Origin of the sequence: Yunchengibacter salinarum (assembly GCF_037658235.1) — a bacterium.
Classification (GTDB): domain Bacteria; phylum Pseudomonadota; class Alphaproteobacteria; order Sphingomonadales; family Kordiimonadaceae; genus Yunchengibacter; species Yunchengibacter salinarum.
The window spans coordinates 114,068-229,410 of record NZ_JBBJLN010000004.1 but is presented as its reverse complement, the minus strand read 5'-3'; the positions used below and the strand labels follow the sequence as shown (position 1 = coordinate 229,410).

General features: G+C 62.2%; 102 protein-coding genes and 6 tRNA genes (1 of these 108 cut by a window edge). 76 read left to right on the top strand and 32 right to left on the bottom strand.

The features are described from left to right. Positions 1–4: 4 nt before the first annotated feature. The 9 genes from WGH93_RS06065 to parE form a co-directional block, all read right to left on the bottom strand. Positions 5–751 (bottom strand): SDR family NAD(P)-dependent oxidoreductase, encoded by a 747-nt coding sequence (locus WGH93_RS06065; RefSeq protein WP_374763968.1) that lies wholly within the window; start codon positions 749–751, stop codon positions 5–7. A gap of 44 nt (positions 752–795) precedes the next feature. Continuing rightward, positions 796–2,283 (bottom strand): amidophosphoribosyltransferase, encoded by a 1,488-nt coding sequence (purF, locus tag WGH93_RS06060; RefSeq protein ID WP_374763967.1) that lies wholly within the window; start codon positions 2,281–2,283, stop codon positions 796–798. A 79-nt stretch (positions 2,284–2,362) separates the two neighbouring features. Then, entirely contained in the window at positions 2,363–3,076 is a 714-nt protein-coding gene (locus WGH93_RS06055; RefSeq protein ID WP_374763966.1) for a CvpA family protein, read from the bottom strand. A gap of 33 nt (positions 3,077–3,109) precedes the next feature. Beyond that, positions 3,110–4,486, bottom strand: a complete 1,377-nt coding sequence (gene radA / locus WGH93_RS06050) for a DNA repair protein RadA (RefSeq protein WP_374763965.1) — start codon at positions 4,484–4,486, stop codon at positions 3,110–3,112. 1 nt (position 4,487) lies between these two features. Then, positions 4,488–5,270: an ABC transporter ATP-binding protein gene (locus tag WGH93_RS06045; RefSeq protein ID WP_374763964.1), complete on the bottom strand. Its 783-nt coding sequence runs from the start codon at positions 5,268–5,270 to the stop codon at positions 4,488–4,490. Further along, the gene (locus WGH93_RS06040; RefSeq protein WP_374763963.1) at positions 5,267–6,061 is read right to left on the bottom strand and encodes an MlaE family ABC transporter permease; all 795 of its coding nucleotides are present in this window, start codon (positions 6,059–6,061) and stop codon (positions 5,267–5,269) included. The genes WGH93_RS06045 and WGH93_RS06040 overlap by 4 nt, the downstream gene beginning before the upstream one ends. A gap of 111 nt (positions 6,062–6,172) precedes the next feature. After that, the gene (locus WGH93_RS06035; protein ID WP_374763962.1) at positions 6,173–6,964 is read right to left on the bottom strand and encodes an enoyl-CoA hydratase-related protein; all 792 of its coding nucleotides are present in this window, start codon (positions 6,962–6,964) and stop codon (positions 6,173–6,175) included. Positions 6,965–7,173: 209 nt separating this feature from the next. Then, positions 7,174–8,808, bottom strand: coding sequence for a DEAD/DEAH box helicase (locus WGH93_RS06030; protein ID WP_374763961.1), 1,635 nt, complete (start codon positions 8,806–8,808; stop codon positions 7,174–7,176). A gap of 205 nt (positions 8,809–9,013) precedes the next feature. Beyond that, on the bottom strand, positions 9,014–10,990 hold the full coding sequence (gene parE, locus WGH93_RS06025) for a DNA topoisomerase IV subunit B (RefSeq protein WP_374763960.1): 1,977 nt from the start codon (positions 10,988–10,990) through the stop codon (positions 9,014–9,016). Positions 10,991–11,290: 300 nt separating this feature from the next. On the opposite strand from parE, the gene WGH93_RS06020 reads away from it, so the two are divergent. Next, positions 11,291–11,554 (top strand): hypothetical protein, encoded by a 264-nt coding sequence (locus WGH93_RS06020; RefSeq protein ID WP_374763959.1) that lies wholly within the window; start codon positions 11,291–11,293, stop codon positions 11,552–11,554. Positions 11,555–11,658: 104 nt separating this feature from the next. On the opposite strand, the gene WGH93_RS06015 is transcribed toward WGH93_RS06020, so the two are convergent. From WGH93_RS06015 to WGH93_RS06005, 3 genes are all read right to left on the bottom strand, one after another. Then, the gene (locus WGH93_RS06015; protein WP_374763958.1) at positions 11,659–12,216 is read right to left on the bottom strand and encodes a hypothetical protein; all 558 of its coding nucleotides are present in this window, start codon (positions 12,214–12,216) and stop codon (positions 11,659–11,661) included. A gap of 207 nt (positions 12,217–12,423) precedes the next feature. Continuing rightward, complete coding sequence (gene glnA / locus WGH93_RS06010; RefSeq protein ID WP_374763957.1) at positions 12,424–13,851, bottom strand: type I glutamate--ammonia ligase; 1,428 nt, start codon at positions 13,849–13,851, stop codon at positions 12,424–12,426. Positions 13,852–14,151: 300 nt separating this feature from the next. Beyond that, complete coding sequence (locus tag WGH93_RS06005) at positions 14,152–14,490, bottom strand: P-II family nitrogen regulator (protein ID WP_374763956.1); 339 nt, start codon at positions 14,488–14,490, stop codon at positions 14,152–14,154. A gap of 287 nt (positions 14,491–14,777) precedes the next feature. Here WGH93_RS06005 and WGH93_RS06000 point away from each other — a divergent pair. From WGH93_RS06000 to fabZ, 47 genes are all read left to right on the top strand, one after another. Further along, positions 14,778–14,854: transfer RNA gene (locus WGH93_RS06000), tRNA-His, on the top strand. Positions 14,855–14,973: 119 nt separating this feature from the next. Beyond that, positions 14,974–16,455 carry an NAD(P)H-hydrate dehydratase gene (locus WGH93_RS05995; RefSeq protein ID WP_374763955.1) on the top strand — a complete coding sequence of 494 codons (1,482 nt, stop codon included), beginning with the start codon at positions 14,974–14,976 and terminating at the stop codon, positions 16,453–16,455. Positions 16,456–16,624: 169 nt separating this feature from the next. After that, positions 16,625–16,710, top strand: a tRNA-Leu gene (locus tag WGH93_RS05990). 83 nt (positions 16,711–16,793) lie between these two features. After that, the gene (gene tig, locus WGH93_RS05985; RefSeq protein WP_374763954.1) at positions 16,794–18,500 is read left to right on the top strand and encodes a trigger factor; all 1,707 of its coding nucleotides are present in this window, start codon (positions 16,794–16,796) and stop codon (positions 18,498–18,500) included. A gap of 324 nt (positions 18,501–18,824) precedes the next feature. After that, the gene (gene clpP / locus WGH93_RS05980) at positions 18,825–19,460 is read left to right on the top strand and encodes an ATP-dependent Clp endopeptidase proteolytic subunit ClpP (RefSeq protein ID WP_374763953.1); all 636 of its coding nucleotides are present in this window, start codon (positions 18,825–18,827) and stop codon (positions 19,458–19,460) included. Positions 19,461–19,561: 101 nt separating this feature from the next. Further along, positions 19,562–20,830, top strand: a complete 1,269-nt coding sequence (gene clpX / locus WGH93_RS05975) for an ATP-dependent Clp protease ATP-binding subunit ClpX (RefSeq protein WP_374763952.1) — start codon at positions 19,562–19,564, stop codon at positions 20,828–20,830. A 176-nt stretch (positions 20,831–21,006) separates the two neighbouring features. Continuing rightward, positions 21,007–23,442, top strand: a complete 2,436-nt coding sequence (gene lon / locus WGH93_RS05970; protein ID WP_374763951.1) for an endopeptidase La — start codon at positions 21,007–21,009, stop codon at positions 23,440–23,442. Positions 23,443–23,602: 160 nt separating this feature from the next. Continuing rightward, positions 23,603–23,878: a non-specific DNA-binding protein Hbs gene (hbs, locus tag WGH93_RS05965; protein WP_374763950.1), complete on the top strand. Its 276-nt coding sequence runs from the start codon at positions 23,603–23,605 to the stop codon at positions 23,876–23,878. Between the two features lie 127 nt (positions 23,879–24,005). Continuing rightward, positions 24,006–24,081, top strand: a tRNA-Val gene (locus WGH93_RS05960). 48 nt (positions 24,082–24,129) lie between these two features. Next, positions 24,130–24,205 (top strand) — tRNA-Val (locus tag WGH93_RS05955). Between the two features lie 102 nt (positions 24,206–24,307). Continuing rightward, positions 24,308–24,384 (top strand) — tRNA-Asp (locus tag WGH93_RS05950). A 122-nt stretch (positions 24,385–24,506) separates the two neighbouring features. Further along, positions 24,507–24,583: transfer RNA gene (locus WGH93_RS05945), tRNA-Asp, on the top strand. 266 nt (positions 24,584–24,849) lie between these two features. Beyond that, the gene (locus WGH93_RS05940) at positions 24,850–25,215 is read left to right on the top strand and encodes an NADH-quinone oxidoreductase subunit A (RefSeq protein ID WP_374763949.1); all 366 of its coding nucleotides are present in this window, start codon (positions 24,850–24,852) and stop codon (positions 25,213–25,215) included. Continuing rightward, entirely contained in the window at positions 25,206–25,772 is a 567-nt protein-coding gene (locus WGH93_RS05935; RefSeq protein WP_374763948.1) for a NuoB/complex I 20 kDa subunit family protein, read from the top strand. Before WGH93_RS05940 ends, WGH93_RS05935 begins: the two co-directional genes overlap by 10 nt. Before the next feature lie 85 nt (positions 25,773–25,857). Continuing rightward, entirely contained in the window at positions 25,858–26,472 is a 615-nt protein-coding gene (locus WGH93_RS05930; RefSeq protein WP_374763947.1) for an NADH-quinone oxidoreductase subunit C, read from the top strand. Positions 26,473–26,475: 3 nt separating this feature from the next. Next, positions 26,476–27,654, top strand: coding sequence for an NADH-quinone oxidoreductase subunit D (locus WGH93_RS05925; protein ID WP_374763946.1), 1,179 nt, complete (start codon positions 26,476–26,478; stop codon positions 27,652–27,654). Next, positions 27,651–28,244, top strand: a complete 594-nt coding sequence (gene nuoE / locus WGH93_RS05920) for an NADH-quinone oxidoreductase subunit NuoE (RefSeq protein ID WP_374763945.1) — start codon at positions 27,651–27,653, stop codon at positions 28,242–28,244. Before WGH93_RS05925 ends, nuoE begins: the two co-directional genes overlap by 4 nt. Positions 28,245–28,256: 12 nt before the next feature. Then, on the top strand, positions 28,257–29,537 hold the full coding sequence (gene nuoF / locus WGH93_RS05915) for an NADH-quinone oxidoreductase subunit NuoF (protein WP_374763944.1): 1,281 nt from the start codon (positions 28,257–28,259) through the stop codon (positions 29,535–29,537). A 67-nt stretch (positions 29,538–29,604) separates the two neighbouring features. Next, positions 29,605–31,683 carry an NADH-quinone oxidoreductase subunit NuoG gene (gene nuoG / locus WGH93_RS05910; protein ID WP_374763943.1) on the top strand — a complete coding sequence of 693 codons (2,079 nt, stop codon included), beginning with the start codon at positions 29,605–29,607 and terminating at the stop codon, positions 31,681–31,683. After that, the gene (gene nuoH / locus WGH93_RS05905; RefSeq protein WP_374763942.1) at positions 31,676–32,707 is read left to right on the top strand and encodes an NADH-quinone oxidoreductase subunit NuoH; all 1,032 of its coding nucleotides are present in this window, start codon (positions 31,676–31,678) and stop codon (positions 32,705–32,707) included. The genes nuoG and nuoH overlap by 8 nt, the downstream gene beginning before the upstream one ends. 23 nt (positions 32,708–32,730) lie before the next feature. Next, positions 32,731–33,219 (top strand): NADH-quinone oxidoreductase subunit NuoI, encoded by a 489-nt coding sequence (gene nuoI / locus WGH93_RS05900; RefSeq protein ID WP_374763941.1) that lies wholly within the window; start codon positions 32,731–32,733, stop codon positions 33,217–33,219. 50 nt (positions 33,220–33,269) lie between these two features. After that, on the top strand, positions 33,270–33,932 hold the full coding sequence (locus WGH93_RS05895) for an NADH-quinone oxidoreductase subunit J (RefSeq protein ID WP_374763940.1): 663 nt from the start codon (positions 33,270–33,272) through the stop codon (positions 33,930–33,932). 3 nt (positions 33,933–33,935) lie between these two features. After that, on the top strand, positions 33,936–34,244 hold the full coding sequence (gene nuoK / locus WGH93_RS05890; RefSeq protein ID WP_374763939.1) for an NADH-quinone oxidoreductase subunit NuoK: 309 nt from the start codon (positions 33,936–33,938) through the stop codon (positions 34,242–34,244). A gap of 10 nt (positions 34,245–34,254) precedes the next feature. Further along, complete coding sequence (nuoL, locus tag WGH93_RS05885; protein WP_374763938.1) at positions 34,255–36,189, top strand: NADH-quinone oxidoreductase subunit L; 1,935 nt, start codon at positions 34,255–34,257, stop codon at positions 36,187–36,189. Between the two features lie 21 nt (positions 36,190–36,210). Beyond that, the gene (locus WGH93_RS05880; RefSeq protein ID WP_374763937.1) at positions 36,211–37,791 is read left to right on the top strand and encodes an NADH-quinone oxidoreductase subunit M; all 1,581 of its coding nucleotides are present in this window, start codon (positions 36,211–36,213) and stop codon (positions 37,789–37,791) included. After that, positions 37,788–39,236, top strand: a complete 1,449-nt coding sequence (nuoN, locus tag WGH93_RS05875; RefSeq protein ID WP_374763936.1) for an NADH-quinone oxidoreductase subunit NuoN — start codon at positions 37,788–37,790, stop codon at positions 39,234–39,236. Before WGH93_RS05880 ends, nuoN begins: the two co-directional genes overlap by 4 nt. A gap of 13 nt (positions 39,237–39,249) precedes the next feature. After that, positions 39,250–40,068: a biotin--[acetyl-CoA-carboxylase] ligase gene (locus tag WGH93_RS05870; RefSeq protein ID WP_374763935.1), complete on the top strand. Its 819-nt coding sequence runs from the start codon at positions 39,250–39,252 to the stop codon at positions 40,066–40,068. Then, complete coding sequence (locus tag WGH93_RS05865; RefSeq protein WP_374763934.1) at positions 40,052–40,843, top strand: type III pantothenate kinase; 792 nt, start codon at positions 40,052–40,054, stop codon at positions 40,841–40,843. Before WGH93_RS05870 ends, WGH93_RS05865 begins: the two co-directional genes overlap by 17 nt. Next, the gene (locus WGH93_RS05860) at positions 40,840–42,516 is read left to right on the top strand and encodes a ribonuclease J (RefSeq protein ID WP_374763933.1); all 1,677 of its coding nucleotides are present in this window, start codon (positions 40,840–40,842) and stop codon (positions 42,514–42,516) included. The genes WGH93_RS05865 and WGH93_RS05860 overlap by 4 nt, the downstream gene beginning before the upstream one ends. A gap of 26 nt (positions 42,517–42,542) precedes the next feature. Next, positions 42,543–42,947 (top strand): methylmalonyl-CoA epimerase, encoded by a 405-nt coding sequence (mce, locus tag WGH93_RS05855; RefSeq protein ID WP_374763932.1) that lies wholly within the window; start codon positions 42,543–42,545, stop codon positions 42,945–42,947. Positions 42,948–42,952: 5 nt separating this feature from the next. Then, on the top strand, positions 42,953–43,201 hold the full coding sequence (locus WGH93_RS05850; RefSeq protein WP_374763931.1) for a DUF1467 family protein: 249 nt from the start codon (positions 42,953–42,955) through the stop codon (positions 43,199–43,201). A 450-nt stretch (positions 43,202–43,651) separates the two neighbouring features. Next, positions 43,652–45,037, top strand: coding sequence for a proline--tRNA ligase (gene proS, locus WGH93_RS05845; protein WP_374763930.1), 1,386 nt, complete (start codon positions 43,652–43,654; stop codon positions 45,035–45,037). Beyond that, positions 45,034–46,284, top strand: coding sequence for a lipoprotein-releasing ABC transporter permease subunit (locus tag WGH93_RS05840; RefSeq protein ID WP_374763929.1), 1,251 nt, complete (start codon positions 45,034–45,036; stop codon positions 46,282–46,284). The genes proS and WGH93_RS05840 overlap by 4 nt, the downstream gene beginning before the upstream one ends. Further along, positions 46,281–46,958: an ABC transporter ATP-binding protein gene (locus tag WGH93_RS05835; RefSeq protein WP_374763928.1), complete on the top strand. Its 678-nt coding sequence runs from the start codon at positions 46,281–46,283 to the stop codon at positions 46,956–46,958. The genes WGH93_RS05840 and WGH93_RS05835 overlap by 4 nt, the downstream gene beginning before the upstream one ends. Positions 46,959–47,063: 105 nt before the next feature. After that, positions 47,064–50,567 carry a DNA polymerase III subunit alpha gene (gene dnaE, locus WGH93_RS05830; RefSeq protein ID WP_374763927.1) on the top strand — a complete coding sequence of 1,168 codons (3,504 nt, stop codon included), beginning with the start codon at positions 47,064–47,066 and terminating at the stop codon, positions 50,565–50,567. Next, on the top strand, positions 50,564–51,394 hold the full coding sequence (locus tag WGH93_RS05825) for an NUDIX hydrolase (RefSeq protein WP_374763926.1): 831 nt from the start codon (positions 50,564–50,566) through the stop codon (positions 51,392–51,394). The genes dnaE and WGH93_RS05825 overlap by 4 nt, the downstream gene beginning before the upstream one ends. Positions 51,395–51,534: 140 nt before the next feature. Continuing rightward, complete coding sequence (gene rpsB, locus WGH93_RS05820) at positions 51,535–52,368, top strand: 30S ribosomal protein S2 (RefSeq protein ID WP_374763925.1); 834 nt, start codon at positions 51,535–51,537, stop codon at positions 52,366–52,368. 89 nt (positions 52,369–52,457) lie between these two features. Next, the gene (tsf, locus tag WGH93_RS05815; protein WP_374763924.1) at positions 52,458–53,384 is read left to right on the top strand and encodes a translation elongation factor Ts; all 927 of its coding nucleotides are present in this window, start codon (positions 52,458–52,460) and stop codon (positions 53,382–53,384) included. Positions 53,385–53,549: 165 nt separating this feature from the next. Next, a complete protein-coding gene (gene pyrH / locus WGH93_RS05810; protein ID WP_374763923.1) occupies positions 53,550–54,278 on the top strand; it encodes a UMP kinase in 729 nt (242 codons plus the stop codon). Continuing rightward, on the top strand, positions 54,278–54,841 hold the full coding sequence (frr, locus tag WGH93_RS05805; RefSeq protein WP_374763922.1) for a ribosome recycling factor: 564 nt from the start codon (positions 54,278–54,280) through the stop codon (positions 54,839–54,841). Before pyrH ends, frr begins: the two co-directional genes overlap by 1 nt. Positions 54,842–54,848: 7 nt before the next feature. Then, positions 54,849–55,646, top strand: coding sequence for an isoprenyl transferase (locus tag WGH93_RS05800; protein WP_374763921.1), 798 nt, complete (start codon positions 54,849–54,851; stop codon positions 55,644–55,646). Positions 55,647–55,707: 61 nt separating this feature from the next. Further along, the gene (locus WGH93_RS05795) at positions 55,708–56,514 is read left to right on the top strand and encodes a phosphatidate cytidylyltransferase (protein WP_374763920.1); all 807 of its coding nucleotides are present in this window, start codon (positions 55,708–55,710) and stop codon (positions 56,512–56,514) included. Next, entirely contained in the window at positions 56,511–57,671 is a 1,161-nt protein-coding gene (locus WGH93_RS05790) for a 1-deoxy-D-xylulose-5-phosphate reductoisomerase (protein WP_374763919.1), read from the top strand. Before WGH93_RS05795 ends, WGH93_RS05790 begins: the two co-directional genes overlap by 4 nt. 78 nt (positions 57,672–57,749) lie before the next feature. Then, positions 57,750–58,859 (top strand): RIP metalloprotease RseP, encoded by a 1,110-nt coding sequence (gene rseP, locus WGH93_RS05785; RefSeq protein WP_374763918.1) that lies wholly within the window; start codon positions 57,750–57,752, stop codon positions 58,857–58,859. A gap of 56 nt (positions 58,860–58,915) precedes the next feature. Continuing rightward, a complete protein-coding gene (gene bamA, locus WGH93_RS05780; protein ID WP_374763917.1) occupies positions 58,916–61,576 on the top strand; it encodes an outer membrane protein assembly factor BamA in 2,661 nt (886 codons plus the stop codon). A gap of 26 nt (positions 61,577–61,602) precedes the next feature. Next, on the top strand, positions 61,603–62,301 hold the full coding sequence (locus tag WGH93_RS05775) for an OmpH/Skp family outer membrane protein (RefSeq protein WP_374763916.1): 699 nt from the start codon (positions 61,603–61,605) through the stop codon (positions 62,299–62,301). A gap of 49 nt (positions 62,302–62,350) precedes the next feature. Next, entirely contained in the window at positions 62,351–62,791 is a 441-nt protein-coding gene (fabZ, locus tag WGH93_RS05770; protein ID WP_374763915.1) for a 3-hydroxyacyl-ACP dehydratase FabZ, read from the top strand. Between the two features lie 255 nt (positions 62,792–63,046). Here the strand turns inward: fabZ and WGH93_RS05765 are convergent, their stop codons facing one another. Together WGH93_RS05765 and gltX are read right to left on the bottom strand one after the other, a co-directional pair. Further along, positions 63,047–64,333: a citrate synthase gene (locus WGH93_RS05765; protein WP_374763914.1), complete on the bottom strand. Its 1,287-nt coding sequence runs from the start codon at positions 64,331–64,333 to the stop codon at positions 63,047–63,049. A 59-nt stretch (positions 64,334–64,392) separates the two neighbouring features. Continuing rightward, positions 64,393–65,823: a glutamate--tRNA ligase gene (gene gltX / locus WGH93_RS05760; RefSeq protein WP_374763913.1), complete on the bottom strand. Its 1,431-nt coding sequence runs from the start codon at positions 65,821–65,823 to the stop codon at positions 64,393–64,395. 466 nt (positions 65,824–66,289) lie between these two features. Between gltX and WGH93_RS05755 the strand changes: the two genes are divergently transcribed. Further along, on the top strand, positions 66,290–68,281 hold the full coding sequence (locus tag WGH93_RS05755; protein WP_374763912.1) for a ComEC/Rec2 family competence protein: 1,992 nt from the start codon (positions 66,290–66,292) through the stop codon (positions 68,279–68,281). Positions 68,282–68,337: 56 nt separating this feature from the next. On the opposite strand, the gene lexA is transcribed toward WGH93_RS05755, so the two are convergent. The 6 genes from lexA to WGH93_RS05725 form a co-directional block, all read right to left on the bottom strand. Further along, positions 68,338–69,030, bottom strand: coding sequence for a transcriptional repressor LexA (lexA, locus tag WGH93_RS05750; RefSeq protein WP_374763911.1), 693 nt, complete (start codon positions 69,028–69,030; stop codon positions 68,338–68,340). Positions 69,031–69,184: 154 nt separating this feature from the next. Further along, positions 69,185–70,372 (bottom strand): molybdopterin molybdotransferase MoeA, encoded by a 1,188-nt coding sequence (locus tag WGH93_RS05745; protein ID WP_374763910.1) that lies wholly within the window; start codon positions 70,370–70,372, stop codon positions 69,185–69,187. Continuing rightward, on the bottom strand, positions 70,369–70,869 hold the full coding sequence (gene moaC / locus WGH93_RS05740; protein WP_374763909.1) for a cyclic pyranopterin monophosphate synthase MoaC: 501 nt from the start codon (positions 70,867–70,869) through the stop codon (positions 70,369–70,371). Before moaC ends, WGH93_RS05745 begins: the two co-directional genes overlap by 4 nt. Then, positions 70,866–71,684 carry an indole-3-glycerol phosphate synthase TrpC gene (gene trpC, locus WGH93_RS05735; protein ID WP_374763908.1) on the bottom strand — a complete coding sequence of 273 codons (819 nt, stop codon included), beginning with the start codon at positions 71,682–71,684 and terminating at the stop codon, positions 70,866–70,868. Before trpC ends, moaC begins: the two co-directional genes overlap by 4 nt. After that, a complete protein-coding gene (gene trpD, locus WGH93_RS05730) occupies positions 71,681–72,733 on the bottom strand; it encodes an anthranilate phosphoribosyltransferase (RefSeq protein ID WP_374763907.1) in 1,053 nt (350 codons plus the stop codon). The genes trpC and trpD overlap by 4 nt, the downstream gene beginning before the upstream one ends. After that, the gene (locus WGH93_RS05725) at positions 72,733–73,323 is read right to left on the bottom strand and encodes an anthranilate synthase component II (RefSeq protein WP_374763906.1); all 591 of its coding nucleotides are present in this window, start codon (positions 73,321–73,323) and stop codon (positions 72,733–72,735) included. The genes trpD and WGH93_RS05725 overlap by 1 nt, the downstream gene beginning before the upstream one ends. A 266-nt stretch (positions 73,324–73,589) precedes the next feature. Between WGH93_RS05725 and WGH93_RS05720 the strand changes: the two genes are divergently transcribed. Next, the gene (locus tag WGH93_RS05720; protein WP_374763905.1) at positions 73,590–74,681 is read left to right on the top strand and encodes a divergent polysaccharide deacetylase family protein; all 1,092 of its coding nucleotides are present in this window, start codon (positions 73,590–73,592) and stop codon (positions 74,679–74,681) included. A 19-nt stretch (positions 74,682–74,700) separates the two neighbouring features. Here the strand turns inward: WGH93_RS05720 and trpE are convergent, their stop codons facing one another. Next, positions 74,701–76,227 (bottom strand): anthranilate synthase component I, encoded by a 1,527-nt coding sequence (gene trpE / locus WGH93_RS05715; protein WP_374764037.1) that lies wholly within the window; start codon positions 76,225–76,227, stop codon positions 74,701–74,703. Positions 76,228–76,272: 45 nt separating this feature from the next. Beyond that, positions 76,273–78,219 (bottom strand): SurA N-terminal domain-containing protein, encoded by a 1,947-nt coding sequence (locus tag WGH93_RS05710; RefSeq protein WP_374763904.1) that lies wholly within the window; start codon positions 78,217–78,219, stop codon positions 76,273–76,275. 256 nt (positions 78,220–78,475) lie between these two features. Between WGH93_RS05710 and tpiA the strand changes: the two genes are divergently transcribed. From tpiA to WGH93_RS05640, 14 genes are all read left to right on the top strand, one after another. Continuing rightward, a complete protein-coding gene (gene tpiA / locus WGH93_RS05705; RefSeq protein ID WP_374763903.1) occupies positions 78,476–79,240 on the top strand; it encodes a triose-phosphate isomerase in 765 nt (254 codons plus the stop codon). A 138-nt stretch (positions 79,241–79,378) separates the two neighbouring features. Then, a complete protein-coding gene (gene secG / locus WGH93_RS05700) occupies positions 79,379–79,729 on the top strand; it encodes a preprotein translocase subunit SecG (RefSeq protein WP_374763902.1) in 351 nt (116 codons plus the stop codon). A 120-nt stretch (positions 79,730–79,849) separates the two neighbouring features. Beyond that, positions 79,850–81,481, top strand: a complete 1,632-nt coding sequence (gene pyrG / locus WGH93_RS05695; protein ID WP_374763901.1) for a CTP synthase — start codon at positions 79,850–79,852, stop codon at positions 81,479–81,481. Positions 81,482–81,584: 103 nt separating this feature from the next. Next, a complete protein-coding gene (locus WGH93_RS05690; RefSeq protein WP_374763900.1) occupies positions 81,585–82,592 on the top strand; it encodes a hypothetical protein in 1,008 nt (335 codons plus the stop codon). 192 nt (positions 82,593–82,784) lie between these two features. Continuing rightward, a complete protein-coding gene (gene eno / locus WGH93_RS05685) occupies positions 82,785–84,059 on the top strand; it encodes a phosphopyruvate hydratase (protein ID WP_374763899.1) in 1,275 nt (424 codons plus the stop codon). Between the two features lie 123 nt (positions 84,060–84,182). Then, positions 84,183–84,518, top strand: a complete 336-nt coding sequence (locus WGH93_RS05680; protein WP_374763898.1) for an FtsB family cell division protein — start codon at positions 84,183–84,185, stop codon at positions 84,516–84,518. 184 nt (positions 84,519–84,702) lie between these two features. After that, on the top strand, positions 84,703–85,770 hold the full coding sequence (pdhA, locus tag WGH93_RS05675) for a pyruvate dehydrogenase (acetyl-transferring) E1 component subunit alpha (protein WP_374763897.1): 1,068 nt from the start codon (positions 84,703–84,705) through the stop codon (positions 85,768–85,770). A 5-nt stretch (positions 85,771–85,775) separates the two neighbouring features. Then, positions 85,776–87,182: a pyruvate dehydrogenase complex E1 component subunit beta gene (locus tag WGH93_RS05670; protein ID WP_374763896.1), complete on the top strand. Its 1,407-nt coding sequence runs from the start codon at positions 85,776–85,778 to the stop codon at positions 87,180–87,182. 14 nt (positions 87,183–87,196) lie between these two features. Next, positions 87,197–88,537, top strand: a complete 1,341-nt coding sequence (locus WGH93_RS05665; RefSeq protein WP_374763895.1) for a pyruvate dehydrogenase complex dihydrolipoamide acetyltransferase — start codon at positions 87,197–87,199, stop codon at positions 88,535–88,537. 9 nt (positions 88,538–88,546) lie between these two features. Then, the gene (locus WGH93_RS05660; protein WP_374763894.1) at positions 88,547–88,903 is read left to right on the top strand and encodes a cupin domain-containing protein; all 357 of its coding nucleotides are present in this window, start codon (positions 88,547–88,549) and stop codon (positions 88,901–88,903) included. After that, positions 88,903–90,303 carry a dihydrolipoyl dehydrogenase gene (gene lpdA, locus WGH93_RS05655; protein ID WP_374764036.1) on the top strand — a complete coding sequence of 467 codons (1,401 nt, stop codon included), beginning with the start codon at positions 88,903–88,905 and terminating at the stop codon, positions 90,301–90,303. Before WGH93_RS05660 ends, lpdA begins: the two co-directional genes overlap by 1 nt. A 79-nt stretch (positions 90,304–90,382) precedes the next feature. After that, positions 90,383–91,318, top strand: coding sequence for a lipoyl synthase (gene lipA, locus WGH93_RS05650; protein ID WP_374763893.1), 936 nt, complete (start codon positions 90,383–90,385; stop codon positions 91,316–91,318). A 39-nt stretch (positions 91,319–91,357) separates the two neighbouring features. Continuing rightward, entirely contained in the window at positions 91,358–91,810 is a 453-nt protein-coding gene (locus tag WGH93_RS05645) for a type II toxin-antitoxin system RatA family toxin (RefSeq protein WP_374763892.1), read from the top strand. 157 nt (positions 91,811–91,967) lie between these two features. Further along, on the top strand, positions 91,968–92,246 hold the full coding sequence (locus tag WGH93_RS05640) for a hypothetical protein (RefSeq protein WP_374763891.1): 279 nt from the start codon (positions 91,968–91,970) through the stop codon (positions 92,244–92,246). Positions 92,247–92,307: 61 nt separating this feature from the next. Here the strand turns inward: WGH93_RS05640 and WGH93_RS05635 are convergent, their stop codons facing one another. The 3 genes from WGH93_RS05635 to WGH93_RS05625 are packed head-to-tail and all read right to left on the bottom strand — an operon-like array spanning position 92,308 to position 94,583. After that, positions 92,308–92,814 (bottom strand): CinA family protein, encoded by a 507-nt coding sequence (locus WGH93_RS05635; RefSeq protein WP_374763890.1) that lies wholly within the window; start codon positions 92,812–92,814, stop codon positions 92,308–92,310. Beyond that, complete coding sequence (locus WGH93_RS05630) at positions 92,807–93,337, bottom strand: phosphatidylglycerophosphatase A family protein (protein WP_374763889.1); 531 nt, start codon at positions 93,335–93,337, stop codon at positions 92,807–92,809. The genes WGH93_RS05635 and WGH93_RS05630 overlap by 8 nt, the downstream gene beginning before the upstream one ends. After that, positions 93,327–94,583, bottom strand: a complete 1,257-nt coding sequence (locus WGH93_RS05625; RefSeq protein WP_374763888.1) for a bifunctional 2-C-methyl-D-erythritol 4-phosphate cytidylyltransferase/2-C-methyl-D-erythritol 2,4-cyclodiphosphate synthase — start codon at positions 94,581–94,583, stop codon at positions 93,327–93,329. Before WGH93_RS05625 ends, WGH93_RS05630 begins: the two co-directional genes overlap by 11 nt. Positions 94,584–94,630: 47 nt before the next feature. Here WGH93_RS05625 and dusB point away from each other — a divergent pair, with 47 nt between their 5' ends. The 9 genes from dusB (at position 94,631) to hflX (ending at position 106,985) form a co-directional block, all read left to right on the top strand. Then, entirely contained in the window at positions 94,631–95,617 is a 987-nt protein-coding gene (gene dusB / locus WGH93_RS05620; protein ID WP_374763887.1) for a tRNA dihydrouridine synthase DusB, read from the top strand. A 32-nt stretch (positions 95,618–95,649) separates the two neighbouring features. Further along, entirely contained in the window at positions 95,650–96,726 is a 1,077-nt protein-coding gene (locus WGH93_RS05615; RefSeq protein WP_374763886.1) for a two-component system sensor histidine kinase NtrB, read from the top strand. Between the two features lie 36 nt (positions 96,727–96,762). Next, positions 96,763–98,283 carry a nitrogen regulation protein NR(I) gene (gene ntrC, locus WGH93_RS05610; protein WP_374763885.1) on the top strand — a complete coding sequence of 507 codons (1,521 nt, stop codon included), beginning with the start codon at positions 96,763–96,765 and terminating at the stop codon, positions 98,281–98,283. 316 nt (positions 98,284–98,599) lie between these two features. Next, positions 98,600–100,876, top strand: coding sequence for a sensor histidine kinase NtrY-like (locus WGH93_RS05605; protein WP_374763884.1), 2,277 nt, complete (start codon positions 98,600–98,602; stop codon positions 100,874–100,876). A 43-nt stretch (positions 100,877–100,919) separates the two neighbouring features. After that, entirely contained in the window at positions 100,920–102,311 is a 1,392-nt protein-coding gene (gene ntrX, locus WGH93_RS05600; protein WP_374763883.1) for a nitrogen assimilation response regulator NtrX, read from the top strand. 33 nt (positions 102,312–102,344) lie between these two features. Continuing rightward, positions 102,345–103,727 carry a Trk system potassium transporter TrkA gene (gene trkA / locus WGH93_RS05595; RefSeq protein ID WP_374763882.1) on the top strand — a complete coding sequence of 461 codons (1,383 nt, stop codon included), beginning with the start codon at positions 102,345–102,347 and terminating at the stop codon, positions 103,725–103,727. Positions 103,728–103,746: 19 nt separating this feature from the next. Beyond that, positions 103,747–105,177 carry a potassium transporter TrkG gene (locus tag WGH93_RS05590; RefSeq protein ID WP_374763881.1) on the top strand — a complete coding sequence of 477 codons (1,431 nt, stop codon included), beginning with the start codon at positions 103,747–103,749 and terminating at the stop codon, positions 105,175–105,177. A gap of 157 nt (positions 105,178–105,334) precedes the next feature. Next, on the top strand, positions 105,335–105,583 hold the full coding sequence (gene hfq / locus WGH93_RS05585) for an RNA chaperone Hfq (RefSeq protein ID WP_374763880.1): 249 nt from the start codon (positions 105,335–105,337) through the stop codon (positions 105,581–105,583). A gap of 1 nt (position 105,584) precedes the next feature. Next, a complete protein-coding gene (hflX, locus tag WGH93_RS05580; protein ID WP_374763879.1) occupies positions 105,585–106,985 on the top strand; it encodes a GTPase HflX in 1,401 nt (466 codons plus the stop codon). A gap of 40 nt (positions 106,986–107,025) precedes the next feature. On the opposite strand, the gene mazG is transcribed toward hflX, so the two are convergent. The 3 genes from mazG to WGH93_RS05565 form a co-directional block, all read right to left on the bottom strand. Beyond that, positions 107,026–107,832 (bottom strand): nucleoside triphosphate pyrophosphohydrolase, encoded by an 807-nt coding sequence (gene mazG / locus WGH93_RS05575; protein ID WP_374763878.1) that lies wholly within the window; start codon positions 107,830–107,832, stop codon positions 107,026–107,028. 91 nt (positions 107,833–107,923) lie between these two features. Next, positions 107,924–108,307 (bottom strand): hypothetical protein, encoded by a 384-nt coding sequence (locus WGH93_RS05570; RefSeq protein WP_374763877.1) that lies wholly within the window; start codon positions 108,305–108,307, stop codon positions 107,924–107,926. Between the two features lie 35 nt (positions 108,308–108,342). Then, on the bottom strand, positions 108,343–109,536 hold the full coding sequence (locus WGH93_RS05565; protein WP_374763876.1) for a BaiN/RdsA family NAD(P)/FAD-dependent oxidoreductase: 1,194 nt from the start codon (positions 109,534–109,536) through the stop codon (positions 108,343–108,345). 122 nt (positions 109,537–109,658) lie between these two features. Here WGH93_RS05565 and WGH93_RS05560 point away from each other — a divergent pair, with 122 nt between their 5' ends. Genes WGH93_RS05560 through WGH93_RS05550 form a run of 3 tightly spaced genes read left to right on the top strand, consistent with a single transcriptional unit; the run spans position 109,659 to position 111,913 of the window. Then, entirely contained in the window at positions 109,659–111,068 is a 1,410-nt protein-coding gene (locus tag WGH93_RS05560; RefSeq protein ID WP_374763875.1) for a nicotinate phosphoribosyltransferase, read from the top strand. Beyond that, entirely contained in the window at positions 111,065–111,664 is a 600-nt protein-coding gene (pncA, locus tag WGH93_RS05555) for a bifunctional nicotinamidase/pyrazinamidase (protein ID WP_374763874.1), read from the top strand. The genes WGH93_RS05560 and pncA overlap by 4 nt, the downstream gene beginning before the upstream one ends. Positions 111,665–111,715: 51 nt before the next feature. Further along, complete coding sequence (locus WGH93_RS05550; RefSeq protein ID WP_374763873.1) at positions 111,716–111,913, top strand: hypothetical protein; 198 nt, start codon at positions 111,716–111,718, stop codon at positions 111,911–111,913. A 275-nt stretch (positions 111,914–112,188) separates the two neighbouring features. On the opposite strand, the gene WGH93_RS05545 is transcribed toward WGH93_RS05550, so the two are convergent. From WGH93_RS05545 to WGH93_RS05530, 4 genes are all read right to left on the bottom strand, one after another. After that, a complete protein-coding gene (locus WGH93_RS05545) occupies positions 112,189–112,950 on the bottom strand; it encodes a retropepsin-like aspartic protease family protein (protein ID WP_374763872.1) in 762 nt (253 codons plus the stop codon). A 106-nt stretch (positions 112,951–113,056) separates the two neighbouring features. Further along, positions 113,057–113,821, bottom strand: a complete 765-nt coding sequence (locus WGH93_RS05540; RefSeq protein ID WP_374763871.1) for an MBL fold metallo-hydrolase — start codon at positions 113,819–113,821, stop codon at positions 113,057–113,059. After that, positions 113,818–114,633 (bottom strand): TatD family hydrolase, encoded by an 816-nt coding sequence (locus tag WGH93_RS05535; RefSeq protein WP_374763870.1) that lies wholly within the window; start codon positions 114,631–114,633, stop codon positions 113,818–113,820. The genes WGH93_RS05540 and WGH93_RS05535 overlap by 4 nt, the downstream gene beginning before the upstream one ends. Positions 114,634–114,719: 86 nt before the next feature. Beyond that, positions 114,720–115,343: the 3' portion of a DNA polymerase III subunit delta' gene (locus tag WGH93_RS05530; protein WP_374763869.1), read on the bottom strand. It continues 516 nt past the right edge of the window; only the last 624 of its 1,140 coding nucleotides appear in the window; its start codon lies beyond the right edge, outside the window; its stop codon occupies positions 114,720–114,722.

Genomic DNA, 115,343 nt, shown 5'->3' with positions numbered 1-115,343 from the left:
GGATTCAGGCCGGGCGGGTGAGATTGGCCCAGTCATAGAAGCTGATCACGTCACCATGGCGCTGATTGCTGCTGTCCGCCAGTTCGGCGAACAGGGCGGCGATCTGCTCCGGCGTGGGCAGGGTTTCCGGGTCTTCTCCGGGTACGGCTTCCCGGCGCATCCGGGTGCGGATGGGGCCGGGATCCACCACGTTCACCTTGATGTCCGTGATGTTGCATTCGGTGGCGAAGGTCAGGGCCAGCGCTTCCAGCGCCGCCTTGGTTACGCCGTAAGCGCCCCAATAAGCCTTGTGCTTGTGGGCGGCCCCGGACGTGACAAAAACAGCGCGCGGGGATTCGGCCTGCTTCAGCAGCGGTTCCATGGCGCGGATCAGCCGCCAGTTGGCTGTGACATTCACATCCATGGTCTTGTGCCAGTCTTTCACTTCGATATGGGACAGGGGCGTCAGCGGCCCCAATACGCCCGCATTGGCGATCAGCACGTCCAGCCGCCCCCAGCGGTTATAGATCGCCTCGCCAAGCCGGTCGATGGCATCGAAGTCGGTCAGGTCGAACGGCACCAGCGTGCAGCTTCGGCCCAGATTTCTGATCTCGTCGTCCAGTTCCTCCAGCGCGCCCTGACTTTTGGTGGTGGCGCAGGCGATGATGTCCATGCCGTCCTCGGCAAGCTGGCGGGCGACGGCGCGGCCAATGCCGTGGGCGGCGCCGGTGACAAGGGCAAGGCGGGGGGTGTGGTCGGGTTGCGCGCTCATTTGGGGGACTCTCCGAAACTGGAACTGCTGTCAGGTGCTGGCGGTCAGGTGTTGGCGGTCAGGGCAAGCTGCGGCTGGTTGGCCGCGGTCTCGTCGCTGCCGGTGCTGCGATCGGTCAAGAAGGTGGGATAGTCGCCGGTAAAGCAGGCATCGCAGAAGGCGGGGCAGGATGTCTCCCGCCCTTCCTTGTGGCCCGCGGCGCGGTATAGCCCTTCAATGCTGATGAAGGCCAGCGAATCCGCTGCGATATGGGCGCACATGCCCTCCACGTCCAGATTCGCGGCCAGCAGCTTTTCCCGCTCCGGCGTGTCCACGCCGTAAAAGCAGCTATGGGCCGTGGGCGGCGAGGCGATCCGCATATGCACCTCGGTCGCGCCGGCTTCGCGCATCATGGTGACGATCTTCTTGCTGGTGGTGCCGCGCACAATGCTGTCGTCCACAAGGATGATGCGCTTGCCCTTGATGTTCCAGCTATTGGCGTTGTGTTTCAGCTTCACGCCGAAATGGCGGATCTGATCGGACGGTTCGATAAAAGTGCGGCCCACATAATGATTGCGGATGATGCCCAGTTCGAAGGGAATGTCGCTTTGCTGGGCGTATCCGATGGCGGCGGGCACGCCGCTGTCGGGCACGGGGATGATCATGTCCGCGTCCACGCCGCTTTCGCGTGCCAGTTCCGCCCCGATGGCCTTGCGCACATTATAGACATTCAGGCCGTCCAGAAAGCTGTCGGGCCGGGCGAAATACACATGCTCGAACAGGCAGGGGCGCGGGTTCAGCGCGGGGAAGGGCGTGTGGCTGTGCATACCGTTTTCCGTGATGACCACGATTTCGCCGGGTGCCACGTCGCGCACATAGGTGGCGCCGATGATGTCCAGCGCACAGGTCTCGGACGCCAGCAGCGTCGCCCCGTCCAGTTCCCCGATCACCAGCGGGCGCACGCCCAGCGGATCGCGCACGCCGATCAGCCCCTCGCGGGTGAGCGCCACCAGCGAATAGGCGCCTTCAAGCTGGCGCAGGGCGTCCACCATGCGGTCCAGCAGGGTGCGGAAATGGCTTTGCGCGATCAGATGGATCAGCACTTCGGTATCCGATGTGCTCTGGAAGATCGCGCCCCGGCCCACCAGTGAGCGGCGCAGATGCCGGGCATTGGTGATATTGCCGTTATGCGCCACCGCGAACCCGCCGCTGGAAAATTCCGCGAACAGGGGCTGGCAGTTGCGCAGGATGGTTTCGCCGGTGGTGGAATAGCGCACATGGCCGATGGCGGCAGTGCCGGGCAGGGCATCGATCACCGGCTGGCTGGTGAAATTATCCGCCACCTGGCCCAGAACCCGCTTGGTATGGAATTCGCTGCCGTCCCAGGTGCTGATGCCGGCGGCTTCCTGCCCCCGGTGTTGCAGGGCGTGCAGGCCGAGCGCGCAATGGGTGGCCGCTTCCTCGGCGGCAAAGATGCCGAAAACGCCGCATTCCTCGCGTGGCTTGTCGTCGTCCACGGTGCGCCAGGGGGTTTCATGGGGTGTGCCGGTCATCTGGTCTGCTCCCGCCATCAGGCGTTTCGGTCAAGGGGTCGTCTTCGCTCGGAACACCGGATATGCACCCGATGGTCCATCAGGTGTCGCCGTCGTCCGTCTTGTCAGCCTTTTTCCCGGCCCCGTCTGCGTCTTTCGCGGCATCCGAAGGGGCCAGATCATCGAACAGATTTTCCATTTTCCGCCGCTCCTCGTCCGCATAGGATTTGGCCTGCTCTTCCAGCTTGTCAGTGATGTACTGGCTGGGAATGCTGCTCTCCGCCCGGTTCATGTAATCGGCGCCAAGCCGGGTGGGGTCTTTGCCCAGGGCATCGGCGGCAAAGCCTTCCAGCATACCCGCGCCCCAGGCCACCAAGGGCCGGGTCTTGGCGCCCTTGATCCAGTCCGGCTCATCGTCGCCGGGAAATATCTTGGTGAAGGCCAGAAAAATCGCCGAGACGACGACCATGCCACGCAAAAGGCCGAACAGAGCGCCAAAGGATCGATCCAGCATCCCCAGTGGCCCATCCTTCACCTTGCCGCCAATAAAGGTGGCAAGCGATTTCAGCAGGAACAGCGACAGGATGAACAGGGCCACCAGCACCAGAATGTCCGCCAGTTCCGCCGGGCTGATCAGATCGCGGCCATAGGGCTTGGCCAGGGTGAAGCCGAAGATGGTGGCCACCAGCGCCCCTGCCCAGGCGGCAAAACTGAGCGAGACGGTGACAAAGCCGCGGCTGAAGGCAAACAGCATGGACAGGCCGACAATCAGCAGGACGGCGGCGTCGAATGCGGTGAGCGTATCAGCGGTCATGCGGTTTAAAATCGTCCCTTTGCGGGGTGTGGGTCAATCGGCGGGCCCGGTGGCGCCGGTAAAGCGGGCGACCAGATCCTGAACCCGATCCACACCGTCTATCATCAGGGGAGTAGTTACCGGCTTTTTAGGGGTGGGGACAAGGGCTTTTTCAAAGCCGAGCTTGGTTGCCTCCTTCAGGCGGGATTCCGTTTGCGCCGCGCCGCGCACATCGCCGGACAGGCTTATCTCGCCGAAACAGACGGCCCCCGCATCCAGCGGGATCAGGGTCATGGAGGACACCAGCGCCGCCGCCACGGCCAGATCGGCCGCCGGGTCGGAAATCTTCAGGCCGCCCGCCACATTCAGATACACGTCGCAACCCGCCAGACCCAGCCCGGCGCGGCTGTCCAGCACCGCCAGCACCATGGCCAGCCGTCCGCCATCCCAGCCAACCACGGCGCGGCGGGGATTGGCCGCGCTGGTGCGGGCCACCAGCGCCTGTATTTCCACCAGAACCGGGCGGCTGCCTTCCACCCCGGCAAAGACGGCGGCACCCGGCTCACGGCTGTTGCGATCCGACAGGAACAGTTCCGACGGGTTGGCCACTTCGCTCAATCCCTGGCCTGTCATCTCGAACACGCCGATTTCGTCCGTGCCGCCAAAGCGGTTTTTCACCGCGCGCAGAATGCGGAACTGGTGGCCCCGGTCGCCTTCAAAATAAAGCACCGTATCCACCATGTGCTCCAGCACGCGCGGGCCGGCGATCTGGCCGCCTTTCGTGACATGGCCGACGATCAGCACCACGGTGCCTTTGCGCTTGGCGAAACTGATCAGTTCATGGGCGCAGACCCGCACCTGGCTCACCGTGCCGGGGGCGCTTTCCACATGGTCGGCATACAGGGTCTGGATCGAATCGATCACCGCCACGGCGGGCGGCGGGCCGTCATCCAGCGTGGTCAGGATGTCCCGCAGATTGGTTTCGCAGCCAAGCCGCACCGGCGCGCCCTCGAATCCCAGGCGCTGGGCGCGCATTTGCACCTGGGCGGCGGCCTCCTCGCCGGAAAAGTAAACGCAGTCCAGGCCCGCCTTGGCCATATGCGATACCGCCTGCAAAAGCAGGGTGGACTTGCCGATGCCCGGATCGCCGCCGGTGAGAATGGCGCTGCCCCGCACCAGCCCGCCGCCAAGCGCCCGGTCCAGTTCGGCAATGCCGGTGGACAGCCGGGGCGCGTCTTCGGGTGGGCTGTCCAGGCTGGTCAGCGGTATGGTGCGACCGCCGCCGCCCTTGAGCCCCTTTGGCGCGCCGGATGTGGTGGATTCCTGTTCGCTGACCGTGTTCCACTGGCCGCATTCCTCGCAGCGGCCATGCCATCGGCTGAACACGGCGCCGCAGGCATTGCACGCGAATGTACGCCGCGCCTTCGCCATGTCAGGGCGCCCGGAGCGCCATGGTGATCGGCCCGTCCGCCCGGCCATGGATGAACTGATCCACATAGGGGCTGCCGGACCTGTCCACCTGATCCCGCGGGCCTTCCCAGATGATTTTGCCCTGATGGATCATGGCGATGCGATCCGCGATCTTGCGGGCGCTGGCCATGTCATGGGTGATGGAAATGGTGGTGGCGCCCAGATCGCGCACGCATTCCACGATCAGATCGTTGATCACGTCCGCCATGATCGGGTCCAGCCCGGTGGTGGGTTCGTCGAAAAAGATGATTTCGGGCTCGGCGGCGATGGCGCGGGCGAGCCCCACCCGCTTCTGCATCCCGCCGGAAAGCTCCGCCGGTTTGAGCGCGCCCACATCCGGCGTCAGCCCCACCCGGCGCAGCTTTTCAATGGCCACTTCGTGGGCGTCAGAGCGCTTCATGCCCTTGCCCTGAATCAGGCCGAACGCGACATTTTCCCAGACCGGCAGGCTGTCGAACAGGGCCGCGCCCTGAAACAACATGCCGAAGCGCGTCAGAACCGCCTTGCGCGCCGTGTCGCTGAGGCCGGTCACTTCCTGGCCGTCCACGCGGATATTGCCGCTGTCCGGCGTGATCAGGCCCAGCACGCATTTCAGCATGACACTTTTACCGGTGCCCGATCCGCCGATCACCACCAGGCTCTGGCCCGCCGCCACGCTGAGCGACAATCCGCGCAGCACATGCTTGGGGCCAAAGGATTTATGCACATCCTCAAGGGCGATTTTCGCAGTGGCTGTCCGGGTCATGCGTCGCTCCCGAAGACAAAGACGGTGATGATCAGGTTGGCGAGTAGAATGGTGATGAAGGCGGAAACCACCGCATTGGTGGTTGCCTTGCCCACGCCCTGGGCGCCGCCCTTGCTGTAATAGCCGTAAAAGCTGCCCATCAATGCCACGATGAAGCCGAAGACGGCGGCCTTGACCAGAGAAGAGACCACATCCGCCTTTTCCAGAAAGTCGGCGGTGACGTGAAGATAGGTGGCGCTGTTCAGCCCCAGATGGCCGGTGCCGATCACATAGCCGCCCATTACGCCGATAATGTTGGCCACGATCACCAGAAGCGGCAGGGTCAGCACCGCCGCCAGCAGGCGCGGCGCCACCAGATATTTGTAGGGATCGGTGGACAGGGTGACCAGTGCGTCTATCTGCTCGGTCACGCGCATGGTGCCCAGTTCGGCGGCCATGGCCGAGGACACGCGGCCCGCCACCATCAGCCCGCCCAGCACCGGACCCAGTTCCCGCACAATGGCGATAACCACCACGCCGGGCACGGCGCTTTCCGCATTGAAACGACTGCCGCCCACATAAATCTGCTGGGCCAGCGCGGCGCCGGTGAAAAGGGCTGTCAGGCCCACCACGGGAAGGCTGTTATAGCCGATCAGCCACATCTGTTTCAGCAGCACCTTCCAATAGAAAGGGGGCCGAACCAGATGGGCCAGCGCCATGCCGGCAAAGCGGGCAATACGACCGATTTCGGCCAGTGCGGCGAGAAAGGCATGGCCGATGGGGGCAAGCGGATTGAGGGACAAGGCGGACATGAGCGACCTTTTCTTTCTGGGCGTCGATGTTATAGCCAGTGCGCTGGAGCCTGATTTGGGCCAGAGCTGAACATTCTGGATCATGGTTGTGCGGCAGGGGGCACCTTCTGGTCAACTGCCGGTGAAATTGGGCGCTTTTCTTGCGGCGAAGGCCATCACGCCCTCCTTGCAGTCCTTGCTGCGCCCCGCGATACGCTGGGCTTCCGCCTCTGCTTGTAACTGGGTCGCATAGCTGTTGTCCGTCGATCGATTGAGAAGCTGGCGGATCTGACCGAGCGCAATGGTGGGGCCTTCGGCCAACTGGCGGGCCAGAAGCCGCGCCCGGTCCATCAGGGAGTCGTCGTCCACCACATCATAGATCAGGCCCCAGTCCTTAGCGGTCTGGGCCGGGATTTCCTCCCCCAGCATCATCATGGCACGGGCGCGCGGCAGGCCGATCAGGCGCGGCAACCAGTGGGAACTGCCCGCGTCCGGCACCAGACCGATCTTGACGAAGGACTGGATGAAACGCGCGCTGCGCGCCGCCACGGCGATGTCCCCCGCCACGGCCAGCGACATGCCCGCCCCGGCGGCCACGCCGTTGATGGCGGTCACCACGGGCAGGGGCAGGGCAGCCAATTCATTCATCAGCGGATTATAGCTGTCGATCAGGTCCGCGCCCGGATCGATGGCACCGCCCTGGGCGGCGGCTTCCATCAGGTCGGCGCCGCTGGAAAAGCCGCGCCCGGCACCGGTGATCAGCAGGGCGCGGGCGCCGCTGTCAGGTTTGCCCACGGTGCGAATCATGTGGGTCAGCTCGGATTTCAGGGCCTTGTTGAGCGCGTTCAGGCTATCCGGCCTGTTCAGCGTAAGAACGGCGAGGCCGTCTTCCATGTCCAGTGTGCAAACGCGACTGTCCGACATGCCCTTATCCCCCGGCTTTGACCACACGCGGCCAGGCGCGATGCCGTGACCGTGTCGGCACTCTAGGGCGTTTTGCGATCAGATTGAATCCCAAAATGTCAGAAGGCCGCGCCTGCGACCCGCCGTGTGTGTGATGCCCCCCGTGAGACTGCGCGGAGCCGCGCGCAGGGCGCGCTGGCGTGAGCGGAAAGAAAGCCCCGCAAGCGGCCTCAGCGTTTGATGTCCACCGGATGGCGCAGAAATTCCGGGATGTGCGGCCCCATGCCGACAACCGGCTCCTTGGGCCAGTCGCTCGATTCGAAGTCCGACTGCCGATAGTTCTGCCGACCGCCGCGCCCGCCCTTGGCATTGGCGTTCTTACGGTTGTCCCTGCGGTTCTCTTGCGCTCTCCCACGGGCCGGTTTTTCCGACTCCCTGGCCGATTTGGCATCGCTTTTCCGGCCTGTATCTTCCTCTGCCCGTGGCTGGTTGTCGGGTTTCTGGTCGCCGGGCGTTTGGGCCGCGCTGGCGGAACCGGAATTGTCCGTACTCTGTGCGGCGGCGCCCCCGGCCTGATCCGCACCTGCATCCGGCGCGCCGTTGTCGACCTTTTTGTCGGCATCCGCCTTGCGGCCCCGACCGCCGCGACGGCGGGCCCTGGGCTTGTCCTGAGACGGGCTGTCGCCCTTCTGATCATCTTTGGCGGCGGTGGCGACGGGCGCCTTGTCCGCGCCCTTTTCGTCCAGCGTCAGGGTTTCGAATTCTTTTTGGGTCAGCTTGGCAATGGCTTCGATCGCTTTCTGATCCACCTTGTTACTGGATACCAGCGTAAAAGCCTTGCCTTCGCGCCCGGCGCGGCCCGTGCGCCCCACGCGGTGCACATAGTCATCCGCATTATTGGGCACATCATAATTGAACACATGGCTGACCGCCGCGATATCCAGGCCGCGCGCCGCCACGTCAGACGCCACCAGAAGCTGGATATTGTCGTCTTTCAGGCCCTGTAGCACTTCCAGCCTGTCCACCTGCGCCATGTCGCCGTGCAACTGGCCCACGGACAGGCCGTGCCTTTGCAGGGATTCATAGACGATGCTCACATCCTTCTTGCGGTTGCAGAAGATGATGCCGTTCTGAATGTCTTCCCGTGCCACCAGCTTGCGCAGCGTGTCCCGCTTGGACTTGGCGTCCGACCCGGTATGGACGAGCATTTCCTTGATGGTGGCCGCCGTGGACGCGGGGCGGGAGACCTCGATCTTTTTCGGATCGTTCAGGAACTGCTTGGTCAGGCGGTCAATGGGCGGCGGCATGGTGGCGGAGAAGAACAGCGTCTGATGCTGCTTGGTGATCAGGCTGCAAATACGCTCCACATCCGGGATGAAGCCCATGTCCAGCATTCGATCCGCTTCATCCACCACCAGAATATCCAGCCCGTTCAGCAGCAGCTTGCCGCGCCCGAAATGATCCAGCAGGCGGCCCGGCGTGGCGATCAGCACATCGGCGCCGCGCTCCAGCGCCTGTTCCTGATCGTTGAAGTTCACGCCGCCGATCAGCAGCGCCATGTTCAGCTTGTGGTTCTGGCCATAGGTCTTGAAGGCATCTGCCACTTGTGCGGCCAGTTCGCGCGTCGGCTCCAGAATGAGCGAGCGCGGCATACGGGCCTTGGGGCGCCCCTCGGCCAGAATGTCGATCATCGGAAGCGTGAACCCGGCGGTTTTGCCGGTACCGGTTTGGGCGATGCCGAGAACATCGCGCCCCATGAGCACTTGCGGAATGGCCTGTGCCTGAATCGGGGTCGGGTCCGTGTAGCCGGACGCTTTCACAGCGGCCAGCGTGGCATCGCTCAGCCCAAGACGTTCAAATCCCATCAATATCCTGTTTCCCAACTTGTTGCGGGGTAGGGCGCGCCAGTATTTATCACCAAATGTGTCACCGTGAAGTCATGCGCGCGCACATGTGTGGCTCGCCCACGGCGAACCTTCGATTTGGCCGCAGCATAGAAAGATCGCACCAATTGTCAATTCAAGCCTGACGGGCACCGGAACAAATCGTTCACATGGATGCGCGCGGGGCTTAGATATCCAGTTCCGAAACGCGGCCCGCATTGTCCCGAATGAAGGTGAAGCGGCTTTCAGCCTTCTTGCCCATCAGTTGTTCCACCAATGAGCTTGCCAGTCGGGCTTCTTCAAGGTCTTCGGGCAGCGTGACCCGCAGCAGGGTGCGCCCTTCGGGGTTCATGGTGGTTTCCTTGAGCTGCGCGGGCGGCATTTCACCAAGCCCCTTGAAGCGGCTTACTTCCACCTTGCTGGCATTATTGAATTCTTCCGCCATCAGGCGATCCTTGTCCGCGTCGTCCCGGGCGTAGTGCACCTTGCCGCCCCTGGCCAGCCGGTATAGCGGCGGCTGCGCCAGATACAGGCGTCCTTCGCGCACCAGGCCCGGCATTTCGCGGAAGAAGAAGGTCATCAGCAGGGTGGCGATATGGGCGCCGTCCACATCGGCATCGCACATGATGATGATTTTTTCATAGCGCAGGGCGTCATTGTCATAGCTGTCCCCCGTGCCACAGCCGAGCGCCAGCATCAGATCACGGATTTCCTGATTGGCGGCGATCTTGTCCCGCGTGGCGGAGGCCACATTCAGGATCTTGCCGCGGATCGGCAGGACCGCCTGTGTCTTGCGGTCCCGCGCCTGTTTGGCCGAGCCACCGGCGCTGTCGCCTTCCACGATGTAGAGCTCGGTGCCTTGTGAGCCATTGCTGGCGCAGTCGGTGAGCTTGCCGGGCAAGCGCAGTCTGCGTTTGCCCACAGCGGTCTTGCGGCGGATTTCCCGTTCCTGGCGGCGGCGCAGCCGTTCTTCCATCCGCTCCACCGACCAGCCGAGCAGCCCGCCCGCCCGTTCCGGTTCCGCAGCGAGCCAGTGGTCGAAGGCATCGCGGATGGCATTGTCGGTCAGCCGGTGCGCTTCCGGTGTGGCCAGCTTGTCTTTGGTCTGGCCCTGAAACTGCGGCTCCCGGATGAAGATGGACAGCATTGCCGCGCTGGAGCCGAGCACATCTTCAGATGTGAGTTGCTGGCCCTTCTTGTTGCCCACCAGTTCCGCATAATTGCGCAGGCCCCGAAGCAGGGCATTGCGCAAGCCGTTTTCATGGGTGCCGCCCTGTGGCGTGGGAATGGTGTTGCAATAGCTCTGGGTGAAGCCTTCGCCGAATTCGGGCCAGTGCACGGCCCATTCGGCGCTGCCCTGGCCGTCCGGGAAACTGACCGCGCCGGCAAAGGGCTCGGCGGACACACAGGACCGCCCCTTCATGGTGTCGGCCAGATAATCGGCCAGCCCGCCGGGAAAGTGGAGCATGGCCTCTTCAGGAGTTTCATCCCCGTCGCCAAGGCGCGACGGTGCCGCTTTCCAGCGGATCTGCACCCCTTTGAAAAGATACGCCTTGGAGCGGACCATCTTGTAAAGCGTGGCCGGGGAGAAGGCCGCCGCCTCGCCGAAGATATCCGGGTCCGGCAGGAAGCGCGTGCGCGTGCCCCGTCGGTTCGCCACTGTGCCGCCGTCGCTGAGCGGCCCCGTGGGCTTGCCCCGCTCGAAGCTCTGCCGCCACAATTTCCGGTCCCGCGCCACTTCGATATCCATGCGGGCGCTGAGCGCGTTGACCACGGAGACCCCGACCCCGTGCAGGCCGCCGGACGTGGCATAGGCCTGGGAGGAAAACTTGCCGCCGGAATGAAGCGTGGTCAGGATCACTTCCAGCGCGGATTTTTCCGGGAATTTGGGGTGCGGGTCCACCGGGATGCCGCGGCCATTGTCCTGTACGGTGAGGGCGCCGTCTTCTTCCAGCGTCACCTCGATGCGGCTGGCATGGCCGGCTACCGCTTCATCCATGGAATTGTCGATGACCTCTGCGGCCAGATGGTGAAGGGCGCGGGAATCGGTGCCGCCGATATACATGCCGGGGCGTTGGCGCACTGGCTCCAGCCCCTCCAGTACCTCGATATCCTTGGCCGAATAGTCCGCGCTGGTGTGGCTAGCCTGGAAAAGGTCGCTCATGATGCGGCTCGAACCTCCTGATAACCGGGCCTTGCATGGCCCTCATAGCGGCCTGTCTTGGGGTAAACGAGCGGGGGGATACCGTCAAGCAGGGGGCGCGGGTCGTGCTTTTTATATGCGATTTCTGTTCCCTTGCCTGCGCCCCCGGTTTATCATGATTTCCCGGAAGACGCTGGCCATTGCTGCCGTCCCGTCAGCCGGTTTTGAAGTGACAGAAACCAGCCCGCAGCCTTCCGCTTTTAGCCGATGGTGAGCGTGGCGGCGCCCTGCGGGGCGAAGATTTGGGAATCGGAACAGATCATGACTGGGATCAGGCTTTTTTCCGCCATGCGCGCCCGCGCTGCCGGGCGCGAGACCGGCGCCCCGAAACCGGTGGTGGCCGTGGGGGATCGCTTCTGCCAGGAAGCCAGAAATTCCCCTGTCTGGGTCGTGGAGCGGGTGCATAATGTGGACAGCCACCGCTTCCCGCTGGTTTCCCTGCGGCGGGAACAATATCCCGACCTGACAAAAACCGTATCCATGGAAGCGCTGCTGCGCGGGCGGGATTTCCGGCCCGCCGGATAATCGAGCCGGGTTTGCGGCGTCAGCCCCTTTGAACGCGGCTGGCGCCCCAGGCCCGGGCCGGGGGTGGTGCTGGCCATTGAAACGATGTGGGCGGGCCAGCCCGATCAATCGAACAGTTTATCGATATCTTCCTGGGTCTGGGCGTCGCTGGCCTCCGGCGCGGGGGCCGATCTGCTCTGTGCCAGGTCATGATCCGCCAGGGCTTCCATGGGCTTGCCGTGGATCACCTTGTTCAGGCGGAGCAGGGTTTCCTGAATTTCGCTGACCCGGCGCCGGGTGAATTCCTGCGCCTCCGGGCTCAGGCCGCGTTCCGTGGCGTTCACCTGCTGAAGCGCCTTCAGCGTTCCCATGATCAGAGTGTCCAGATCGCCGGAAACCTGATCGAACGCACCGCGCACATCGTCCGGCGCCAGATTGAAGGCATCTTCCGCCAGTTCCTTGGCGGCAAAACCGCTGTCCCGGAAATGCTGAACATAGCTCTTGGGTTGCCAGCCAAAGGCATCTTCCGCCAGTTCCGGCATGTCGGGCACCATTTCAAGCAGCATGGCTATCTCATTGTAATGATTGAGATAATCGGTTGCCAGAAAGCTCTTTGGATTGATGTTTGCTGCTTCGAGGCTGCCCTGAATGGCTTTTTGTTCCGGGGTCAAACACTCACTCATGCCACTGTCTGCTCTTTGCCTTGACCTTCTCACATGCGTGAATCCGCAAGCCCTGACTATAGGCCACGGCTGAGCTGCCTGTACAGGCTTCATCTGTCCGTGTGCCGGGTTCATGCGGGGAATGTGTCTGCACGCTCATGGCAGGCCGTTAAAAAAGGGGAGCGCCGAAGCGCCCCCCAATGGTTCATGCTGGCTGACCGCGTGGGATCAACTGCTGTAATACATGTCGAACTCGACCGGGTGCGGGGTCAGGTCCAGGCGTTCCACTTCTTCCATCTTGAGGTCGATATAGCCATCGATCAGGTCGTCGCTGAATACATCGCCCTTGGTCAGGAAGTCCCGGTCGCTGTCCAGCGCCTCAAGCGCTTCACGCAGGTTGCGGGCCACGGTGGGAATGCCTTGCAGCTCTTCCGGCGGCAGGGCGTACAGGTCCTTGTCCATGGCGTCGCCCGGATGGATCTTGTTCTCGATCCCGTCAAGGCCGGCCATCAGCATGGCGGAGAAGGCCAAATAGGGGTTGGCCGTGGCATCGGGGAAGCGGATTTCCACACGCTTGGCCTTGGGGCTGGACGTGAAGGGAATGCGGCAGCTTGCCGACCGGTTCCGGCTGGAATAAGCCAGCAGAACCGGGGCTTCGAAGCCCGGCACCAGGCGCTTGTAGCTGTTGGTGGACGGGTTGGAGAAGGCATTGATCGCCTTGGCGTGCTTGATGATGCCGCCGATATAGTAAAGCGCGGTATCGGACAGGTCCGCATATCCGCTGCCTGCGAAAAGCGGCTTGCCGTCTTTCCAGATGGACTGGTGCACATGCATACCGGACCCGTTGTCCGCCGCGACCGGCTTGGGCATGAAGGTGGCTGTCTTGCCATAGGTGTGCGCCACCTGATGAACCACATATTTATAGACCTGCACATTGTCTGCGGTGCCGGTCAGCGTGGAGAAGGTAATGCCCAGTTCGTGCTGGGAAGCGGCCACCTCGTGGTGGTGCTTGTCCATGTTCAGGCCCATTTCCTTCATCACCTTGACCATTTCACCGCGCAGGTCCTGGCCGCTGTCCACCGGCGGTACCGGGAAATAGCCGCCCTTGGCACGCGGACGGTGGCCGGAGTTGGGTTCTTCCGGGAAGTGGCGGGCGGTGTTGTAGGGGCCTTCCACGTCGTCAATGGCGTACATGGCGTGGGCATAGTCGGATTTGAATTTTACATCGTCAAAGACGAAAAATTCCGGTTCCGGGCCGAAGAAGCAGGTGTCCCCGACGCCGGTGAACTTGAGATATTCCTCGGCCTTCTTGGCGACAGAGCGGGGGTCGCGGCCATAGGGCTGGCCGGTGGTGGGCTCCAGCACGTCGCAGAAGACCACGAGGGTCGTATCGGCGAAGAACGGGTCCGCGGTCACGCTGTTCAGGTCCGGCATGAGCAGCATGTCCGACTCGTTGATCTCTTTCCAGCCATTGATGGACGAGCCGTCGAACAGGATGCCTTCTTCCAGCATCTCTTCGTCCACCACTTCGGCATCCATGGTCAGGTGTTGCCATTTGCCCTTGGGGTCGGAGAAGCGCAGGTCGATCCACTCGGCCTCCAGTTCCTTGACGAGGCTGAGAAAGTCTTCAGCGGAGAGATTGCTGTATTTCGACATGGGTATCCTTTCGTGCTGTGCTGCGATTGATGGCCGACTGACGTGCCGGCGCTGTTGCTAAGCGGCCCTGGGGTCCCGGCCCCGCGGGTGCGGCGCTCAGGGCGTCCGGGCCGACTGAGTGGTCTTGACCTCCAGCGCGTCCTGACTTCCAACGCATCAGGGCACGCCCGGTTTCCGGGAGCGCCCTGAGGGGGTCCTTGTGGCGGATCGGGCCCCGCTTATCTCCCGCACCTGGAAAGAAGGGGCCGGGACAAGATCGGACAAGGGCAGGGCGCGCCGGCCTCGATAAAGAGGCGGGCGCTAGATGGCATCCGCCCCGGTTTCGCCGGTGCGAATGCGAATCGCTTCCTCAACCGGACTGACGAAAATCTTGCCGTCCCCGATGCGGCCAGTGTGAGCGGCGCTGCGGATGGCTTCCACGGCGCGTTCCGCCTGGCTGTCATCCAGCACCACTTCCACTTTCACCTTGGGAACGAAATCCACCACATATTCGGCACCGCGATAGAGTTCGGTATGCCCTTTCTGGCGACCAAAGCCCTTTGTTTCGGCCACGGTAATGCCGGAAATCCCGATATCGTGCAGGGCTTCTTTGACTTCATCAAGCTTGAACGGCTTGATAATCGCTTCGATTTTTTTCATTTCGCACTCGCCAAATTGAATTGAACGCTACACCACGTTAGCAGGGAGTGTGCCAAGCCGGAAGGTCCGAAAAAAGCCCGCTTGCCGGGGGGTAAGGGCTGCATGGCGCCCGGAAGTGACCGTCTGCTGTGCGCTCATTTGCACAATATTTAATCAGATGCACAGGAACTGACCTTCCGGTGGTGCGTTGTTCGAAGTGGAGGGAGTGGGTTGCTGTCATGCTATGCCCGCTTAGCCCTTGACGGGACGGATCGGCTCGAATAAATGGGGCGCGTTCCCAGATCGTGGCGGGTGTAGCTCAGTTGGTTAGAGCGCCAGATTGTGACTCTGGAGGTCGCCGGTTCAAATCCGGTCACTCGCCCCACTCACCACTTTTCCGTAAAGGCCCCTTTCGGGGTCTTTTTCATTTGATACACTGCGCGCCTTTCATGGCGGGGTCGGGTCGGGCCTGGTCGAAGTCCAGCGAAAACCGGGGGTGCGCGGGTGTTTTCTGTCTTTCCCACACTTTTAACACCGAGCGAATCGGCCAAAGCTGATTCGCTTGCCACGCAGTCGGGCGTTTCCGGGCAGTCCCTGATGGAAGCGGCGGGGCGCGGCGTAGCGGAATGCGCGCTCGTGTATCTGGGCCTTCCCTCGGATTTGTCGGGCCCCGTGGTGGTGGTGTGCGGACCGGGCAATAATGGCGGGGATGGCTATGTGGCCGCCCGTTATCTGCGTGATTGGGGCTTTGATGTGCGGCTGCTGGCCTGGGGCGACCCGGCGCGTCTGGCCGGCGATGCCAGGGCCATGTATGCGGCGTGGGGCGGGCCCGTGCTACCTGCGGCGCCGGATGCGCTGAGCGGGGCTTCGGTCATTATAGATGCCCTTCTGGGGGCGGGGCTGTCCCGCCCGGTGGACGGGGAGATGGCCGATCTTGTGAATGCGATCAATGCGGCGGATGCCTTCCGGCTGGCCGTGGACTTGCCCAGCGGGCTGGACGGCGAGACGGGCAGGGCGCCCGGCGCCTGCGTGCGGGCCGATGCCACGGTCACATTTTTTACGCGAAAACCAGGCCATGTGCTGGTGCCGGGGCGATTCTATTGTGGCGGCAATGAAGACGTGCATGTGGTGGATATCGGCATTCCGCCTGAAGTGCTGGACGAAATCGCACCCCGGTGTTTCGAGAACGCGCCCGCCCTGTGGGGGGGCGGGTGGCCGTTGCCGGGGCCGCATACCTATAAATATGGTCGCGGTCATGCGCTGGTTCTGGGTGGGCGTGAACCGGCGCTGGGTGCTTGTCGCCTGTCGTCCATGGCCGCGCTCAGGGCCGGATGCGGGCTGGTGACGCTGGGCGCGCCGTCCGAGACCTATCCCATGCAGGCCACCGCGCTGACCGATGTGATGGTGCGGAAATTCGAGGTGCCGGTGGGGTTTCTGGCCATGCTGTCCGACCCCCGGATCAGCGCCGTCCTGCTGGGGCCGGGCGCTGGCGTGGGGGAAAAGACCGGGCAGATGGTGCGGGACGTGATCGCCAAGGGCCGCGCCGTGGTGCTGGATGCGGATGCGCTGACCAGCATGGCGGGGCGTGTGGCCGATCTGTCCACGGGGGAGGTGGACGTGGTTTTGACCCCCCATGAGGGCGAGTTCGCCCGCCTGTTCCCGGACCTTGACCCCGCGGATCGGGTGCCTTCCGCGCGGGCCGCGGCCCAAATGAGCGGGGCCGTCGTGGTGCTGAAGGGGGTGGATACGGTTGTGGCGCACCCCGATGGTCGGGTCAGTATCAATCAGAGCGCGCCGGCCTGGCTTTCCGTGGCGGGTACAGGGGATGTGCTGGCCGGGGTGATCACCGGTCTGCTGGCTCAGGGCATGTCGGGCTTCGATGCGGCCAGTGCCGGGGTGTGGCTTCATGGCCGGGCCGGTCTTCATGCGGGGCGCGGCCTGATCGCCAGCGACCTGCTGGGCAGCATCAAGGCGGTGCTGCCATAGGTGCGGGGCCTGATGCGGGCAGCTCGACGCCGCTCATGCCGGAAAAAACTTGTACTCATCCGCGCGGCTGTTATAAGCCCGATCAGCGCGCGGGCCTCTGCCATCATGGCGGTGGCCCCATTCGGTTTTTGACGGCCATCAGGGTCGGCTTTGTTGCCGGTTGGTCAAGGCGGGCGTGGCGGAATTGGTAGACGCGCCAGATTTAGGTTCTGGTGTCCTCTGGACGTGGGGGTTCAAGTCCCTCCGCCCGCACCATGTCGGCAGGCCGGGGCTGCTTTTCGAGGCGGCCCTGTCGGGTCCCTGACGGCGAGACAGGCTTTTAGGAAAGTGGTTTAGCCATGCATATCGAAGAACTGCTGAATGACGGATTGAAACGGGAATACAAGGTGGTGGTTCCGGCGGACGATCTGGAAAGCCGCATGGAGACCATCCTGGATGATTTCCGGGCCAATGTGGCGATGAAGGGCTTTCGCAAGGGCAAGGCGCCCATGTCGCTGCTGAAAAAGATGCATGGCGACAAGGCGATGAATCAGGTGATTTCCGAAACCATGCAGGAAACCACCCAGAAGGTGCTGGAAGAAAAGGACGTGCGTCCCGCCACCCAGCCCGACGTGGAGATGGATGAATTCGAGCAGGGCTCGGACCTGTCCTTCACCATGAAGATGGAAATTCTGCCCGCCATCGAAACGGAAGGTTTCACGGCGCCCAAACTGGAGCGCTGGACTGCCGAGGTATCCGACAAGGATGTGGACGAAGCGCTGGAACGCATTGCGGCGGACCAGAAGTCCTTCCGCGCCGCGGCCAAGACGGCCAAGGCGAAGGACGGTGACGCGGTCCTGATCGATTTCGTTGGCCGTGTGGACGGTGAGGAATTCGAGGGCGGCAAGGCGGAAGGTCACCAGCTTGAGCTGGGCTCCGGCAGCTTCATTCCGGGCTTTGAAGAGCAACTGGTGGGCGTCAAGGCCGGTGACGAGAAGGTCGTTACCGTCACCTTCCCGGAACAATACCAGGCCGAGCAACTGGCCGGTAAGGAAGCGGAATTCACCGTGACCGTTCAGGAAGTGCAGAAGCCTGCCGAGGCCGCCGTGGACGACGACATGGCGAAGAATCTCGGCTTTGACGATCTGGACGCGCTGAAAGAACAGGTGCGTAGCCAGATCGAGAGCGAGACCGGCAATCTGACCCGCGCGCATCTCAAGCGCCAGCTTCTGGACCAACTGGCCGAAAGCTATGATTTCGAGGTGCCCCAGAACATGGTGGACATGGAATTCCGCCAGATATGGGAGCAGATCAAGCGGGATGCCATTCAGTCCGGCGAGGCCACAGAGGAAGAGTTCGAAGGGCTGGACGAGCCCAAGGACCCGAAAGAGGCCGAGGAATTCAAGCAGATCGCCGAGCGCCGCGTGCGGCTTGGGCTGCTGCTGTCCGAGCTGGGTGTGAAGAATGACATCGACGTGACCCAGGACGAGGTTAATCAGCGCATGGTTCAGGAAGCCCGTCGCTTCCCTGGCCAGGAAATGCAGGTCTTCCAGTTCTTCCAGCAGAACGAGCAGGCCCGTGCCCAGTTGCGCGCCCCCATCTTTGAAGAGAAGGTGGTGGACTTCATCCTGGAAATGGCCGAGATGGACGAGAAGTCGGTTTCCCGTGATGAACTGGTCAAGGCTGTTCAGGAGATCGACGAGGAAGAGGCCGACCCCAAGAAGGCGGCCAAGCGTCAGACCGGCAAGTCCGGCGGTGGCAAGAAGGCTGCGTCCAGCAAAAGCACGAGCAAGAAGAGCGCGGCCAAGGACGACGCGGGCGAGGGCACGGAGAAAAAGACGGCTGGCAAGTCCACCGCCAAGAAATCCACTGCCAAATCAACCGCCAAATCCGGCACATCCAAGTCCACCGGCGCCAAGGCTGGCGCGGCGAAGAAGAGCGCATCCGGTGAATCCAAGGCATCCGGCGCGTCCAAAAGCGCGGCGAAAAAGCCCGCTGCCAAGAGCGCGGCCAAGTCCACTGCCAAGTCCGGCACGGCGAAAAAGGCTACCGACAAGGGCGACTGATCGGGCCTTTGACCACGATCGATGTGAGCAACCTTATCAGAAAGGGGCCTGCCTTAACGGGCGGGCCTCTTTTCTCATGAAGCTTCTGTTTTGTCGTGAATCTTATGTGCGGGAGGGCGGGACCCCGTGACGCGGACGGGCGGGGCTGCGCGGCCCGCGGGCGGTTTTGCACCGAGCAGGCCGGGGCGTTTGATGGTCCGCCGTGTGCGGTCCATGCTTGCCGGGCTTCAATCTTGTCTGCTAAGCCTTGCCTGATTTGAATTTCCGGCTATATCCGCCGTCCGGCGGCAGCGTGTTCGGCGTTTCCCCCTTGAGGAGTTTCCAATGACCGATTTTCTTGAGACCTATGCCAGTACCCTTGTTCCCATGGTGGTGGAGCAGACCAACCGCGGGGAACGGTCTTATGATATTTTCTCCCGGCTGCTGAAGGAACGCATCATTTTCCTGACCGGGCCGGTCAATGATCATGTGAGCCAGCTTGTGGTGGCCCAGCTCCTGTTTCTGGAGGCGGAAAACCCCAAAAAGGACATTTCGTTCTACATCAATTCGCCCGGCGGCGTGGTGACCAGCGGTCTGGCCATGTATGACACCATGCAATATATCCGGCCCAAGGTGGCCACCATGTGCGTGGGGCAGGCCAGTTCCATGGGGTCGCTGCTGCTCGCTGCCGGGGAGCCGGGGATGCGCTATGCGCTGCCCAATGCGCGTATCATGATTCACCAGCCTTCCGGCGGTGCCCAGGGGCAGGCCGCGGATATCGAAATCCAGGCCCGTGAGATCCTCAAGCTGCGGGAGCGACTGAACAGAATCTATCAGCACCACACGGGTCAGACCATGGACGCCATTGAAAAGGCGATGGACAGGGACAATTTCATGGACCCGGAGATGGCCAGGGAATTCGGCCTGATCGATGAAGTGTATGACCGCCGCAAGGGCGAGGGCCAGGATGAGGAGGACTAGACTCCGGCCAGCGCAGGGAATGCGGTGCCGCCCAAGTTTTTTGTTGTGGACCACAGCGGCGGCAAGCTACCATCACCCCAAGCGAAACCACTGGGAAAGCGGTGACAACTTTGAGTAATAGCGACTCCAAAAACACGCTCTATTGTTCCTTCTGCGGCAAAAGCCAGCATGAAGTGCGCAAGCTGATCGCCGGGCCAACGGTATTCATCTGCGACGAGTGCGTGGAGCTGTGCAACGACATCATCAAGGAAGAGAGCAAGAACGCCCTCTCCAAGGATTCGGACGGTGTGCCGTCCCCGCGCGAGATTCTCGGCGTGCTGGATGATTATGTGATCGGGCAGTCCGCCGCCAAGCGGGTTCTGGCGGTCGCCGTGCACAACCACTACAAGCGGCTGAACCATGTGTCCTCCGGCGCCAGCGAGGTGGAGCTGTCCAAGTCCAATATCCTGCTGATCGGGCCGACCGGCTGCGGCAAGACATTGCTGGCCCAGACTTTGGCGCGGATTCTGGATGTGCCCTTCACCATGGCGGATGCCACCACGCTGACCGAGGCGGGTTATGTGGGCGAGGATGTGGAAAACATCATCCTGAAGCTGCTGCAAAGCGCCGACTACAATGTGGAGCGGGCGCAGCGTGGCATCGTCTATATCGACGAGGTGGACAAGATCAGCCGCAAGTCGGACAATCCGTCCATCACGCGGGATGTCTCCGGCGAGGGTGTGCAGCAGGCACTGCTGAAGATCATGGAAGGCACGGTGGCCAGCGTTCCCCCTCAGGGCGGGCGCAAGCATCCGCAGCAGGAATTCCTGCAGGTGGACACCACCAATATCCTGTTCATCTGCGGCGGTGCGTTTTCCGGTCTGGAAAAGGTGATTTCCAATCGCCTGCAAGGTCGGTCCATCGGTTTCGGCGCCAAGGTTGCCGCGCCCGATGAGCGAGGAACCGGCGAATTGTTCATGGAGACCGAGCCGGAAGACCTGCTGAAATTCGGGCTGATCCCGGAATTTGTGGGTCGCCTGCCAGTGATCGCCACGCTTGAGGATCTGGACGCGGACGCGCTGGTGCAGATTCTGACCGAGCCGAAGAATGCGCTGGTCAAGCAGTATGAGACCCTGTTCGACATGGAAGACGTGACCCTGACCTTCACCGAGGAAGCGCTATACGCCATCGCCCACAAGGCGATCGAGCGCAAGACCGGTGCGCGGGGTCTGCGTTCGATCATGGAGGATGCGCTGTTGGAAACCATGTTTGACCTGCCGAGCCTGGACGGCGTTGAAGAAATCGTCATCAACCCGGATGTGGTCAGCGGTGAGGCCAAGCCCCTGCATATCTATGCTGATCGACGGGACGAGGCGGGGCAGCCCGCCTGACCGGCACGCATTGGGCGAGAAAGGTGGCTCTTTCAGTCGGGCGCGCATGGGTCACTTGAACCTGTGGGCGCCCGTTCCCATTTCAGACAGTAAGGGACGCAGGGGCGCCGTCGGGTGAGTCCGGCACAGCTCCCTTGACCGTTCAGGTGATAACAACAATCAGGTGGTGTTTATCCATGTCCGATTCTCCCCAGACCCATGACAGCGAGACCCGGGGCGGCGAAAGCATGACCCTTCCGGTTCTGCCCCTTCGGGATATTGTGGTTTTTCCCCATATGATCGTTCCGCTCTTTGTCGGGCGCGACAAATCCGTGCGCGCGCTTGAGGAAGTGATGGAAAAAGACAAGCAGATCATGCTTGCGACCCAGAAGGATGCCAATGTGGACGATCCCGGTACGGAAGACGTGTACCGGGAAGGCGCCCTTGCCACCGTGCTGCAATTGCTGAAGCTGCCGGATGGCACGGTAAAGGTGCTGGTGGAAGGTGTCAGTCGCGCCCGCATCGACAGCTTCACCCGCTCGGATGACTATTTCGAGGCGGAGAACACGCTGGTGGCGGAAGCCGACAGCGATCATGAGGATGTGGAGGCGCTCAGCCGCTCCAACATTTCCCAGTTCGAGCAATATGTGAAGCTGAACAAGAAAATTCCGTCCGAAGTGCTGGTTACGGTGAACCAGATCGATGATCCGGCCAAGCTCGCGGATACCATTGCATCCCATCTGGCGCTCAAGGTGGAGGACAAGCAGAATCTTTTGGCCACCGCTTCCGTCCGGGACCGGCTGGAGCGGATCTATTCCTTCATGGAAGGCGAGATCGGCGTGTTGCAGGTGGAGAAGAAAATCCGTGGCCGGGTCAAGCGCCAGATGGAGAAGACCCAGCGCGAATATTATCTCAATGAGCAGCTTAAGGCGATCCAGAAGGAACTGGGCGAAGGCGACGAAGGCCGGGAAGAGCTTCAGGAGCTGGAGGAAAAGCTTGAAAAGACCAAGCTGAGCAAGGAAGCCCGCGAAAAGTGCGAGCAGGAGCTGAAAAAGCTCAAGTCCATGAGCCCGATGTCCGCGGAAGCCACGGTGGTGCGCAACTATCTGGACTGGATGCTGTCTATCCCGTGGGGCAAGAAAAGCCGGATCAAGAAGGATATCAAGGCCGCCCAGAAGGTTCTGGATGAGGACCATTACGGCCTGGAGAAGGTGAAAGAGCGGATCATCGAATATCTCGCGGTGCAGCAGCGTGCCCGCAAGGTGAAGGGGGCGATTCTGTGTCTGGTCGGCCCGCCCGGCGTGGGCAAGACCTCCCTTGGCAAATCCATTGCCCGCTCCACCGGGCGGGAGTTCGTCCGATTCTCGCTCGGCGGCGTGCGGGACGAGTCCGAGATTCGCGGCCACCGGCGCACCTATATCGGCTCCATGCCCGGCAAGATCATGCAGTCCCTGAAAAAGGCGGGCACCAGCAACCCGCTGTTCCTGCTGGATGAGATCGACAAGATGGGGCAGGACTTCCGTGGCGATCCGGCATCCGCCCTGCTGGAAGTGCTGGACCCGGAGCAGAACGCCAAGTTCAACGACCATTATCTGGAAGTGGATTACGATCTTTCCAATGTGATGTTCGTCACCACCGCCAACTCCCTCAACATGCCGCGGCCCTTGCTGGACCGCATGGAGATCATCCGGCTTTCCGGGTACACCGAGGAGGAAAAACTGGAGATCGCCAAGCGGCACCTGATTCCCAAGCAGTTGAAGGATCACGGCCTGAAAGCGGGGGAGTGGAAAATTTCCGATGGCGCCCTCCGGGACCTGATCCGCTATTACACCCGTGAAGCCGGGGTGCGGAACCTGGAACGGGAGATCGCCAAGCTGGCCCGTAAGGCGGTCAAGGAAATCGTCTCCCGCGAGAAGGACTCGATCAGCGTCACGGTCAAGAATCTGGGCCAGTATGCCGGGGTTCGGCGCTTCCGGTATGGCGAGATCGAGGAAGAGGACCTGGTGGGTGTGACCACTGGGCTCGCCTATACGGAAATGGGCGGCGAGCTTTTGTCGATTGAGGCGATCACGGTGCCGGGCAAGGGCAATGTGAAGCAGACCGGCAAGCTGGGCGACGTGATGAAGGAATCGATTGATGCGGCCCGCTCCTATGTGCGCAGCCGTGCCCCGGATTTCGGCATCCAGCCCAAGGTCTTTGAGAAGCGGGACGTGCATGTGCATGTGCCGGAAGGCGCCACCCCGAAGGATGGGCCGAGCGCGGGGGTCGCCATGTGCACCTCGCTCGTGTCTGTGTTGACCGGCGTGCCGGTGCGGCGCGATGTGGCCATGACCGGGGAGGTGACGCTTCGGGGCCGGGTGCTGCCCATTGGCGGCCTGAAGGAAAAGCTGCTGGCCGCGCTTCGGGCCGGGATCAAGACGGTCCTGATTCCCAAGGAAAACGAAAAGGACCTGGCCGAAATCCCGGACAATGTGAAATCAGGGCTGAAAATCGTTCCCGTCTCTCGGGTGGAGGAAGTGCTGACCCATGCTCTTGCCGGCCCCCTGAAGCCCATTGAATGGGAGGACGACCCCCTTGGCGGGCTGTCCCACGAGGAGGACGAAGACCCCGCCGAGGAGCGCATGACGCACTGATCCGGTTCGGATATACAGGCCCGTTTCGGGTGAAAAATAAAAAAGCCGCAGGATTCTGCGGCTTTTTGCTTTGACAGATCAATTTCCCTCCCCCTAAACTGCGGGCGCATTTCGAAATCGGAAAAACGAAAGCACGCTCTTCAACTCAGAGGGGGATACCTTGAATAAGAACGATCTGATCGCAAAGGTTGCCGACACCGCGGACCTGTCCAAAGCCGACGCTTCCAAAGCGGTGGATGCCGTATTCGATTCCATCAGCCAGGCACTGTCTGGTGGTGACGAAGTTCGCCTTATCGGCTTCGGCACCTTCAATGTAACCGAACGGGCCGCCACCAAGGGGCGCAATCCGCGCACGGGGGAAGAAATCAACATTCCCGCGTCCAAGCAGCCTAAGTTCAAGGCCGGCAAGGGGCTGAAGGATTCGGTCAACAAGTAATAACGCTTGTTGCCAGATCAGGGCGGCTATGGCGCAGGCCGTAGCCGCCTTTTTTGTGCTAAAAAAATCCTGAAAACATCTGGACATCCCGCCACTCAGGTCTTATCAAAAGCGCCGTCCGGTCGATGGGCGGTTAGCTCAGTTGGTAGAGCATCTCGTTTACACCGAGAGGGTCGGCAGTTCGAGCCTGTCACCGCCCACCATCTTCCGCCGGACAGGGCAGGGTTTCCTGCCCGCTTTCCCGATCAGGGGGGCGGTTAGCTCAGTTGGTAGAGCATCTCGTTTACACCGAGAGGGTCGGCAGTTCGAGCCTGTCACCGCCCACCATTCTGCCCCTGAAGGGCGGCGATCGGAAATGTGCTGAAAGCTGCCGGAAAAGCGGTTGACAGTACCTGTGACGCGGTCTAGAAACCGCCTCACAACACATCTGGGGGTGTAGCTCAGTTGGTTAGAGTGCCGGCCTGTCACGCCGGAGGTCGCGGGTTCGAGCCCCGTCACTCCCGCCAGATTAGAGGGGATGCAAAGCCAATGGCCTTGCATCCCTTTTTTCTTGATTCCACTGGCTTTTTGCGCTTTTTGCGGATTGACAGCGGGGTGGCCGGGCGCTAGAGAACGGGGCATCCGATGCGGGGGTGTAGCTCAGTTGGTTAGAGTGCCGGCCTGTCACGCCGGAGGTCGCGGGTTCGAGCCCCGTCACTCCCGCCACCGCCTTTTCCCAAAACGATAAGCTGATGATGTGGCGCGGGACTTTGGCGCCCTGGCCGGGTGCGCGCACACGCCACACCGATATGGTTTGCCAGCGTGGGGCAGTGCTCTACGTTTCGCCCAAGGCCGGTCAGGGCTGATGGCCGTGGCGGCCATGTTACGTTGCAGCGCACAAATGATGGCAAAATTGGGGCTTTACGGGCGCAGGCTGCCCCGATAAAAGAGCGTCAGGCACCTGAACCCCCAGTTTGTGGAGACGTAAGGGCATGGATTCCATTATCGCGGACTATCTGCCTGTCCTCATTTTTATCGGCGTGGCCGTGGTATTGTCCGCGGTATTCATTGGCGCCGCCGTTCTCATCGCCAATCAGAACCCGGACCCGGAAAAGCTCTCGGCCTATGAGTGCGGCTTCGAGGCGTTCGAGGATACCCGTCACCAGTTCGACGTGCGTTTTTACCTGGTAGCGATCCTGTTCATCATCTTTGATCTGGAAGTGGCTTTCCTGTTCCCCTGGGTGGTGACGCTCGGGGATCTGGGCATGTTCGGCTTCTGGTCCATGATGGTGTTTCTGGGCATCCTCACGGTAGGCTTCATCTATGAATGGAAGAAGGGAGCACTGGAATGGGAGTGATCGACAAGGAAAACACCGGCACCGCCGCAAAGGCGGGGGCTCCCGTCAGTGCCGATCCGGGGGACGCGCAGTTTTTTCAGGGCCTCAACGAGGAACTGAGCGACCAGGGATATGTGGTCACGTCGCTGGAAGACCTGGTCACCTGGGCGCGCACCGGCTCGCTGTGGTGGATGACATTCGGGCTGGCCTGCTGCGCGGTGGAAATGATGCACACCTCCATGCCGCGCTATGACATGGAGCGCTACGGTGCCGCCCCGCGGGCATCGCCGCGCCAGTCGGATGTGATGATCGTGGCCGGTACGCTGACCAACAAGATGGCGCCCGCCCTGCGCAAGGTGTATGACCAGATGTCGGAGCCGCGCTATGTGATCTCCATGGGCAGTTGCGCCAATGGCGGCGGCTATTATCACTACAGCTATTCGGTTGTACGGGGCTGTGACCGCATCGTGCCGGTGGATATCTATGTGCCGGGCTGTCCGCCCACCGCGGAGGCGCTGCTTTACGGCGTATTGCAGCTTCAACGCAAGATTCGCCGGACGGGTACGTTCAAACGCTGATCTTTGACGGTCGGGGCGCGGGCCACAGGCTGTTGCCCCGGTCGGTCCAACCGTGCAACTGCCTGTCGGCAGAAAGAGAGAGTCCATGAGTGACACTGCCTTGAAGGATCTCGGCGAACGCATCGCTGCCAGCCTCGAAAACGAGGTGGTCTCCACATCGGTAAAAAAAGGTGAACTGATCGTGCTGGCGCGGGCAGAGCACATCGAGCGGGTTCTGACCTTCCTCAGAGACGATACGGAATGCCTTTTCCGCATGTTGATGGATGTGTGCGGCGTGGACTGGCCGCGCCGCTCCCAGCGCTTCGATGTGGTGTATCATCTGCTGTCGCTGGAACTGAACCAGCGCGTTCGGGTCAAGGTGAAAACCGACGAGGACACACCCGTTCCCAGTGTGGCAGGTCTGTTTCCGGCGGCCGGCTGGTTCGAGCGGGAAGTGTGGGACATGTATGGCGTCTTCTTCTCCGGGCACCCGGACCTGCGCCGCATTCTCACCGATTACGGGTTCCAGGGGCACCCTCAGCGCAAGGATTTCCCGCTGACGGGCTATGCCGAGCTGCGCTATTCCGAGGAAGAGAAGCGTGTGGTCTATGAGCCGGTCAAGCTGACCCAGGAATTTCGAAACTTCGATTTCATGAGCCCCTGGGAGAGCGCGGAATACATTCTGCCGGGTGATGAAAAGGCAGAAGAGGCGGGGAGCTAGGCCATGGCGGAAGTGGATATCAAGAACTATAACCTGAACTTCGGCCCGCAGCACCCTGCCGCGCACGGCGTTCTGCGCATGGTGATGGAGCTGGACGGCGAGGTGATCGAGCGGGTGGACCCGCATATCGGTCTGCTGCACCGGGGGACGGAAAAGCTCATCGAGCACAAGCAGTATCTTCAGGCGCTGCCTTATTTCGATCGGCTGGATTATGTGGCCCCGATGAATCAGGAGCACGCCTACTGCCTGGCGATGGAGCGGCTGCTGGATCTGGAAGTGCCCGCGCGGGGCCAGAGCATCCGCACGCTCTTCAACGAGATCGGGCGTATCCTGAATCACCTGCTGAACCTGACCACCCACGCCATGGACGTGGGCGCCCTGACGCCGATCCTCTGGGCGTTTGAAGAACGCGAAACCTTGATGGAATTCTATGAGGCGGTATCCGGTGCGCGGCTTCATGCCGCTTATTTCCGTCCGGGCGGTGTGCATCAGGACCTGCCCGCCGGGCTTACCGACAGAATCATGGCGTGGATGGACCATTTCCCCAGCGTTCTGGAGGACATGGAGGCGCTGCTGATCGACAACCGTATCTTCAAGCAGCGCAATGTGGATATCGGTGTGGTGACAGCGGAAGAGGCGCAGGGTTGGGGGTTCTCCGGCCCGATGCTGCGCGGCTCCGGCGTGGCATGGGATCTGCGTAAATCCCAGCCTTATGACAATTATGCCGATATGGATTTCAAGGTGGCGGTGGGCCGCCATGGCGACTGCTATGACCGCTTCATGCTGCGCATCGCGGAAATCCGCGAGAGCCTGAAAATCATGCGCCAGGCTATTGAGACCCTGCCCACCGGGCCGGTGAGCAGCGTGGATCGCAAGGTAACGCCGCCAAGGCGCGCCGAGATGAAGACATCCATGGAAGCGCTGATCCATCACTTCAAGCTGTATACCGAAGGCTTCAAGGTGCCTGAGGGTGAGACCTATGCGGCGGTGGAAGCGCCCAAGGGCGAGTTTGCGGTCTATCTCATTTCCGATGGCAGCAACCGGCCCTATCGCTGCAAGATTCGCGCGCCCGGTTTCGCGCATTTGCAGGCCATGGATTTTCTCTGCAAGGGCCACATGCTGGCCGACGCGCCCGCCGTACTGGGGGCAATGGATATCGTATTTGGTGAGGTGGACCGATGACGGCGGTGGAAAAATTCGCTTTCACGGCGGAAAACGAGGAAAAGGCGAACAAGCACATCGCCAAATATCCTGAAGGCCGCCAACAGAGCGCGGTGATGCCGCTGCTGGATCTGGCGCAGCGCCAGAATGGCGGACACATCACCCAAGACATCATCGAATATGTGGCCGACTATCTGAACATGGCGCCCATTCGGGTGCATGAAGTGGCCACCTTTTACAGCATGTACAATCACAAGCCCGTTGGCACCTATGAGGTGCGGGTTTGTGGCACCACGCCCTGCTGGCTGCGTGGCTCTGACGATATCATGGGCGCCTGTCAGAAGCGCCTGGGTATCAAAACGGGGGAAACCACCGAAGACGGCCTCTTCACCCTGTCCGAGATCGAATGTGCGGGGGCCTGTGTGAACGCGCCCGTGGTCTCGATCAATGATGACTATTACGAGGACCTGACGCCGGAGCGGATGGAGGAGATTCTCCAAACGCTCAAGGACGGCAAGGAGGTTCGTCCGGGGCCGCAGGTGGACCGGCAGCGCAGCGCGCCTGTCGGCGGTTTGACCACTTTGACCACCCTTTCCAAAAGCGAAGGGTGAGGAGCCAAGGCCATGTTGCAGGATAAAGACCGCATTTTCACCAATCTCTATGGCTTCGAGGACTGGCGCCTGGATGCCGCCCGCAAGCGGGGTGACTGGGACAATACCAAGGCGCTGATCGAACTGGGCCGGGAAAAGATCGTCGAGCAGGTCAAGGAATCCGGTCTGCGCGGTCGTGGCGGGGCAGGGTTCCCCACCGGGCTGAAATGGTCCTTCATGCCCAAGGAGGACACGGGCCGCCCGCATTATCTGGTGGTCAATGCGGACGAGGGCGAGCCCGGCACCTGCAAGGACCGGGACATGATGCGCCACGATCCGCACAAACTGATCGAGGGGTGCCTGATCGCCGGTGTGGGCATGGGCGCGTGCGCCGCCTATATCTATATTCGCGGCGAATTTCATCATGAAGGCAATGTGCTGGAAGCCGCCATTGACGAAGCCTATGAAGCGGGCCTGATCGGCAAGAACGCCTGCGGTTCCGGTTTTGACTATGACATCTATGTGCACCGCGGCGCCGGGGCCTATATCTGCGGCGAGGAAACCGCGCTTATTGAAAGCCTGGAAGGCAAGAAGGGTCAGCCCCGGCTGAAGCCGCCATTCCCGGCTAATGTTGGTGTATGGGGCGCCCCCACCACGGTGAATAATGTGGAAAGCATTGCCGTGGTGCCCACCATCCTGCGGCGCGGCGCCGACTGGTTCAAGAATCTGGGCCGGGAGAACAATACCGGCACCAAGGTATTCTGCATTTCGGGCCATGTGGAGCGGCCCTGCAATGTGGAAGAGGAAATGGGTATTCCGCTGAAAGAGCTGATCGAGCGCCATGCCGGCGGCGTGCGCGGCGGTTGGGACAATCTGCTGGCCGTTATTCCCGGCGGTTCCAGCACGCCGCTCATTCCCCGATCGGTGTGTGACGATGTGCTGATGGATTTCGACAGTCTGAAGAATGCCGGCACCGGGCTGGGCACCGCGGCGGTGATCGTGATGGACAAGTCCACCGATATCGTCAAGGCGATCGCCCGGTTGGCCGAGTTCTACAAGCATGAAAGCTGCGGCCAGTGCACGCCCTGCCGGGAAGGCACCGGCTGGATGTGGCGCGTGATGGAGCGTATGGTCACCGGCGATGCGGACAAGGACGAGATCGACATGCTGCTGGATGTGACCAAGCAGGTGGAAGGCCATACCATTTGTGCGCTGGGTGACGCCGCCGCATGGCCCATTCAGGGGCTGATCAAGCATTTTCGCGGCGAGATCGAGGCGCGTATCGATCATCGCCTGAACGTGGCGGCGGAATGATCCGCTATCCGGGCACGGGGGATTCCGCGCCCGTTCATGGATTTGCCAGTGAGGCAGGGAGAGTTGAATGCCGACGCTGACGGTTGACGGTAAAGAAGTTGAGGTGGAGCAGGGTGCGACCGTGTTGCAGGCCTGTGAGGCTGCGGGCGTGGAAATTCCCCGGTTCTGCTACCATGAACGCCTGTCCATCGCGGGCAATTGCCGCATGTGCCTTGTGGAGATGGAAAGGGCGCCGAAGCCCATCGCAAGCTGTGCGTTTCCCGCAGGTGATGGCATGGTCATCCATACCAATACGGAGGCCGTGAAAAAGGCGCGCGAAGGGGTGATGGAGTTCCTGCTCATCAACCACCCGCTGGATTGCCCGATCTGCGATCAGGGTGGGGAATGTGATCTTCAGGACCAGGCCATGGCCTTTGGCCGCGGCATGAACCGGTTCGAGGAAAACAAGCGCGCCGTAAAAGACAAATATATGGGGCCGCTGATCGGCACCATCATGACGCGCTGCATCCACTGCACCCGCTGTATCCGCTTTTCCGAGGAAGTGGGCGGTGTCGAGGACATGGGCGCGCTTGGCCGCGGCGAGCAGATGGAGATCACCACCTATCTGGACAAGATGCTGGATAGTGAAATGTCCGGCAATGTGATCGACCTGTGCCCGGTGGGTGCGCTGACCTCCAAGCCCTATGCCTATACGGCGCGAAGCTGGGAACTGACCAAAACCCAGTCCATCGATGTGATGGATGCGGTGGGCTCCAATATCCGGGTGGACAATCGCGGCCCCGCCGTCATGCGTATTTTGCCGCGCATCCATGAGGAAGTGAACGAGGAATGGATTTCCGACAAGACGCGCTTCCACTATGACGGCCTCAGGCGCAAGCGGCTGGATCGGCCTTTCGTGCGCAAGCGTGGCAAGCTTCAGGAGGCTGGCTGGGCGGACGCGTTCGAGGCGATCCGCAAGGGCCTGAAAGGCGTCAAGGGCGATCAGATCGCCGGGCTTGTGGGCGATCTGGCGGACATGGAAAGCATGAAGGCGCTCAGGGATCTGCTGGAAAAGCTTGGCAGCAAGCGGATTGAAAGCCGTCAGGACGGGGCCGCGCTGGACCCGTCCGTGCGGGCCGGTTATCTGATGAATACCGGCCTCTTCGATCTGGAGACCGCCGATTACGTGCTTCTGGTGGGCTGCAATCCGCGTATGGAGGCGCCGCTGGTGAACACGCGCATCCGCAAGGGCACCCGTCTGTTCGGCACCAGGGTGGCCAATATCGGCCCGGCGGAGGATCTGACCTATAGCGTGGACGAACTGGGCGACGATGCGGCCATTCTGCAAAAGATTCTGGACGGCGACCATCCGGTGGCCGAATCCCTGAAAAAGGCGGAACGGCCAGTGATCCTGCTGGGGCAGGGTGCGCTGGTGCGCGAGGATGGCGCTGCCATTCTCAAGGCCGCCCGCGATCTGGCGGATCGCGTTGCCATGCGGGATGGCTGGAACGGTTTCAATGTGCTTCACACCGCCGCTTCCCGCGTCGGGGCCCTGGATATGGGCCTTGTCAGTGAAGGCGGTGCGGATGCCATTCTGGACGATGCTGAAAGCGGCGCCGTGAAAACGGTGTTCAATCTGGGCGCGGACGAGCTGGATACGGCGGCGCTCAAGGATTGCTTCACGGTTTATATCGGCACCCATGGGGATGAAGGCGTGCGCCATGCGGATGTGATACTGCCCGGCGCGGCCTATACGGAAAAGGACGGCACCTTCATCAATACGGAAGGGCGCGTTCAGATGGCGGAAAAGGCCGGTTTCCCGCCCGGTGAAGCGAAGGAGGACTGGGCCATTCTCAGGGCGCTGAGCGATGTGCTGAAGGTCACCCTGCCATATGACAGTTGGGACGACCTGCACCGCGCCCTCAAGGGCGAACTGCCCCATCTGGAGACGGTGGACGTGAAGCCCACCGCCGAGTGGGGCGATTTCGGCACCGGCGGCTCCATTGCCGAGGGGGGGATCGCGCCGGTCATCACCGATTTTTACCTGACCAACCCGATCGCGCGGGCATCCGACATCCTCAACCAGGTGGTGGAGGAACGTGACGCTCGCGCCAATGAGACGGCGGATGGCCGCGCAGTTGAGGAGGCAACGGGCACCCATGGTTGAAATGTATCTCGGATTGCTGGGGGCCGACGGGTGGCTCTTTCGCTTCATCGCCATCATGCTGGCCATTCTGACGGTCACGCTGCCTCTGTTGCTGGCTGTGGCGCTGGCGGTGTATGCGGATCGCAAGGTCTGGGCGGCGGTGCAGATGCGGCGCGGCCCCAATGTGGTCGGGCCTTTTGGCATCCTGCAAAGCTTCGCTGACGGGCTGAAGCTGTTTCTCAAGGAAACCATCATCCCCGCCGGGGCCAACAAGGTGATCTTTCTGCTGGCGCCCATGATCACGTTTACGCTGGCGCTGATTGCCTGGGCCGTGATTCCGTTTGACAAGGGGATGGCCATTGCCGACCTGAATATCGGGCTTCTATATGTGCTCGCCATCAGTTCGCTGGGTGTTTACGGCGTGATCATGTCAGGCTGGGCGTCCAACAGTCGCTATGCCTTTCTGGGCAGCCTGCGGTCAGCCGCGCAGATGGTGTCTTACGAGGTGTCCATCGGCTTCGTGCTGGTCACGGTGCTGCTGGGCGTGGGGTCGCTCAATCTTCAGGATATCGTCGAAGCTCAGGCCGGGCCGATCTGGAACTGGCACGTGTGGCCCTTCCTGCCCGCTTTCTTCATCTTTCTGATCTCCGCCCTGGCGGAGACCAACCGTCCGCCCTTTGACCTTCCTGAAGCGGAGGCGGAGCTGGTGGCCGGCTATCAGGTGGAATATTCCAGCATGGCCTTCGCGCTCTTCTTCCTGGGCGAGTATGCCAACATCCTGTTGATGTCGGCCTTGATGGCGGTGCTGTTCTTCGGCGGCTGGTATGCGCCCCTGCCGGGGCTGGATATTCTGCCGGGCGCGTTCTGGATGCTTGCCAAGACCGCGGTTGGTTTCTTCGTTTTCGCCCTGATCAAGGCGTTCGTGCCGCGCTATCGCTACGATCAGTTGATGCGGCTGGGCTGGAAGGTGTTCCTGCCGCTGTCGCTGGCGATGGTGGTGATCTATGCCGGTGTGATGCTGGCCTTCGACTGGTTGCCGAAATAACTGGAAAAGGACGGGATCGAGCCATGACTGCGCTGACACAAGCCGCCAAAAGCCTGCTCCTGAAAGAGTTCTTCGAGGCCGCATGGCTATCCATGAAGTACTTTTTCCGGCCCAAGGCGACCATCAATTACCCGTATGAAAAGGGGCCGTTGAGCCCGCGTTTCCGCGGCGAACATGCGTTGCGGCGCTATCCCAACGGGGAAGAGCGCTGCATTGCCTGCAAGCTGTGTGAGGCAATCTGCCCGGCCCTGGCCATCACGATCGAGGCGGAGCCACGTGACGACGGCTCCCGCCGCACCACGCGCTACGATATCGACATGAGCAAATGCATCTATTGCGGCTTCTGCGAGGAAGCCTGCCCGGTGGATGCCATTGTGGAAGGGCCGAATTTCGAGTTTTCCACGGAAAGCCGTGAAGAGCTGATGTACAACAAGGAAAAATTGCTGGAGAACGGGGAACGCTGGGAGCGTGAGATCGCCGCAAATCTTGCGGCGGACGCCCCTTACCGTTAAGCCATGCGCGTTTCGTCGCATCCCGGTCGTTCTCTTTGGGGGACAGGAATATGTCTTTGCCTGCACTAGTATTTTATGTCTTCGCCGCGATCACGGTGGCGTCGGGTCTTCTGGTCATCGCGTCCAGAAACCCGGTCCATTCCGTGTTGTGGCTTATCCTGGCCTTTTTCTCATCGGCGGGGCTGTTCGTGCTGATGGGCGCCGAATTCCTCGCCATGCTGCTGGTGATCGTCTATGTGGGCGCCGTGGCGGTTCTGTTCCTGTTCGTGGTGATGATGCTGGACATCAATTTCTCTGAAATGCGGTCGGGCTTTCTGCAATATCTGCCCATTGGCGGCTTGATCGGCCTGATCCTGCTGGCGGAACTGGTAACACTGGGCGCGGCCTGGACCTTCGGCCCCGATGTAGCCGCCAATCTGGCCGTGCCGACCGCCGAGATGGAAGGGGCGCGCAATACCAGCATGTTGGGGCAGCTTCTTTATACGGATTATATCTACATTTTTCAGGGCGCCGGCATGGTGCTGTTCGTGGCCATGGTGGGCGCCATCGTGCTCACCCTGCGCAGCCGTCCGGGCGTCAAGCGCCAGAATGTGGCTGCCCAGGTTGGCCGCCGCCCGCAGGATGCATTCGACCTGGTGGACGTAAAGCCGGGTGAGGGGATTACGCCGCCCAGGGCAAAGCCGGGCGCGCGCAAGAGCCAAAGGGGCAAGTAAGACATGGAAATCGGTCTTGGACACTATCTGACGGTGGCCGCGATCCTGTTCACCTTCGGGATTTTCGGCATTTTCCTCAATCGGAAGAATGTGATCATCATTCTGATGTCCGTGGAATTGATCCTTCTGGCGGTGAACATTAATTTCGTCGCCTTTTCCACGCATCTTCAGGACATGGTCGGCCAGGTCTTCACCATGTTCGTGTTGACCGTGGCGGCGGCGGAAGCGGCCATCGGGCTTGCCATTCTGGTCATTTATTTCCGTGCGCGCGGCTCCATCTCGGTACGCGACATCAACCAGATGAAGGGGTAGGGGCAGGTTCATGCTATACAAAAGTCTCGTTTTTCTGCCGCTGATCGCTTTCCTGGTGGTGGGCCTGTTCGGTCGCTCCCTGGGGGATCGGGCCAGTCAACTGATCACCTCCATGCTGGTGACCGTTTCCGCCGTGCTGAGCTGGATCGCCTTTGCCGATGTGGCGCTGGCGGGGAACAGTTACAGCATTCACGTTCTGGACTGGGTGTCCTCCGGTGACCTGTCCTTTGACTGGCAGTTCCGCATCGACACACTGACCGCCGTGATGCTGGTTGTGGTGAATACGGTTTCCGCGCTGGTTCACTGGTATTCCATGGGCTACATGGCGGAAGATCCCGACAAACCGCGCTTCTTTGCCTATCTGTCGCTGTTCACCTTTGCCATGCTGATGCTGGTGACGGCGGACAATCTGGTGCAGATGTTCTTCGGATGGGAAGGCGTGGGCCTTGCCTCCTATCTGCTGATCGGCTTCTGGTATACCAAGCCCAGCGCCAACAAGGCGGCGATCAAGGCATTCGTGGTCAACCGCGTGGGGGACTTCGGCTACTCCCTTGGTATTTTCGCCACCTTTGTTCTGTTCGGCACGGTGGAGTTCACCGAAATCTTCGCCCGCGCCGGGGATATGCAGGATGCCACACTGGTCTTCCTGGGGCAGGAATTCCACGCGCTCACCGTGATCGGTCTGCTGCTGTTTGTGGGCGCCATGGGCAAGTCGGCCCAGCTTGGCCTGCACACATGGCTGCCTGACGCCATGGAAGGCCCCACGCCGGTTTCCGCCCTGATTCACGCGGCCACCATGGTCACGGCTGGCGTTTTCCTGGTGGCACGCTTCAGCCCGGTCTATCAGTTCGCGCCGGATGCCCTGGCGGTGATCACGGTGATCGGGGCGGCAACCGCCTTTTTCGCCGCCAGTGTCGGCCTGGTGCAGAACGACATCAAACGGGTGATCGCCTATTCCACCTGCTCCCAGCTTGGCTACATGTTCTTCGCGCTTGGGGTTTCCGCCTATGGCGCCGCTATTTTCCACCTGTTCACACATGCCTTTTTCAAGGCACTGCTTTTCCTGGGGGCGGGCGCGGTGATTCATACCATGCACCATGAGCAGGACATGCGGAAAATGGGGGGCGTTCGGAAATTCGCGCCCCTCACCTTTGGCATGATGACCATTGGCACGCTAGCGCTCACCGGCTTTCCGGGCACGGCGGGCTTTTTCTCCAAGGACATGATCATCGAGGCGGCCTATGTCTCCACCAGCACGGGGGCCGGCTTTGCCTTCGTCATGGGTATCACGGCGGCCTTCATGACCAGTTTCTATAGCTGGCGGCTGGTGTTCATGACCTTCTTCGGCGAATGCCGTGCGGACAAGCATACTCAGGATCATGCCCATGAAAGCCCCTGGGTGATGATGGTGCCGCTGTTTGTTCTGGCGGCGGGCGCCTTGCTGGCAGGCTATGTGTTCTATGGCCACTTCGTTGGTGACGGGCGCATGGCGTTCTGGAACGGGTCGCTTGTGGCCGAGGCGGGTGATGTGATTACCCAGGCGCACCATGTGCCGCTCGGTGTGAAGCTGGCGCCGCTGGTGGTGATGATCCTTGGCTTCCTGCTGGCGTTCCAGATGTATGTCCGCAAGCCGGACATGCCGCGCCGGATGGCGGAAACCTGGGACGGTCTCTATGCCTTCCTTTTGAACAAATGGTATTTCGACGAGCTGTATAATCTGGTTTTCGTGCGCGGGGCCTTTGTGCTCGGGCGGTTCTTCTGGAAACAGGGGGATCAGAAGACCATTGACGGCCTGGGGCCGGACGGCGTGGCCGCCACCATCGCGGCCATTGCCGGGCGTGCGCGCAAGCTGCAAACCGGCTTTGTCTATCACTATGCCTTTGCCATGATCATCGGGCTCGCCCTTGGCGTGACCTGGCTCATGGTGTCGGGCGCAAGCCACTAATCAGGGCGGGGGATAACCATAATGTCGTATCTTGAAGATTACCTGCTCTCGCTGATTCTGGCGGTACCGCTGATCGGTGCCCTCTTTATCCTGCTGATCCAGCACAAATCCGCGGAGGTGGCGAAGCGCAACATCCGTTCGGTGGCGCTGCTGGCCACGCTGGTCACCTTTGCACTGACTTTGGTGCTCTGGGCCGGGTTTGACAGCAGCACGGCGGATTTCCAGTTCGTTGAACGTCATGCCTGGATCGGGGACAGCATCAGCTATTATCTGGGCGTTGATGGCATTTCGGTGCTGTTCATCGTTCTGACCGGCTTTCTGATGCCGCTGGTGATCCTGGCGAGCTGGGAATCCATCCAGACCCGCGTGATGGAATACATGATCGCCTTTCTGGTGCTGGAAAGCCTGATGGTCGGCGTCTTTTCAGCGCTGGATATATTCCTTTTCTACATTTTCTTCGAAGGTGGCCTGATCCCGATGTATCTGATCATCGGCGTCTGGGGCGGCGCCGAGCGGATCTATGCCAGCTTCAAGTTTTTCCTGTATACCCTGCTGGGGTCGCTGCTGATGCTGGTGGCCGTCCTCTACATGTATATGGAGGCGGGCACCACGTCGATCCCGGCCCTGATGAGCCACGACTTTGCGGCTGATGTGCAGACCTGGCTGTGGCTGGCCTTTTTCGCCTCCTTCGCCGTGAAGATGCCCATGTGGCCGGTGCATACCTGGCTGCCGGATGCGCACGTTCAGGCGCCCACCGGCGGGTCGGTCATTCTGGCGGGGGTATTGCTGAAGATGGGGGGCTATGGCTTCCTGCGCTTTTCCCTGCCCATGTTCCCCGAAGCCACGGTGGAGCTGTCCTGGCTGGTGTTCACCCTGTCGGTGATTGCGGTGATCTATACCTCGCTGGTGGCGCTGGTGCAGAAGGACATGAAGAAGCTGATCGCCTATTCCAGTGTGGCACATATGGGTTTCGTCACCATCGGCATCTTCGTGCTCAACCCCAATGGCATTGAAGGGGCGATTTTCCAGATGCTCAGCCACGGTGTGGTATCCGGTGCGCTTTTCCTGTGTGTGGGTGTGGTCTATGACCGGCTGCACACAAAGGAGATCAACCGTTATGGCGGGCTGGCCACCAATATGAAGGCCTATGCCATCCTGTTCATGCTGTTCACCATGGCGTCGGTGGGTCTGCCGGGGACCAGCGGCTTCGTGGGTGAATTCCTGGTGCTGATCGGGGCTTATGAATACAATAGCTGGATCGCCTTTGGTGCCGCTTTCGGGGTGATCCTGGGGGCCGGCTACATGCTCTATCTGGTGATGCGCCTGATTTTCGGCGAGCTGGACAAGGATGACGTGAAGGCGATGCCGGATCTTTCCGCTCGGGAAAAGCTGGTGCTGGTGCCGCTCGCCGTGGTGGTGATCTGGATGGGGGTTTATCCCAAAACCTTCCTGGCGCCGATCCACACATCGGTCGAAGCACTGATCCAGAATGATTTCAGCCATTTACAAGAAACCCATCAACAAAAAACCACGTCCGAGAGTGGCGCCGCTGCCGCGCGCCTTGATGGGACGGTCCTGAAAACCCGGAGTGTTCAGCAATGACAGGTCAAATCCCCGATCTCGCCCCCGCCTTGCCGGAGATTTTCCTGGCACTGGCCGCGATGGCGACTTTGATGGTGGGCGTGTTCCGGTCCTCGGGCGCCTTCACCGCGACCCATGGCCTGTCCGTTCTGGCGCTGCTGATCACCGGCGCGCTGTTGCTGATGGAGGTGGGCGGTGCCCGGCAGGTGACCTTCGGCGGCATGTTCGTTTCCGATGCTTTTGCCGTATTCACCAAGGTGCTGGTGCTGCTGGGGTCGCTTGGTGCCCTGCTGATCTCGGTGCCGTTCCTGCGGGACAGCAAGCTGGACCGGTTCGAATATCCGGTGCTGGTGCTTCTGGCCACGCTGGGCATGTTGATGATGATCTCCGCCAACAGCTTTCTGGCGCTTTATGTGGGGCTGGAACTTCAAAGCCTGTCGCTTTATGTGCTGGCGGCCATCAACCGGGATCGGGTGCGCTCCACGGAAGCGGGGCTGAAATATTTCGTTCTGGGGGCCCTGTCCTCCGGCATGTTGCTGTATGGCATTTCGCTGATCTATGGCTATGCTGGCACGGTCAGCTTCGACATTCTGGCGGAAGGTGTCAGCGAAGGGCAACCGGGGCTCGGCTTCATCATCGGCATGACCTTCGTACTCGCCGGGCTGGCCTTCAAGATTTCCGCCGTGCCGTTCCATATGTGGACGCCGGATGTATATGAAGGCGCGCCCACCCCGGTCACGGCCTTTTTCGCCGCCGCGCCCAAGGTGGCGGCCATGGCGCTGCTGGTGCGGGTGCTGATGGGCGGGCTGCCCACGCTGGTGGATCAATGGCAGCAGATCATCATCTTCATCTCGGTGGCCAGTATGCTGGTGGGTGCCTTCATCGCGCTGGTGCAGAGCAATATCAAGCGCCTGATGGCCTATAGTTCCATCGGTCATGTGGGCTACGGCCTGATGGGTCTCGCGGCGGGCACACCGGCGGGCATTCAGGCGCTTCTGGTGTATCTCGCCATTTATCTGACCATGACGCTGGGCGCCTTTGCCGTGGTGCTGACCATGCGCCGCAGGGAAGGCATGGTGGAGAACATTCAGGATCTGGCGGGGCTGTCCCGAACCAACCTGCCCATGGCCGTGGCACTGGCGATCTTCATGTTCTCGCTGGCCGGCATTCCTTTGCTGGCAGGCTTTTTCGCCAAATGGGAAGTGTTCTTCGCCGCTGTCAATGCGGGCCTGGTACCGCTGGCGGTAATCGGCGTGCTGACCAGTGTGGTGGGGTCTTATTATTATCTGCGGCTTGTGAAGATCATGTTCTTCGACGAACCCGCCCCGGCTTTCGAGCCGGTGGGCAACCGCTCGCTTTCCGGGGTGATCTCCGTGACGGCGCTGGTCAATTCGCCGTTCAGCTTCCTGCTGATCTCGCCGCTTACCGCAGCGGCGGGCTGGGCGGCGGCGTCCTTGCTGGTATAGCGGGTTCGCCGAGGTGCAAGAAAGCCTTCTGGCCACGGCGGATGATTGGTCGGCACTGGCCCCGGACGGGGTCGGTGCCGCTTTCTTCCCCCGCATTGACAGCACCAACCGGCAGGCGATCGCCCTGGCCGGGCAGGCGCCTGAGACCTTGCCCTGTTGGGTAATCGCGGGGGAGCAAACGGCGGGCCGTGGCCGACAGGGCAGGGCGTGGGAATCCGGTCGCGGAAACCTGTATGCCAGTCTCGCCCTTGGGGCGCTGCCCGGCGGTGTGCCGGTGACGGCGCTGCCTTTCGTGGCGGCGCTGGCCGTGCGGGATGCCTTTGTCCGCCTGGGCGCGCCCGGCCATCTGTTGCGGGTGAAATGGCCCAATGATGTACTGCTGGCGGAACGCAAGGCTGCCGGCATCCTGATTGAGGCGAGCGGCGGATCGGCGTGTTATATGGTGGTGGGGATCGGGCTCAATCTTGTGCGCGCGCCCGATCAGGCACGGTTTCCCGCCACCAGCCTGATCGATGTGATTGGTCGGCCAGTGCCGATAAAGGCGGCGTTCGAGGCGCTGGCGCAGAGTTTTAAAGCGCGGTTTGATGCGCTTTTGCGCGAAGGGTTCAGCCCCCAGCGGGCAGATTGGCTGGATGTGGCCTGGGGCATGGACACGCCAAGAGAGTTGCGGCTGAAAGACGAGACCCTGACCGCAATCCCCCTGGACCTGGCCGAGGATGGCGGCCTGATCGTGCGCCTGACGGATGGGTCTCGGCGTACCATTCATGCCGGTGAGGTGTTTCACCTGGCAGCCGACCAACAAGCGGAGAGCCGTGATGCTGCTGGCCATTGATGCAGGCAACACCAATACTGTTTTCGCCCTGATCGAGGGCGGCGAGATCCGGGAACGCTGGCGGCTGTCCACCGGTTATCAGCGCACGGGAGAGGAATATCAGGTCTGGCTGACCCAGCTATTGTCGCTCAAGGGCTGGAGCCCGTCGGATGTGGACGGCGCCATCATCGCCTCGGTGGTGCCGCAGGTGGTGCGCCCGCTGACCATGCTGTGCACCGAAACCTTCGGCGTGGACCCGCTGGTGGTGGGCGAACCGGGCATCACGCTGGATGTGGACGTGCGGGTGGACAGCCCGCAGGATGTGGGGGCCGACCGGCTGGTGAACGCTCTGGCGGCCCATGCCGCCCACGAAGGGCCGCTGGTGGTTGTGGATTTCGGCACAGCCACCACCTTTGATGTGGTATCCAGCGATGGTGCCTATCTGGGCGGGCTGATCTGCCCCGGTATCAATCTGTCGCTTCATGCCCTGCATCAGGCGGCGGCCAAGCTGCCGCACATTGCGCTGTCCGCACCGGCGGACAAGCGCGTGACGGGCAAGAATACGCTGGAGGCCATGCAGTCCGGGATTTTCTGGGGCTATGTGAGCATGTTGGAAGGGCTGGTGATGCGCCTGCGGGCCGAGCACAGCCCGGATATGACGATCATCGCCACGGGGGGGCTTGCTTCCATCTTTGCGGACCATACGGATGCGATCGATCTGGTGGAGGGCGACTTGACCTTGCAGGGCCTGCGCCTGATCTTTGAGCGAAACAAACACAAGCGGAGCGCTGAATGACATATATGGCCGACCACGACGACCGGCTTCTTTTCGTGCCGCTCGGCGGGTCCGGGGAAATCGGCATGAACCTCAATCTTTATGGCCACAAGGGTCGTTGGTTGATGGTCGATCTGGGTATGACCTTTGCCGGGGATCAGGTGCCGGGCGTGGACCTGATCTTTCCCAGGGTGGACTTCATCAAACAGGAGCGGGACCAGTTGGAAGGACTGGTGCTGACCCATGGCCATGAAGATCATATCGGTGCCGTCCCCTATCTGTGGAAAGAGCTCCGGTGCCCCATATACGCCACGCCCTTCACCGCGGCCCTGGTGCGGGACAAGCTGGCCGAGGCGGGCCTGCTGAAAGAGGTGCCGCTTTATGAGGTGGCCGCCGGGGAGACGCTGGAACTCGGCCCGTTCAAGGCGCGCTATGTGCCGCTGGCCCATTCCATCGCCGAGGGTCATGGCATCGCCATCGAGACGGGGCAGGGTACGCTGTTCCATACCGGGGACTGGAAGCTGGACGACCGCCCCCTGATCGGCCCCGCCAACCCGGAGACCCCGTTGACCGAACTGGGCGACAAGGGCGTGCTGGCCATGATCGGGGACAGCACCAATGTCTTCAATGCCCATGAAAGCGGGTCCGAAGCGGCGGTGCGTGAAAGCCTGGTCGACTTGGCGCAGACCGTGGAAAAGCGGCTGGTAATCACCACTTTCGCCAGCAATGTGGCCCGGCTGGAAACCATTGGCGCCGTGGCCAAGGCCACCGGGCGGCATCTTTGCCTGATCGGGCGCTCCATGAAGCGGATTTTGCAGGCCGGGCAGCAGACCGGATATTTCACGGACATGCCGCCGCTGATCGATGAAGAGGATGTGGCGGACCTGCGCCGGGAAAAGGTGTTGATCGCCTGCACCGGTTGCCAGGGGGAATACCGCGCCGCGCTGGCCCGGATTGCGCGCGGCGAGCATCGGAATATTTCCCTGAGCGAAGGGGATACGGTGGTCTTTTCCAGCAAGATCATTCCGGGCAATGAACTGGGTCTGGGCGCCCTGTTCAACGGGCTTGCCCTGCAAGGTGTGGAAACGGTGACCGAAAAGGATGCCTTTATCCATGTGTCCGGCCATCCCGGTCGCGCTGAACTGGCCAGGATGTATGAATGGGTGCGCCCGAAGCTGGCCATTCCCGTTCATGGGGAGCCGCGCCACCTGCTGCGCCATGCCCGCTTCGCCCGCGAGCAGGGTGTGGAACAGGCGATCGTGCCCCATAATGGGGACGTGATCCGCATTGCGCCGGACGGGCTGGAAAAGGTGGGCGAAGTAACCCATGGCCGCCTGGCGCTGGATGGCAAGGTGGTGGTGCCATTGGATGGCTACAGCATTGTGGAGCGTCGCCGCATCGCCCAGAACGGCCTGATCTCGGTCAGTCTGGTGATTGATGATGCCGGTGAGATGATGGCCGAACCCCTGCTGGCGCCGCAAGGGGTGCCGGGGCTGGATGATGCCCTGTATGATGCCCTGCTGGAGCAGACGGAAACCATGCTGGACAAGCTTGGGGCGAAGCGCCGCCTGGATGACGGCCAGGTGGAGGAAGCCACCCGTATCGCCCTTCGCCGTGTGTGTCGCCGGGCGCTGGATCGAAACCCGGTGGTGGATGTTCTGATCACTCGTGAGCAGGATCTGTACGGGGACTGACAGCCAGACAAAGGGGGAGGACAGCGATGATCGGTCGATTGAACCATGTGGCTATCGTGGTGCCGGACCTGGCGGCGGCGGCGAAAACCTATCGCGCCACGCTGGGCGCGGATGTGTCGGAGCCGATTGATCTGCCGGATCACGGGGTCACCACTGTTTTCGTGACCCTGCCCAATACCAGGATCGAATTGCTGCACCCTTTGGGGGATGAGTCCCCGGTCGCACGATTTCTGGAAAAGAACCGGGACGGGGGTATGCATCATCTCTGTTATGAGGTGACGGATATCATCGCTGCCCGCGACAAGCTGAAAGCGGATGGGGCCCGCGTGCTGGGGGACGGGGAACCCAGACCCGGCGCCCATGGCAAGCCGGTGCTGTTCCTGCATCCCAAGGATTTCTGCGGCACGCTGGTCGAGCTGGAAGAGGTCTGAACAGCATGAACATTGCCACAATCATTCTGGTCTATGTGATCGCCTGGTGGATGGTGTTTTTCGCCTCCCTGCCGGTGGGGGTGCGGGCACAGAACGAGTCGGAAGAGGGCGTGACCCAGGGTACGGCGCCAAGCGCGCCGGAAAATCCGAATCTCGGCAAAAAGGCGCTGTGGGCGAGCCTGATCGCGGCGGGCCTGACCCTGATCTATTATCTGGTGGCCACCAGCGATCTGATCCATTTGCGCCCCTATTGAGGGCCGCGTGTCTGTGAGGGATTGCAGCGGGCGGAAATCTTCAAACCGGGACCATAAAAAAGAAAGAGCGGGATGCGTCCACCCCGCTCTTTCTCCACCCCCCGATTTTAAAGGGTGCCCCAATTCCTGGGTGCGGCTTGTGCCGCTTATCCTCCCTGAGCGTGGGCCAGTGTGTGGCCTCGTCGCTGCAAGACAGACGCTAGAAGAAGCACCCCGACTTGTCTTGAACGAAATGCCGCCTCAGTCGGCATAGGCTTGTAAAAAGGCAAGGGCTGTGGCCTGTTGGCAACAGGTTGCCGCGGCGGAGGCTGTTTTCAGGCGATGAGCCGCCCGGCTGGGCCGCAGCCGGGAAAAGCGTTGCGCGCGGCGCGGGCTTCTGTAACACAAGGGGCCGTGATCGGGGCGGGTGCATGATGGCCGCCCGAACAGGACAGTGGAGACTCGAAAGCCATGCGTTTAAGCCGTTATTTCCTGCCCACCATGAAAGAAACGCCGGCGGAAGCGGCCATCGCCAGCCACCGGCTGATGCTGCGTGCCGGCATGATCCGTCAAAGCGCCGCGGGGATTTATACCTGGCTGCCGCTTGGCAAGCGCGTGCTGGACCGGATCGAACGTATCGTTCATCAGGAACAGGTGCGCGCCGGGGCGATCGAAGTGCTGATGCCCACCATTCAGTCCGCGGACCTGTGGCGTGAAAGCGGTCGCTATGATGACTATGGCAAGGAAATGCTGCGGATCACGGATCGGCATGACCGGGATCTGCTCTATGGCCCCACCAATGAAGAACTGATCACCGATATTTTCCGGCGGGAGATCAAGTCCTACAAGGACTTGCCGAAAAACCTCTATCATGTGCAGTGGAAATTCCGTGATGAGATCCGCCCCCGTTTCGGGGTGATGCGGGGGCGTGAATTCCTGATGAAGGATGCCTACAGCTTCGATCTGGACGAGGCCAGCGCCCGCACCGCCTATCAGACCATGTTCGCGGCCTATATCCGCACCTTTGCCCGCATGGGGTTGAAGGCGATTCCGATGAAGGCGGAAACCGGCCCCATTGGCGGCGACCTGAGCCATGAATTCGTGATTCTGGCGGATCAGGGCGAAAGCGCCGTTTTCTTCGATGCGGCTTTCCACGAAATGGACCCCCTGGGTGAAACCGTGGATTTCGGCAAGGATGCCCTGGAAGACCTGTTCCGGCGCTGGACCGGGCTATATGCCGCCACGGACGAAATCCACGATCCCGACAATCACCCCGTAGCGGCGGATCGCCTGCTGGAGGGGCGCGGCATCGAAGTGGGGCATATCTTCAATTTCGGCACCAAATATTCCGAGCCCATGGGCGCCACCGTGCAGGGGCCGGAGGGCGAGACGGTGCCCGTTCAGATGGGCTCCTATGGCATTGGCGTATCGCGCCTGGTGGGCGGCATCATCGAGGCTTCTCATGACGACAACGGCATCATCTGGCCGGAAAGCGTGGCGCCGTTCGATGTGGGGCTGATCAATCTCAAGCCCGCGGACGCCGCGTGCACCGAGGCGGCGGACGGTTTCTACAGGGATTTGCAGGAAGCGGGGCTGGACGTGCTCCATGATGACCGGGACGAGCGCCCCGGCGGCAAGTTCAAGGATATGGACCTGATCGGCCTGCCCTGGCAGATCGTGGTGGGCCCGCGCGGCTTGGCCGCCGGTGTGGTGGAGCTCAAGCACCGGGCGAGTGGGGAAAAGCGTGAACTGCCGTTTGAAGAGGCGCGCACCCTGTTGATGGACCGTCAGCAGGCGCTGGCGCTTGAGGCACGGGGTGGCCGGACTGTAAGCAGGGAAGGGGAAAGCCTGTTTTGATCGCGCGCGGCTATGAATGGACCATTGTGCGCCGTTATCTATCGGCGCGGCGGCGGGATCGCTTCATCTCCGTCACGGCCATTCTGTCCATCCTGGCCATAGCGCTGGGGGTGGCGGCGCTGATCGTGGTCATGTCGGTGATGAACGGCTTTCGCAGCGAATTGATGGATCGCATACTTGGCTATCATGGCCATGTTCTGGTGCAGGGATATGGCGGCCAGATCAGCGATTATGACGCGCTGGCCGGGCGCATCCGGGATGTGGACGGCGTGGTGCGGGTGACGCCTTTTGTGGAACAGCAGGTGATGGTGACCCGCGACGATCAGGCCTGGGGTGGCATTGTGCGCGGCCTGCCGGACGACAGCTTCACCGACCCGGACGCGCTCAATCTGGCTGATATCCGGGCCGGGGCGCTGGAAGACGCGGTCGCCGACGGGGGTATTGTGATCGGCTATGAATTGGCGGCCAATCTGGGCGTCGGGGTGGGGGACGAGGTTACCATTGTCAGCCCGAAGCCGGTGAACACGCCCTTTGGCTCAACCCTGCGCTATCTGGCGTTTCCCGTGCGGGCCGTGGTGGAGGTGGGGGTATACCAGTTCGATGAAAGCTTCATCGGTATGCCACTGTCCCAGGCCCAGACTTTTTTCCGCACCGGGAGCGCGGTCACGAATATGGAAGTCTTCCTGACCAGCCCTGAAGCGGTGGACGCGGTGCGCCCCGCCATCAGCGAAGTGGTTGGCCGGGACGCCTATGTTCGCGGCTGGAAAAGTTTCAATCAGGCACTGGTGGGCGCCTTGCAGACCGAGCGGGTGGCCATGTTCATCGTCTTGACGCTGATCATCGTGGTGGCGGTGTTCAATATCGCCTCCAGCCTGTTCATGCTGGTGAAGGACAAGGCCGCCGATATTGCCATTCTGCGCACCATGGGTACCAGTCGCGCCGGTATCATGCGGATTTTCGTCACCACCGGGCTTGCGGTGGGGTTGATGGGGATTGCCGCGGGCGGGTTGCTTTCATGGGCCTTCATCGCCAATCTTCAGACCATCAAGGCGGGTATCGAGGGTATGCTGGGCCTGAACCTGTGGGACCCCAGCGTGCGCTTTATCACCAATATGCGGGCGGAAGTGAACTGGACGGAAGTGCTGCTCACCGTGGTGGTGGCTGCATTCCTGTCCTTCATTGCCACGCTCATCCCCGCGCGCCGCGCCGCTTCGCTCGATCCCGTTAGCGTGTTGAGGTATGAATGATGGCTGTGCTTGCGCTTGAAGGCATTGCCCGCCGCTTCGTTCAGGGGCCGAAAACCCTGACCATATTGCAGGATATCTCGCTGGCGGTTCAGCCGGGCGAGCTGGTGGGGCTGCTGGGGGCATCCGGGGCGGGCAAGTCCACCCTTTTGCAGATCGCCGGGCTTCTTGATCAGCCCAGCGCCGGGACCATCAGCATCGCGGGTGAGGATGTGACCGCCGCCAGCGATATGCGCCGCACTGCCGTGCGCCGGGACAAGCTCGGCTTTGTCTATCAGTTCCATCATCTGTTGCCCGATTTCACGGCACTGGAAAACGTGACCCTGCCGCTGCGCATAAAGGGCGTGTCCCGCCGGGATGCCCTGCAACGCGCCACCGCCATGCTGGAACGCATCGGACTGGGGGAGCGGCTGGGCCATGTGCCGGCGGAGCTGTCCGGGGGGGAGCAGCAGCGGGTGGCCATTGCCCGCGCCATTGTGGGCCGCCCCGCCTTGCTGCTGGCGGATGAGCCCACCGGCAACCTGGATGAGCAAACGTCGGAGCGGGTCTTTGATCTGCTGCTGGCGCTGGTGCGGGAAGAGGGCGTGTCCGCCATGGTGGCCACCCATGATCCCCGGTTGGCGAGTCGGATGGATCGCCGGCTGACACTCACCGCCGGGGGGCTGGTCGCCGCCTGATCCGCCGCGCTTTGGACCGTGTGCCTTGCCCATGCGGGTCCGCTTGCCTAGCCTGTATGGGGGCGCCCGATCCGGCTGTGCCTCATCACCGCTGAAAGGGGCCTTATGACCGCCGCCACCTTCATTCATTTGCGGGTTCATACCGCCTATTCCCTGTCCGAGGGGGCCATTCATGTGGCCGATCTGGTCAAGCAGTGCGTGGGCCTGAAAATGCCCGCCGTGGCCATGACGGATACGGACAACATGTTTGCCGCGCTGGAATTTTCCAGCAAGGCGGCTGAATCCGGCGTGCAGCCCATAGTGGGCGTGACCCTTCATGTGCAGAACCCCTTTCTGACGGTGGACCCGCGCGCCCGCAGCGGCCCGGCGCCGGATCAACTCGTGCTGCTGGCACAGAGCGAGACCGGCTATGGCAATCTGATGAAGCTGGTCTCCAAGGGCCATCTGGAAAGCGACCCCACCCAGGGCGTTCGCCTGCCGCTGGAGGCGTTTGACGGCCTGACCGAGGGAATTATCTGCCTGTCGGGCGGCGCTTCCGGGCCGGTGGGGCGGTTGCTGCTGGAAGGTGACGGGGCGGGCGCTGAATCCTGTGCGGCCCGGCTTCAGGCCCTGTTCCCCGATCGCTTCTATATGGAAATCAGCCGTCACGGGCTGGAGGCGGAGGATCGCACCGAGGAAGCCATGCTGGATATCGCCTTTGATCGGGGTATTCCGGTGGTGGCGACCAATCAGCCCTTTTTCGTTTCCCGCGATATGTATGAGGCCCATGACACCCTGCTGTGCATGGCCGACAGCACCTATGTCAGCGCCGAGGACCGTCGCCGTCTGAATCCCGAATTTCGCTTCAAGACAGCGGAAGAAATGGTGGAGTTGTTCAAAGACATCCCGGAAGCCATTGAAAATACAGTGAATATCGCAAAAAGGTGCCATTATCGCGTTAAGGTGATTGACCCGCTATTGCCAAATTACACCCGCGGCATGGACATGTCGGAAGCGGATATGCTCCGGGAATGGACGCTGAAAGGTCTGGCCGAAAGGCTGGATTTCAAGGCCGGGGAAGAGGGGCTGACTCGCGGCGAGGACTGGGAAAAGCCCTATCATGACCGTCTGGAACATGAACTGAAAATCATTAACCAGATGGGCTTTCCGGGCTATTTCCTGATCGTGGCGGACTTCATTCAGTGGGCGAAGGACCATGATATCCCGGTGGGGCCGGGCCGGGGCTCCGGTGCGGGGTCGTTGGTGGCCTATGCCTTGAAGATCACGGACCTGGACCCGCTGCGCTTCTCCCTGCTGTTCGAGCGGTTCCTGAACCCCGAGCGGGTCAATATGCCTGATTTCGACATCGATTTCTGCCAGGACAAGCGCGACCGGGTGATCCGCTATGTGCAGGACAAGTACGGCCATGATCATGTGGCGCAGATCATCACGTTCGGAAAATTGCAGGCGCGCGCGGTGGTCAAGGGATGTGGCCGGGTGATGCAGCAGCCCTATCCGGTCACGGACAGGCTCTCGAAGCTCATTCCCAACGATCCCGGCAATGCCATGACGCTGGAGCAGGCGATCGATTATGAACCGCGCCTGCGCCAGGAAATGGACAGCGACGAATTGACCGCGGCGGTGATGGATCGCGCGCTCAAGCTGGAGGGGTTGTATGCGCACGCCTCCACCCATGCGGCGGGAGTGGTGATCGGGGATCGGCCACTGGATCAGTTGGTGCCGCTGTATCAGGACCCGAAATCCGACATGCCGGTGACCCAGTTCAACATGAAATGGGTGGAGCAGGCGGGACTGGTGAAATTCGATTTTCTCGGCCTCAAGACTCTGACGGTGCTGGACCGTGCCGTGGGCTATATCAGGCAGCGCGGCATCGAGGTGGACCTGGACCATGTACCGCTGGATAATCCGGCGGCTTTCGATCTTTTGCAGCGGGGCGACACGGCGGGCGTTTTCCAGCTTGAGAGCGCGGGGATGCGCTCCACGCTTAAGGGACTGAAACCGGACACCTTCGAGGACATCATCGCCATTGTGGCGCTCTATCGGCCTGGCCCCATGGACAATATCCCCACCTATGTGAACCGCAAGCACGGACGGGAGGAGATCGAATATCCCCACCCCCTGCTTGAGGGCATCCTGTCGGAGACCAATGGCGTCATCATCTATCAGGAACAGGTGATGGAGATTGCCCAGGTCATGTCGGGATACAGCCTGGGGGAAGCCGACCTGTTGCGCCGGGCCATGGGCAAGAAGATCGCCGAGGAGATGGACAAGCAGCGCGATCGCTTCTGCCGGGGCGCCGAAGAGCGGGGAATCGCTGCAAAGGAAGCCAACCAGGTCTTTGATCTGGTGGCGAAATTCGCCCTGTATGGTTTCAACAAGAGCCACGCCGCCGCCTATGCGCTGGTGGCCTATCACACCGCCTATCTGAAGGCGAATTACCCGGTCGAATTCATGGCCGCCATCATGAGTCTTGACTTGAATAACACCGACAAACTAGGTGAATTCAAACAGGAATTGGTGCGATCTGAAATTCCGCTTCTGCTGCCGGATATCAACCGGTCGGCTTCAGCCTTCACGGTGGAAACGGTGGACGAGCCTTATTGCGAACCCGATGATCCCCGGCATGATCAGGGGGTGCGCTATGCCCTGTCCGCCATCAAGGGCGTGGGCGAAAAGGCCATGGACGCCGTGGTGGCGGAGCGGGAGGAAAACGGCCCCTTTACGGACCTGTTCGACTTTGCCGAGCGCATCGATCCGCGCCTGATGAACAAGCGTCAGCTAGAGCAACTGGCCGCCGCCGGGGCGTTTGATCAACTGGTGGGGGATCGGGCGCAGGCTTATGCCAGTGCCGACCTGATCCTGAAAACCGCCCAGCGCAAGGCGGAAGAGCGGGAAAGCAATCAGGTGAGCCTGTTCGGCGGGGAAATGGGCGCGCAGGCGGATCGCCCGGCACTGCCCATGGTCAAAAGCTGGACCGATAGCGATCTGCTGGAAAATGAGCGCAAGGCCGTGGGCTTTTATATCTCGGCCCACCCCCTGGACAGTTACGAGACCATTCTCAAGCGGGAGCGCATTTTGCCCGCCCGCACCGTAAAGCGGGATTCCAGCCTGATCGGGCAGACCGTGCGCATGGCCGGGGCGATCATCGCCTGGCGGGAGGGGCAGTCCAAGAAGACCGGCAAGCGCTTCGGCATTCTGGCCTTGTCCGATCATACGGACAGCTTCGAGGTGATGGTGTTTTCCGACATGCTGGACGCGGCGCGGGCCCTGGTGGACGAGGGCGCCCCCGTAGTGGCCAATGTGCAGTTGCGCCAGCGGGACGGGGAGGATGTGGGCCTGTCGGCTCGCGCGCTGGACAGCCTTGAGACCGTGGCCAGCAATTCGGCCAAGAAGCTGCTGGTGGACGTGACCGACCCCAAGGCGTTCGAGGGTATCCGCGCCGCGCTGGACCGTCGCGGCGGTGGCCGGGGCAGGGTCATGGTGCGACTGGCGCTTCAGGGCGGCCAGAAGCTGGCGGAATTCGAGCTGGACGGCCATTTTCGCGTCACGCCCGAACTGCGACAGGCCATCGCCGCCGAAATCGGCGTCATGGCGGTGGAGGAAGTATGACCCGTCGCTTTTCAGGCAGGGCTTCCCCGCCCGTCTCCGCCGCGTCCGCCGAGCCTGCCGCCACCCTGTTATTGCTGCGCCCCGCCGCGCGCGGCCCGGAGGTGTTGATGGTGCGCCGCTCGGAGCGCATGGCATTCGCGCCGGGGGCGCTGGTTTTCCCCGGTGGCAAGCTGGACAGGACCGATAGCAATGTGGCGCGCTGGCGGTCTCTGGTGTCGAAAGGGGACCGCGGGCGCGATCTGCCCTGGCGGATCGCCGCGCTCAGGGAACTTTATGAGGAAACCGGGCTGGTTCATGCGGATGGGCGTTGGCCCGCCGCCCGCCATGCCAGTGCGCCGCTCGACCGCTTTCTGCGGTGCCATGGGGGGCGGCTGGACAGCGACTCGCTGGTCCTTTTTGCCCACTGGATCACGCCCGATGATCTGCCGCGCCGTTTTGACACCCGTTTTTATCTGGCCGCACTGAAACCGGGGGAGCGCGCCCGGCACGACGCGGGGGAGACCACCGCTGCCGTCTGGCTGTCACCGCAGCGTCTGCTGGCCGGTATGGTCGGCGATCTGATGCCGCCGACCCGGCTCACCCTGACGCGGCTGGCGCGTTTTGGCAGCGTGGGCGCGGCTCTCCGCCACGCCCGGCGGCATCCGCCCATGCCGATCAAGCCCGTGGCGGGGTCCAGCAACGGGCGTCGGGTGCTGTTTCTGCCACCGGGTAACGAGCATGGCATCACCGCATTGCCTTTTCCGGGGGCTGGCTCTGGCACGCCTGCAAAGGGAATCGGATCAAGCCCCGGAGGAACGGGCCCGGACGGGGTGACAGAAAGCACTTGATATTGGCCGGGTGCGGACGTATACACGCGCCCGACTTCGCACATGACCCGCACCGGCTGCCCTGCTGCAAGGGTGGCCATCCGGTGGCTCCAACGGGAGCCCAGGGGTCATGGAGGCACAACCGGTAAAGGAGAGAGATCATGGCTCTGCCGCAAGTCGATATGCGCGCGCTTCTGGAAGCGGGCGTTCACTTTGGTCACCAGACCCACCGCTGGAACCCGAAAATGGGTCCTTTCATCTTTGGGGAGCGTAACGGCATCCACATTGTGGACCTGTCCAAGACCGTTCCCTATCTGACCCGCGCCATGGAAGCCGTGCGTGAAACCGTCGCTGGCGGTGGCCGGGTGCTGTTCGTGGGCACCAAGCGCCAGGCGTCCCCCATCGTGGCGGAAGCGGCCAAGCGCTCCGGTCAGTACTATGTGAACAACCGCTGGCTCGGCGGCATGATGACCAACTGGAAAACCATTTCCCATTCCATCCGCCGCCTGAAGCAGCTTGATGAAATGCTGAAGCAGGACCAGACCGGCCTGACCAAGAAGGAAATCCTGCAATCCACGCGGGAGCGGGACAAGCTGGAACTGTCGCTGGGCGGCATTCAGGACATGGGCGGCCTGCCGGACCTGATGTTCATTGTGGACATCAACCGCGACACGCTGGCCGCGAAGGAAGCCAACCGGCTGGGCATTCCGGTGGCCGCCATTGTGGATACCAATTCCGACCCGGACGGCATCGCCTATCCGATCCCCGGCAATGATGACGCGACCCGCGCGCTGCGGCTGTATTGCGACCTGATCGCGGATTCCGCGCTTGATGGTATTCAGCAGCAGCTTGCCGCTCAGGGTGTGGATACCGGTGCGCAGGCGGATGCGGGTGCGGCGCCTGCCGCGGCCCCGGCATCAGAAGATGCCGCACCGGAAGCCGAGGCCCCCGCGGCACCGGAAGCAGCGGCTGAAGGCGAAGCCGCCAAGAGCTGACGGGATGGCCAGGCTTTGCACCTGGTTGCTGTGCGTATTTCCGGGCCGGGCGCCTTTGCCCGGTCCGTCTTCAATCGAGAGGGACAGACATGGCTCAGATTACTGCCAAACTGGTTAAGGACCTGCGCGAGAAATCCGGCGCGGGCATGATGGATTGCAAAAAGGCGCTGGCGGAAAACGATGGCGACATGGATGGCGCACTGGACTGGCTGCGCACCAAGGGCCTGTCGGCTGCCGCCAAGAAATCCGGTCGTGTGGCCGTTGAAGGTCTGGTGGGCCTGTTCGCCGAAGGGCCGAAGGCTGCCGTGGTGGAAGTCAATTCCGAGACTGACTTCGTGGCGCGCAACAAGCAGTTCCAGGATTTTGTGGAAGGTGTGGCCCGCGTGGCTCATGCCGCTGGCGAGGACATGGACGCCGTGGCCGAAGCCGCTTTTCCGGGCAGCGACAAGGCGGTCAAGGATGTGTTGACCGACAATATCGCCACTATCGGCGAGAACATGACCCTGCGCCGGGCGCGTGTTCTGGCCGTTGAGAATGGCTTTATCGGCAGCTATATCCACAACAACGTGACTGACACCACGGGCAAGATCGTGGCGCTGGTGGCGCTGGAATCCGATGCTGGAGAAGATGTGCTGGCACCGCTCGGCAAGCAGCTTGCCATGCATGTGGCGGCCGCCAATCCGGCATCCCTTGATGTGGATGATCTGGATCAGGACCTGGTCGAGCGCGAGAAAGAGGTTCAGCGCCAGAAGGCTCGCGAATCCGGTAAGCCGGAAAACATCATCGAGAAGATGATCGAGGGCCGGATGCGCAAATTCTACGAAGAAGTGAGCCTGCTCAAGCAGACTTTTGTGATCGATGGGGAAACCCCGGTTGAGAAGGTGGTCAGCCAGGCCGCCGAAAAAGCGGGGACCGACATCAAGGTCACCGGCTTTGTGCGCCTGGAACTGGGCGAAGGTCTGGAGAAGAAAGAAGAAGATTTCGCCGCCGAAGTGGCTGCGGCTGCCGGGTCCTGATCCGGCGAGAGGAATTGAAGGCCCGGAAGCATCGTCTTCCGGGCTTTTTTTGTGTCCGTGCCCGGTGTGCCATAATTGGCTGTGGTGGTCCGGCGGGCAGGAAGCTAGACTTGGCCGACCCGCACCGGGTGGCCAGGGTGCGGGTTCATGCAAGGGGGCATAAAGATGCAGTCGCAACCACGCTTTCGCCGTATCATGCTGAAACTGTCCGGCGAGGCCCTGATGGGCGACGGGCAGTTCGGGATTGATCCTGAAACGATCAAGCGCTTTGCCGAGGATATCAGACGCGCCCATCAATATGGGGCGGAAATCTGCATTGTCTGCGGCGGCGGCAATATCTTTCGCGGATTGGCCGGTGCGGCCCAGGGGATCGAGCGGGCCACGGCGGACCAGATGGGTATGCTGGCCACGGTGATGAATGCACTGGCCTTGCAGAACGGGCTGGAGACCATCGGCATCGATACCCGTGTGCTGTCCGCCATTCCCATGTCCAGCATTTGCGAACCCTATATTCGCCGCCGGGCGATCCGTCATCTGGAAAAGGGGCGGGTGGTGATCTTTGCCGCAGGCACGGGCAACCCGTTCTTCACCACGGACACGGCGGCGGCCCTGCGCGCCGCGGAAATGGACTGCGATGCCTTGATCAAGGCAACCCAGGTGGATGGGGTCTATACGGCTGACCCGAAAGTTGACCCCAGCGCAACCCGTTTTGAAACATTGAGTTATATGGATGTATTGAGGCGCGACCTTAAGGTGATGGATGCCTCGGCCATATCATTGAGCCGGGAGAACAACATTCCCATTGTCGTCTTTTCAATCCAGTCCAAAGATGGTTTGGTGGGTGTCCTGTCCGGGGATGGCACCTGCACGATCGTAGGCGAGGAGCAAGACTGATGGCCGAAGAAAAACTGAACATGAAGGATCTGGAGCGGCGAATGCAGGGGGCGATCGACAGCCTGCGGCATGAATTCGCCGGACTGAGGAGTGGCCGGGCCACCACCAGCCTGCTTGATCCGGTCAATGTGGAGGTGTACGGCGCCGTCATGCCGATTTCCCAGGTGGGAACGCTATCCGTGCCGGAGCCGCGCATGTTGTCTGTGCAGGTGTGGGACAAGAACAATGTCTCCTCGGTGGAAAAGGCCATCCGCAATGCGGGACTTGGGCTCAATCCCATGGTGGATGGCACCACGGTGCGCGTGCCCGTGCCGCAGCTCACTGAGGAGCGGCGCAAGGAAATGGTCAAGGTGGCGCACAAATATGCCGAGCAGGGGCGCGTGGCCATTCGCAATGTACGCCGGGACGGTATGGACACCATCAAGAAGATGGAAAAGGACAAGACCATCAGCGAGGACGAAGCCAAACAGGAAGGCGAAAAGGTCCAGAAGCTGACCGACAGATATGTGGCCGACGTGGACCGCATGGCGTCGGAAAAGGAACAGGAAATCATGCAGGTTTGATCGCATCATGTCCCAGGGCGCCCGCAATGACATGACCGGCCCCGCATCCGCCGATGCGGCGGAACAATCCCCCGCGCCTGAAGACCGGCGGGCTGGTGGCGGTGCTGCGAGTGCCCGGCATGTGGCCATCATCATGGACGGCAATGGCCGCTGGGCCGAGGCGCGTGGTCTGCCCCGTTCGGTGGGCCACAAGAAGGGGGCGGAGGCGGTCAGGCGCACCGTCCGCGCCGCGGGTGAACTGGGGCTGGACTATCTGACGCTGTACGCCTTTTCATCGGAGAACTGGCGGCGCCCCGCATCGGAAGTGCGGGATCTGATGGGCCTGTTGCGCCATTATCTGCGCCAGGAAGTAAAAACACTCCACAAGGAGGGAGTGCGACTCAGGGTGATTGGCCGCCGCGATCGCCTTGACAGCGACATTATCGCCCTGATCGAGGAAGCGGAGGCCCTGACCCGTGGAAACGGGCGCCTTACCCTGGTCATTGCCCTGAATTATGGTGGCCGCGGCGAGATAACGGATGCTGTACGCGCCATTGCCGCCGCCGTACTGGAAGGGCGTGAAAGCCTGAGCGAGATCGACGAGGGTACCGTGGCGGCGGCCCTGTCCACGCACGATATGCCGGACCCTGACCTGATCATCCGCACCAGCGGCGAAAAGCGCCTGTCCAATTTCCTGCTGTGGCAGGCGGCCTATAGCGAGTTTCTCTTCATGGACATTTACTGGCCGGATTTCGACGCCGCCAGCCTGGAGGAGGCTCTGACCCATTATCGCCAGCGGGAAAGGCGGTTCGGGTCCCGGCCCTGATCACCTGGCGCCACAATTCGAGGGGAGGCTCATCATTTCAGCCAATCTGGTTCAGCGTATCGTGGCCGCGCTTGCGCTGCTGCCGGTGGTTCTCTTTCCGATCTGGAAAGGGGGGTTGTGGTTTGAACTGCTTCTCGTCGCTGGTGGCGTGCTCATGCTGCTGGAATGGCTGGTGATGACCGGCGTGAAAACGCCGTTTCTCAGGGCCATCGGAATCGCGGCGGTGGCCGCACTGGCGTTCTGGCAGCCGGTCGTGCTGGGCCCGCTGGTGCCGATCTGGTCACTGGCGCTGGTCTTGCTGGCGGGAACCCGCTTCACCCTGCCTGCGCGATATTATCAGCCGCAGGATGAAAGGCGTCGCCATGTGGGCTGGCTGCTTACGGGTATTGCCTATGTGGGGCTGCCGATATTCGCGCTTGGCTGGATACGGGTTGCCGAAGGCGGCGCGCTGGCGGTTCTTTGGGTGTTTCTGGTGGTCTGGGCCACGGATGTGGGCGGCTATTTCGCGGGCAAGGGTCTGGGCGGGCCTAAGCTGGCGCCGCGAATCAGCCCCAAAAAGACCTGGGCCGGTCTGCTGGGGGGCATGGCGCTGGCAGCCGGGGTCTCCGCCGCCATGGCCTGGATCGTGGCGGATATGAGCGGCGCGCCATGGCACCACCCCGGCGGCCTTGCCCTGGCGGCCTTGCCGCTGGCGGTTCTGGCGCAACTGGGTGACCTGTATGAAAGCCGGATGAAGCGATTTTTCGGAATCAAGGATAGCGGCCATCTGATTCCCGGCCATGGCGGCCTGCTGGACCGGGTTGACGGCCTGGTCTTCGTGGCGCCCGCGGTGGCCACCTATATGGCCGTGGGAGCGGGGGCTTCATGAAAAGCTTGAGCGTTCTGGGCGCCACCGGCTCTATCGGGAAAAGCACGCTGGATCTGGTGCGCCATCATCATGACCGGTTCCGCATAGGGGTGCTGACCGCCAACCGCAATGTGGATGCCCTGATCGCGCTGGCACGGGAATTCCGCCCGGACATGGTGGCCATCGGGGACGAGAGCCGGGCCGGTGCGCTCCGCGCCGGGCTGGACGGTCTTGGCATCGATGTGGCCGCGGGCGAAGAGGGGATTGTCGCCGCCGCCGCCCATCCGGCGGACCTTACCGTTGCGGGCATATTGGGGGCCGCGGGTCTGCGACCGGTTCTGGCGGCGATCGACCGGGGCGGGGTGATCGCGCTGGCCAACAAGGAGTGCCTCGTCTGTGCCGGGGAGTTGATGACGGCCCGCGTGGCGGAGCGCGGTGCCACGCTGCTACCGGTGGACAGCGAGCACAATGCCATTTTCCAGGTGTTTGAGGGGCGCCATCCCGAACGGGTGGAGCGCATCACCCTGACCGCCAGCGGTGGGCCGTTTCGTGGCTGGGATCGCGCACGTCTGGCCGATGTGACACCGGAACAGGCGGTGGCCCACCCGAACTGGGACATGGGGCGAAAGATATCGGTCGATTCGGCCACATTGATGAACAAGGGCCTGGAAATGATCGAGGCCTATCATCTGTTCCCCATAGCGGCACAGCGCATTGATGTGCTGGTGCATCCCCAATCCGTTGTGCATTCGCTGGTCACGTACTGTGATGGCAGTGTTCTTGCGCAGATGGGGGCGCCTGACATGCGTACCCCGATCGCCTATTGCCTGGCCTGGCCGGATCGTATGGCGACCAGCGGTGCCAGGCTTGATCTGATGCAGCTCCGCCGGCTGGATTTCGAGCCACCGGATACGGACACGTTCCGCTGTCTGGCGCTGGCCCGTGCGGCGCTCAGGCAGGGCGGGGGGGCGCCGACCGTGCTTAATGCGGCCAATGAGATCGCTGTGGAGGGCTTTCTGGAAGGGCGGCTGGGCTTTCTTGCCATTTCCGACCTGGTGGAAGAGACGCTGGCGCGCGTTGACACGAAAGCGCCACAATCGCTGGACACGGTTTTCGCCCTGGATGCGGAAGCCCGGCGTGTGGCCCGCGCCTGTCTGGCGCACCACGCGCCCGCTTGAGGACAGAGAGCTTGTCAGGAAGGGTGTTGGGCGGTTATCACCTTTGCGACCCTGACAGCGCATGAGAGGACCCGGCGCATGGAAAGTGACGCTCCCGGATTCATCCTGACCATTGTGGCTTTTCTGGCCGGCTTCAGCCTGCTGGTCTTCATCCACGAGATGGGTCACTTTCTGGTGGCGCGGGCCTTTGGCGTGAAAGTGGATGCCTTTTCCATCGGATTTGGCCGCGAGCTGTTTGGCTGGACAGACCGTAAGGGCACGCGCTGGCGCATTTCGATGTTGCCGCTGGGCGGCTATGTGAAATTCTTTGGCGATCAGAGCGCGGCATCCGACCCGTCCCGCGCGGCGGCGGACATGCCGGCACAGGACCGGGCCGTGTGCCTGCATTTCAAGCCGGTATGGCAGCGCGCGCTGGTGGTTGCCGCGGGGCCTGCGATCAATCTTCTGGCGGGTGCGCTGGTGTTCGCCGGGTTCTATCTCTTTTACGGAATCAATGTGGCTGAGCCCGTGGTGGCAAAGGTGATGCCGGAGTCGGCGGCCGCCGAAGCGGGGCTCAGCGAGGGTGACCGCATTCTGCGGATCGACGGCAAGGCGGTGGACAGCTTCAGCGACATCTCCCCGATCGTGCGCCTGTATCCGGGCCGGGAAGTGAGCCTGACCATAAAGCGCGATGCGCGCACCATGACGATCACACCGACCCTGGGCACCCAATATATGGAAGATCGCTGGGGAAACCGCTACCCTTACGGCGTGCTTGGGGTGCAGAGCGGCCCGGCCAGCAACCAGCCGGTTGGCCCAATCCGGGCCGTGGGCGAGGGGGTGGAGCAGACCGGTGTAATGATTCGCTCCATTTTCACCACGCTGGGCCAGTTGGTGATGGGCCTGCGCTCGGTTGACGAGGTGGGCGGACCTTTGCGGATCGCCACCATGACGGGGGAGGCCGCCGCCAAGGGGCCGGAGACCTTCATCTGGTTCCTGGCCCTGATTTCCATCAATCTGGGCGTCATCAATCTTTTACCGATCCCTGTACTGGACGGCGGGCACCTTATGTTTTATGCCATTGAGGCTCTCAAGGGTTCGCCTTTGAGTGCCAAAGCCCAGGAAGCCGGTTTTGTCGCCGGTTTTGCCCTGGTGCTGATGTTCATGGTGCTTGTCACGTTGAACGACTTGAAATCCATGGCGCTGTAAGTCACGGTCCACGCCGCCTCGCCATAATCACAAGAACGGGCTGAACGTTGCGTCTTATGCCAGTATCCTTTTTTTGGTCGCTTTTCCGCGAACTGACTGTCTCTGCGCTTCTGGCTCTCGCCCTGGTGGCGGGGCTGGCGGGCGCGGGGATCAGCAAGCCCGCTTTCGGGCAGGCACAGGTTCCGGGGCAACAGCCTCCGGTGCAACAGCGCCAGTTGCCCACCATCCAGCAGATCAACGTGGTGGGTACCGAACGGATCGAGCCTGCCACCATCGCGTCATATCTGACCGTGCGCGCGGGGGACCCGTTCAACCCTGAAAAGCTGGACCAGAGCTTGAAGAATCTGGTGGCCACGGGCCTGTTCTCGGATGTGGAACTGATCGAAAACAACGGCGCGCTGGTGGTGCGGGTGGTGGAAAACCCCATCATCAACCGGGTGATCTTCGAAGGGAACGATCGCCTGGACCGTGACGAGTTGATGGAAGAAGTGCGGCTGCGCCCGCGCATGGTCTTTACCCGCGCCAAGGTGCGCGCCGATGTGAGCCGGATGCTGAACCTGTACCGCACGTCTGGCCGGTTCGCCGCCATTATCGAGCCCAAGGTGGTGCAGCAGGCCCAGAACCGGGTGGATGTGGTTTTCGAGATTCAGGAAGGGCCGGAGACCAAGGTTTCCAAGATCAATTTCATTGGCAATAAAAAATACAGTGACGGCGATCTGCGTGATGTTCTTGCCACCAAGGAATCCCGCTGGTGGAAGTTTTTCACCTCCAATGACACCTTCGACCCGGACAGGCTGGCCTATGACCAGCAGGTGCTGCGCCAATTCTATCTGAATGAGGGCTATGCCGATTTCAGGGTGATTTCGGCGGTTTCCGAACTGACACCGGATCGGGAGGATTTCTTCATCACCTTTACGGTGGAAGAGGGCGAAATATACGAATTCGGCAAGCTGGAGGTGGAAAGCGAAATCAGGGACGTGGAAGGAAAGGCTTTCCGCAATTTCCTGCGTATGCGCGAAGGCATGACCTATAATGCCGAAGCGATCGAGCAGACGGTGGAATCCCTGACCAATGCCGCAGGGCTTCTGGGGTATGCCTTTGTTGACGTGCGCCCGCAAATCCGCCGGGAACGGGACAGCCGCAAGATCAATATCACCTTTTTGATCGAGAACGCCCCGCGCGTTTACGTGGAGCGGATCAATATTGCCGGCAATGTGCGCACGCTGGATCGGGTCATTCGCCGGGAATTCCGGCTTCAGGAAGGGGACGCCTTCAACTCGGCGCTGGTGCGGCGCTCGGAAAACCGCCTCAATCGTCTGAACTTCTTCCGCGAGGTGGAGATCGAGCAGAGCCGCGGTTCCGCCCCGGATCGCATGGTGATCGATGTTAAGGTGGAGGAGCAGAGCACCGGCCAGCTCAATATCGGGGCAGGGTTCTCAAGCCTGGAAAACTTCATTTTCGACTTTAATATCAGTCAGGAAAACCTTCTGGGTAAGGGGCAATCCCTGCGACTGGGTCTTCGCCTTTCCGGGACCACGCAGCAGATCGACCTGGGCTTCACCGAACCCTATTTCATGGGGCGGGCTGTTTCCGCGGGCTTCAACATCTTTGCCAACCGTACGGACGCCACCCGCTTTGGCGGCAATTTCTCCATCATTCAGGAACAGGAAGCGCTGGGTGCCTCCATCCGGCTTGGCTTTGCCCTGACCGAGTTCTGGAGCCTGTCCACGCGCTATACGGTGCGCAGCGACCGGACGGACGCCAATGAAAGTCTGTTGCTCAATACGTTCAACAACTTTCTTAACAATATTCGGCCCGGAGAAGACGCCACCGAGGAAGAACGGCAGGAAGCCCTGGAGCGGTTTGATCTGAACGGTGATGGCGAAATCAATGAATTTGATTTCGATACCAATAATAATGGTGTTCTGGATACATCAGAACTGGCCGTCGGGTCTGGCTTTTCGGCGCTCACTTTCCAGAACACCCTGCAATCCATTGTGGGCTATACGATTGGGTTCGACACCCGCAACAGCATCATTCGCCCGACGCGGGGCAAGTCCTTCTTCTTCAGCCAGGATATTGCTGGTGTAGGGGGCGATGTGCGATATGTGCGCAGCCGCGTGAATTATGACAGCTATTACAGCCCCTTCTCAGGCTGGACTTTCCGCCTTGGTGGTGAGGCTGGCTTTATTGACGGCCTGGACCAGGAAGTACGGGTAACCGACCGCTTCTTCATCGGCGGCCCCCGTATGCGCGGGTTCGACAATGCGGGCATCGGCCCCGGCACCTTTACCGTAGGGCAGGAGCAATCCAGCCCGCAGGGTGGTCGAGCCTTCTATATCGGGCGGGCGGAATTGTTCTTCCCACTGGGTGAAGGCGCCCTGGAAATGGGCATCAATTCCAGCGTGTTCATTGATGTGGGGTCGCTCTGGAAGGCGAACGACGACTTCTTGGCCGAGTGCCAGTTCACCCAGGCCGAGCATCAGGACTTTCTGGACGCGGTCAATGCCAATGACCCGGATGTGGAAATTCCGACCCTTGCCGGTCCCCAGACCTGTCTGGCCGGCAATACGCCTTCGCCGCGTGCAGCCGTGGGCATCGGCTTTAGCTGGCAATCGCCCTTCGGCCCGTTCCGTATCGACCTGACCAAGCCGCTTGCCAGCAAGCTGGGTGATGAGACCCAGACCTTGCAATTCAATGTGGGAACGGCATTCTGATTTTCCGCAAACACAAGGACGAGACCATGACTTCAACTGTATCAACCCTCCTTCGCCTGGTGGCGCCGGTGTTTATGGTCGGCGCGCTGGTCATTTCGAGCGGTGCGCAGGCCGAAGACATCCTGATCGTGGACAATGCCCGCGTGGAGCAGGAAGCGGCGCCCTATCAGGACTTCAACCTGCAAACCAATGAGATTCGCCAACAGATCATGCAGTTGCGACAGCTCACCAGTCGGGGCGGTCGCATGGAACAACGCATGGCCGACCTGGAAAAAAGCACGTCCGACGAGATTGAAGACCTGCAAAAGCGCAAAGCCCTGATCGGTGACCAGAAATTCGCCGAAGAGCGCAAAAAGGTTGAACAGCAGTATTCCCAGCAGATTCAGCAGTTGCGCCAGCAATATGGCCAGGCTCAACAGACCTTGCGCGTGCTGGAAATGACCTTTGACCGCTTGCGCCAGGATGCCATGGTTCAGGTGGAACGGGCGCGCCAGCCGGTGATCCGCGCTCTCCTGAAAGAGCATGACGCGCGTGTTATCCTGCCCAAGCGGGTAGTGCTGGGCAATGCGTCGGGGATGGATGTGACCACTGAATTCATCGAGCGGCTGAACGAACAACTGCCGTCGGTGGATGTGGACGTGCCGGACCTGTCCCAGGCGGCGCAGCAGTCCCCCGAAGACGCAGCGGAAGCGCTTGAGGAAGTAGAATCCGGCGGCGGAAACTGATAATCACCGGGGCGCCCGTCTGGGCGCCCCGGCCTTTGAGGAGTGCGTGATGGCTGACGTGATCAGCATTGACCGGATCAAGGAGCTTATCCCTCATCGTTATCCGTTCCTGCTCGTTGACCGCATTGAGGTGAGCGAACGGGGCCAGTTTTGTGTGGGGATCAAGAATGTTACCGCGAACGAGCCTTTTTTTCCGGGCCACTTCCCGGAAAAACCGGTCATGCCTGGGGTCTTGATCCTGGAGGCCATGGCCCAGACGGCTGGTGCGCTGGCAATCGATTTCCTTGGGCCCGATGCGGAAGGCAAGCTGCTTTATTTCATGGGCATTGACGGTGCGAAGTTCCGTCGCATGGTGGAGCCGGGGGACCAGATCCGCATGGAATTGACCCGCACCCGCGGCGGCGGTGCCGTATGGCGCTTTGACGGCGTGGCCAAGGTTGGTGACGATGTGGCCGCGGAAGCCAAGCTCACCGCCATGCTGGAGCGCTGATCACGCAGCTTCTCGGCGATCTGATCTTTTTAACAATATCTGGAAAGCCCCGATGTGCGCATCGGGGCTTTTTTGTGGTCCGCCATAATGACGGAGACGTTCTGGCCCCGGCCAGTCCCAAGCGCGGCCCTCGGCGTCTTATGGGCGGGTGATCGCTAACCCCATGAAAAAGCCGCCACCCCGATTGCCCGGAATGGCGGCTTTTGATTTCAGGCTTTGCCCGTGCCTGTCGGGCAGTTGCGGTTTTCTTACCCCTTACCGTTCGGAGAGAGGCAGATAATCCCGCTTGGTGGGGCCGGTATAAAGCTGACGCGGGCGCCCGATCCGCTGGCCCGGATCTTCCACCATTTCCTTCCACTGGGCAATCCAGCCCGCGGTGCGCGCCAGAGCGAACAGAACGGTGAACATGGTGGTGGGGAAGCCCATGGCCTTCAGGATGATGCCGGAATAGAAATCCACATTGGGATAAAGCTTCTTCTTGATGAAATATTCATCTTCAAGCGCAATCTTTTCCAGTTCCATCGCCACGTCAAAGAGCGGGTCCTGTACGCCCAGCTCTTTCAGAACTTCGTGTGCGGTTTCCCGCATGACCGTGGCGCGGGGGTCGAAGTTCTTGTAAACGCGGTGGCCGAAGCCCATCAGACGGAAGGGATCGTTCTTGTCCTTGGCCCGTGCGATATATTCCGGGATCTGTTCGACGGAGCCGATTTCCTCCAGCATGTTTAGGCAGGCTTCGTTGGCACCGCCATGTGCCGGCCCCCACAGGCAGGCGATACCGGCTGCGATACAGGCAAAGGGATTGGCCCCGCTTGAGCCCGCCAGCCGCACCGTGGATGTGGAGGCGTTCTGCTCATGATCGGCGTGCAGAATGAAAATCAGGTCCATGGCCCGCTCAAGCGTGGGGCTGACCTTGTATTCTTCCGCTGGCACGGAGAACATCATGTGCAGGAAATTGGCGGAATAGCTCAGATCATTGCGCGGATACACAAAGGGCTGGCCGATGGAATACTTATAGGCCATGGCCGCAATGGTCGGGATCTTGGCGATCAGGCGATAGCTTGCCACCATGCGCTGGTGCGGATCGGAAATATCCGTGCTGTCATGATAGAAGGCGGCCAGCGCCCCCACGACGCCCACCATGATTGCCATGGGGTGGGCATCCCGCCGGAACCCGTTGAAGAAGGTCTTGAGCTGTTCATGGATCATCGTGTGATAGGTGATGTCCTGAACGAACTTGTCCATTTCTTCCTGATTCGGCAGCTCGCCATAGAGCAATACATAGCAGACTTCCATGAAGTCGCTATTGCGGGCCAGTTGGTCGATCGGGTAGCCGCGATGCAGCAGTTCGCCCTTTTCACCATCGATATAGGTGATGCGGGATTCACAGCTTGCGGTGGAGGCATAGCCCGGATCGAAGGTGAAGGCACCCGTCTGCGCATAGAGTTTGCGCACATCGATCACATCCGGTCCATCCGATCCCTTCAGGATCGGCAGTTCGGCTTCAAGCCCCTCGCCGGACAGTTTGACGGTTTTGTCACTCATGCTCCCTCACTCCTTCATTTTCGGGCCGCCACCAAAGCCGGGCGACCGGTTTTCTTCTGTCATGCAGTCGATTTAAGGCGTTCGAGCTGATCGTCCAGACGACCTAACGTCTCATCGCGACCCAGAATCGCCAAAGTTTCGGCCAGGTCCCCCGATGGCCGCCCCCCGGTCACAGCCATTCGCACCGGCGGCATCAGCTTGCCCGGTTTCAGGTTCTGCGCTGCGGCAGCTTCCATCAGGGCGTCTTTGACGGTCGCTGCCGTCCAGTCAGGGTCTTCAGCCAAGGCATCGCGGGCGGCGTGCAAAGGCGTCGAACCGGCCTTGTTCACCATGCCCGCGGCCTTGTCCGTCAAATCCAGCGGGCGAATATCGCAAAACAGGGCCGCGCTTTCCGCCAGATCGGTCAATCGTCGCGCCCGATCCGTCAGGTCCGCCATTGCGGCAATGATGCGCTCCTTCTCGGTATCACTGGGCTGGCGGCCAATAACGTCCACAAGAAAGGGGACAAGCGCCGTGACCAGTGAATCCGGGGAGCGGGATCGCATATAATGCCGGTTCAGATAATCCAGCTTGTCGAAATCGAACCTGGCGGCACCCTTGCCGATCGCGTCTAGATCGAACCAGGCGATGGCCTGATCCTGCGAAATGATTTCCGCGTCTCCGTGGCTCCAGCCAAGGCGCAGCAGATAATTGTTCATGGCCTCCGGCAGATAGCCCATCTCCCGGTACGCCTCCACGCCCAGCGCGCCGTGGCGCTTGGACAGTTTTTTGCCGTCCGGCCCATGAATCAGTGGAATATGGGCGAAAGCCGGCTCCGGCCAGCCCAGGGCGTGGAAAATCTGCACCTGCCGGAACGTGTTGTTCAGGTGATCATCACCCCGGATCACATGGGTCACGCCCATGTCATGGTCGTCCACCACAACGGACAGCATGTAAGTGGGGCTGCCGTCGGAACGTAGGATCACCAGGTCTTCAAGCTCGCTGTTGGCGACCGTCACCGCCCCCTGAACCCGGTCTTCAACGCGGGTTTCGCCGTCCCGCGGCATGGCCATGCGGATCACGGGTGTCACGCCTTCGGGGGCGTCTGCCGGATCGCGGTCCCGCCACAGGTCGCCCAGAAAACGGCGCCCTTCCGCCTTGGCCGCTTCCCGTGCGGCATCCAGTTCTTCCCGGCTGGCATAGCAGCGATAGGCCATGCCCGCGGCGAGTAATTCTTCCGCCACAGCCCGGTGCCGGTCGGCCCGGCTCGCCTGGCTGATGCTGTCGCCGTCCCAGTCCAGCCCCAGCCATGTCATGCCGTCCAGAATGGCTTGTGTGGCCGCATCGGTGGAGCGCGCCTGATCCGTGTCCTCGACCCGCAGATGGAACCGGCCACCATGGTGCCGGGCATAGAGCCAGTTATACAGCGCCGTCCGCGCCCCTCCAATATGGAGAAACCCCGTGGGGGAGGGGGCAAATCGTGTCACCACCGGCGTTGAAGAGTCATTCATCCTGTTGGTAAGCCCTTGTGTTTTCAATGAAATAGAGGGCGATTCGCGGAACGACACCGGATTGGCCCAGAAAAACTTGGGCGCTATCTAGCATATTGCGCGGCGCAACACAAACAAGGCGTCGGGGGCTTGAAAACACACACTTTCAAAATCACCCGTTTCGATTGTAGTCTCGACCTCTTTGAAAGGGATTCGGGTTTGTGGATCTGCCGTGTGCCGGGATGGCGGGCCTTTATACCCCACGGAGTCGCGGCGCGTGCACAGTGGATGGAGCAGGGTGGGGGCAGCAGGGCGGCCCGGCGGGCACACCGCCGGATGGCGCCGCCTGCCCGGTCTGATCACCCATTTTCTCACACGTATCGCCGCCGCGCCTCTCGTTCCGCACCCTGACTGGCGGGTTATCGGGGCGGCGGGCGGCGCGATAGCGGGGGCGGCCTTTTATTTCGCGCTGCCGTGGGAGCCCCCTGTGGCGCTAACTGGGCTGGTGCTGCTTGCCTTGATGAGCATGGCCGTGCTGGCGTGGCGGCCCGCGGGGGCATGGCGCGTGGTGTCCGGTGGGCTGTGGGCGTTTGCGCTGGGGGCCGGCCTTGCCTTTGTCGCCGCCCGCACCTTGCCTCAGGTGGCCTGGCAGGGGGCGGAACAGTTCGTTCGGGTGCGCGGAACGGTTACCGCGCTCGAACATTTGTCTGGCGGGCCGGCGCGACTGACCGTTCAGGCGGATCGCCTGGTGGGCTTCTCCGGTTCGGGGCAACCGCGCGCCCTGCGCCTGACGGTGCGCACCCGGATGCCGGCTCGTCTATCCGTGGGGGATCGGGTGGGCGTGCAGGCGGTGATACGCCCGCCCGGCGCGGCCAGCCATCCCGGCGGTCTGGATTTCGCCCGCCATCTTGCCTTTGACGGGGTGCAGGCGGTGGGTTTTGCTGTCAGCGACCCGGATCGCCTGCCGCCGCGCGGTGCGGCGCCCGGACAGGTGGCCCCCGCGCCAACGGGCGGCCTGGCCGACCTGCGCCGACAATTGGCGTTGACGCTTCGGGATACGCTGCCGTCGCGCTCCGGCGCTCTGGCGGCCGCTTTCATGCTGGGCGACCGAAGCGGCCTTGATGACGAAACCCGCGCTGCCATGCGCGATGCGGGGCTGGCGCACCTTCTGGCCATTTCCGGGCTGCATATGGGGCTTTTGACCGGTCTGGTGTTTTTCCTGGCCGAATTTATGATCGCGCTCGCCCCGCCGCTGGCGCTTCGATGGGCGCCCCGAAAACCCGCGGCGGTGGTCGCCTGGCTGGCGGGGCTGGGCTATCTGCTGTTGTCCGGCGGCAGCACGGCCACGGTGCGGGCCTTCATCATGGTCAGCGTGGCCTTTCTCGCCGTTTTGCTGGACCGGCGGGTAATATCGCTGCGTTCGGTGGCGCTTGCCGCTCTGGCACTGGTGATATGGTCGCCCTGGGTGGTGACCACAGCGGCCTTTCAGATGTCTTTCGCCGCCACGGCCGGCCTGGTGGCGGTGTATGAACATATCCGCCCCACGGGCGGAACGGCGGTTGGCCCGATCAGCCGGGTCGCCCGCTTTTTCCTGGGTGTGCTTGCCACCACGCTGATCGCGCAACTGGCGGTGCTGCCGGTGGTGCTGGCTCAGTTTCAGGCGGTCTCTCTGGTGGCGGTTCTGGCCAATCTCGTGGCGGTGCCGCTGATGAGCCTGGCGGTGATGCCGCTTGCCCTTGTTCAAATGGCCGTATTGTGGGCCGGGCCTCCGGGTCTTGTGACCCCGCTGTTCGGCACCGTGCTTGATCTGCTGCTCCTTACGGCGGAGCAGATGGCAGCCATGCCCTGGGCCGTGTGGCGGGTACCGCAGCCACCCGGCTGGTTCCTGCCGCTGATGGCCGGCCTTGCGGTGGCTGTCTTGATGGCGCGGGATCGTCGAATCCGGGTCATGGCGGGCGCGGCGGGGCTGACAGCGACCATGCTTGCCGTGACAGCGGCGCCCCCATCGGAAATTCGTGTTACGCCTGCCGCCACGGCGGTGGCCAGCAAGAAGCCGGACGCCCCTTTCCGCCTGACGGCGCGCCAATATGGCAGCCTGCTGGTGAATGCCTGGCGGCAAAGCTGGGGTGTTTCCCGGAACAGCTCCCGGCAATATCTGGCGCAGCCGGACTGTGCGGCGGGGCTTTGCCTCTATGGCCCTCATCTTGGCCTGACTCTCGCCCGAACCGAGCGCCCGGAGCAGGTAAAACATGCCTGCGCCGCCGGTCATTTCACCATAGCCCCGGCCCGCTTGGCCGAAGCCTGCGCACCGCCGGGGCAGTTTCTGGCGCGGGAAACGCTGGCCCGGCGCGGCCCGTTGCGGCTGGTGCCACGGCATCAGGCAGGGTATCAGGCGGGGCAGGTGCGATATGAGCGACATTTCAGCCGGGGCGGGCCCGCGCCGCGCCCATGGGAGCCCGTGATCCGGCCAGCCCCCTGAGTTCGAGGGTATTTCGGCACCCTTACCACTGGCCGCCCATGATGGCACCGGGGTTCCTAATGATAACGCCGCATCAGCCCCCGCAGGCGACCCTGCACATGCACCCGATCCGCTTCCAGAATCTGGGTATCGAAAGCGCGATTGGCGGGGATCAGGGCCACATGCCGGCCCTGGCGCTTCAGGGTTTTCAGTGTGGCTTCCTCCCCGTCTACCAGGGCGACGACCACCGTGCCATCCGGGGCCGTGTCGCATTTTTCGATGATCACCGTATCGCCGTCCAGAATGCCCATTTCCACCATGGAATCCCCGGATACATCCAGCGCGTAACACGGGCTTCGCCCCACCATGCCCTGTGGCACGCTCAGTTGGCTGTCGGGGTTTTCCAGGGCCTCGATCGGCGTGCCCGCCGCGATGCGGCCATGCAGGGGAATATTCACCATGCCGTCATTGGCAGCCTTGCCGGTGACGGGGGCGTCGGTGGGAATTGCCACTGACGGGGAGGACGTCACCGGCTCCGTGCCGGTGGGGTTTCGGCTGTCCGGCAGGTGCAGCACTTCCAGCGCCCGCGCCCGGTTGGGCAGCCGACGGATGAAGCCGCGCTCCTCAAGCGCCTTGATCAGACGGTGCACCCCTGACTTGGACTTGAGCCCCAATGCATCCTTCATCTCGTCAAAGGATGGGGAGACCCCTTTTTCCGACAGACGGCGATGAATGAACATCAATAGCTGGTGTTGCTTGCTGGTGAGCATTGGCCACCCCTTATTTCCGGCAATTCGGCCCGCACAGGCAGGGAGCGCCCATGAATGACCGTTTATGTTTATCCTATGTTCTCTTTTAGTTCAGGTTTGCCCGCAACACAAGGGGAGAGCGATATTTTTCGCGCGTGCCTGCGGCGGCGCCGTTTCAAAGGGGCAGGAAGGGAACCGGATCACCTGTTTCCACGGCGGGCGCCCCGGCGGGCCGGTGCAGCAGGCCATGCGCCTGTGCCAGCACGCTTAGCAGGCTGCTGTCCTGATTGCCGAGAGGCGCCACCTTGCGGCTACCGGGTTCGCCCACCAGTTCTGCGCGTATGAAATGATCGCGCGGGCCATTGGCGGGCAGGGCGCAGGCAACGGGCAGGTCAATGCCCTGCGGGCGCGGCGCCGGGCGTCCCATCAGCCGATCCACCAGCGGGCAGGCGAACAGCCGCGCCGTCACATAAGCGGAGACCGGATTGCCCGGCAGGCCGATCACATGCGTGCGGCCCCTGCGCCCGGTCATCACGGGTTTGCCGGGGCGCATGGCGACCCGGTGTTGATGAATTGCCACGCCCGCCTGTTCCAGTGCGCCCCGCACCAGATCATGGGTCCCCACGGATGCGCCGCCAATGGTCAGCACCAGATCCGCATGGAGCGCTTTTTCCAGGGCGGACGCGAGGGAGTCCATCCGGTCCCCCGCACGTTCAGGGGGTAAGACATGAGCGCCCAGGTCCGTGAACAGCGTGGCCAGCATGGGGGCGTTGGAATTCACGGTCTGGTGCGGGTCGGCATTCTGCCCCGCGTCAATCAGTTCGTCACCGGTTGCCAGAATGGCGACTCTCGCCTGCCGGTGCACCATCACGGGGTCATGGCCCGCCGCTGCGGCGAGGCCGATGGCTCGCGGTGTCAGATAGGTTCCTGCCTCAAGCACGGTGCCGCCCTGATGGAAGTCGATCGCCGCGCCGCGCACATGACGACCGGGGTTTGGCCCGTCGGCGAGCCGCACATGATCGCCCTCAGCTATGGCGTTTTCCTGAATCACCACCTGATCGGTTCCCGCAGGCATGGGGGCGCCCGTGAAGATGCGCATGGCGGTGCCGGGTGTGAAGGCGGGGGCCGGGCGGCCCGCGCGGCTTTCACCCGTCAGTGGCAGACGGGTTTCATCGCCGGACAGGTCGGCGCTCGCCACCGCATAGCCATCCATGGCCGACATCGGCAAGGCGGGTTGGTCCCGACGGGCGCGCAAAGGCGCCACCAGAACCCGCCCCGATGCGGCCGCCAGCGCCACCCGCTCGCTTTCCAGCGGGCGGACATCCGCCATCATGCGCTCAAAGGCGTCTTCCCACGGAATCATGGCCTGTGGGTCTCCTTCGCCCGGAAGTCGCCGGACGCACCGCCGCGTTTCTCCAGCAGGCGAACGTCGGTGATCGTCATGCCACGATCAATCGCCTTCGCCATGTCGTAAATTGTCAGCGCGGCCACGCTCGCGGCGGTCAATGCCTCCATCTCCACGCCGGTCCTGGCATCCACATGGGCCGCGGCCTCAATGCGAATTTGGTCGGGCGCCTCCGGCGTCAGATGGATGTCCACGGCGCTGAGGGGCAGGCTGTGACACAGGGGAATCAGGCTGTCCGTACGCTTGGCGGCCATGATTCCCGCCAGCCGGGCCGTGGCCAGCACATCGCCCTTTTTCAGATTGCCCGCCTGAATGGCGTCAAGCGTTTCAGGGGCCATGCGCACCACTGCCTGCGCCCGCGCCGTGCGGCGGGTGACGGCCTTGTCCCCCACATCCACCATGCGGGCCTTGCCGGTTTCATCCAGATGGGTAAGACGTGCGGGATCGTCGCTCATGCCGGGCCTTTCCTGTGCAGGGCCTTGACCGCCGCCGCAACATCCGCCTCTCGCATGAAGGTCTCCCCGATCAGGAAGCAATCCGCCCCCACAGCGCTGCACGCGGCCAGGTCCGCCGGGGTGGCGAGCCCGGATTCGGCCACCAGAATACGATCCTTCGGTGCCATCGGCGCCAGCGTGCGGGTGGTATCCAGCGAGACGGTCATGGTTTTCAGGTTGCGATTGTTGATACCCACGAGCGGGGAGCGCATTTCCAGCGCCCTGAGCATTTCCGGCGCGTCATGCACTTCGATCAGCACATCCATGCCCAGATCATGGGCGCGTGCCTCCATCTCTCGCGCGGTATGGTCCTCAAGTGCCGCAAGGATCAGCAATATGCAGTCCGCCCCCAGTGCCCGGCTTTCGACGATCTGATAGGGGTCCACCATGAAGTCCTTGCGCAGCACCGGCAGGTCGGCGGCCTCTTGCGCCTCGCCGAGATAAGCATCCGCGCCCTGAAAGTAAGGTTCGTCAGTCAGAACGGACAGGCAGCTTGCACCACCGGCCTGATAGGCTCTGGCCAGTGCCGACGGCTCGAAATCGGGCCGGATCAGCCCTTTGGACGGGCTTGCTTTCTTGATTTCGCAGATGAAGCCATAGTCGCCCTTACTGCGGGCCGTCTGAAGCGCTTTGATGAAACCGCGCGGCGGCGGCGCCTGCCTTGCGGCCTGTTCCACCGAGGTCAGGGGGCGCGCCGCCTTACGCGCGGCCACATGGCGCCTTTTCTCGGCGCAGATTTCGGCAAGGATGTCGCGGTGTTGGGTGGCGGCGCTCACGGGGTGTTTCCCTCCCTGTCTTCCGCACGGGGCTCGCCCGATGTGCGGGTAAAGGCGATCCAATGGGCAAGATGGGCCTCGGCCTGGCCATTGTCCACCACCTGTCGGGCCTGGTCCACACCGTCCCGCAGGGTAGGCGCGTGGCCGCCCACATGCAGGGCGGCGCCCGCATTCAGCAGCACGATATCCCGGAAAGCGATCCGTTCCCCGGCAAGAACGCGACGAATTGCGGTGGCGTTCGCTTCCGCGTCCCCGCCCTTGAGCGCGTCCAGTGATGTGCGCCCAAGCCCCACATCTTCCGGGGTCAGGGTGAAGCGGCGCACCGCGCCGTCGCGCATTTCGGCCACATGGGTTTCGCCGGTGGTGGTCAGCTCGTCAAGGCCGTCGCTGCCATGGACGACCCACACATGCTCGCTGCCCAGCCGGGCCAGCGTTTCCGCCATCAGGTCCAGCCAGCGGACGTTATACACCCCCAGCACCTGCCGCTTTGCCCCCGCCGGGTTGGCCAGCGGGCCAAGCACGTTGAAGATGCTGCGCAGCTTCAGGGATGCGCGCACCGGCGCCACATGGCGCATGGCACGATGATGGCTGGGCGCGAACATGAAGGTGAAGCCGAAGCGTTTCAGGCTCTCGCCGTGGCGTGCCACCGGCATTTCCAGATCGGCGCCAAGGGCCTGCAATACATCCGCCGAACCGGATCGGGAGGATACCGAACGGTTGCCATGCTTGGCCACCGGCACGCCCGCCGCGGATGCCACGAGGGCGGCGGCGGTGGAAATATTATAGGTGCCAAGGCCGTCGCCGCCGGTGCCGCATGTATCCACCACATCGGCGGGGGCGGGCACATGGTCCGCCTTTTGGCGCAGCACCCTGGCGCCGCCCACCACTTCGGGGACGGTTTCGCCGCGCAGGCGCAGCGCCATCAGAAAGGCGCCCATCTGGGCCAGGTCGGCGGTGCCGGACATGATGGTCTCGAAGGCGTCTTCCGCCTCTTCGGCGGTCAGCGTCGCGCCGTCGGCCAGTCTGGCAAGGCAGGGCACCAGACTCATCACGCGGCCTCCGGCTTGGGCAGCAGCGAGCAGAAATTCTTCAGCAGGGCATGGCCGTGTTCGCTGGCGATGCTTTCCGGGTGGAACTGGACCCCGTGAATCGGCAGCTTTTTATGTTGCAAGCCCATGATCAGGCCGTCATCGGCGCTTTCAGCCGTAATGGTCAGGCATTTGGGCAGGCTTTCCCGTGCCACCACCAGGCTGTGATACCGGGTGGCGGTAAAGGGGTTTTCCAGACCGGCAAACACGCCCTTTCCCTTGTGCCGGATCGGGCTGGTCTTGCCATGCATGACCCGATCCGCCCGCGTCACCTGGCCGCCAAAAGCCTGACCAATGGCCTGATGGCCAAGACAGACCCCCAAAAGCGGCAAGCGATGATCCGCGGCGGCGTGCACCATGTCCAGACAGATGCCGGCATGGTCGGGGTCCGAGGGGCCGGGCGACAACACCACGCCGGCGGGGCGCAGGGCCAGCGCGTCGTCCACACTGATGGCATCATTGCGAAAAACCCTGACATCCACCCCCAGTTCCTTGATGTAATGAAACAAATTATAGGTGAAGCTGTCATAATTATCGATCAGAAGGATCATGGCCGGTTCTCGCTACAGGGCGACGGGGACTGAGCGGAAAAGCACGCCTTTCCACATGACTTACCCGGCGGAGATTGCGGCTTTTGCGCCCGTTGTCAATGTTTGGGCCGGGCGATAGTGTGGGTGGTCGGGGGCGTGATGCCCCATGGTACACAATCCGGGAGGCAGGCCCCGTGGCGGGAAAGCCGGAGAAAACGCACAATAAAGGGCGACAGGCCGCGCGCCGCAAGCCTGTGTCTGCGCGCGGGCGAAAGGCGCGGGGGCAGGTGCCGACGAATGGTGCCAAGGGTTCGGCGCGGTCCCGCTGGCTGCGCTATGCCGCCATGGGATATGGCGCCGTGGTGGTGGTGATCACGGTGGGGCTGATCTATGTGATCGCCACGGACACGGTGCGGATCACGCCGGACAAGGGCAGAGCGGACGGAGTCGCGGAACAGAGAGACCCGGACACGCGCGCCATCCTTGAAGACATGCGCGGCGCCGTGCCCATTGACGGGAATGACCCGGATGCGGCTGAGATTGAGGCACCCGCGCCGCCATCGGAGCTTGAAGACGCGGCGCCACAAGCGGATCAGCCGCCCCCCTGGCGGCGGTTTCAGGCATTCTGGGACGGCGGTGACCGCCCGCGCGTGGCCGTGGTGATTGACGATCTGGGCCTGAGCACCCGCGCCGCACGGCGACTGGCCCGGATGCCGGGCCCGTATACGCTGGCTTTTCTGCCATATGCGGACGGGCTGCCCGACCAGACAGAAAAACTGGCCGCCGCGGGCCATGAACTGATGGTGCATCTGCCCATGCAGCCCAAGAGCGCGGCGGTCAATCCCGGCCCGCATGTGTTGCGCATGGGCCAGAGCGGTGCCGACTTCGACCGGGACCTGCGATGGAACCTGTCCCGCTTTGAGGGTTTTGCCGGGGTCAATAACCATATGGGCAGCCTGTTGACCGAAAATCGTGGCCGGATGGACCGCCTTATGGCCGCGTTGAAACGGCGCGGTGTCTATTTTCTGGACAGCCGCACCACGCCGGAAAGCCGGGCCCTGGATTCGGCGGATTCCCTGCACGTACCGGCGGCGACGCGGGATGTGTTTCTGGATAACCGGAAGGATGCCGCCTATATACGCGGCCAGTTGGCCAAGGCGGAGGCGATCGCCGCCGAGCATGGTCAGGCCATCGCCATCGGCCACCCCTATCCGGTGACGCTGAAAGTGCTGAATGCCTGGCGGGACGGCCTGAGTGACCGGGGATTTGTGCTGGTGCCCCTGTCCCAGGTTATTCATCACCGGATGGAAACGCGCCGATCCGACCTTGTGAACGGATCAAACGGGGCAAATGGGGCGCGCCGGGTGCCGGGGCGGTGACGGTAACGATCGGCGGGGACTAGCCCCGGTTGGACCGGGCAAAGCGCAGGGCCTCCCGTGCCGCCGCCACCAGTGCCCGCGCCTTGTTTTCACATTCCTGCTGTTCGGCGGCGGGGTCGCTATCCGCCACAATGCCGGCGCCTGCCTGTACATGCATTTTGCCATCCTTCAAAATGGCGGTGCGCAGGACAATGGCGCTGTCCATGCTGCCATTGGCGCTGAAATAGCCGACGCTGCCCGCATAGACGCCGCGTGCATTCACTTCCAGAGAGTCGATGATCTCCATGGCTTTCACCTTGGGCGCGCCGGAAACGGTGCCCGCCGGGAACCCGGCGGCGAGCGCGTCAATGGCATCGCAGCCCGCCCGCAACTGCCCCACCACATTGGAGACGATGTGCATCACATGGGAATAGTATTCGATGGTGTTGCGTGCCGTGACCCGCACGCTGCCCGGCTCGGCCACGCGGCCCACATCATTCCGGCCCAGATCCAGCAGCATCAGATGTTCGGACAGTTCCTTGGGGTCGCTCAGCAGATCCCTGGCCAGTGCCGCGTCCTCCTCCCGGTTCTGACCGCGCTTGCGGGTGCCGGCAATGGGGCGGATCGTTACTTCATTGTCCCTGAGCCGCACCAGGATTTCCGGGCTGGACCCCACAATCGCCAGATCGTCGAACGACAGGTGATACATGAAGGGCGACGGATTGAGGCGCCTCAGCGCCCGGTACAGGCTGAACGGGGGCAGGGCGAACGGCATGGTGAAGCGCTGGCTCAGCACCACCTGAAAGATATCCCCGGCCAGAATATGTTCCTGCGCCGCTTGCACCATCCGGCCATAGCGATCAGGGCCGGTATTGCTCACCGCGTCCAGCCGTGAGGGCGGCGCGGGGGAAGCGGGACCGGTGGGGATCGGCGCATCCAGCCGTTGGATCATGGTTGCGATCCGGCTCTCGGCTTCCGTGATCAGTTTTTTCGGGTCAGCGCCGGAAGCCGCGGCGCGGATCGGTGTGACCAGGGTGACTAGATTTGTCACGCTGTCAAAAACGGCCATTATGGTTGGGCGGATGAACAGGGCGTCCGGCGTGTCCAGATCGGCGGGCGGCGCCGAGCCGAGCCGCTCCATCTGCCGCACCATGTCATAGCCCATATAGCCCGCCATGCCCGCCGCCATGGGGGGCAGATGGTCCGGCAGGTCGATGCGGCTTTCCGCTTCCAGTGCGCGCAGGGCATCCAGCGGTGGTGTATCCTGCGGGGTGAAGGCGATGGCGCCGCCATCCTGCGGAACCTGTCGGCAGATTTCCGCCGATGTGCCACGCACCCGCCAGATCACGTCGGGCGCAAGGCCGATGATGGAATAGCGGCCACGGGTATCACCGCCTTCGACGGATTCGAGCAGGCAACTGAACCGCTCCCCCGCCGATAGCTTCAGATAGGCGGATACCGGCGTGTCCAGGTCCGCCACAAGCGTGCGCCACCATACCACTGGCCGGCCCGCGGCCAGGGTGTCCAGTGCATAAGCGCGATCCGGGCCACGGCCAGGTCCGTCAATGGCGGAAGTGGAGGCGTCCACGTCTGTCTCCTTCAATGCACAAGGTCAGCGCGTGGGGGCGCCACCGGTCTGCACGTCCACCACCTGATCGATCATGGCCTGGTTCACGGTGGGCTCAAAGCGGTCCAGCAGCGTATCCTGATACTGGCGCAGAAGGTCATCGGCGAAGGAGTCCCGCAACTGGTCGTGCAGCGCGTCCACCGCCGCCACATCGGCGAGCGGATCGCCGGGGCGCACGTCATCCACGCGCACGACCACATAGCCGTTGCCATCGGCCGCTCGTTCCAGCCCGGCTTCACCGTCGCCGAGATCATAGATCAGGGCACGGATATTCCGGGACAGGCTGGTATTTTCGCTGCGCGCGGTACGGGTCACGGCCTTGGCTTCGAACGAGGTACCGCCCATGTCCGCGGCGATTTCCTCGGCGGATTCGCCTTTTTTCAGCCGCTCCAGAGCGGTTTCTGCCAAAAGCCCGGCCTTTTCCTGCCGCTTCTGGTCTTTCCAGTCACGGATGACGGTTTCCCGTACCTGATCCAGCGGCTTTTCCGCGGGCGGCGTGACCTGTTTCAGGTCCAGCATGAACAGGCCCTGTTCGGCGTTGGAGGAATCCACATCGAAAAGGCGCGGGGCATCATCCACATGCATATCCTGCCAGGCTTTGGCGAGAATGCGGAACTCGGTGGGATCGGTCAGCTTGCGTGCCCCGTCCGGGCCCAGCCCGCGCCGGGTGACACTATCGACCCGCGCCACTTCCAGCCCCACCTTTTCCGCGGCCTTGGCAAGATCACCTTCCATCGCCACCGCGTCTTCCAGCTTTGGCAGGAAGTCGAACATGGTATCGATGGCGTTTTCGCGCTTGATGTCCTGCTTCAGGGTGTCGCGCACCTCGTCCAGGGTCTGGGTGGTGCCGGGCGTGATTTCCCCCACCTGAAAGACATCCCAGCCCGCCAGCCCTTCCATGGGGCGGGTCAGGCCGCCGCTTTCCAGGTCGAACACGGCGTCCGCGGCGGTCTCGCTGAAATCGGTGGCGAGGTCGTCGCGGGTCAGGTCACCCAGCGCGATTTCATCTTTGGAAAAGGCGGTCATGTCAGCGGCGGTTTCGGTGAAGTCCGCGCCCTGTTCCACCTTTTCGATAAACTGCTCCGCCTGTTCGCGGCTCTCAAGGCTCACCTGCCGGACAAAGCGCAGCTCCGGGTCGATGAATTCATCATAGCGGGCATCATAGGCCGCTTTCAGGTCTTCTTCATCCACCGTCACATCATCCATGAAGCGCCGGGGCGTGAGCAGCACATAGCTGTAGGAGCGTTGTTCGTCGGATCGATAGGCCTGCTTGTTGGATTCGTAATAGGTCTTGATATTCTCTTCATCCGGCTCCGGTACGGACTCCACGGCGTCGGCGGGCAGGTTGATCAGCGTGGCAAAGCGCCGCTCCTCCCGCCAGCGATAGAGCTTTTCCGCCAACAGGCGCGGCTGCGGGGCGGCGGCGGCCATGCTTTGCACCAGTTGGCTTTGCGCCAGCGAGCGCCGCAGGTCGCGGATGAAGTCTTTTTCCGTCAGGCCCGCGCCGCGCAGGGCCTGCCGCATCATTTCCCGGCTCAGCGTGCCGTCGGGCAGGGTGAAGGCATCGAACGAGGCCAGTTGCTCCGCCACTTCCCGATCCGTGGCGCGCATTCCCAGCGACCGGGTATGCTCGCCCACGGCGGTTTCCGCCACCATCTGGCGCAGCACCTGCTGATCAAGCTGGAAGGTCTGTATGATCTGCTCGGCATTCATCTCGCCGCCGACGCGGCCCTGAATGTCCTGCACGCGCTGCCGCAGGCGGCGGGCATATTGATCGGCGGGGATTTCCCGCTCCCCCACCGTGGCCACTTCATCGCCCACGCCGCTCAGTATGCCGGGGCCGATCCCCCAGATGGCGAAGGCGGCGATAAGCACGCCAAGCAGCAGGGTGACAAAGATGGAATCGAGTCCGCCGCGCATTTTCAGCAGCATGGTCTGAGCTCCCTGAAGACCGGGTCTCTCCCGGCCCCAATGGCCGGAAAAGCTGAGATGAAGCCGGATCGACACAAGCCGCCGCCCGGGATTTGGGCGCGCATCATAGTGAGAGGACCCCGGCGCGGCAACCCCAAGCGTGCGGGCGGATTTCACACAGGAACGGGCAGGGTGATGACAGTTCTTTCGGCCCATGGCATAACCACACGGACAACCGGCATTGTCCGGGTGGGAAAGATATGCGGGGGATCTGGTGATGGCGGCAAGACCATTGGTCGTGGGCAACTGGAAAATGAACGGGACACGGGCGATCCTGCCGGAAGTGGAAGCCCTGGCCCGCGGTGTGGCGCGCGCCGCTGGCGATGCCGTGGGCGTGGCGCTTTGCCCCCCGTTCACCCTGATCGACCGGATCGCGGCCCGGTTGGCCGACACCCCCGTGGCCGTGGGAGCCCAGACCTGCCATGTGGCCGAGAGCGGTGCGCATACCGGCGATGTTTCCGCCGCCATGGTGCGCGATCTGGGCGCCGTATATGTGATCGTGGGCCATTCCGAGCGGCGCAGCGATCATGGCGAGACCAGTGAGACCGTCGCCGCCCAGGTGCGGGCCGCGCTGGGCGCCGGGCTTGTTCCCATTGTCTGCGTGGGTGAGACACTGGCCGAGCGGGAAGCGGGCCGGGCCGAAGCCACGGTGAGCGATCAGCTTGACCGCAGCCTGCCCCATGGCATGGCGATGGAACGGCTGGTGATCGCCTATGAACCGGTCTGGGCGATCGGCACCGGGCGCACCGCTGACGTGGCGGATGTCAGCGCCATGCATCGCCATGTGCGGGCCGCTTTGATGGCGCGCTTCGGGCAGGCGGCGGCGTCGGTGCCGGTGCTGTATGGCGGCTCGGTCAAGCCGGACAATGCGGCGGGCCTGATCATCGCCGATGATGTGGGCGGCTTCCTGGTGGGCGGTGCCAGCTTGAAGGCGGCGGATTTTCTGGCCATTATCGACGGGGCCCGTGCCGTCGCCGAATAGGGGGCGCGGCGGGGCAGGCCGGGATTTTCCCTTGCCCAACCGGGGCGCCATGGGCTAGAAGCCGCACTTTGAAGACAGGTACGACCAAGCCGGGCTCCGAGCCGGGCCGGGCTTGAGCACTTTGCCAGGGGCAGAAACATGCAGGCGGTACTTCTTTCCATTCATCTGATCGTGGCCATTGCCATGGTGGCGCTGATCCTGATGCAGCGTTCCGAGGGTGGCGCGCTCGGCATCGGCGGCGGCAGCGGCGGTCAGGGCGGCATGACAAGCGCGCGCAAGCCCGCGGATGTGCTGTCCACCACCACCAAATGGCTGGCCGTGGTGTTCATCGCCAATTCCCTGGCGCTGGGCTGGCTGGCGGCCAACCGTGATGACGGCGTTGGTTCCGTGCTGGAACAGGCTGAGGAAAAAGCCAAGGAAAACAAGAAGGAAGAGGGCAATCAACTGCCCGACATGCCGACCCTGCCGGAAGACGAAGGCGGCGGTTGACCCGTTCCGCGCGGGTTCCCGGCGCGGTCTTCATTCTTGTGATGTCTTTGTACGTGCGGTTCGCCAGGGGCGTTCCCGCGCTTCCGGGCCGGGTGTGGCCGATCTGATCAGGTGGCAGATATGACACGTTTCATCTTCATCACGGGCGGGGTTGTATCCTCCCTGGGCAAGGGGCTTTTGTCCGCGTCTCTCGGGGCCCTGCTTCAGGCGCGCGGCTACAGCGTGCGACTGCGCAAGCTGGACCCCTATCTCAATGTGGACCCCGGCACCATGAGCCCCTATCAGCACGGGGAAGTGTACGTTACCGACGACGGGGCGGAAACCGATCTGGACCTGGGCCATTATGAGCGCTTTACCGGCGTGCCTTCCCGTCAGAGCGACAACGTCACATCGGGCCGCATCTATCAGCAGATCATCCAGAAGGAACGGCGCGGCGATTATCTGGGCGGGACGGTTCAGGTGATCCCGCATGTGACCGACGCCATCAAGGAATTCGCCACCGCCGAAGCGGACGGCATCGATTTCATCCTGTGCGAGATCGGCGGCACCGCGGGCGACATCGAGGCCATGCCCTTCATGGAGGCGTTTCGCCAGCTATCCGTCGAACTGGGCCGGGGCCGGGCGATTTTCATACATCTGACCCTGGTGCCATTCCTGGCCGCGGCGGGCGAACTCAAGACCAAGCCCACCCAGCACAGCGTGAAGGAACTGCGCTCCATCGGCATTCAGCCGGACATACTGGTCTGCCGCTCGGAACACCCGATCCCGGATTCCGAGCGCAAGAAGATGTCGCTTTTCTGTAACGTGCCGGAAACCGCCGTGATCCCGGCGCTGGACGTATCCACCATTTATGAAGTGCCGATTTCCTATCATGCGGAAGGGCTTGATACGGAGGTGCTGCGCTCCTTCGGGCTCGCGCATTCGCAGAAGCCGGATCTGGCCCGTTGGGAAGATATCGTTGGCCGTATCAAGGAGCCGGAAGGCGAGGTCACCATTGCGGTGGTGGGCAAATATACCGGCTTGCAGGATGCCTACAAGTCCCTGACCGAGGCGATCAATCACGGCGGCATCGCCAATCGGGTGAAGGTTCGGATCGAATGGATCGAGTCCGAGCTTTTCGAGCAGGAAGACGCCCTGCAGCAATTGGAAAACGTGCACGGAATCCTGATTCCGGGCGGGTTTGGCAAGCGCGGTACCGAGGGCAAGATTGCCGCTGCCCGCTTTGCGCGGGAACACAAGGTGCCTTTCTTCGGCATATGTCTTGGGATGCAGATGGCGACCGTGGAAGCGGCGCGCCATCTGGCCGGGATAGCCGGCGCCGGGTCCACCGAATTCGGGGAGCCGACCGACCCCGTGGTGGGGCTGATCACCGAATGGCTGCGGGAGGATGGCCGCATCGAGCGGCGGGACCGCGCGGGCGATCTGGGCGGCACCATGCGGCTTGGTGCCTATCCGGCCAATTTGAGGGATGAATCCAAAGTGGCCGAAATATATGGCGCGCGGGAGATTTCGGAGCGTCACCGCCACCGCTATGAGGTGAATATCGGCTATAAGGATCAGCTTGAGGCGGCAGGCGTGCTGTTTTCGGGCATGAGTCCCGATGGGCAACTGCCCGAAATTCTGGAGCTGCCCGATCACCCCTGGTATATCGGCGTGCAATTCCACCCGGAACTGAAGTCGAAGCCTTTCGAGCCGCACCCCCTGTTTGGGAGTTTCATCGAAGCGGCGGTGCATCAGAGCCGTCTGGTCTGATGCAGCGTTTCTTCTGTTGACCTGACCGACTCCATTAATTCGGCATCGATCTTGCTTGACCTTGGTGCGAAGACCCGACACTCTTGGCTCCGAGGCGGAAATCATGCGCAAACTGATCATCAGGCCTGCATCCCTGCTGTCCATTCTGGGCATTCTTGCCCTGTGCCTTCTGGTGCTCAGGCTGCTGGGCATTGTTCTGAACGTATCGCAGAGCGCCCAGGCCGCCGCGTCTCAGGCGGCGGGCAGTGCCTCTGGACAGGCGGCGAATGAGGCTGCGGCGCAGGAAAGCGATGCCGAGCGTCGCGCGCGGGAAAAGCAGGAGCGTGAAGCCGCTGAAGCGGCCCGCAAACTGGCGGAGCGCAAGGCAGAGGTAACAGCCAGGGTGCGCCAGACCCTGGGGCGGTTCGAGGGCGCGCCGCTGGCGACTCTTGCCGACCACCGGGGCGCCATATTGGCGACGCTCAAGGTGCATGATCGGTATTTCGATGACGACTCTCCCATGGCCGGAAGGCTGCTTCTGCTATCGGCACGAGCCTCCGCCACCAGCAAGCGCGATCCGGCGGAGACCGCCGCGCTGTGGAAGCGCGCTATTCCCCGTCTGTTTCCCGAACTGGATCGCCAGGAGCGTCTCGCCTTATTGATGCAGGCTGCCATTGCCACCGATCATGTGGGGGCGAGCGCGGCTGCCAATGGCTATTTCGAGCGTGCCCGTGCTCTGGCGCGCCATATCGGCGGAGACGAGGCGGGTGTCGAGGCGGAATTGCGGGTCTTGGCGGGGCGCCTGATGGCCGAGGGGGGCCGGATGGAATGGCGTGCGCTGCGAGATGCCCTGCGCGATATGCGCAAACTGGTTGAGGGCAAGCCGCTATGGACGCCGCTCAGCGTGACCGCTGATCTGCACGAGATTGCCATTCGGATGCGCCATCAGCCGGAAAGCCGGGAAAAGCGCCTGATGCTGTCGCGCCTTCAGCAGGAAATCATCATGGCGTTGAAGGTGTACCATCGGCGCGGCGAAACCCTGCCCGGCGATCTGGAGACCCGGCGTCGCCAGATTTTTTATGAACTGGCGGATCGCTATGACCTGAAAGAGCCCTTTCAGCCGGTCTTCTGATCGCGCGCGGTTCCACGCATCCGCTGCGGTGGCCGGTTTCAGGTGAAACCCTTTTTTGTCCCATCTGCGGGGCCTCGGCGCTTGAAGGTGCCGGATGCACGCGGTAACACTCCCACACAGGAACTGACGCAGGCTGGCGGCGCATGTGGCGCCGTCGGACTGGCGCGCGGATGGACAATAGGGGCAAGTCGAATGAGTGCAATCCTTGATATTCTTGGCCGGGAAATTCTGGACAGTCGCGGCAATCCCACGGTGGAAGTGGATATCCTGCTGGAAGACGGCGGCTTTGGTCGCGCGGCGGTGCCGAGCGGTGCCTCCACCGGTGCCTATGAGGCGGTGGAGTTGAGAGACGGGGACAAGGACCGCTACAAGGGCAAGGGCGTGCGCAAGGCCGTGGATTCGGTCAACGGCGAAATCCGGGATGCGCTGGTGGGCCTGGACGGTGAGGATCAACTTGCGCTCGATCAGGCGATGCGGGATCTGGACGGCACCGAAAACAAGGGACGGCTGGGCGCCAACGCCATTCTCGGTGTGTCCCTTGGACTGGCGCGGGCCAGCGCGGACGGGCTGGGCCTGCCGCTCTATCGTTATCTGGGCGGGCCACGCGCCCATGTGCTGCCCGTGCCGATGATGAACATCATCAATGGCGGCGAGCACGCGGACAATCCCATCGATGTGCAGGAATTCATGATTATGCCGGTGGGGGCGCCCTCCCTGTCGGAGGCGGTGCGCACCGGCTCGGAAATATTCCATACCCTGAAGGCGCTGCTGAAAAAGAACGGCCTGAACACGAGCGTTGGCGACGAGGGCGGCTTTGCCCCCAATGTGAAGGGCACGCGCGATGCGTTGGATTATGTGATGACCGCCATTGAGCAGGCGGGTTACAAGCCGGGCGACGATATCATGCTGGCGCTGGATGCGGCGGCCACCGAATTCTGCGAGGATGGCAGCTATCACCTGAAAGGGGAGGGGCAGACCCTCGATAGCGACGGCATGGTGAAATACTGGCAGGATATGGTGTCCAATTATCCCATCCTGTCCATTGAGGATGGCATGGACGAAGATGACTGGGACGGCTGGAAAACCCTGACGGATGCCATCGGCGACAAGGTGCAGCTTGTGGGGGACGACCTGTTCGTCACCAATCCGGCCCGGCTTGGCGATGGTATCCGGCGCGGTGTGGGGAACTCCATTCTGGTGAAGGTGAACCAGATCGGCAGCCTGTCCGAAACCTTTGACGCGGTGGAAATGGCGCACCGGGCCGGTTATACGGCGGTGATGTCCCACCGTTCCGGCGAGACGGAGGATTCCACCATTGCGGATCTGGCGGTGGCCACCAATTGCGGCCAGATCAAGACCGGTTCGCTGGCCCGTTCCGACCGGCTGGCCAAATACAATCAGTTGATTCGGATCGAGGAAGAATTGGGCAGCGTGGCCCGCTATGCTGGCCGGAACGTTCTGCGCTAGGCTGCCTTTGCCCGGCCTGTAGCTTTTTGGGGCGGCGCCCGGCCTGTGGGGTGGGCGCCGTTTCTTCCCGTTTTCCATTCTTGGGGCTTGATTCGTCGAATCGCTTGTGCGACGATTCGAATCATGAAAACGGGGCTGCGCATAAAACGCCATGTGAAAGATGTCTGGCTCGCCGGTGTGTGGCTGGCGGTCATGGGCTATTTTGCCGTACATGCGTTTCAGGGCGATAACAGCCTCAGCGTTCTGAAAACGCTGGAGGCGCGGGAATCGGCGCTAGCTGAAAAGGCGGCTCATTATCAGGCCACCCGCGCCCGCCTTGAGCGCCGGGTTTCCCATCTCGGCGGTTCACGGATCGACCCGGACCTTCTGGATCAGCAGGTGCGGGCCAAGCTGGGTTTCCAGCATTCTGACGAAGTGGTGGTCTTCCTTCCCGATTTATCTACCTTTGGCGAAAGCTGATTAACCAGAATTGGTTAATCCTGTTTTGGCTAGTTTCTACAGCAACTTATCTATCCTTGCATTCCTTCAATTGAGTCGCTATCGATTGAAGCCGTGCATGAAAGCCGATCGGCTTCGGCGGCGGCGGTGACCTTCACCCCTGCCGTGCAGATGGGCCGATCCTTTATTCTTTTGGGGATAGTCGATGGCTGAGAAGAAAGCGGATAGCAAGACCAGTGCTTCCGGCAGCTCCCGGCGGCGTGCGAGTGGCCGTTCCAAGACGGCTCCGGCGGCGGTGGAATATGAAGCCAGCAATGAAGAGTTGCTGGCGTTTTATCGTGACATGCTGGTGGTCCGTCGGTTCGAGGAAAAGGCCGGCCAGATGTATGGCATGGGCCTTATCGGTGGTTTCTGCCACCTGTATATCGGGCAGGAAGCCGTGGTCGTGGGCGCGCAGCACGCCCTCAAGGATGGTGACACGGTGATCACCGGCTATCGGGATCACGGCCATATTATGGCTGTGGGTGCCGACCCCAAGGAAGTGATGGCGGAGCTCACCGGGCGCAGCGGCGGATGCTCGCGCGGCAAAGGCGGCTCCATGCACATGTTCTGGCCCGAAAAGGGCTTTTATGGCGGTCATGGCATTGTGGGCTCGCAGGTGTCGCTTGGTACGGGGCTGGCTTTCGCCCACCGCTATCGCGGCGACGGGGGTGTCACCCTCAACTATTTCGGGGACGGGGCGGCCAATCAGGGCCAAGTGTATGAGAGCTTCAACATGGCGGCCCTGTGGGATCTGCCCTGCGTCTATATCATCGAGAACAACCAATATGCCATGGGCACAAGCGTGGCGCGCGCCAGCGGCCAGACGGACCTGTTCCGGCGCGGTGAAAGCCTTGGGATTCCGGGCAAGTCGGTGGACGGCATGAATGTTCTGGAAGTGCGGGCGGCCACGGCTGAAGCGGTGGAACACTGCCGCAGCGGCAAGGGGCCGTTCATTCTGGAAATGAAGACCTATCGCTATCGTGGCCACTCCATGTCCGATCCGGCGAAGTACCGCTCCAAGGATGAAGTGCAGAAAATGCGCAAGGAACGCGATCCCATCGATCAGATCAAGGAGCGCATCCTCAATGCCGGCTTCAAGACTGAGCAGGAGTTGAAGGATATCGACAAGCAGGTGAAGGCCGAGATCGCCGAGGCGGCGGATTACGCCCAGGGAAGCCCCGAGCCGGACCTTTCCGAACTCTATACCGACGTGGTTGCCGAAGGAGTCTGAGCACTATGGCCATTGAAATCAAAATGCCGGCCCTGTCGCCGACCATGGAGGAGGGGACTCTGGCCCGCTGGTTGGTGAAAGAGGGTGATACGGTAGAGAATGGCGACATTCTCGCCGAGATCGAGACCGACAAGGCCACCATGGAGGTGGAGTCCATCGATGAGGGCACGGTTGCCAGCATCCTGGTGGATGCGGGCACGGACAATGTGAAAGTGGGCACCCCCATTGCGGTTCTGGCCGAAGAAGGCGAAGACCCGGAAAAAGTGGGCCTTGAGGATGCGTCGGCTCCGGCTGGCGCACCCGGTGGCGGCGACAGCGAAAAGGTCGCCGAGACGGGCGATGACGAGCAGGGCGCCCCCACGCCAGAGGCCGCCGCGGATACGGCCCCGCCGCCTTCGGACCCGGAAATTCCCGAAGGGACCGACATGACGGAGATCACCCTGCGGGAAGCGCTGCGGGACGGTATGGCCGAGGAGCTCCGCCGGGATGATAAAGTGTTCCTGATGGGCGAGGAAATCGCCGAATATCAGGGCGCTTACAAGGTCACGCAGGGGCTGCTGGATGAATTCGGCCCGGATCGCGTGGTCGATACCCCGATCACGGAGCACGGTTTTGCCGGGCTGGCCGTCGGGGCCGCCATGACAGGTCTGCGCCCCGTGGTGGAGTTCATGACCTTCAACTTCGCCATGCAGGCCATTGACCACATCATCAATTCCGCCGCCAAGACGAAGTACATGTCCGGCGGGTTGATCGAATGTCCCATTGTGTTCCGCGGGCCGAACGGGGCCGCGGCGCGCGTGGCCGCACAACACAGTCAGAACTATGCAAGTTGGTATGGGCATGTGCCGGGCCTGAAGGTTGTCGCACCCTATGACGCTTCGGATGCCAAGGGGCTTTTGAAGGCCGCCATCCGCGACGACACGCCGGTGGTCTTCCTGGAAAACGAGCTGCTTTACGGCGAAACCTTCGACATCCCCCAAATGGATGACTGGGTGATTCCGATCGGCAAGGCCAGCGTGAAGCGCCGGGGTGCGGACGTGACCATCGTGGCCTATTCCATCGCCGTGGGGGAAGCCCTGAAGGCGGCGGAGGCCCTGGCCGCGGAGGGAATTGACGCGGAAGTGATCGACCTGCGCACCATTCGCCCGCTGGATATGGCCACCGTCATCGACAGTGTGAAAAAGACCAATCGTTGCGTTGTGGCGGAAGAAGGCTGGCCGCAGTTCGGTGTGGGGTCGGAAATTTCCGCACGCCTGATGGAAGACGCCTTCGATTATCTGGATGCGCCGGTAACGCGCTGCACGGATGCGGATGTGCCGCTGCCCTATGCCGCCAATCTGGAAAAGGCGGCGCTCATCAGCAGCGACCAGATCATCACGGCGGCCAAGGCCGTCTGCTACGCCGACAGTTAAGGGGACAGTGAACGATGGCCATTGAAGTCAATATGCCGGCCCTGTCGCCGACCATGGAAAAAGGCACACTGGCCCGCTGGCTGGTGAAAGAGGGCGATACGGTGGAGAATGGCGACATTCTTGCCGAGATCGAGACCGACAAGGCTACCATGGAGGTGGAGTCCATCGATGAGGGCACGGTTGCCAGTATCCTGGTGGAAGCGGGAACGGACGATGTGCCGGTGGGGGAACTGATCTGCCTGCTGGCGGAAGAGGGTGAAGACCCGGCGGACGTGCGCGCACAGGGTGCGGGCAAAGGCGGCGCAGATAATGCCGCCGATGCCGGAACCCCCGCCAAATCGGAAGAGGGTGACACGGCGCCGAAAGCGGATACCGCCACGGCACCGGCGCCGGATGCAAAGGCCCCCGCCGCGCCGGAAGATGCCAAGGGTAATCGCGTCAAGGCGTCTCCGCTGGCGCGCCGCATGGCCGCGCAGGACGGTATTGACCTTGCCAGCCTGACGGGCAGCGGCCCCAAGGGGCGCATCATCAAGCGCGATATCGAGGCCGCCCGCAAGGGCGAGGCCAAAGCGGCCCCGGCAGAGACGAAAGCGCCAGAGGCATCGAAGCCGGCCGCTGCCGCCGCACCGGCGGGCGATGTGCCGGTTTATCCGCCGCATGACGACATCCCGTACCGGGAAGAGAAACTGTCGAACATGCGCAAGACCATTGCCAAGCGCCTGACCGAATCCAAGCAGACCGTGCCGCACTTCTATCTGACCATTGAGTGCGAGCTGGACACGCTGTTGGCCCAGCGCAAGGATCTGAATGCCAAGCTGGAAGGCACCGGCGCCAAGCTGTCGGTGAACGATTTCCTGATCCGGGCAAGTGCGTTGGCACTGAAAAAAGTGCCTGCGGCCAATGTGCAGTTCGCCGGGGACAAGATGTACTGGTACGAGCGCCAGGACATTTCCGTTGCCGTGGCGATCGATGGCGGCCTGATCACGCCTGTGGTGCGGGATGCCGGGTCCAAGGGCCTCAAGGAAATTTCCGAATCCATGAAGGATCTGGCAGGCCGGGCCAAGGAAGGCAAGCTGATGCCGGAAGACTATGCCGGGGGCACCTTCTCCATCTCTAATCTCGGTATGTTCGGGATCAAGGAATTCGGCGCCGTGATCAACCCGCCGCAAGGGGCCATTCTGGCTGTCGGCGCCGGGGAGCAGCGCGCTGTGATTAAGGATGGTGCCGTGGCTCAGGCCACCGTGATGTCCTGCACGCTGAGCTGTGACCACCGCGCCGTGGACGGTGCCGTGGGGGCGCAGTTCCTGCAGGCATTCAAGCAATATGTGGAGGACCCGATCTCCATGCTGCTCTAGGAGCGGGCCGTGAAAATCGCGCTCAAGGACAAGTTGGCCGCCTTTGCGGATACCTGGTCGCCGCGCACCGTCGCACAGGTGGACGACCACGCGGTTCGGCTTGCCCATCTGGAAGGCGATTTTGTCTGGCACGCCCATGCGGACGCGGACGAGCTTTTTCTGGTGCTGGATGGCCGATTCCGAATGGATTGGCGGGATGGCGCCGAGTGGGTCGAGACCGGTGAAATGCTGGTGGTGCCGCGCGGAGTGGAACACAAGCCGTTCGCGCCGGAGCGGTGCTCGGTGCTGCTTTTCGAGCGCGAGGATACCGTTAATACAGGTGATGCGGCGGACCCGCGCACCGTGACACAAGCTGAGAGGATCTGATCATGGCCGAGAGTTTTGACCTTGTTGTGGTCGGGGGCGGCCCCGGTGGCTATGTTTCCGCCATTCGCGGTGCACAATTAGGCCTGAAGACCGCCTGTATCGAGCGGGAACATCTGGGCGGCATATGCCTGAACTGGGGCTGCATCCCCACCAAGGCGCTGCTGCGGTCCAGCGAGGTGCTGCATCTGGCCCAGAACGCCAAGGAGTTTGGCGTCAAGGCCGAAAATGTGTCCTTTGATCTGGATGCCATGGTCAAGCGCAGCCGTCAGGTGAGCGGCCAGTTGACCAGCGGCGTGCAGCATCTGCTGAAAAAGAACAAGGTGACGCATATCGAAGGCGAGGCCAGCCTGACGGGCAAGGATAGCCTGTCGGTCAAGGGCAAGGACGGCAAGACGCAGACGGTCAAGGCCAAGCACATCATTCTGGCCACCGGCGCGCGGGCGCGGGAACTGCCGCACCTGAAGGCGGACGGCAAGCTGGTCTGGACCTACAAGCACGCGCTTCAGCCCAATACCATGCCGAAGAAACTGCTGGTTATCGGATCGGGGGCCATCGGCATTGAATTTGCCAGCTTCTTCAATGACCTGGGAAGTGATGTGACGGTTGTGGAGATGATGGATCGCATTCTTCCGGTGGAGGACAAGGATGTGTCCGCCCATGCCGAGAAGAGCTTCAAGAAGCAGGGCATGACCATCAGGACAAAGGCGTCCGTTACCGAGCTGAAGCATGGCAAGGAGTCCGTGACCGCCACCATCGACGCGGGCGGCAAGAAATCCGAAGAAACGTTCGATCGGGTCATTCTCGCCATTGGCATTACCGGCAATGTGGAAGGTCTGGGCCTTGAGGATCAGGGTATCACGGTGGAAAAGGGCCATGTGAAGATCGATCAATGGGGCCATACGGGCATGGGCAACATCTATGCCATCGGTGACCTGGCCGGGGCGCCCTGGCTGGCCCACAAGGCGAGCCATGAAGGCATCGTGGCCGTGGAAAAGATCGCTGGTGTGAAAGGCGTTCATCCCATGGATATCGACAACATACCCGGCTGCACCTATTCCCGCCCGCAGGTGGCCAGCGTCGGCTTCACCGAAGAGCAGGCGAAGGAAAAGGGCCATAAGGTGAAAGTGGGCAATTTCCCCTTTATGGGCAATGGCAAGGCCATCGCGCTGGGGGAACCGGAAGGCTTCATCAAGACCGTGTTCGACGAAAAGACCGGGGAGCTTCTGGGCGCGCATATGATCGGTGCGGAGGTAACTGAGCTGATTCAGGGTTATGTGGCCGCCCGCAAGCTGGAAACCACCGAAGAAGAGCTGATGCACACGGTCTTCCCGCATCCCACGCTATCGGAAATGATGCATGAATCGGTGCTTGACGCCTATGGTCGGGCGATCCACTTCTAAGCCAGAACATACCGGGCGGCGGCCCCTGCCGGGCGCTGCCGCAAACCGGGACCTCACCCCGTCGAAAGGCTGAAAAGGCATGAACGAACCGGTCACGCCGAAGAAGGACGATGCCATCCCGCGCAAACCGGAATGGATTCGGGTCAAGGCGCCCACATCCAGGGAATTTGCCGAGACCCGGAAGCTGATGCGGGCCAAGAATCTGCACACCGTCTGTGAAGAGGCGGCCTGTCCGAATATCGGTGAATGCTGGCAGAAGCGCCATGCCACGGTGATGATTCTGGGGGACACCTGTACCCGCGCCTGCGCCTTTTGCAATGTGAAGACCGGGCGGCCCAATCCGGTGGACCCGATGGAGCCGAAGCATACGGCGGAAGCCTGTGTCACCATGGGGCTGAAGCATATCGTGATCACGTCCGTGGACCGGGATGATCTGGAAGACGGTGGCGCTGATCAGTTCGTGAAGGTGATCGCGGAAATCCGCAAGGCCAGCCCCGATACCACCATCGAAATTCTGACCCCGGATTTCCGCAACAAGCCGGGCTCGATCGAAAAGGTGGCGGAGGCGAGACCGGATGTGTTCAACCATAATCTGGAAACGGTGCCGCGGCTTTATCCGAAAATCCGCCCCGGCGCCCGCTATTATCATTCATTGAAACTTCTGGAGCGCGTGAAGCAGGTGGACCCGGCCATTTTCACCAAGTCCGGCATCATGGTGGGGCTTGGGGAAGACCGCCTGGAAGTGGGGCAGGTGATGGATGACATGCGCTCGGCGGATATCGATTTCATCACCATTGGTCAGTATCTTCAGCCCACGCGGCGCCACGCGAAACTGGATCGGTTCGTCACGCCCGATGAATTCAAGTCTTATGAGCGGATGGCGAGGGGGAAGGGATTCCTGATGGTGTCCGCCACACCCCTGACTCGGTCCAGCTATCATGCGGGGGATGATTTCGAAAAGCTGCGGGCCGCGCGGGACAAGAAGCTGGCGGGCAAACGGGCCGCGTCGGCCTGAGCGCAATACCGCTTCTTTCCGCGCCTGAGGAGGTGACCTGTGCCGCGTCATCGGCAGAGACAGCATTTGCCCTATAACCGGGAAGATCTGTGCGCCATGGTGGGTGACGTGCGCCGTTATCCCGAATTCCTGCCCTGGTGTCTGGGGGCGCGCGTTTATAATGCGCGCCCGGATCGCTTTGATGCGGACCTGATCATCGGGTTCAAGATGTTCCGTGAAAAGTTCACCAGCCGCGTCTATACTCAGTGTCCGGATCGCATTTATGTGGACTATATCCGCGGGCCGATGAAATATCTCTATAATGACTGGCGCTTCATCGCGCAGGACGATGGCAGCACCGTGATCGATTTCGAGGTGGATTTTCAGTTCAAGTCCCGCTTGCTGGAAAAAGCCATCGGTGATGTGTTCACCAAGGCCACCAATCGCATGGTGGACGCATTTCGCACCCGTGCGGACGCGCTGTTCGCGGACCAGCAAAAAGCCGCGGACTGAGGTGGTGCCCCTGTTTTTCACCCGGCCCCATTCAACCGCCACGCCTTTTCACCCTGCTTGCCTGCGCGGCCATGTTCGGTCATGCTGAAGCCATGCAGCGCCGGGCGTGATGATGCCCGGCCCGCCACGGTTATATCTTCAGGGGGAGACACATCTCATGAGCGATTTTCTGCATCGCCTGGCTCAGGAACTGCGGGGCCGGGAGCAGCATCTGGAAGACCACAACACGCATCCCGCCTTTGAGCCGGATAGGCAGGAAAACCTGCGCCAGCAATATGAAAATCTGTTGCAGGAATTGCAGCAACTTTCCAGCCGGATCGAAGCGGCCCTGAAGGAGGGCGGCCAGGTGGACGAGCATTTTGAAAAGGAAATTGCCGAACGGGGTCATAGCCTGAAGGTGGAGGTGGACGCCTTCGTGGACGGGATGAAGAAATAGGGACGGTACGAAGAAACAGACCGCGCCCTGAAAAGGGAAGCGCGAGCCGGCACTGGCCTGGTCAATCGGCCAGATCGCCCCGGCATTTCTGCAACAGCGCCATCAGGCCGTCCACCACGCTAAGCCGCCGCACCTGAGAGCGGCCCTTGTCGCCATAGCTGCGGTAAAATCCGTCCGGCGTGCGGCCCTGCGTGGCGGTGGCGAACCATACCAGCCCCACCGGCCTTTCCGCCGAGCCGCCGCCCGGCCCGGCGATCCCGGTAATGGCCAGCGTGATATCCGCCCGCGATTCACTCAGCGCGCCATAGGCCATTTCCTTGGCCACCGGTTCCGATACGGCCCCGAACCGCCCCAGGCTTTCCGACGACACCCCCAGCATCTGTTGCTTGGCATCATTGCTGTAGGTGACAAAGCCCCGGTCCAGCACGTCGCTGGACCCGGCAATGGCGGTAAGCGCCCCCGACACCAGCCCGCCGGTGCAGGATTCCGCGGTTGCGATCATCCAGCCGCGACGGCGCGCGGCGTCCAGAACCTCGGCGGCAAGATCGGTGATTTCCTGATCAAACATGGAACGCTCCCATCATATAGAGCAGAACAAGGCCCAGCGCGGCCATCAGCCCGGCCATGAGGTCATCCACCATCACCCCCGTGCCACCCCCAATATGCCTGTCCATCCAGCCTATGGGAAAGGGTTTCCATATGTCGAACAGTCGAAACAGGCCGAAAGCGACCAGCAGCGGCGCGAGGGCGGCCCACCCAACGGGCAGTCCCACAACCGCCACCGGCACAAGGGCCAGCCACTGCCCGAAGACTTCATCGATCACCACTTCCGGCGCATCATGAATGCCGCTCAGACGCTCCACCTGGCCAATTATGGTAACGGATACGGTTGATCCAAAAACCACAAGGCCGATCAGCTCCCCCGGCGTCATGCCGGCCCGCAGCATGAAATAGCCCAGAATCACGGCGGCCAGCGACCCCCACGTGCCGGGGGCTGGGCGCATCAGGCCCGCCCCGAACCAGACCACCCACCAGAAGAAGGGGGAGCGATACCGCCCCTGCCAGCCGCCAAGGTCGCCCTTATGCCCCATCCGGTGCCTCCAGCGGCAGGCGCACCGTGGCGGTGGCATTGGCCGCGATGCCTTCCCGGCGACCGGTAAAACCCAGTTTTTCGCTGGTGGTGGCCTGCACGCTGACCCGATCCGGTGAAAGCCCGGCAATCCGGGCGATACGCTGGCGCATTGGGGCGTTGTGCGGGCCTATTTTCGGCGCTTCCGCGATCAGCACAAGAGCCAGATGGGCGATCATGCCGCCACGCGCCCGCACCCGTTCGGCGGCGAAGCGCAGGAAGCGGTCGGACGATATGCCCGCAAGGGCCGGGTCGCTCGGCGGGAAGTGCTGGCCGATATCCCCGTCCGCCAATGCGGCGAGCACGGCATCGGTCAGGGCGTGCAGGGCCACATCCGCATCCGAATGGCCCTTGAGCGCGCGGTCATGGGGAATGGCAACACCGCCAAGTATCACATGATCGCCGGGGCCGAAGGCGTGCACATCATGGCCGTGGCCCACGCGAATATCCTGCAAACGCATCTGCACCAGCGCCTCGGCCCGCTGAAAGTCCCGTGACTCGGTGATCTTGAAAGCGGCCTCCGATCCGGTGCATATCCTTACACCGTATCCGGCGGCCTGGAAGACCCCCGCATCGTCTGTGAAATCCTGTCCCTTGGCGGCGCGGTGCGCGGCCAGGAGGGGGGCGAAGGGAAAGCCCTGCGGCGTTTGAACGCGTACCAGCCCGTCCCGGTTCACCGCGCCTGTCACAGTTGTGCCGCTGACCGATTTCAGGCTGTCCGCCACGCTGAGCGCGGGGATCGCGCCCTGTGTGTCGGAAATGGCGGCCCGCAGGCCGTGGATCATGGCCGCGTTTATGAAGGGGCGCGCCGCATCATGGATCAGTACGGTGCGGGGCGCGGCGGCACTCAGCGCTTCAAGCCCGCGGCGCACGCTTTCCTGCCGTGTGGCGCCGCCGACCACCAGCGGAGTGGTGCCATATCCCCATTCGTCCAGCAGGGCGCGGGCGTGGTCAAACATATCCCGGTGGATCACCAGGAGGATCGGGGAGCCCTCCGGGCAGGCGGCTGTGAGATGGTCCAGACAATGAATCAGAACAGGGCGCCCGGCCAGCATGTGGTATTGCTTGGGCAGGGCGCCGCCCGCGCGCTGCCCTTCACCCGCGGCCACCACCACCACGCCCGGCGCATCGCCATTATCAGCGCCGCCGACTGCATTTGCTGCGGCATGTGGGAATTCGTTCTGGTCTTGGGGCATTGTTTCTGGCATAAGGTGCCCAATTTTTAGGCATGATCCATTGAAAAGGGATTGCTCCCATGGCTCTTAGCATTGGTCCCGTTGAAATCAAAGACCCGGTATTCCTGGCCCCCATGTCGGGCGTGACCGATCTGCCCTTCCGTCGGCTGGTCAAGCGCTTCGGGGCGGGGCTTGTGGTGTCCGAGATGATCGCCAGCGAGGCGATGATCCGGGAAAACCGCAAAACCCTGAAAATGGCCAGCAATACGCCGGATGAATTTCCCATGTCCGTGCAGCTTGCCGGGTGCGAGGCGTCCAAGATGTATGAGGCCGCCCGCCTGAACGAGGATCGCGGCGCTGCCATCATCGATATCAATATGGGCTGCCCCGTGAAAAAGGTGGTGAACGGCCATGCGGGGTCCGCCCTGATGCGCGATCTGGACCATGCCGGGGACTTGATCCGCGCCACGGTGGATGCGGTGTCCTTGCCGGTGACGCTGAAAATGCGGTTGGGATGGGATGACGACAGCTTCAATGCCGACCAGCTTGCCCGCATCGCGGAAGAGGCGGGCATCAGAATGGTGGTGGTTCATGGCCGGACACGCTGCCAGATGTATCGCGGCCATGCGGACTGGAAAAAGGTCGCTCGCGTCAAGCAGGCGGTGGACATTCCGGTCATCGTCAATGGGGATATCAACACGCTGGACGATGTGGATCAGGCCCTGGCGGATTCCGGCGCGGACGGGGTGATGCTGGGCCGGGGCTGTTATGGCCGCCCCTGGTTTCCCGCGCAGGTGATTCACTATCTCAGTACCGGCGAACGGCTGGGTTCCCCCTCGATCGAGGAACAGCTAGAGACCGTGTTGGGCCATTATCAGGCGATGCTGGACCATTACGGCGATCATGCGGGTATGCGCATGGCGCGCAAGCATCTGGGCTGGTACACAAAGGGGCTGCGCGGTTCCGCCGAATTCCGCCAGATGGTGAACAGTCTGGACGATACGGACGCGGTGAAGCGGGCGCTGGAAGATTTTTACACACCTTTGTTCGAGCGATCGGCTGCCTGATGGCCTCACACGCCGAAATAACAGGGGCGGCCATGCCCCTCGGTTCGGCGGAAAGCCCGGAAGGGGATGCCGCCGCCATTCTGGCCAGCCTGCCGCAGGCGTTGCTGGTCGTGGGCGCCGATGACCGCATCATCAGCCTGCATGGTCAGGCGGACATGATCCTGGCCCGGCCTCGTGGCGGATTGAAGGGGGCGCAATTGGCGTCTGTCGAGGGGCTCGGCCCGATGGCGTTGCCCATGGTGGCGCGATCCCGTCGGGAACAGGCGCCGTTCAGCCAGATGGATGTGCCCTTGAGTGCGGGGCTGGAAGGGCATCAGCGCTGCGATCTGACCACCAGTCCGCTGGGCCAGGACCGTGTGTTGCTGATGATCCAGCCGCGCCGCATCCGGTCCATCGCGCAAAGCCGGGATGAAGTGGAAGGGGCGGCCCGATCCGTGCGCGGGCTGGCTTCCATGATGGCGCATGAATTGCGCAATCCGCTGGCCGGGATACGGGGGGCGGCCCAGTTGCTGGCGCGCAAGCTGGGGGCGGGCGACCGTCACATGACCGATCTGATCAGCCGGGAGGTGGCCCGCGTGGAAGGGCTGGTGGACGAACTGGAACGGTTCGCCCCCATGGCGGTCACTGATATGGCGCCGGTCAATGTGCATGAGGTGCTGGATCATGTGGCGGATCTGGCACAGGGATGGCAGGGGGCCAGGCTGGATGTGGTTCGTTTGTATGATCCATCCCTTCCCCTGGCCCATGCATCGTTTGACCGCCTGGTTCAGGTTTTTCTGAACTTGGTGAAGAATGCCAGTGAAGCCCTTGATATGAGGGGAGAAATTACCCTGAGAACCGCCTACCGTCATGAAGGGGTTCTGCTGCGTGGACCCGATGGCACCCAGCGCCGTGTTCCCCTTGAAATCTGCGTGGAGGACAGGGGGCCCGGCATTCCGGCGGATATCCGCCCGCACCTGTTCGACCCCTTCGTGTCCGGGCGGGATGGCGGCAGCGGTCTGGGGCTGGCACTGGTGGCCCGCTACATAACCGATATGGGCGGAACGGTGAGTGTGGCTGACCGCTCTGGGGGCGGCAGCCGATTCAAGGTGCGCTTGCCACAGGCGTGACAAAGGCGCGAGGCGCCGGGAAGAGAGCATGGAGTCATGAGCGTTCATCGGGCGGTAACGGTTCTTGTGGCCGACGACGATGCGGCGATCCGCACGGTTCTGGGCGAGGCATTTCGCCAGGAAGGCTGGCGGGTGGAGGAGGCGCATACGGCGGAAGAGCTGATGCGCCTGGCGCGCAGCGGTGTGGGCGATGTGGCGATATCCGATGTGATCATGCCCGGTGGCAATGGTCTGGACATGCTGCCCCGCCTGCAAGCGGAACGGCCAGACCTGCCGGTGATCGTCATGTCGGCCCATAATACGCTGAGCACCGCCATGACCGCCTCGACCAAGGGGGCCTTTGACTATCTGGCCAAGCCGTTCGATATCGATGCCATGATCGCGGTGGTGGGCAAGGCGCTCGGCTCCCGCGCCGGGGGCAGCCAGGGCGTTGAGGATGCGGAGCCCGCGCCCGGCCACATTGACACCCAATCCGCCTCGGAAGCCCTGGCCCAGTCCGAAAACAATATCCTTGTGGGTCGATCCCAGCCCATGCAGGCGCTTTACAAGGCGATGGCCCGCGTGGTGAACACGGACCTGACCGTCATGATCGGCGGCGAAAGCGGCACCGGTAAGGAACTGGTGGCCCGCGCCCTTCACATGCACGGGCCGCGCCGGGACCACCCCTTTGTGCCGGTCAATCTGGCGGCCCTGCCGCGGGAACTGATCGAAAGCGAGTTGTTCGGTCACGAGCGAGGCGCCTTTACGGGCGCGCAGGCGCGCACTCTGGGCCGGTTCGGACAGGCGCGCGGCGGCACGCTGTTCCTTGACGAGATCGGCGACATGCCGCTGGAAGCGCAAACCCGGCTGCTGCGGGTTCTTCAGGAAGGGGAATATCATACGGTTGGCGGGCAGGTGGCCCAGAGCGCCAATGTGCGGGTGATCGCGGCCACCAACAAGAATCTTCAGGACGCGGTGAAGGCCGGGCTGTTCCGGGAGGATCTGTTCTTCCGGCTCAATGTGGTGCCCCTGACCCTGCCGCCGCTCAGGGAAAGGCAGGATGATATCCCGGACCTGGCCCGGCATTTCATGTCCCGTAATGCCGCCGTGGGGCTGAGCGAAAAGCGGCTTTCCAGAGGGGCGACCAATGTGCTTTCCGCTTTCCACTGGCCGGGCAATGTGCGGGAGCTGGAAAATTTTCTCTACCGGGTCTGCGCGCTTTATCCCGGCGAGGAAATCACCGGCGATGCGGTGCGCCAGGAACTGGAACGATCCTATCCTGAGGGCAGTGGTGGCACGGGCACGGATCATGGCACCCCGGTGATCGCGGCGGGGGCCTCACTCGCTGAAAGTATGCGCCTGCATCTGGACCATTATTTCGATCAGCATGAAGATCAGATGCCCCCAAGCGGCCTGTATCAGACCATCCTTCAGGAGGTTGAGCGCCCCCTGATCGAGAAAACGCTGGCCGTGTGCAAGGGCAATCAGGTCAAGGCGTCGGCGCTGCTGGGCCTGAACCGCAATACCCTGCGGAAGAAAATCCGTGATCTGGATGTCCCTTTGCCGCGACGCCGCTGAACCGGCTTATTTTTTCGGAACGAGAATCTCCTTGGCGTCCGGGTGATCCTTGTGTGATATTTCGGCTACCATGTTGCCATTTGGCATCACCCGGCCTGAAATGCAGGCTGGGCCGGATCATGCCGAGGATAGGCCGGGAAGAGATTGTATGGGGCAGGGCCAGGAACAGCATGAAGGGCCACGACCGCCTGAAGGCGGCCGAGCGCCAGAGCCGGAAAAGCCTGATGATGGCAAGCCGGGGGGGCGTTATTCCCCGGAATCCCGGAGCCCCCTGGGGCCGCTGCCGGAGCGCCCGCCCCGCCTGCCCGGGCGCAAGATGGCCAAGTGGATGATCTTTGCCCGCCGTTTCAAGCTGGCGGGGCGCCTTGAAATCCTGTTGTCCGTCATGGCGCTGGTTGCCGCCGTGACCACTTATGTGGCCATGTCCCGCAAATCGGCGCCGTTCGAGGTGGCATCGGGCCAGACCATACGGGTTCTGCTGATCGTCAATCTGGTGCTGCTCATGGCGCTGGGCGCCGCCGTGGGGCGCTGGTTCGTGCGCATGTGGCTGGCGCGCAAGGCCGGAGCGCCAGGGTCTCGCCTGCATATGCGGGTGACCAGCGCTTTCATCGTGATTGCCAGTGTGCCGCCCGTCATCATGGCGATTTTCTCGGCCCTGTTTCTGGAATTCGGCATCCAAAGCTGGTTCAGCGAAAAGGTGCGCTCCACCCTCAACAATTCACTGGAAGTGGCGGAAAGCTATCTGATCGAGCACAGATACAACATCCAGAAGGATCTGGTGGCGATCGGGGTGGCGTTCAACAATCTGTCCACGGCCCAGCGACAGGACCCGTTGACCCTGCAAAGGGTGGCCGAAACGGCGCTCAGCACCCGCATTCTGTCGGAAGTGCTGGTGGTGCAGGAATCCAGTGGGGAGGGCAGGGTGCTGGCCCGCGCCAATGACAATCTGGAACTGACAACATCCCGCCTCAAGACCGACCTTCTGGATCGCGCCCGCCGGGGCGAAACCGTTGTCGCCAATAATCAGGCGGACAAAACAGTTATTGCGTTGAAGCAGTTAAGCGGATTTCTTCAACCCACATATCTGTATATCGCCCGTGATCTGGACCCGCGAACCCTCACCTATCTGGAAGCGACGCGCTCGGCGGTGGCTGACTATGAAACCATGGAAGGCCAGCGCAGCAATATCCAGATTCAGTTCAATGTGGTGTTCATCATCGTGGCGCTGCTGGTTCTGCTGGCGGCAATCTGGATCGGCCTGCGGTTCTCCAGCCGTCTCGTCACTCCCTTGTCCAATCTGGTGGACGCGGCGGAGCGGGTCGGCAAGGGCGATCTGGCGGTGCGTGTGCCCCACGTTCCCACTGGCGACGAGGTGGGCACATTGTCCCGCGCCTTCAATCGGATGACCGACCAGTTGGCCCGGCATCAGGATGCCCTGATGCACGCCAATACGGAACTGGACGAGCGCCGCCGCTTTCTTGAGGAAGTGCTGGAAGGCGTCTCCGCCGGGGTGATCGGCCTGCAACAGGATCAGACCGTCTTTCTGCCCAACCGATCCGCCTGCACGCTGCTGGGGCGCTCTCAGGAGGATCTTTTGGGGCACAAGCTGGGGGAGGAAGTGCCGGCATTCGCGCCGCTTCTGGCCGAGGCCGAGAATGCCTCGGACGGCACGGCTCAGGCTCAGGTGCAACTGGAAGTGAATGGCGAAATGCGCACGCTGCTGGCGCGGGTCTCGGTGGAACGGCAGGCGGACAGGGCCACGGGCGGCTTTGTGGTCACCTTCGATGACCTGACCGATCAACTGGCGGACCAGCGCACCGCCGCCTGGGCCGATGTGGCCCGGCGCATCGCCCACGAGATCAAGAACCCGCTCACCCCCATTCATCTGTCCGCCGAGCGACTGAAGCGAAAATACGGCAAGGAAGTGGAAAGCGATCCGGCGGTATTCGCCCAATGTACGGATACCATCATCCGCCAGGTGGGCGACCTGCGGCGCATGGTGGATGAATTCTCCTCCTTTGCGCGGATGCCGGCGCCGCTTTTCAAGGAAACGGATATTGCCGATGTGGTCAGCCAGGCGGTGTTCCTTCAGGATGTGGCCTGGTCGGACGTGACCTTTGTGACGCAGATACCGGATCATACCCGGTCGATCCCGGTTGATGGGCGGCTGGTGGGGCAGGCACTGACCAATCTGATGAAAAATGCCGCGGAATCGGTGGAAAGCCGGGTCGCGCGGGACAAGGCCGCGGACGGTGACACGGTGGAACCTGGCCGCATCCGGGTAACACTGACCCAGGATGCAGGCGTTACCCATATCGTTGTGGAAGATAATGGCGTGGGCCTGCCCAAGGAACAGAAAGACCGTCTGATGGAGCCCTATGTGACCACGCGGGTCAAGGGAACCGGGCTTGGCCTGGCCATTGTGCGGCGGATCATGGAAGAGCATGGTGGCCGTGTGCGGGTCAGCGACCTGAAACCGGTGGGCGCTCGTGCCGTTCTGTCATTCCATCATGCGGTTCTGGAACGGTTGGGCGCGGCAGCCGAGGCGGAATCCTCCGCCCCGGCGGGCGACGGCGGAAGGGCGGCGGAGTAGGGGATGTCCCCATGCCGCGCAGCAAGGAGTCAGAGGCAGAGATATGGCGTTAGATATTCTGATTGTCGATGACGAGGAAGATATCCGGGAACTGGTATCGGGCATCCTTGAGGATGAGGGCTATCATGCCCGCACGGCGGGATGCAGTGACAGTTGCCTGGCGGAAATCGAATCCCGGCTGCCGGCGCTGCTGTTACTGGATATCTGGCTACAGGGCAGCAAGCTGGACGGGCTGGAAATTCTGGAGTTGGTAAAGTCTCGCCACCGGGATTTGCCCGTGGTGGTCATTTCCGGCCATGGGAATGTGGAAACCGCCGTCGCCGCCATCAAGCAGGGTGCCTATGATTTCATCGAAAAGCCCTTTGAGGCGGATCATATGCTGCTCACCGTGCAGCGGGCGACGGAAGCCCAGCGGCTGAAACGGGAAAATGAGGAACTGCGCCGCCGGGCCGGTTATACGGTGGATCTGAACGGCGCCAGTGCCGCCATCAATGCGGTTCGCCAGACGGTGGACCGCGTGGCCGGCACCAACAGCCGGGTGCTGATCACCGGCCCCAGCGGTTCCGGCAAGGAAGTTACCGGGCGGCAGATTCATAATCGGTCCCACCGGGCCAATGGTCCGTTCGTGGTGGTCAGTGCCGCATCCATGGAGCCGCACCGCATGGAGCGGGAGCTTTTCGGCGTCGAGCAGAATGGCGCGGTGGTCAAGACCGGCTTTTTCGAGCGCGCCCATGGCGGCACGCTTTTCATCGATGAAGTGGCGGACATGCCCCTGCCGACCCAGGGCAAGATATTGCGCGTGTTGACCGACCAGAAGTTCGAGCGGGTCGGGGGCAATACCTCCGTGAAGGTGGATGTTCGGGTGATTTCGGCCACCTCGCGCGAGCTGGTCCACGAGATCGAGCAGGGCCGCTTCCGGGAAGACCTGTATCACCGGCTGAATGTGGTGCCGGTCAACACGCCCGCCCTGTCCGAGCGGCGGGAGGACATTCCTGACCTGGCCCAGCATTTTCTGGACAGCATTGCCGACAGCACCGGGCGTCCGCGTCGGCATCTCAGCGACGATGCCGTGGCCGCCTTGCAGGCTCATGACTGGCCGGGCAATGTGCGCCAGTTGAAAAACACCATCGAACGCATACTGATCCTGGGCCCGGAACGGCCGGGCGCGGAGATCACGATGGATCACCTGCCTGAGGAAATCCGCAGCGGGTCCAGCGACTTGTTGCGCTATGGCGGTGACAGTGCAATCATCACGGCCCCGTTGAGGGAGGCGCGGGAAACCTTTGAGCGGGAATATCTCAAGGCCCAGATCAATCGGTTCAGCGGCAATATTTCCCGCACGGCGGCCTTTATCGGCATGGAGCGCTCGGCATTGCACCGGAAGCTGAAATCTTTGGGGCTTACCGGTGACAAGGCCGGGGACAGCGTGATCTGACCGGCTTTTCCCGGCTACAGAAGGAAACTTTCCATGAAGGTGATTGTGTGCGGCGCCGGGCAGGTGGGCTTCAACATTGCCCAGCATCTGGCCGACCAGAATAACGACGTGACGGTGATCGACCGATCCCCCAAGCTGATTCGCCAGATCAGTGAAACCCTGGACCTTCAGGCGTTTGTGGGCTTTGCGTCCGACCCGGAAATGCTGGAACAGGCAGGTGCCAATGACGCGGACCTGATGATCGCCGTCACACTGTCGGACGAGGTGAACATGGTGGCCTGCCAGGTGGCGGACAGTCTGTTCAATGTACCGACAAAAGTGGCGCGGATTCGCAATCAGGCTTATCTGCGGAGCAAATGGGCGGACCTGTTCGCGCGGGACAATCTGCCGATTGATGTGATCATTTCCCCCGAAATGGAAGTGGCGGAGGCACTGCGCCGCCGCCTTGAAGTACCGGGGGCCTTCAATGTGCTGCGCTTTGTGGGCGGGCGGGCGCGCGTGCTGGGCATCACGCTTGGCGAATCCTGCCCGGTGGTGAACACGCCCCTGCGCCAGTTGACCGAGTTGTTTCCCAAGCTTCAGACCAATGTGGTCGGGGTGGTTCGCGGCGAGCGGGTCTTCGTGCCCCGAAGCGATGATCAGTTGCAGGTGGGTGACCATGTGTATGTGGCCGTGGAGGACAGCATGACCGAGCGCGCCATGGCGGTGTTCGGCCATGAAGAACAGCGCGCCCAGCGGCTGGTAATTGTGGGCGGGGGCAATATCGGCACATTTCTGGCCAGCAAGCTGGAACAGTCGGATATCGCCGCCAGTCTGAACCTGAAGCTGATCGAACAGGATCCGGCCAAGGCGGAAAAGGCTGCTGAAAAAGTTGAAAACACCATCGTTATCAACGGTAACGCGCTTGATGTTGATATATTACGTGAAGTGAATATCTCGCAGGCTGATACCATTGTCACCGTCACCAATGACGACGAGGTAAACATTCTCTCGGCCCTGATGGCCAAGAAACACGGCTGCCGCCGGGCGGTGGCCCTGATGAACAATCCGGTTTATGGCTCTCTTTTGAACAGTATCGGCATCGATGTGGCTCTGGACCCGCGGGAAATTACCGTGTCCAGCATCATCAGGCATATTCGCCGGGGCCGGATACGGGATGTGTATTCCATTCGGGACGGGGTAGCGGAAATCATCGAGGCGGACGTGATGGAAGGCTCGGACGTGGCCGGGCGCAAGGTCTCTGATCTGAAACTGCACCGCAATGCCAGGTTCGGGGTGATCGTGCGCGATGACCGGGTGATCGTACCCAATGCCGACACGTCGATCCGGGTTGGCGATCGCATTGTCTGCTTCGCCATGGCGGGGGCCGTCCGCAAGATCGAGCAACTGTTCTCCGCGCGGGCCGAGGTGTTCTGAGATGTGGTCCGCGCGGCTCATGCTTCAGATCGGAAGTTGGACCCTGGGTCTGGGCCTCGTGATGCTGCTGCCATTGGCCGTGGCGCTTGTGAGCGGCGAGGGCCGGGCCATATCCGGCTTTACGGGCGGTGTTACGCTCACGCTGCTGATCGGCGGTTCCATGGTGCTGGGGTTTCGCGGCGCCCGAATGCAGCGTTTACCCGTGCTGACGGTGCTGTTGCCGCTTTTCGGCTGCCTGTTGCTGGCGATGGTGGCGGGCCTGCCGCTTTATCTGATCCATGACCGGCTGGATCTTGCCGGAGCCTTTTTCGATGGCATGGCGCTGGTCACCACTCACGGGGCCAGCAGCCTTGCCGGTATCGGCCCGGACGCAATGCCCGGCACCGCGGAACGGCTCTGGCGTGCGCTGGTGGGCTGGCTGGGGGGCTTTGCCGCCATCACGCTGGCGCTGTCATTTCTGACCGTGATCAACAGCGGCGGCGTACAATTGCGTCGGTCCCCGCTACCGTTCGGCGATACCATGGCGGGCTATCCACGATTGCGCGCCGCCGCCCGGCACCTGGCGCCCCTTTATGCCGGGGTGACCGCGCTTACGGTGCTGCTGCTTCTGCTGGCGGGCATGGCGCCTGAACGGGCCCTGCTGACGGCCCTGTCGGCGGTCAGTACCACGGGGCTGGACTGGGCCGCCCCCTTGGCGGATGACGGGGTGTTCGTCGCCGTGGTGGTGTCGGCTGTGATGCTGCTGGCGGTCAGCAACTGGGATATGCTCTATGTGATGCTCAGTGGCCACCGTCGCGGCAGGCGTGATCAGGAGCGCCGCACATTGGCGGTCAGTGTGCTGGCTGGCACGGCGCTGCTTCTTCTGGCCGGGGGCGCTGTTTCCATGCCGGACGTGGCCAGGGCGCTTTTCAAGGTCATATCCGCCATCAGCACCACGGGATGGATGCCGCCTGGCGCGGCCCCGGCGGGTCAGGACTATCTTCCCGTCGCACTGGTGCTCATGGCGCTGGCCGCCATTGGCGGCGCGGTAACCGGCACCGGGGGTGGACTTCGGCAGATGCGCCTTTATCTGGTGCTTAGGCTCGCCTTTTCCGAACTGAATCGTCTGGCGCATCCCAGCGGCATTCACCGGCTTCACTATGATCAGAATGAAGTGGAGCCGGGCGATAGCGGCGCCGTCTGGCTGCTGATCGGCGGCTTCATACTGGCATTCGTGACAGGCACGCTGGCTCTGGGAATGTTCGGGGTGCATTTTCAGGATGCCATTTTGCTGAGCTTTTCCGCGTTGACCCTGTCCGGGCCGCTGGTGGCGGGAATCGACCCCGGTTTTGTCGGCTTTGATGGCCTGACCGCACCGGATCATGTGATCCTGGGGGTGTTGATGATGGTGGGTCGGCTGGAAGCATCGCTGGTTCTGGCGCTTTTCGCGCGCGCCCTCTGGCGCAGTTGACAGAGGCACATGCCATATCCGCCTTGAAAAATGTTAGCCAAGTCCAATCTTCTTTGTCATAAACTGTCCATGTGGTTGTGGGGCCGGGTTGCGGTCGCATCACCGCCGGGAGGACACCAAGCCGAAAAATCGGCGAAACAAGAAGTTTGGGCACTGCATGTCAGATAAAAACCAGAACCTTCAGGATGTATTCCTTAACGCCGTTCGCAAATCCAAGACGCCGGTAACGGTGTTTCTTGTCAATGGGGTTAAGCTTCAGGGCGTGATCACATGGTTTGACAATTTCTGCGTGCTTCTGCGCCGGGACGGTGTGTCCCAGCTGGTGTACAAGCACGCCATTTCCACTGTGATGCCATCTGGCCCGGTACAGCTTTTCGAGCCGGAAAAAGAGCCGGAAGAGTCCTGATTTGAGCGATGGCAATGCCGACATAACCCGTCAACGCATTGAGGAGGCCCACGGCCAGGAAGGCTGGTCCACGGAAGGTGGGGGCGTTCTGGGGGGCGAAGGCGGGCAACGTGTTCTGGTGTTGCATCCGTTCGAAAAAGACCGCCGCACCGCCACGCGCGGTCGCAGCCCGGAGGCACGGCTGGAAGAGGCCATCGGTCTGGCTCAAGCGCTTGACATCCACCTGGTGGGCGCGGAGACCGTGCCGCTTCCCCGTATCCGGCCAGACAGCTATATCGGGCCAGGCAAATGCGATGACGTGGCCGACCTTGTGGCGGCGGACGGCATCGACCTGGTGATCTTCGACTGCGACCTCAGCCCCATTCAGCAGCGCAACCTGGAACGGCGCCTGAAAACCAAGGTGATTGATCGCACCGCCCTGATCCTGGAAATTTTCGGGGAGCGCGCCAGCACCCGCGAGGGGGAATTGCAGGTGGAGCTGGCCCATCTGACCTATCAGAAAAGCCGGCTCGTGCGGTCATGGACCCACCTTGAGCGCCAGCGCGGCGGGCTTGGCTTTATTGGCGGTCCGGGGGAAACCCAGATCGAGGCGGATCGCCGCATGATTCAGGATCGTATCACCCGCATCAAGCGCCAGCTTGAAACGGTCACCCGGACCCGTGGGCTGCACCGCAAGCAGCGGGAACAGGCGCCGTATCCCGTGGTGGCGCTGGTGGGCTATACCAATGCGGGCAAATCCACCCTGTTCAACCGCCTGACGGAATCGGATGTGATGGCGGAAGATATGCTGTTCGCCACGCTGGACCCCACCATGCGCGCCCTGGAACTGCCCAGCGGGCGCAAGGTGATCCTGTCGGATACGGTCGGCTTTATTTCAGACCTGCCCACCACGCTTGTGGCCGCCTTCCGCGCCACGCTGGAAGAAGTGCTGGAAGCGGACCTGATCCTGCATGTGCGTGATGGCGCACACCCGGACAGCGCATTGCAGAAGGCGGATGTGAACGCGGTTCTGGCCGATCTCGGTGTGGATGTGGACAGCCCGGACATGCCCATTATCGAGGTATTCAACAAGGCCGACTGCATGGACGGGGATACACGCCGTGAACTGGCCATGCAGGCGGAGCGCCATCAGGATCGGGTGCTGCTATCCGCCATGACAGGTGAGGGCGTGGAAGACCTGATCGCCGCGGTGGACGGCACGCTTGCGGCGGATGACGTGACCATCAGCCTGACCATTCCGTTTCAGGATGGCGCCAGTCAAAGCTGGCTGAAGGCCAATGCCCGCATTCTGGATGAAGCCATGACGGACACGGGCGTTCACATGACAGCCCGGCTGGACCCGGTGCGCTGGGCGCGCTTTGAAAAGCGCCACCCGGCGCTGGCGGCGGGCGCGAGGGACTGAGCCCTGCCGCCTGCGGCCACGTCCGCGTCATGGAAACACCCTATATGTGTGTTTTTTCCCGGCGTTTCACGGCCTGCCAGACCTCTTCCAACTGATCCAGACTGAGCGCATCCGGTCTTTCGCCCGCTTCGGCGATGGCGTCCTCCATGGCGCGGAAGCGGCGCTCGAACTTGGCGTTGCCGCCGCGCAGGGCCTCTTCCGGGTCCAGCTTCAGATGCCGGGCCAGATTGACGACAACAAAGAGAAGATCGCCCATTTCCTCCCTTATGTGGTCCCGGTCTCCGTCATGGCGGGCTTCCGCCAATTCCCGCGCTTCTTCTGCGATCTTGTCCAGCACCGCATCCGGGTCGTTCCAGTCGAACCCCACGCGGGCGGCGCGTTTTTGCAGCTTGTGGGCGCGCAGCAGGGCGGGCAGGGCAGGTGCCACGCCATCCAGCGCGGATGGGCGGCGGCCTTCCCGATCCGCGACGGCCTGGCGCTCCGCTTCCTTTTGCGCTTCCCAGTTGGCTGATTGCGCGCCGGCGCTATGGATCGGGGCATCGCCGAACACATGGGGATGGCGACGCACCATTTTGTGGGCAATGGCCTCGGCCACGTCATCAAAACTGAACAGCCCCGCTTCTTCCGCGATCCGGCTGTGGAACACCACCTGTAGCAGCAAGTCGCCGAGCTCGTCCTTCAGGGCCGACCAATCCCCGGCGCGAATGGCGTCGTCCACCTCATAGGCTTCCTCGATCGTATAGGGGGCAATGGTTTCGAAGCTCTGTTCCACGTCCCACGGGCAGCCTGTTTTCGGGTCTCGCAGTGCGGCCATGATGGCGCGTAATCGGTCGAGGGGCGAACTCATTCAATTCTCCGGCAAAAAGCGCGTGACAGCGCGGATAACAAGGCCATGCGTTCAGGCGCGGCGGACAGGAAAACGCGGATCGGTGCGGGTGTCAGTCCGGCTCCGGCAGGGTCAGGGTCAGTGTTTCGCCGCCAAGCCCGTGCACCTTGTCATGTGCGCGAACCGTCACTTCGCGCACATCCGCCGGAATGGTGACCCCGGCGAGAGAGCGGGTAAAGGGCTTCGAGCTATGGGGATGGCGCAGCACCCGCGTGCCAAGGACTTCACCACCCGGCCCGACGATCTCATAGCGATCGGCATAATGGGACCAGCCTTCATCGTCGTGCTGAATGGTGACGCTGAAGCTCCATGTGCCGCCGCGGGCCGTAACCTCGGCGTCTTTCACATGGGCTTCCCCGGCGAATGCGGGCAGGCTGAGCGCCAGAATGGCCAGCATCGCACCGCCTGTTTTCCTGAGCGAGGGCAGGTGTTGCATGGTTGATCTCCTGTGCGGGTTCGGGGTGGGGCGCTTCACAATGCCTGCGCCGCGGCCCAGCCACTGGACCAGGCCCACTGGAAATTATATCCGCCCAGCCAGCCGGTTACATCCACACATTCACCGATGAAATAAAGGCTTTCCCGGCCCTTCACCGCCATGGTCCGGCTGTCCAGCGCGTGGGTATCCACACCGCCACGGGTGACTTCCGCTTTCTTGAAACCCTCCGTACCGGTGGGGATAACCTGCCAGCGGTGCAGGCGATCCGCAAGGGCGGCTATGGCCTTGTTGGAAAGCTGCCCTAGGGGGTGGTCCGGCTCCGCCAGAAAGGCGGCGAGCCGTTTGGGCATATGCTCGGACAAGACGCGGGACACTGCCTGCCCCGGTCGCTCCGCGCGGGCGGTCTGGAGCAGGGTGCCCGCGTCCCCCTGGCCGGAAAGCAGGTCCAGCACCACCGGCATACCGGGCCGCCAATAGCTGGATATCTGCAATATGGCCGGGCCGGACAGGCCGCGATGGGTGAACAGCAGGTTTTCAACAAAGCCGGTTTTCCCCGTGCGGGCCGTGCATGGCTGGGCCACACCCGCCAGAGGCGCGGTTTTTGCCCGTGTGGCATCATCAAAGGTGAAGGGCACCAGCGCCGGTTCCGGTGGCACCACTGGCACGTCAAACTGTCTGGCAATGTCATAGGCGAGCCCGGTGGCGCCCATTTTCGGGATGGACAGCCCGCCGCTGGCAACCACAAGCTGCCGTGCGTGAAACGCGCCCTGATCGGTTTCCACCCGGTAGCCCTGGTCCCCGTTCGTCGCCACGGCTTTCACCGCGCATCGGGTGATCAGCTCCGCGCCTGCCGCTGCGCAGGCATCGGTCAGCGCCTTTACAACCGCCCCGGATTTCTGGTCACAGAACAGTTGGCCCAGCGTTTTTTCATGCCAGGCAAGTCCGGCTTCCCCCAGAAACCCCATGAAATCATAGGCCGTATAGCGCGCCAGCGCCGACTTGGCGAAATGGGGGTTGCCGCTGATGAAGCGGCCCGGTTCCACGTCCAGATTGGTGAAATTGCAGCGTCCGCCGCCGGAAATCAGTATTTTCGCTCCGACTGAGGCATTGTGCTCCAGAATGGCGACCCGCTTGCCACGCCGCCCGGCGCTGAGCCCGCACATCAGCCCGGCAGCGCCACCGCCAATGATAAGCGCGTCATAAAAGGGTCTGGTATTGGTGGGGGGCATGGGGCAGCCTTTTCAGGTGATCGGTGTGCCGCTCTCTCTTAGCAGCAGGTGCTGCATGGGCAAAGGGGGTTGCAGGGTCCGCTTTCGGTCACGATGTGACGGTTATGACTGAAGGAGACAGTGTGTTCGATTTTACAGGCACTTATACGGATCGCTATCAACTGGCCATGGCGGAAGCCTATTTCCTGGCGGGGCGCAGCGATGATCGGGCCGTTTTCGATTATTTTTTCCGTGATTGCCCCTTTGGTGGCGGCTACGCTTTGTTTGCCGGGCTGAACGATGCCCTGAAAGCGCTGGAAACGTTGCGGTTCGAGACCGATGATCTCGCCTTTCTCAAGGAGCAGGGGCTGAATGCGGACTTTCTTCGCTATCTGTCCGGGTTTCGCTTTACCGGCACGGTGCGCGCGGCGATCGAAGGAGACGTGGTGTTCCCCGGTCGCCCCGTGCTTACGGTGGAAGCGCCGTTGATCGAAGCCCAACTGGTTGAGACCCTGCTGCTCAACATCCTCAATTATCAAACCCTGATCGCCACCAAGGCCAGCCGTATGCGCCGGGCGGCGGGGCAGGCGGGTCTGGCGGATTTCGGCCTGCGCCGGGCGCAGGGGCCCGGCGGCCATTATGCGGCGCGCGCGGCGGTGATTGGCGGTTTTGACAGCACCAGCAATGTGCGGGCCGCGCAGGATTATGGCCTGCCGCTGTCCGGAACCATGGCGCACAGTTTCGTACAGGCTCATGAAAGCGAACTGGCCGCCTTTCAGGCTTTCGCCAAAGCCCACCCCGACAATTGCGTGCTGTTGGTAGACACCTATGACACCCTGAGAAGCGGCGTGCCCAATGCCATTCGGGTGGGCAAGGAGATGGCGGCCCGTGGTGATCGCCTGAAGGGGATTCGGCTGGATAGCGGCGATCTGGCTTATCTGTCCCGCTCCGCGCGGCGGATGCTGGATGATGCGGGCCTGCCGGGTGTGAAGATCGCCGCCTCCAACAAGCTGGATGAGACGACCATCAAGAGCCTGAAGGAGCAGGGCGCGCCAATCGACCTGTTCGGCGTGGGTACCAATCTGGTCATCGGGGCGCCGGACGGGGCGCTCGACGGGGTGTACAAACTGGTGGCGGTGAATGCGCGCCCTTGCTTGAAACTGTCCGAGACGCGGGAAAAGATCACCCTGCCGGGTCGCAAGCAGGTTTATCGCCTGACCGACCCAGATGGCGTTTGGCTGGGCCTTGACGGGGTGGCGATGGCGGATGAAGACCCGCCGAAACGGTTCGATCATTCAACGGACCCGGACAAAAGAACATGCATTGGAAACAACAAGTTGGAACCTGTTCTTCATAAGGTGATGACGGATGGGAAAGTCACGATCCCCCTGCCGGATGTGATGACCTTGCAGGCCCGCGCCGCCGATCGCCTGGCCCGGCTGGATGACGCCTATAAGCGGTTCGACAACCCGCACCTGTACAGGGTGGGGCTTTCACCGCGGTTGAAACAGGCGCGGGACGATCTGGCCAGATCAATGAGGAGGACGGAATGAAAACACTGGTCATTGTGGATGTCCAGAACGACTTCATGCCCGGCGGCGCGCTCGCCGTGCCGGATGGAGACGCCATCGTGCCGGTGATCAACCGGCTGATGGGCGATTATGATCTGGTGGTGGCTAGCCAGGACTGGCACCCGAAAGGCCATGGCAGTTTCGCATCCAGCCATGAGGGGCGTGCACAGTTCGAGGAAATCATGCTGCATGGAGAGCCGCAGACCCTGTGGCCGGACCACTGCGTTCAGGGCAGTGAAGGCGCCCGGCTGCACAAGGATCTGGATGCACGCCCCATAGAGGCGATCTTCCGCAAGGGGCTGGACCCGGAAGTGGACAGTTACAGCGCCTTTTTCGACAATAATCACGCCCGCGCCACGGGGCTTTCCGGCTATTTGCGCGAAAAGGGAGCCATGTGCCTTGATCTGGTGGGCCTTGCCGGGGACGTATGCGTGGGATTTACCGCGCTGGACGGCCTCAGGGAAGGGTTTGATGTGCGCCTTGTGGAGCCCGGCATCCGCGCCCTGGACGATGAAGCATACGGGGCCATGAAGCGTCGCATTGCCGATAAAGGCGGCAAGATGATAGAATTACTCTGACAGGCTATTGGAGAGAATTTTAAGGCGTTTTTTTTGAGCAGGATTGAGGTTATGGCACATCGCAGCGACATACCCGAACTGGATTGGCCCGACAGCTTGGAAGAACTGGTTGCCGCCTGTGAGGCAAGCGCGGAAATCATCAGCCATGATGAAGCGATGGCGGTGATCGATGAAGCGATTGAACGTGGTGTGAAGGAGGGGCGCGCCAAGAGATCTGGCGCATCAGGTCGACTGGATTGCTCAGGATAGCCTGAGAGGCAGGCTGAGAGGGGAATAATTCTCAATGGCGCAAGGCGGCTGTAGGCGGCCCTTTTCGGATTCTCGGTTAAGCAGATTTGGCGCATAATTTATATTATGGGAAATTATGGGACTGTTAAGGGATCTGTCCGGCGCGAACGTCATTCTTTTCGGGAACCATGGCAAGCGGCGCTTCAGGTGCCTGTGGGTGCACAGAGATTGTTAGTTTTTCCCTTTTATTCCAATGGCCTGATCGATCCTTTTAAAGGCTGGAAGCACCACGGCGCTCATGGCCTGAGGATGAGTGTTTCGCCGCGAAATTCGAAGCTGGAAAAATGGTTCAGGGCTTTCAGGCCGAACAGTGATCCATTCATGTCAGAGCCGTTTATGGTGACTTCCATATCGTTCAAGGTGGCATTGCCCACTTTCAGTCTGTCCACCCGTGCGCGGGCGAATTTTACGAAGCCGTTGGCCGTGGCGGCTTTGCCATCGAAGCTGAGCGCGGACATGTCAAAGCCGATGCGCCGTGCATCCGTGGGTGACAGCACCACATTACTGGCGCCCGTATCCACCATCAGGCGTAGCGGAATGCCGTCAATTTCCGCCCGCAGCCAGAAATGGCCATCGGCGCCCCGATGCACGATCATGCCGCCGTCCGGTGCGGTGATAACCGCGGATGGGTCCAGTGCCGACATGAAGCGTGTGGAAAAGTCGCTACGATAAAGATAAAAGCCGGAAGTCGTCATGACAATCACGGCCCACAGGCCCGCCATGCCCATCAGGCGCCGGCCACCGCTGCTGGACCAGAAGACCGCCGCGCCGCCAAAAAGGGCCAGTATCACAAGTGCGCGCACGAAATAGGCGTCAAACCCCCGGTCTGAAGGAAAAGCCAGAGAAAGCCCGAACAGAAGCAGGCATACGGCCAGAAACAGCACGATCAGCCGTGTCCAGCGGCCTTGTGCTTTTGTCTCATCGCCCGCGAGCCGTCCGTGGGAAGGCACGCTGGGCCCCTGCTCTGGCCGGTTTTGATCTGGTTTCCAGGCCGTCATGGCATTTCCGTCTGATCCATGTGCTGCGCGTAATATAAAGGATAGGCTGCCTGAGGGGGATCGTCCAGCACTGGTCAATCGGCGCATGGCCCACCGGGTGCTTTGGTCAGACGGTTACGCACAGCCCGTCAAAGCCCGGCTCCACCCCGTCCGGCAGTTCCCGGCGGAGTGTGTCATAATCCATGGACCAGTCCATATGGGTCAAAATCGCCCTTTCGGGGCGTAGCCGCGCGATCCAGTCCAGCGTGCGGTCAAGGTGGGCGTGGGTGGGATGGGGGCGCCGGCGCAGGGCATCCACGATCCACACCTTCACGCCAGCCAGGGCTTCGAACGCACTTTCAGGCAGGGTCTCCACATCCGTCGAATAGGCCACATCGCCCACTCTGAGCCCCAGCGACATGACCGGCCCGTGCTGTTGCTCGAAGGCGGTGACGGTCAGGTCGCCAACCGAAACCGGCTCGCCCGGCGTGATGATGCGGGCTTCGGCAATGGCGGGATAGCCGGTCTGGCTGTGGAATACATAATTGAAGCGGCCCGTCACCACATCCATTGTATCCCGCGTTCCGTGAACGGGCACCGGCACGCCTTCGCGGACATGGAAAAAGCCGCGCAGATCGTCAATGCCATGCACATGATCCGCATGGTCATGGGTCAGAAACACGCCGTCCAGCCGTGTGATGCCATTGTCCAGAACCTGGGTGCGCAGATCGGGCGAGGTGTCGAACAGGATGGATGTGCCGTCCGCGCCCGTCACATGGACACTGGCACGGCTGCGGCGGTTCCTGGGGTTGGCGGGATCGCACTGGCCCCAGTATTCAGGCGCCTTGGGAACGCCGCCGGAGGTGCCGCAGCCCAGAACGGTGACTTTCATGCCGCCTGCCCCGCGCCTTCTGGCGGCGTGATCCGGTTGAACAGCGTAAAGAAATTTTCCGTGGTACGCGCGCGCAGCTCTTCGAATGGGATGCCCTTCAGGTCCGCGATAAAGCGCGCCGTATCCACCACAAAGGCGGGCTCGCACTTTTTGCCCCTGTGGGGAACGGGCGCCAGAAACGGGCTGTCCGTCTCCACCAGCAGTCGATCCAGCGGCAGATCGCGCACGATTTCCTGCAGGTCCTTGGCGTTTTTGAAGGTTACGATGCCGGATATGGATATGTAAAAGCCCAGGTCCAGCGCCGCTTCCGCCAGCCAGCGCGTGGCCGTGAAGCAGTGAATGACGCCGGGAAAGGCGCCGCGTGCGCTTTCTTCCCGTAGAATTCGCACACAGTCTTCGTCCGCATCCCGCGTATGAACGATAAGCGGCAGCCCCGTTTCCCGCGATGCCGCCATATGGGTGCGGAAATTGGTCTGCTGCAGGGTGCGCGGCGCATTGTCGTAATAATAGTCCAGCCCGGTTTCCCCGATGCCCACGATCTTGCGCGGTTCCGCCCGACCAAGCAGCGCATCCAGCGGTATATCGGGTTCATTGGCGGCTTCATGCGGGTGTACGCCCACTGTGCCGAACACATCGTCGTATCGCTCTGTCAGGCCCAGAATTTCGTCATATTGGGCAAGCTTGGTATTGATCGCCAGCATACAGCCCACCCCGGCGGTGCGGGCGCGCTCCACCACCGCGGCTTCCTGATCCTTCAGACCGTCATAGTTCAGGTGGCAGTGGCTATCGACAATATAATCCGGCGTGCTCATGAACCCTGTTTCTCCGGTAATGATGGCCGTGCGCCGCGCCGTTTCGGCCCTGATCGTGCAAGTCAGGCAGCGGCTTTTTTGCTTGTTCAGGCGCCGGACAGCGTGCCATCAATCTCCAGAAACACGGCCAGAATGGCCAGCTTCAGATCGATGTTCAGGCCCTTTGCCTGGTCCAGTTTCTGGCGCAGTTTGTCCCACAGGGTCAGCCAGTCCGCAACCCCTGCGGCGCTGGCATAGCGGCTCATCAGTCCTTCTTCGCCGGGGATTGGGCTTTTGGCGTCCCCACTGGCATATCGGATCAGGCGCATCATCCAGCCTTCCAGCAAAGTGCGGAAGATATCGAACTGCTCTTCCGCGCTGGGGGATGCCAGGCTTTCGGCGAATTTGTGCAACCGGGCGCGGTCAGGTCGCGGGCACCCTTCCAGCAGGCTCAGCATGTTGGCATACAGGTCTTCCCCGCCAGCGGCGCGCAGGCGAATGGCCCGGCCCGGCGCACCGTCGCTCAGTGCGGCGAGCCTTTCCACCGTTTCTTCCGCGAGGTCACCCAGCACATGCTGTAGCACGTCCCGCATGGCCACGGGTGCCAATGGCCGGAGGCTGAGCGCCCGGCACCGGCTGCGAATGGTGGGCAGAAGCCGGCCCGGATTATGGGCCACCAGCAGCAGAACAGACCGCTCAGGCGGTTCTTCAAGAAGTTTCAGCAAGGCGTT

Bases quoted from the DNA above. Each gene is read 5' to 3' on its own strand.
- nuoN (WP_374763936.1), top strand. From the start codon at position 37,788: ATGACAGGTCAAATCCCCGATCTCGCCCCCGCCTTGCCGGAGATTTTC.
- WGH93_RS05825 (WP_374763926.1), top strand. From the start codon at position 50,564: ATGACCCGTCGCTTTTCAGGCAGGGCTTCCCCGCCCGTCTCCGCCGCG.
- tpiA (WP_374763903.1), top strand. From the start codon at position 78,476: ATGGCGGCAAGACCATTGGTCGTGGGCAACTGGAAAATGAACGGGACA.
- WGH93_RS06055 (WP_374763966.1), bottom strand. From the start codon at position 3,076: ATGACCGCTGATACGCTCACCGCATTCGACGCCGCCGTCCTGCTGATT.
- parE (WP_374763960.1), bottom strand. From the start codon at position 10,990: ATGAGCGACCTTTTCCAGGCTAGCCACACCAGCGCGGACTATTCGGCC.
- hfq (WP_374763880.1), top strand. From the start codon at position 105,335: ATGTCAGATAAAAACCAGAACCTTCAGGATGTATTCCTTAACGCCGTT.
- tig (WP_374763954.1), top strand. From the start codon at position 16,794: ATGCATATCGAAGAACTGCTGAATGACGGATTGAAACGGGAATACAAG.
- purF (WP_374763967.1), bottom strand. From the start codon at position 2,283: ATGACCGGCACACCCCATGAAACCCCCTGGCGCACCGTGGACGACGAC.
- eno (WP_374763899.1), top strand. From the start codon at position 82,785: ATGAGTGCAATCCTTGATATTCTTGGCCGGGAAATTCTGGACAGTCGC.
- tsf (WP_374763924.1), top strand. From the start codon at position 52,458: ATGGCTCAGATTACTGCCAAACTGGTTAAGGACCTGCGCGAGAAATCC.
- WGH93_RS05710 (WP_374763904.1), bottom strand. From the start codon at position 78,219: ATGCTGCTGAAAATGCGCGGCGGACTCGATTCCATCTTTGTCACCCTG.
- radA (WP_374763965.1), bottom strand. From the start codon at position 4,486: ATGGCGAAGGCGCGGCGTACATTCGCGTGCAATGCCTGCGGCGCCGTG.
- lexA (WP_374763911.1), bottom strand. From the start codon at position 69,030: ATGCTCACCAGCAAGCAACACCAGCTATTGATGTTCATTCATCGCCGT.
- WGH93_RS05880 (WP_374763937.1), top strand. From the start codon at position 36,211: ATGTCGTATCTTGAAGATTACCTGCTCTCGCTGATTCTGGCGGTACCG.
- WGH93_RS05940 (WP_374763949.1), top strand. From the start codon at position 24,850: ATGGATTCCATTATCGCGGACTATCTGCCTGTCCTCATTTTTATCGGC.
- nuoH (WP_374763942.1), top strand. From the start codon at position 31,676: ATGGTTGAAATGTATCTCGGATTGCTGGGGGCCGACGGGTGGCTCTTT.
- pyrH (WP_374763923.1), top strand. From the start codon at position 53,550: ATGCAGTCGCAACCACGCTTTCGCCGTATCATGCTGAAACTGTCCGGC.
- WGH93_RS05570 (WP_374763877.1), bottom strand. From the start codon at position 108,307: ATGCAACACCTGCCCTCGCTCAGGAAAACAGGCGGTGCGATGCTGGCC.
- WGH93_RS06035 (WP_374763962.1), bottom strand. From the start codon at position 6,964: ATGTCGGACAGTCGCGTTTGCACACTGGACATGGAAGACGGCCTCGCC.
- glnA (WP_374763957.1), bottom strand. From the start codon at position 13,851: ATGTCGAAATACAGCAATCTCTCCGCTGAAGACTTTCTCAGCCTCGTC.
- WGH93_RS05565 (WP_374763876.1), bottom strand. From the start codon at position 109,536: ATGCCCCCCACCAATACCAGACCCTTTTATGACGCGCTTATCATTGGC.
- proS (WP_374763930.1), top strand. From the start codon at position 43,652: ATGCGTTTAAGCCGTTATTTCCTGCCCACCATGAAAGAAACGCCGGCG.
- trkA (WP_374763882.1), top strand. From the start codon at position 102,345: ATGAAGGTGATTGTGTGCGGCGCCGGGCAGGTGGGCTTCAACATTGCC.
- nuoG (WP_374763943.1), top strand. From the start codon at position 29,605: ATGCCGACGCTGACGGTTGACGGTAAAGAAGTTGAGGTGGAGCAGGGT.
- WGH93_RS05625 (WP_374763888.1), bottom strand. From the start codon at position 94,583: ATGCCAGAAACAATGCCCCAAGACCAGAACGAATTCCCACATGCCGCA.
- WGH93_RS06040 (WP_374763963.1), bottom strand. From the start codon at position 6,061: ATGTCCGCCTTGTCCCTCAATCCGCTTGCCCCCATCGGCCATGCCTTT.
- WGH93_RS05665 (WP_374763895.1), top strand. From the start codon at position 87,197: ATGGCCATTGAAGTCAATATGCCGGCCCTGTCGCCGACCATGGAAAAA.
- WGH93_RS05895 (WP_374763940.1), top strand. From the start codon at position 33,270: ATGTCTTTGCCTGCACTAGTATTTTATGTCTTCGCCGCGATCACGGTG.
- WGH93_RS05835 (WP_374763928.1), top strand. From the start codon at position 46,281: ATGATGGCTGTGCTTGCGCTTGAAGGCATTGCCCGCCGCTTCGTTCAG.
- fabZ (WP_374763915.1), top strand. From the start codon at position 62,351: ATGGCTGACGTGATCAGCATTGACCGGATCAAGGAGCTTATCCCTCAT.
- dnaE (WP_374763927.1), top strand. From the start codon at position 47,064: ATGACCGCCGCCACCTTCATTCATTTGCGGGTTCATACCGCCTATTCC.
- mce (WP_374763932.1), top strand. From the start codon at position 42,543: ATGATCGGTCGATTGAACCATGTGGCTATCGTGGTGCCGGACCTGGCG.
- WGH93_RS05935 (WP_374763948.1), top strand. From the start codon at position 25,206: ATGGGAGTGATCGACAAGGAAAACACCGGCACCGCCGCAAAGGCGGGG.
- WGH93_RS05850 (WP_374763931.1), top strand. From the start codon at position 42,953: ATGAACATTGCCACAATCATTCTGGTCTATGTGATCGCCTGGTGGATG.
- WGH93_RS05635 (WP_374763890.1), bottom strand. From the start codon at position 92,814: ATGTTTGATCAGGAAATCACCGATCTTGCCGCCGAGGTTCTGGACGCC.
- WGH93_RS05550 (WP_374763873.1), top strand. From the start codon at position 111,716: ATGGCACATCGCAGCGACATACCCGAACTGGATTGGCCCGACAGCTTG.
- ntrC (WP_374763885.1), top strand. From the start codon at position 96,763: ATGAGCGTTCATCGGGCGGTAACGGTTCTTGTGGCCGACGACGATGCG.
- gltX (WP_374763913.1), bottom strand. From the start codon at position 65,823: ATGAATGACTCTTCAACGCCGGTGGTGACACGATTTGCCCCCTCCCCC.
- WGH93_RS06005 (WP_374763956.1), bottom strand. From the start codon at position 14,490: ATGAAAAAAATCGAAGCGATTATCAAGCCGTTCAAGCTTGATGAAGTC.
- WGH93_RS05790 (WP_374763919.1), top strand. From the start codon at position 56,511: ATGAAAAGCTTGAGCGTTCTGGGCGCCACCGGCTCTATCGGGAAAAGC.
- WGH93_RS05640 (WP_374763891.1), top strand. From the start codon at position 91,968: ATGAGCGATTTTCTGCATCGCCTGGCTCAGGAACTGCGGGGCCGGGAG.
- WGH93_RS05535 (WP_374763870.1), bottom strand. From the start codon at position 114,633: ATGAGCACGCCGGATTATATTGTCGATAGCCACTGCCACCTGAACTAT.
- lipA (WP_374763893.1), top strand. From the start codon at position 90,383: ATGAACGAACCGGTCACGCCGAAGAAGGACGATGCCATCCCGCGCAAA.
- WGH93_RS05630 (WP_374763889.1), bottom strand. From the start codon at position 93,337: ATGGGGCATAAGGGCGACCTTGGCGGCTGGCAGGGGCGGTATCGCTCC.
- dusB (WP_374763887.1), top strand. From the start codon at position 94,631: ATGGCTCTTAGCATTGGTCCCGTTGAAATCAAAGACCCGGTATTCCTG.
- WGH93_RS05745 (WP_374763910.1), bottom strand. From the start codon at position 70,372: ATGATTCCGTGGGAAGACGCCTTTGAGCGCATGATGGCGGATGTCCGC.
- WGH93_RS05670 (WP_374763896.1), top strand. From the start codon at position 85,776: ATGGCCATTGAAATCAAAATGCCGGCCCTGTCGCCGACCATGGAGGAG.
- nuoE (WP_374763945.1), top strand. From the start codon at position 27,651: ATGACGGCGGTGGAAAAATTCGCTTTCACGGCGGAAAACGAGGAAAAG.
- clpP (WP_374763953.1), top strand. From the start codon at position 18,825: ATGACCGATTTTCTTGAGACCTATGCCAGTACCCTTGTTCCCATGGTG.
- pncA (WP_374763874.1), top strand. From the start codon at position 111,065: ATGAAAACACTGGTCATTGTGGATGTCCAGAACGACTTCATGCCCGGC.
- WGH93_RS05690 (WP_374763900.1), top strand. From the start codon at position 81,585: ATGCGCAAACTGATCATCAGGCCTGCATCCCTGCTGTCCATTCTGGGC.
- WGH93_RS06030 (WP_374763961.1), bottom strand. From the start codon at position 8,808: ATGGGATTTGAACGTCTTGGGCTGAGCGATGCCACGCTGGCCGCTGTG.
- WGH93_RS05765 (WP_374763914.1), bottom strand. From the start codon at position 64,333: ATGAGTGACAAAACCGTCAAACTGTCCGGCGAGGGGCTTGAAGCCGAA.
- WGH93_RS05545 (WP_374763872.1), bottom strand. From the start codon at position 112,950: ATGACGGCCTGGAAACCAGATCAAAACCGGCCAGAGCAGGGGCCCAGC.
- bamA (WP_374763917.1), top strand. From the start codon at position 58,916: ATGCCAGTATCCTTTTTTTGGTCGCTTTTCCGCGAACTGACTGTCTCT.
- pyrG (WP_374763901.1), top strand. From the start codon at position 79,850: ATGACACGTTTCATCTTCATCACGGGCGGGGTTGTATCCTCCCTGGGC.
- rpsB (WP_374763925.1), top strand. From the start codon at position 51,535: ATGGCTCTGCCGCAAGTCGATATGCGCGCGCTTCTGGAAGCGGGCGTT.
- WGH93_RS05930 (WP_374763947.1), top strand. From the start codon at position 25,858: ATGAGTGACACTGCCTTGAAGGATCTCGGCGAACGCATCGCTGCCAGC.
- nuoF (WP_374763944.1), top strand. From the start codon at position 28,257: ATGTTGCAGGATAAAGACCGCATTTTCACCAATCTCTATGGCTTCGAG.
- pdhA (WP_374763897.1), top strand. From the start codon at position 84,703: ATGGCTGAGAAGAAAGCGGATAGCAAGACCAGTGCTTCCGGCAGCTCC.
- WGH93_RS05725 (WP_374763906.1), bottom strand. From the start codon at position 73,323: ATGATCCTTCTGATCGATAATTATGACAGCTTCACCTATAATTTGTTT.
- WGH93_RS05590 (WP_374763881.1), top strand. From the start codon at position 103,747: ATGCTTCAGATCGGAAGTTGGACCCTGGGTCTGGGCCTCGTGATGCTG.
- nuoK (WP_374763939.1), top strand. From the start codon at position 33,936: ATGGAAATCGGTCTTGGACACTATCTGACGGTGGCCGCGATCCTGTTC.
- WGH93_RS06065 (WP_374763968.1), bottom strand. From the start codon at position 751: ATGAGCGCGCAACCCGACCACACCCCCCGCCTTGCCCTTGTCACCGGC.
- trpD (WP_374763907.1), bottom strand. From the start codon at position 72,733: ATGAGTCTGGTGCCCTGCCTTGCCAGACTGGCCGACGGCGCGACGCTG.
- nuoI (WP_374763941.1), top strand. From the start codon at position 32,731: ATGACTGCGCTGACACAAGCCGCCAAAAGCCTGCTCCTGAAAGAGTTC.
- WGH93_RS05800 (WP_374763921.1), top strand. From the start codon at position 54,849: ATGTCCCAGGGCGCCCGCAATGACATGACCGGCCCCGCATCCGCCGAT.
- WGH93_RS06045 (WP_374763964.1), bottom strand. From the start codon at position 5,270: ATGACCCGGACAGCCACTGCGAAAATCGCCCTTGAGGATGTGCATAAA.
- WGH93_RS06015 (WP_374763958.1), bottom strand. From the start codon at position 12,216: ATGAGTGAGTGTTTGACCCCGGAACAAAAAGCCATTCAGGGCAGCCTC.
- frr (WP_374763922.1), top strand. From the start codon at position 54,278: ATGGCCGAAGAAAAACTGAACATGAAGGATCTGGAGCGGCGAATGCAG.
- WGH93_RS05860 (WP_374763933.1), top strand. From the start codon at position 40,840: ATGACATATATGGCCGACCACGACGACCGGCTTCTTTTCGTGCCGCTC.
- ntrX (WP_374763883.1), top strand. From the start codon at position 100,920: ATGGCGTTAGATATTCTGATTGTCGATGACGAGGAAGATATCCGGGAA.
- WGH93_RS05605 (WP_374763884.1), top strand. From the start codon at position 98,600: ATGGCCAAGTGGATGATCTTTGCCCGCCGTTTCAAGCTGGCGGGGCGC.
- WGH93_RS05540 (WP_374763871.1), bottom strand. From the start codon at position 113,821: ATGAAAGTCACCGTTCTGGGCTGCGGCACCTCCGGCGGCGTTCCCAAG.
- nuoL (WP_374763938.1), top strand. From the start codon at position 34,255: ATGCTATACAAAAGTCTCGTTTTTCTGCCGCTGATCGCTTTCCTGGTG.
- mazG (WP_374763878.1), bottom strand. From the start codon at position 107,832: ATGAGTTCGCCCCTCGACCGATTACGCGCCATCATGGCCGCACTGCGA.
- WGH93_RS06020 (WP_374763959.1), top strand. From the start codon at position 11,291: ATGACTGGGATCAGGCTTTTTTCCGCCATGCGCGCCCGCGCTGCCGGG.
- rseP (WP_374763918.1), top strand. From the start codon at position 57,750: ATGGAAAGTGACGCTCCCGGATTCATCCTGACCATTGTGGCTTTTCTG.
- WGH93_RS05925 (WP_374763946.1), top strand. From the start codon at position 26,476: ATGGCGGAAGTGGATATCAAGAACTATAACCTGAACTTCGGCCCGCAG.
- secG (WP_374763902.1), top strand. From the start codon at position 79,379: ATGCAGGCGGTACTTCTTTCCATTCATCTGATCGTGGCCATTGCCATG.
- lon (WP_374763951.1), top strand. From the start codon at position 21,007: ATGTCCGATTCTCCCCAGACCCATGACAGCGAGACCCGGGGCGGCGAA.
- moaC (WP_374763909.1), bottom strand. From the start codon at position 70,869: ATGAGCGACGATCCCGCACGTCTTACCCATCTGGATGAAACCGGCAAG.
- WGH93_RS05680 (WP_374763898.1), top strand. From the start codon at position 84,183: ATGAAAACGGGGCTGCGCATAAAACGCCATGTGAAAGATGTCTGGCTC.
- WGH93_RS05615 (WP_374763886.1), top strand. From the start codon at position 95,650: ATGCCCCTCGGTTCGGCGGAAAGCCCGGAAGGGGATGCCGCCGCCATT.
- WGH93_RS05775 (WP_374763916.1), top strand. From the start codon at position 61,603: ATGACTTCAACTGTATCAACCCTCCTTCGCCTGGTGGCGCCGGTGTTT.
- WGH93_RS05865 (WP_374763934.1), top strand. From the start codon at position 40,052: ATGCTGCTGGCCATTGATGCAGGCAACACCAATACTGTTTTCGCCCTG.